Below are 114,247 nucleotides of genomic sequence, written 5' to 3'. Positions count from 1 at the left end.
GGAAAGGGAAGGGCACTACCAATCTCAAATTGGCCATCCGAAGTCTGTGCTGCGATGTACGGGCAACGGATATCTGCGCCCGTCGAAGGCGCGATTTTCAGAGGAGGAACCGCAATGAGCATAAACGACTTCATGCAAAGGGCAGTAATCGACCGTCGCCGGTTTCTCATCGGCTCGGCGTTGGGCATCGGCTCGATCGGCGCGTCCGGTCTCGTACGTCCGGCATTCGCCGCCACCGGCTACAGCTTAGCGAGTTCCATTCGCTCTCTGTCGAACGCCTTTCATACGGCATGGAATAGGGGTGCAGAGTCCTTCGCCCAGAGCATCGGCGATCCCCACAGCGCATTGGTCACCGAGGGTAACAGCGAGAAGGGAATCGCCGACATCAAGGCATTCCTGGCAAAGGCCGGCGACAAGGCAATCCTCGGTGTCGATCCCAACGACTCGCCCGATGCCCGCCCGATCGTCGAAGCGGTAGCAGCGGCCAAGGGACACATCGTAACGGTGTGGAACAAGCCGAACGATCTCCACCCCTGGGACTTTGGCGACAACTACGTTGCGCACATGTCCTTCAATGGCGTGCCGGCTGGCGAGCAAACCGCCAAGGCACTTTTCGATAGCTTCGCCGGCGAGGGGGCAATCGTTGCTCTTGGCGGCATACCGTCAAACGTGTCCGCGATCGAACGCAAAGCGGGTCTGATGAAGATGATCGAGGCCTCTGGCGGAAAGGTTCAGCTGCTAGATTTCCAGGACGCCGACTGGGACTCGACCAAGGCCAACAACATCGTGGCAGCCTGGCTCACGCGTTTCGGCAGCGACATCAAGGGTATCTGGGCGGCGAACGATGGGATGGCGATCGGCGCGTTGGAGGCGCTTCGCGCTGAAGGGCTTGCTGGCCAGATCCAGGTTACCGGCGTCGATGGGACGAGGGACGCCGTGCAGGCTGTGAAAAACAAGGAAATGGCCGCGACGGTCGATTGGGATCCGTTTTGGATCGGCGGCATCGCGCTGTCCCTGGGGCATCATGCAGCCACCGGCGCATTTACGCCCTCCGAGCAGCCGAAGGACCATCGCGAGTTTTACGGCACAGGCGCGCTGATTACCCAAGCCGATGTCGAGGACTACTGGAAGAAGAACGTCGAAGCAACGCCGGAGGTTGACTGGAATGACCTTTGGCGGCGCGTGAGCGGTCAGATCAAGTACAGCTGATCAGTACCGAGGGGCCGCAGGACTCGATGCGGCCCCTTTCGAACGAAAATCCGGGAAGACAACATGACACGAACAAACTCGCGCTGGGTCAACGCCACCCCTTTGCTCGTCCTGATAGGACTCTGCCTCGCAATCGCCATATTCGATCCAAGATTCCTATCATTTGGAAATCTTGCTCGCATTGCGGCGGCAGCATCCGCTCCTCTCGTCCTCGCTCTCGGCGCTACCTTCATCATCCTTATGGGGTCTATCGACCTTTCAGTTGAAGGATCGATGGCCTTCTCGGCCGCTGTTCTCGCGGCTTTCGTGGCGAACGCTACCGGAACCGGTGTGGGTCTCGGCCTTGCGGCCATACCGATCGCCCTTCTGGCCGCCGGTGCCTTCGGCTGCATCATCGGCTTGGTTCATGTACACCTCAAGGTGCCAACTTTCATGGCGAGCCTCGGTATGGGTTTCGTTGGCGTCGGTATCGCAACAGTGCTCCTGGGCGGTGAGCGCGTTGGCATTCTCGATCAAAATATTCGCGCGCTGGCCTTGAGCCGTGTCCTCGGCCTCCCTCTATCCGTCTATGTGGGCGTATTGATGTTAGCTTTTGCTTGGTTCATCCAGGATCACACGCGCATCGGACGTCACATCATGGCGCTTGGCGGCGGCGAGGATCTCGCGGCTGCGTCCGGAATCAACGTCGGTCGAGTTCGAATTCTGGCATTCACCATTGCGGGCGTCTTCTTCGGGGTAGGCGCGGTTCTAACGTGCGCAAGGCTGGGTGCATCGAGCGCCCTGATCGGAAGTGGACAGCTTTTTACCGCAATCAGCGCGGTTGTCGTCGGCGGTACGGCATTGACCGGTGGCAAGGGAGGTGTCCTCCAAACGGTTGTCGGCGTCCTCATCGTCATTGTTCTGAACAACGGAATGATCATTCTCGGCCTTCCTTCCTTCGTCCAGCAGGGTGTCCTGGGTCTCTCGATCATCCTCGCAGTGCTGCTCAATTCGCCCGGTCGCAACCTGGCGATTGTCAAGTAGGAGCGCCAACATGCTTGATCTCAAGGAAATCACCAAGACTTTCGGTCGGGTGCAGGCGCTCAAGGGCGTCTCGATACAGGTCAATGTGGGCGAAGTGGTCGGCCTCGTCGGCGAAAATGGCGCCGGCAAATCCACCCTCATGAAAATTCTGAACGGTATCTACCAGCCTGACAGTGGGACAATCGAAATCAATGGCGCCGTTGTGGCGCTGCGGGGGCCGCGCGACGCTTCCTCCAAGGGCATTGGTATGGTGTTTCAGGAACAGTCGCTGATTCCGAACATATCGGTCGCCGAAAACATTTTCATCGGGAACGAGTCCCAGTTCGTGCGGGTTGGCCGCATCGATTGGAAAGCTATGGGGGATGCCGCAAAACGGCAACTCGATAAGGTCGGCCTCGATGTCAATCCACGTACTATGACGTCGGCGCTGACGTTCATGCAGCGGCAGATGGTCGAGCTTGCAAAGGTGCTGACACTTGAGGAAGCGGTGGACGGCAATCTATGCGTCCTGCTGGATGAACCGACGTCGGTCCTTGAGCAAGCCGAGATCGATATCCTCTTCGGGGTGATCCGCAAATTGAGGGAGCGCGCGGGCATCATCTTCATTTCCCATCGCCTCGATGAGGTGATCGACATCGCGGACACGATCTACGTCCTGAAGGACGGCGCCGTCGTCGAGCGCATGCCTAAGACCGAAGCGACACCAGATCGCATCCACCACCTCATGGTCGGCCGAGGAGCTGCTGGTTCTTACTACAAACAGGACGAACGTCGCCCTCCGTCCCAGACGGTTGCGCTTTCCGTGCAGAAGGTCTCGAGGGCACTTGAATTCTCCCAGATCAGTTTCGACGTTCACAACGGTGAAGTACTCGCATTGGTTGGCACGGAAGGTGCTGGATCCGAACCCCTGATCAGGAGTTTCTTTGGCCTTGAGCGAGTCCATCTCGGTAAGGTCGTCTATCGCGGCGCAGATCTCACAAACACATCGCCCGGTAAAGCTGTTGCGGCAGGGATGGGCTACGTGCCGCGCGAGCGAAAAATCGAGGGCATCATCGAAGAAATGTCCGTGCAGGAGAACATCTGCCTGCCCTTAGGCGGTCGCTTGACGCGCTTCGGCCTGTTTAATTTTCGGGCGATTTCCAGGAAGACGACCGAACTCATCGCTAAGCTGCGCATCAAGACCCCCGGTGGATCGGCCCTTTGCGCCAATCTGTCAGGGGGCAATCAGCAAAAGGTCGTTCTGTCCAAGTGGTATCGCACGGATGCGCGGCTCTTTCTGCTCGATCATCCCACGCGTGGCCTCGATGTCGGCGCCAAGGAAGATTTGTATGCCCTCATCAGGGAAATGTGCGCCGCCGGCGCCGCCGTCGTGTTGATAGCCGACACGCTCGAGGAGGCGATCGGGCTGGCGCATACGATCATCGTTCTCAAGGACGGCAGGCAAACAGCGCGGTTCGATAACACCGGGCCGACGCCTGTAACTCCCCTCGACCTCATTCCGCATATGGTGTGAATATGAAGCAACTTGGCAAGCTTGGCGGACTTATCCCATGGATCGCGCTCGTCGCTCTGATCTTAATGGTCGGCACCTTTGATACGGCCTTCCTGAGACCGGCGACACTTATCGGGCTGTTTGCGGATTCGGCAACACTCTTCCTGATGGCAATCGGTATGACCGCCGTCATCTACATTGGCAGCATCGACCTGTCGCTTCAATCGCTCGCCGCACTCAGTTCGGTCGTTCTCGCCCTGCTCATCCCAGACCATGGGATGATGGCCATACCTGCGGCTTTATCGGTCGGCCTTTTATTCGGTTGCATTTCAGGCTTCGCCCACGCGGTCTTGCGCCTGCCAAGCTTTATCGCAACTTTGGCCGTAGGCGGGATAGTCACCACCGCCGCACTGTATCTTTCCGGCCAGCGTTCGATTCAAATCGATGCCCAGCCCCGTGCGGGTTCCCTCTCATGGGCAATCGGAACGTCGTTTGGAGTTCCCAACGAAATTTGGGTGTCGCTGGCAGTACTTGCACTCGCGCTCGTCGTGGAACAGGCCACCCCCTTTGGGAAAGCAATGAAAGCCGTTGGCTGCGGCGAGGCTGGCGCCCGCGTCGCAGGCATTCCCATCCAAGGCATCAAGATCGCAGTCTTCATGGTCTCAGGTCTATTTGCGGCGCTGAGCGGGGTCGTGTTGGCCGGACGATTGTCCAGCGGCTCTCCGATCATCGCAAACGAGTTCCTACTGCCGGCCATCGCGGCCGTTGTGCTTGGCGGCACGTCATTGACTGGCGGTAGCGGAGGAGTGCTGCGCACACTCGTCGGAACGCTGTTGATCGCTGTGGTTCGCACCGGGATGACTTTCGTCGGCATCGACGTCCTAGCTCAGCAGATCGTCTTCGGACTCATCCTGGTCGCAGCCGTCGCGCTGAGCACCGGGCGCGCGCCGAAAGGCGTCATGAAATAAGCGTCCGTCCCGGCGCTCCTAAAAATCAAGTCAAAGGAGATTATCCCATGATACTCGAGAAATTCAGGCTCGACGGAAAGGTGGCTGTCGTCACTGGTGGCACCCGTGGTATTGGCCTGGCAATCGCCAAGGCCCTCGGTGAGGCGGGAGCCCGCGTCATCATCAGCGCACGCACATCGGCTTCGGAGGCTGCTGAGGTCCTGACCAATGCAAACGTGGATTTCGAGTTTATCGAAGCCGACATGCGCGAGGAGGGTGCCGCGGACGAGCTGACGAGACGGGTCATCAAGCGCATGGGCAGGTTAGACATCCTTGTCAACAACGCCGGCGTCGCAATCCATGGGGACAGTGGTGATTTCGACGACGAGACCTGGCGCAAAATCATGAGCCTGAATGTCGACGCGGTGTTCCGTTCCTGCCGTGCCGCGCTCGCGCCGATGCGCGCCCAGGGAGCAGGCGTCATTCTCAACATTGGTTCGATGTCTGGGATCGTTTCGAACATTCCTCAGAACCAGGTCGCGTATAACAGCTCGAAAGCGGCCGTTCATATGATGACCAAGAGCCTTGCCAGCGAACTCGCCCTCGAGAACATTCGCGTCAATGCCATGGCCCCCGGCTACATTGAGACCGATATGTCGCGTGGTGGCATCGAGAATCCGGATTGGTTTCCAATTTGGCGCGATATGACTCCCATGGGGCGCGTTGGACAGCCGGACGAAGTTGCAGCCGCAGCCCTGTTCCTCTGCTCGCCGGCATCAAGCTATGTGACAGGCGAGGTCCTGGTTATCGACGGCGGCTACACCACGCGGTAGGGACAAACCGCAGCTCGCATCCAAACTCGACTATTACTAGCCCCGTCGGTGGCGGCCATCGGCGGGGCCGTTTCATTTTGATGAAGACACGTTAGAGCTAGCGCGACCGGCTACGCCGGCGCATCCGCGATGCTTCTGATCATTGAGGCGCGGGAAACGCGTCGACGAGCGCCGGGAGGCTTCTCGCAATGCTTGCGCAGGTGTAGCTCAATCGCGAACCGGCCCATTTCATTTAGTTTTGCGCGATCAGGTAGAAAAGACCACCACAGGCAACTTACCCAATTGAATTAAAAGAGCAATTACGTCCACCTTCCCGGAAGGTTGTAGGAATGCATCAACACGTTTACCGCGTTTAGCTGCGGGCTGCCGTCATTGGACTTCGTCCAGGTGGCTCCAATACCGGTCATTGACAGGATGTCATGCCCCCTCACTTGCGCGTCTTGGAGTCATCCTCAAAACGGCCAGATTTGGCACAAATACCGAAATTCGTGGCCGGCTGGAGCGTTTGACAGACAGTCGGCCGCGAACTGCACCTTCATTGTCGTCGGGTCCCGTCGGCTTCTTCGTCAAGAAGGGGCCGGACCCCCTCGAGCGTCGGCCGGCGCGAGACGAACTTGGCCATCTTGCTATCATCCCGCTTCAGGATATCCAGCGCATCAGGAATGTTGCAGTTCAGCGAATGCGAACCGACCGGTTTCAGCTGGCGGACGGAAGATCTCGAAGGGCGCGATGGAAATGCGGGTCTTCGACGACACTGACAATGCCGGTCGCATCGGCCATGAAATCAAAGGAGCAACGCCCTTTCGACAATTCGGCGGAGCCTGACGATCCCGCTCAGCTCATGTTCGCCGGCAAATGCGAACCGGCTTTCGTTGATATCGACGACCGTGACGTTTTCCACGTCCTCAGCCTACAACGAAAGCGCGAGCACCGAGCCGATTGGCCCCGCATCGACGACGAAGGGCGTCGCGCGGCATGGCCGCGCCATTGCGCAGGCCGGCGCTGCCGAGCTCGCGCACCACGCAGGCGAGTGGTTTGGCGAGTGCAACCATAGGGCATGTCGCCGATGCCGTGCAGGTGGTCGGCGCACACGATGCTCAATCGGCAAACACGCCATTGTGCGAGACGCCGTAAGACTTGAGGTGCGGCAGATGTTCGTCAGCAACTCTTGGCAGGCGGATCAGCGATGCACGGAAGGTTCGGATCGACGGCCACGCGGTAACCGGCGCGAAGACCGATCGCTTTCATGCTGCTCGCCATGGATCAGCTCATCCAGTTGCCGCCGTCGACATTGTATGTCTGGGCGAGGATGTAATCGCTGTCCTTCGACGCGAGGAAGACGGCGAGGCCCTTGATGTCTTCGGCGGTGGCAAAGCGGCCGATCGGAACGGATTTCGCGACAGCGGCTTTCTTCTCGCCGGGCATCAGGCCTTCCCATTCGGCAAACTTTGCGTCGACGATGTCCCAGTGCTCGCCATCGACCACGCCGGGCGCGATCGCATTGACATTGATCCCGTACTTTACGAGCGCCAGCGCTGCCGACTGCGTAGCGGAGATGATGGCGGCCTTGGAGGCGCAATAGAGTGTCACCAGCGCTTCGCCGCGCCTGCCGGCCTGGCTGGCCATGTTGATGATCTTGCCGCCGCGGCCACGGGCGATCATCACATTGGCGACAGCCTTCATAGTGAAGAGCGGCCCTTTGAGATTCACGTTGAAGAGGCGGTCGTAGCTGTCTTCGGTGATCGCCTGGATAGGCGCCATATCGAAGATCGCAGCATTGTTGACGAGGATGTCGATGCCGTCGAAGTCTTCGTCGACCGTCTTGATCACGGCCTCGATGTCGGCAAGGTTCGTGACATCGAGCTTGAGGGCCGTTGCTGCGGAGCCTATAGATGCGGCCGCTTCGCTGGCGCGCTCGAGGTTAATGTCAGCGATAATGACCTTCGCGCCCTCAGCGGCGTAGGCTTCCGCGAAGCCGAGGCCAATCCCGCGCGCGCCGCCAGTGATCAGGGCGATTTTGTCTTGAAGTCTCATATCGGTTTCTCCATCCGGTCGCCACAACGAGGCCTGCGTGGCAAATTCTGTTGATCGAAAGCTTTGCTAACGTCGGGGAGCGCGCGGCAAGCCGCGGGCTGGAGCCCCTAATTGATGTAGCCGGAGCGGGTCATGTCGCGCTCGACTTGGGTTTGTGCCGCTTCGAAGACCGCATCGAACGTCTGCTGGCCGGCGATCGTCGCGCTAAGTTGTTGGCCGACTAAGGTGCCAATCGCCTGGAGTTCCGGCTTGGCGACGCAGCAGACAATAACAGAATGCGAACAAAGGTCCTCACAGCCCGCCCCTCCTTTACGGATGCTCATACATAAAACTACACGCGTAAAGAAATGTATCCGCCGAGACACCTCACATTGTCAAGCGGCAAGTTCGCTTATCAATCCGTAATATGGCCGTATTTGAGATATTGACGTTAGAATAAGGATATATGCTGAAAACTGTTCGAAAGAATTTGGCATCTGCATCCATGAAAGACATTCGGAATTATATTCACGCGTGTAAAAATTATTGACCTTTCTGCCGTCGTTCCGTTACCTCCCGATCTCCCGCAATACGCAGCGGCGCGCGCACTGTCACCAGGCAGGGACCGATGGAAGGCGTTTCCAGCAAGGCGATTCGGCCGCAGGCCGGGAGGTAATGGCATGAGCACTATTCTGACCGGACTTGCTGCGGCCCGTCGCGAGGGTCGGCCCTACGGCATCGCGTCTGTATGTTCCGCCCACCCCGTCGTGCTTCGCGCAGCCCTGCGCCGGGCAGCGGGAAGCGGGAAACGGCAGTCCCGTCCTCATCGAGGCGACCTGCAACGAGGTCAACCTGATGCGCGCCGTTGGCACGGGCGCGGCACTAGCCAAGCGCGGACTTGCCATGGTGTTCCCGCCCTACGCGCTGCATCCGCATATGTCGATGCGCAACAATATCGCCATTTCCGTTGAAAATGGCGAAGATGGATCCGGCTGCGATTGACAAGAAGGTGACCGAAGCAGACAGCGTTCTCAACCTGTCGAACTATTTCGACCGCCGTCCGGGCCAATTGTCCGGCGGCCAGCGTCAGCGCGTCGCCATCGTGCGCGAACCGTCGGCGTTCCTATTCGATGGGCCACTCTCCAACCTCGATGCTGCATTGCGCGGCACCATGCGGCTTGAGATCAGCGAACTACGCCCAGTTGCAGTATGCTACCCGGCGCGGCGCCTTGAGAACTAGAGGTCTCTTCGCAACTCGCAGCTGCAGAAGCGGCCAACGAGAGTTATGCTGAATGCCGCATGATGAGCCGCGCTTCCAGGCGTTTAACATTGGACTGATCGCCTGCTCGAGGCGAAGTCTCGCCGATGCGCGCAAACAGCATGTCGATACCGGTTGCCGCAATGCCCTGATAGTCCTGTGCCACGGTCGTCAGCGGCGGGCACGAGAAGCGGCTGAGCGGATGGTCGTCATGGCCGGCGACGCGCAGATCGCTGTCACTGTCACGCCCGACGCGTCGGCGCCGCTCGAAGGCGGCCGCGATGACGCCAAAGGCCAGCCGGTCGTTGGCGCACAGCACGGTGCGGGTCGGAAACCCGCCCTTGTCGAGGATACGGCCGGCCTCCTCGTAGCCGGCTTGTTCGAAGGTCCAGCTTTTGGCAGGCATGGGCAATGTGATTGGTTCCAGCCTCAACCGCTCCATGGAGGCAATGTAGGCGTTCCGGCGCTCGATCGCGTTCTGGTTAACCAACGGCATCTCGAGAAAACAGGGATGCTCCCCTGTGCGGGAGAGATACTCTGTTATGATGTCGATGCTCTGCTTATTGTCCGTTCCGACGAAGGGCTTGTCGCCGATGCCGTTGTCCAGAAAGACCATCGGCATGGCGTTGGAAAGGCTTTCGATCAGGCGCACATCGGTCTCAAAACCGAGCGGCGCCATCAGCACGCCGGCAATGTTGAGCGAGAGGAGGGTGCGCATGGCGCGCGCCTCCAGCTTCCGCTCCCCGTGCGAGGAGAGCACGATCGTCCAGTAGCCTTCCGCAAGGCACCGCATTTCGATCTGACGCACGATCTCCGCATAGAACGGGTCGGAAATGTGGGGAACGATCAGGCCGATATTCTTCGGATTCTTACGGTTAAGGCTGACGGCAAAAATGTTGGGCCGGTAGTCGTAGTCCTTCAATGCTTTTTCGATGCGGGTGCGGGTCGAGGGTTTCACGCTCTCCGGATTGTCGAAGTATTTCGATACTGTCGGACGGGAAAGGCCACTCGCGAGGGCGAATTCCTCCATTGTCCTGACTTTGCTTTCACTCATATTCGCTTCCAAGACTTGCAAAAAAGCAGATGCGCTGCGTTGCGCGTTTCTCATATGTAAAAATAAAAGTTTTCAGCAGCCAGACAACAGGCGGTCCACACTTTCACGCGGGCTGGCTCCCGCTCGCATATAAGCATCACGACGATAGGATACCAAATGTTTTTCGCATGGAAAAAATTAGCGCGTATAAATTAATTTGTTGATGCGCTAACTAATCTAGGTCACAGAATGCCCCAGGTTAATCAACTGACATGCGCTCGTCCAAGGGAAAACAGTATATCCTTCACTGGGCAAATCTTGATTGAAACTAATCGGATCGGATGTGGCCGGGCATGCCTGATGCCCGGCACGCTTTCTGGTTACTTCTCTGCCGGATAGCCTGCGGCGGCGAGGATCAGGTTGGCAATGGCGCGCGGGTGCGAAATAAGCGAGACGTGACTGGAATTGAGCTCGACGGTCGTCGCATTCATGCGCTTGGCAAGAAAGCGTTGGAGATCAGGATTGGTCGTCCGATCCTTCGTGGAAACAGCATACCAACTTGGCTTGGCTTTCCAAGCAGCACGCGACGTCTTGGATGCAAACAAGGTATCGGAAATCCGGCCTTGGACGGCATAGAGCGCTAGCGCATCGTTTCGGCTGAGATCACCTGCAAAGTCCTTGACGAACGCCTGTTCGCTGAGTTGCGCGAAGCCGTCCTTGCGAACCAGGCCCTTGCTTGCGGGGGCTGCCGGAAATTTTTTGGTGAGTGCAGGATAGTCTTCGCTGGCGTCCGGCGCACGCGCGGCAACATAGACGAGCGCAGAGACTTTGGGGTCGACGCCCGTCTCGCTGATAACCATCCCCGCATAGGAATGCCCTACGAGCACAGTCGCGCCCTCTTGCAATGCAAGCACTCGCTCCGTAGCGGCAACGTCGTCGGCAAACGACGTGAGCGGGTTTTGAACCGAGGTGACTTTCAGTCCGGCCTTCTGCAACAGCGGAATGACCTTCGACCAACTGGAGCCGTCTGCATAGGCACCGTGAACGAGAACTACGTTGCGCGCCTTAACCGGGGCGTTTGTTGCTGCGGAGGAAATGTGAGCAGAAAAAACTGTGGCAAGGAGTGCCGTCAAAGCGAAGGCGGTTTTCTTGAAGATGTTCATCGTCGGTCATCCATATTGTTTCGTTCTGAAGCCCGATGCTTCAAAAGGTTCATTCGGATGTTCCCCGCGCAGCGCAACATGATCACGCTTTTGTTACAGGTCGACATTTTTTTCACCCGGCTATGTAATGAAACGCGATCGGCAGCGAATAGGTAGTCTATGACCAATCGTGAGAACATATGGGCGGGTGCGATGCGTGCCGCCATACATGGAGACGCGGCTGCGTATGAGAGGTTGCTCGAGGATATCGGGCGAACGCTGCGCGTGATCGTGTGCCGTAAACTTTCGCGTTTCGGCATGAACACCGACCAAGCGGAAGATATAGTTCAGGAAGTCCTTCTAGGCGTGCATATGATGCGCGATCGTTGGGACGCCGGTAGGCCCTTCCTTCCCTGGCTACACGCTATCGTTCGATACAAGATTGGCGATGCGGTGCGTAAACGCAGCCGAGAGGCGCGCCACCGCTGCAATGTGACGCTTGACGAACTCGCCGAGGTCGTTGCTGCGCCCGAGCTGGCTGCAGGCCGACATATGCCGGATATGGAACGCGCGCTGGAAAGCCTTTCCGAAGGTCAGCGAGACATTGTTAATTCCCTAACGATCGATGGACAATCCGTGCGCGAGACGGCGCAACGACTAAAGACCAGCGAAGGTGCGGTCCGCGTTACTCTGCATCGCGCTCTTCAGCGGCTCGCTGGCTTCGCTAATCGCGTGCCGAATTGGGCAGAAAGAGGCAAGACATGAGATCCGTAGAGGACACTTCCGCTCTTATTAAGGGTATGGCGCAGGAGGCGGCCGAGCGAAAGCACCGTTACCGTCCTTTGTTGGACCGTCTTCTAATTCCGGCCGCGCTTGGGTCGCTGGCGCTCTCGATCGTATTTGCCCTTACTCTTTTTGGCATCCGCCCACACCTCAGCACAGTTCTTGTTGGCACGCCTTTCCTGTTCAAGTTTGCAACTATGCTTTTACTTGCGTCTGGAGGTCTTGTCGCGGTGCGCCGGGCTGGAAATCCGGGCTCGGGCAGTCAAGTTGGACTTGCGCTCGTTCCTGGCGTCATTCTGCTTGCGGCCGCCACCGTGATTGACGGCTCGGGCTTTCCAATACTCGGGCGTAGCGGCAGTTCCGTTCCAAGCTGTGTTGGTGCCATCGTGCTTTTGTCGCTGCCAACGCTCGCTGTCGTTCTTCGGGTTTTGAAGTATGGCGTACCGACGCAACCGGCAAGGGCTGGGATGTCAGCCGGTTTGCTCGCAGGGACAATCGGCGGAGCGGCCTATGCCTTCGTGTGCCAGAACGACGGCGCCGTCTTCGTTGCCGTCTGGTATGGCCTTGCCATCTTCATCGTTGCCGGATTTGGTGCGGTGATTGGATCTCGGGCACTGTCCTGGTAGAGTCTAGGATGCGAGGCCATATACTGTTCCCCGGCTGCAAAGGTTGCACTATTTCCATTGGCTCTGAAAAACTTGCTGGTCGAACCGGTGGAATCGCGCCAGCGATGCCAATGCAACTGCTTCGAAGTGAGCTGTAGTTCAGGGCGCAAGCGATGGTGGCTCTCACACCTTAACTTCCTACGATGGGGCCGGCCATGCCTTCATCGCGGTGTCTGCAACCTCTCTCAGTTCATCGACGGTCGCGCCATCGCGCGCCTGGATGGACATTCCTTGCTGGACGCTGAGAAAATAACGCGCAACTACTGAAGGGCTTACGTCGGATTTCAACTCGCCGGTGGCAATAGCTTCTTCAAGTTTTCGTTCCACGAGAAGGAGCCCCTGCCGCCTTGCCGCCTCAACAAACTGACCAAGATGCTCGCTTCCCTCTCCACGGACATCTGAGAGCGTTACCATGCACCCGCTCGGCTTATTTATCCCAGGCAGCACCTCAGCGGAATCACGGAGAAATGCTTGAACGGCGTCACGAGCGGTCGCAGCCTTTTGGAACCGATCCCAGATACGGGGCGCCACCTTTGCCATGTAATATGAAATGCACTCTTCATAAAGGCGCTCCTTACTGCCGAAAGCCGCGTAAAGGCTCGGCGGCGCGATTGAGAGTGTTGAGCAGAGGTCAGCCATCGATGTCGCGGCAAATCCCTTTCGCCAAAACATGTCCATCGCGATAGCTAAAGCTCTTTCTTTATCAAATCCGCGGGGTCGTCCAGTTCGCATAACATCTCTCTCTCTCTTTAACGACCGTTAAATAATTGTCCTTGACGCGTGATGCAATCATTTCGTACGACTTCTTTAATGCTCATTAAAAAAGGAGATGGAATGATGCGCAGACTTGAAGGAAAACGAGCACTCGTGACAGGTGGCAGCCGTGGCATAGGCGCGGCCATTGCACGGCGCCTTGCCGCCGAGGGCGCCGATGTTGCGATTACTTATCATCGCGCAGCGGACGCTGCGAACAAGGTGATTGAGGAAATCCGTTCGACGGGAGGACGTGCGCTTGCGTTCGCGTCGGACAATGCTGATGATCAAGCTATTGATCGAGTAGTGTCGTCTGTCGTGAACGAGTTCGGCGGGGTGGACATCCTGGTTAACAATGCTGGGATTTTTGAAGTCGGGGCGCTTGAAAAGACTAATGTCGAAGACATTGAACGCAACCTCAATATCAACGTTCGGGCAGTTGTTCTTGCCAGTCGGGCTGTCATTCCACATCTGCGGTCAGGCGGACGGATCATAAACATTGGAAGCTGCTTGGCCACACGAGTTCCTGCTCCGGGCATCGCACTTTATGCACTGACGAAGTCAGCGCTGATAGGATTTACGAAAGGCTTGGCGCGCGATCTCGGAAGCAATGGTACGACCGTGAACATCGTCCATCCAGGACCGACCGATACCGATATGAACCCTGCAGCCGGTGACAGCGCGGAGGGGCAGCGGCAAAGGATTGCCCTGGGGCACTTTGGATCGCCAGAGGACATTGCAGCGAGCGTCGCGTTCCTTGCTAGTGAGGATGGCCGCCACATTACCGGCGCGGAATTGGCTGTTGATGGCGGTATCAACATTTAAACGGTCACGACACAGCGCGCCCTGACACACTGGGCCCTTTTCTCACCGCGAAGCGGGAGCCGTGGTTTTGCCTGCTAAGCGTTCACCACGGCCCCGGTCCCGCCAATGCGGATGACCCCTTGGCATTAACGGTCAGATCTCGATCTTTGGGCGAAAGAAGTAGGGCTCGCAGAACTCACCGGTGCATCGGCCACGTTCGTCAGCATTGTGGGGGCGCTGATCTCAGTTATAGGCCATTCCCATCGTCGGCGGGTTATTGGCGTCTGCCGGACTGATCTTTGCCTAAGAGCGCGGCCTCCGATCGCCATTGATTTCAGGACTTGCTAACCGATCCAGCCCGGCTAGTTGCTCTGAGCGGGGGATGTCCCTCAAACCGCGTTTCATGGCAGCTTTTTTGACGGGACAATCTCGGCAAAAGGTCCCTCGCGATTGCATTCGTGCGTACTCCGAACCGTTAGTTGAGCCAAACAAGGGCTAACAATGATCGTGGTGAATCATGAAATAGCGTTCGCTCGCGAAGCCGCCGATCGCGTCGTGTTCATGGACGGAGGCAATATCGTCGAAATGGGTGGGCCGAACAGGTCATCGGTGCCCTCGGCATCCCGGCACAATGGCGTTCTCGGCCCGGTTCCAAGAGCGGTGGTGGGGCCTATTCGACATTAGGGGAGAAGCGCTTCGAAACGTGTCGAAAAATGAGGGCACTTTGAATGCGCACCTACAGAACCGCATTTCGTTGGATCGCTCGCGGCTGAGGATGGACCTCCAGGAACGATTTCTTGCGCAGATAACTAGGCGTTTTTTGCCGAGATAATTTCTCTGCAAAGAAATCTACGAACGCACGCACGCGTGCTGCGAGATGTGTCTGATCCACAAACAGTGCATTAATGGGTTCGTTGCGTCCGTAATGGTACTCCTGCAACAGCGGCACCAGGCGACCTTCTTCAATATCCTCGCCAATATGGAACGATGCCAATCGCGCGATGCCCATCCCAAGGAGGGCGAGTTGGCGCACTGTTTCTCCATCGCTTGCTGCAATTGCTGAGCTTATCCTCTTGGTGATACCGCGACCGTTTGAGGGTTCCTTGAACAACCATTCGTTCAATCCCTGATGAAAATTGAAACCGATGCAGCGATGCTGTTCCAAATTCTCGGGGTGGTCCGGTATTCCGTACCGAGCTAAATAGCCTGGTGAGGCAACAAGCGTACGCCTGCTCTCGCCGATCTTACGAGCCTTCAAAGGGCAATCATTGACTGCCCCAACACGAATAGCGATATCCGCCGTATTCTGCATCAGGTCAATAGAACTGTCATTGAGCGAGAAATCGAGTTCGATTTCCGGATAAAGCTCGGTGAACTCCGGGATTAGAGGCAATAGAACGCAACGCGCAAACGGAACCGAAGCCGAGATTCTGAGCTGCCCCCGGGGTGTCACATTAGGACCCTGCGACAGCATGCTTTCGGTATGTCGAATGTCGGCAAGAATCCTGCAGGCGCTACGATAGTAGACCTCTCCCTCGGCTGTCAGGCTCGCCGTCCGAGCAGAACGCAACAGCAAGCGCGTCTGAAGTCGTCCCTCGATCCGCGAAACCAACTTGCTTACTGAAGACGGCGACATATTCAGGTGCTTTCCAGCTGCTGCAAACCCGTGATTTTCGACGACCGCAATGAAGACCCGCATCTCGCCTGCTGCGTTATCCATGGCTTTTCTTCCCTATTGTCGGCAATTGCCTCCTGAAATGACTTTAGCAGGTCTTGGCGTGAATTGAATTCACGCCTGCCATTCAAACAGGCCGTCTTGTGCGGCCTGCGTCGCCAATTCATTATTTGCCTGTCACAGTAGCAAGCCGAACCAAAAGCTCGGTCCATCGAACAATCTGAAGATCTTATGACTGCCGCGATCGCATCACGGCGGAGGAAGTATTATGGACAAAAAAGACACCTCCATCACACTGTTCTACTCGCCCGGCGCTTGCTCGATCGCGCCCCACATGGCCCTGGAAGAGACGGGCCTTCAATACTCAACCACGCTCGTTTCGCTCGAAGCTGGAGTCCAAAACAGCCCTGAGTTCAGAAAGATCAATCCGAAGGGACGAGTTCCGGCGCTTCGTGTCGGATCCGACGTCATTACTGAGAACCCAGCAATTTTGCGCTACATCGCCGGGCTTGTTCCTGCCGGTGTCCTGCTTCCAGAGGATCCTCTCGAGCAAGCGAGATGCGATGAATGGCTCGCGTGGTGCGCTTCCTCTGTCCACGTGACTTACGCCCATGTCCGACGACCCGAGCGCTACGCTGATGCGGATAGTGCGATAGCCAATGTCATCGAAAAAGGCCGACAGGCGTCACGAAATATTTGGCGGGCGACTGATGAAAAACTCGCTGGCAAGGCCTGGGCCGCCGGCCCTTCGTTTTCTATCGCCGACCTTTACCTTCTAGTCTTTTGGCTTTTCGGGCGCTCATCGACGCTTGGTTTCGACATGGAAACTGACTTTCCGAATTGGGATCTTCACGCAAAGCGCGTCGCTCAACGACCGGCTGTCCGCACCGTCTTCGAACGGGAGGGGGTCGTCCTCCCGTGAGGAGGTGACTTCAGCGAGAGGAGGAGGGTCGTTTGCCATGCTGTACTCATTTGAATTCGCCGACGTCATCGAGGCGTGGCCTGCGCTGTTGGCCGGAGCAGCCAACACGCTCTGGCTCTCGGGAGTATCAATCGCACTTGGTGTTGTTGTCGCGTCGATAGGCGCGGCAGCAAAAACGCTCGGCCGCAGCCGGGTAAGGTTCTTTATCGACTGCTACATTGAACTCATCCGAAACACCCCGTTTCTCGTTCAAGTCTTTCTCATTTTTTTCGGACTACCGGCTGTCGGCCTCAAGATGTCCCCGAATACCGCGGCAATAACCGCAATGGTGGTGAATTTCGCCGCATACGCAATCGAGATCATCCGGGCAGGGATCGAGAGCATTCCGAAAGGGCAAACCGACGCTGGAAAAGCACTTGGCCTCAGCCAATTTAACATCTTCCGCCTCGTAATTTTTAAGCCAGCCCTGCAGGCAGTGTATCCCGCACTGACGAGCCAGATGATCCTCCTGATGCTGAACTCCAGCGTTTGCTCAGCAATCGCGGCAACCGAACTCACGGCAGTCGCAGGCGACATTCAATCGCGAACTTTCCGGAGCTTCGAAGTCTATTCCGTGGTTACAGCGATGTACTTCGTTCTGTCGGTGTTCTTTTGGTCAATGTTCGCAGCGGTGCATGCCATGCTGTTCAAAGCGCGCTCGCGTGGTGCAGTAAAATGAGAGAACTAACTTCCGGCGAACTTCTATACATCGCAAGCGCAATGCGCTGGACCATAATTCTGTCCGTCGTCTCGCTTGTTTGCGGGATGGCTGGTGGGCTGCTACTCGCGCTTGGACGGACCAGCGAAGTCAAAGCACTTCGGGTTGGCTCCACCGCCTACTTGAAGATCATGCAAGGCACGCCGCTTCTCATGCAAATCTTCATGGCATTCTTTGTGCCGGGTGTCTTCGGTTACGACGTTAATCCGTTTCTTGCCGCTGCAACCGCCCTGTCAATGAACGCCAGTGCGTTTCTGGGCGACATTTGGCGCGGGTGTATAGATGAGGTCCCCAAAGGTCAACGAGAAGCCGCGAAAGCCCTTGCATTGCCTTACTTCGTGGCCACCTTTTTGGTCGTCATTCCCCAAGCAATCCGACTGGCCGTGCCGCCGTCTGTGGGCTTTCTCGTTCAACTTATCAAAGGCACGTCGCTCACTGCGCTCGTCGGTTTTGTAGAAATCACCCGCGCGGCGCAAGTCGTCAACAATGCCACTTTCAAGCCCTTTCTGATCTTCAGCTTCGTATGCGCTTGCTACTTCGTCGTTTGCTGGCCGCTGTCGCTTTTCAGCAAGTATCTCGAGGGCCGCATGCGCCCACCGTCGCACTAAACATTCAAAGGGAGGAACCAGAATGTTTTCGAGCACAACAAAACTAAGGATCGTTCAAAAAGCCGCCGTTGCAGCCTCGATCTTCGCCGCAACCTTCGGTGCAACGACTGCTCACGCGCTCACAACTGACGAGGTGAAACAGCGAGGAAAACTCGTCGTTGGCGTCTTGACCGACTATCCGCCGTTCGGGGGCACCGATGCCAATCAGGAACCGGCGGGCTATGACGTGGATGTCTCCCGTCTCATGGCAAAGGAGCTTGGTGTCGAATTACAGATCGTTCCCGTCACCGGTCCCAACCGCATTCCATTTCTTCTGACCAGAAAGATTGATGCGGTCGTGGCGACATTCGGCATCATCAAGGAGCGGACGAAGCAGGTCAACTTTTCCAATCCCTACAGCGCCATGACCATCTATATCCTGGGGTCGAAAGACCTTCAGGTTTCCAAACCCGATGATCTGAAAGAAAAACGGGTCGGAGTGACGCGGGCAAGCACCCAAGACACTGCGGTCATGGAGATCGCGCCGAAAGAAGCGACGATCATGCGCTTCGACGACGATGCCACAACCACACAATCGATCATCTCCGGTCAGGTTGATGTGATCGGGGCTAGCAACACCGTGCTCGCCACCATCAATACACAGTTTCCAGACCTTCAAATACAGCCAAAATTCGTCATGAAGGAGCAGGCCAACGGCATCGCATTCCGCAAGGACGATACGCAGTTTCTCGAATGGACGAACGAATTCATCGCCAGAATCGTCGATGACGGGCGCCTGAGCGAGATCAATCAGAGGTGGTTCGGTGCCCCGCTGAAAGAGCTGCCAGCCATGCCGAAGTTCTAAACACTTTAAAATTGGGCGACGAGGTCAAACCGTCGCTCTCATCGAGTGAGTTGAAGAAAATGAATGATCTTGCGATTCGGTCGCTTCTACCCATAGATCACTATACTGGTGCGCTGGTCGGCCGCATCTGGCGTCCTGGTATCGGTCCCGCAATCGTAGCCATCCGGGAGGATGGTGTGTTCGACGTCTCGAGCACCTTCCCCCTGATGAGTGCTTTATGCGAGGAGAACGATCCCGCAGCGGCGGTTCGTGGTGCCGCCGGTGATTACGTCGCGTCCCTCGACGCCATCGCGAGAAATACGGATGAGCAGTCCAGGAAAAACGACGCGCCCTGGCTTTTGTCGCCTATCGACCTCCAGGTGATCAAAGCAGCAGGAGTTACCTTTGCTCGCTCCATGCTTGAGCGCGTGATCGAGGAAAGGGCAAGGGGGCGAGCCAGCGAAGCCTCGCAATTCCGCGATGAAGTCCTCGACTTGATCGGGACCAATCTCAGAAATGTTCGTCCTGGATCGAGTGATGCACAAAAGTTGAAGGACTTCCTCCTCTCGAGAAATGCCTGGAGCCAATATCTCGAGGTCGGTCTCGGTTCCGATGCCGAGATTTTCACGAAGGCGCCATGTCTGTCTTCCATCGGCACGTTCGTGTCGGCCGGATTTAATGGCGCCTCAACCTGGAATAATCCCGAACCGGAGGTCGTTCTCGTCGTCTCGTCGCGAGGCAAGGTATGCGGCGCGACACTAGGGAACGATGTCAACCTCAGAGACTTCGAGGGTCGCTCGGCGCTGTTGCTGTCGAAAGCAAAGGACAACAATGCCTCATGCGCTATTGGTCCATTCATCCGGTTCTTTGACGACAACTTTTCGATGGAAAACATTCAAACCATGGATCTGACGCTTACAATCGAGGGGTCAGATGGATTTCGGCTGACCGACGTAAGCTCGATGACAGAGATCAGTCGGGAACCATTGGACCTCGTATCTCAAGCCATCAACGCCAATCATCAGTACCCAGATGGTCTTGTTCTGTTTCTGGGCACGATGTTTGCGCCGACAAAAGACCGCGGCACCGCCGGCATGGGCTTCACACATCACGTCGGAGACGTCGTTTCGATCACCTCCAACTATCTCGGCACTTTGACCAACCGCATGAAAGCAAGCAGCGACTGTGAGCCATGGTCGTTCGGATTCACTTCATTGATGCGATCGCTTCACGATCGTGGGCTGCTCGGGCAGAGGCCGTCATAGCCCTGATTTCAAGGGATAGCTGGTTTTACGGGAGGAAAAAGTGAGTAAAGCGGTTTCTGCAGGGGAAAGCCCCAGAAAAAGTGGCGTCGAATCCGAGCCGATCATCCGGCTATCGGGCGTGGGAAAATGGTATGGGCAGTTCCAGGTTCTTCGCGACATTGATCTAGATGTTCGTCGCGGTGAGAGGATCGTCATCTGCGGTCCATCCGGGTCAGGCAAGTCCACCATGATCAGGTGTATCAATCGACTGGAGGAACATCAGCGCGGAGCTATTGTCGTTGATGGTCTCGAGCTTACGAACGATGTCAATAATATCGATGAAATTCGCAAGGAAGTGGGGATGGTATTCCAGCACTTCAATTTGTTCCCCCATCTGACAATTCTGCAGAATTGTACGCTGGCACCCATCTGGGTCCGGAAGATGCGCAAGTCCGATGCCGAAGAAGTCGCGATGCACTATCTTGAACGAGTGAAAATCCCGGAACAGGCGCATAAGTACCCGGGACAGCTATCTGGGGGCCAGCAGCAGCGCGTCGCCATAGCTCGGGCACTCTGCATGAACCCGAAGATTCTGCTCTTCGACGAGCCAACCTCCGCGCTAGATCCTGAGATGGTCAAGGAAGTTCTCGACACGATGGTCAGCCTCGCTGGCGAGGGAATGACCATGATGTGCGTCACCCATGAAATGGGGTTCGCGCGGCAAGTTGCCGACAGGGTCATATTCATGGATGCCGGTCAGATCGTCGAAACAAACGCACCGGACCAATTTTTCAGAAACCCGCAGCACGAGCGCAGCAAACTCTTTCTCAAGCAGTTGCTTCACTAGTCACTTATTTTGAGGCGCGTCATGTCATTCAATGAAAATCTGGACCTGTTCGTCATAGGTGGCGGGTCGGGTGGGGTTCGGGCCGCCAGGGTCGCGGCCGAGCATGGGGCCCGCGTTGCGATCGCGGAGCAGAGCCGCTTCGGTGGCACCTGCGTCATTCGGGGATGCGTTCCAAAGAAACTGTTGGTCTATGCCGGTCGGTTCAAGGATGAGTTCGAATCCTCACGCGCGTTTGGATGGAATTTCGAAGCTGCCACCTTTGACTGGAAAACCTTCCGTGCGAAGAGCGATGCGGAAATAGCTCGTCTTGAACGAGCATACCGCTCAACCCTTGAAAAGAGCGGCGTCGAGATCTTTGACGATCGTGCACTGGTCGAAACACCCAACACTATCCGTCTCGTTAATGCGGATCGTTGCATCACAGCCAAGCAGATTCTCGTTGCGACTGGCAGCCGTCCAGCCCTTGCCAACTTTCCCGGTTGTGAGCATTTGTTGACGTCAGACGATGTGTTCAGTTTCGAAAAGGTACCGGAGCGGCTTCTCTTTGTGGGCGGTGGATACATCGCGGTTGAGTTCGCTAGTATTTTCGCCCATCTCGGTACAAAGACGACCATCGCATACAGAGCGCCAAGACTCCTACGCGGTTTCGATCTGGATATCTCCGATCACATCGAGACCCAGTTCAAGGATCGTGGAATAGATCTCGTTGCCGCAGCCACGATAAGTAGCATCGAACAGATGGAAACAGGCGGCTTCCGAGTGGTCTTAACCAATAGCGAGGTCTTGGAGGAGGATGCCGTCGTATCGGCCACCGGTCGTTTGCCGAATACACCGCACCTAGGTCTCGAAGAAGTCGGCGTGAAACTCGATTTTGCGGGCGCAATCCTCGTTAACCGTGAGCATCGAACGAGCATCCCGTCGATCTTCGCGGTCGGCGATGTGGTCAATCGTGCGAACCTAACGCCTGTTGCAATCCGGGCAGGACATGCTCTTTCCGACAAACTCTTTGGTAACATTGAGGTCTGCTGCGCAGCCGGCCCGATCCCAACGGCGGTGTTCACGACGCCCGAAGTTGGCACAGTTGGCCTTTCAGAGGAGGCGGCGCGCCAGACCTATGAGAATGTTAGGATATTCCGATCTGAATTCACGCCAATGAAGGCAAGTTTCGCCGCCAAGCGCAGTCGAACGTTGATGAAACTGGTCGTGGACGGTCTGTCGGACAAGGTCTTGGGCGTTCACGTCGTTGGCGCCGACGCCGGCGAAATCATTCAGATGGCAAGCGTTGCGCTGACGATGGGAGCGACAAAGGCTGATTTCGATCGCACCGTTGCTGTCCACCCGACAGCGTCGGAAGAACTCGTGACCATGCGCCTTGAACTCGCCCAAGCGACTGAATGAAGCGCCCACAAGACTCTTTCAAACAGGAAGGTATACAGATGTTCCAGAATCTAATTGGTGGCGAATGGGTAGGCGGAGATGGCGCGAAGAACACCAATCCGTCCGACACCAACGACGTGATCGGGGAATATGCCCGCGCCTCGGCCGACGATGCGAAGGCGGCGATTGCCGCGGCCAAGGCTGCGTTTCCGGCCTGGTCACGCTCCGGCATCCTCGAGCGCCATGCAATCCTCAGAAAGACCGCCGACGAGATCCTGGCGCGCAAGGACGAGCTCGGACGGCTGTTGTCGCGCGAGGAGGGCAAGACGCTGGCGGAAGGCATCGGCGAGACCGTGCGCGCCGGCCAGATCTTCGACTTCTTTGCCGGTGAGGCGCTGAGGCTCGCCGGCGAAGTCATCCCCTCGGTGCGTCCGAACATCGGCGTCGAGATCACCCGCGAACCGGTCGGCGTCGTCGGCATCATCACGCCATGGAATTTCCCGATCGCCATTCCCGCCTGGAAGATCGCGCCGGCGCTCTGCTACGGCAACACCGTCGTCTTCAAGCCGGCCGACCTCGTGCCGGGCTCGGCATGGTCGATTGTCGACATTCTCCATCGTGCCGGCCTGCCGAAGGGCGTGTTGAACCTGGTGATGGGCAAGGGTTCGGTCGTCGGCCAGACGATGCTCGACAGCCCCGACATTCACGCGATCACCTTTACCGGCTCGACCGGCACCGGCAAACGCGTGGCACTCGCCTCGGTCGAGCACAATCGCAAGTACCAGCTGGAAATGGGCGGCAAGAACCCGTTCGTGGTGCTCGATGATGCCGATCTTGGCGTTGCCGCCGAAGCCGCCGTCAATTCCGCCTTCTTCTCCACCGGCCAGCGTTGCACCGCCTCGTCGCGGGTGATCGTGACGGAAGGCATTCACGACCGGTTCGTGGCGGCGATGGGCGAGCGCATGAAGGGGCTCACCATCGACGACGCGCTGAAGGCCGGCACCCATATCGGCCCGGTGGTCGACCAGAGCCAGCTCAACCAGGACACCGACTACATCGCCATCGGCAAACAGGAAGGCGCCAAACTCGCCNCAGAGAATGAGCTCCGGATAATATGATCGTGACSGAAGGCATTCACGACCGGTTCGTGGCGGCGATGGGCGAGCGCATGAAGGGGCTCACCATCGACGACGCGCTGAAGGCCGGCACCCATATCGGCCCGGTGGTCGACCAGAGCCAGCTCAACCAGGACACCGACTACATCGCCATCGGCAAACAGGAAGGTGCGAAACTCGCCTTCGGCGGCGAGCTTTTGAAGCGTGACACGCCCGGCTTCTACCTGCAGCCGGCGCTGTTTACCGAGGCAACCAACCAGATGCGCATCTCGCGTGAAGAAATCTTCGGACCGGTCGCTTCGGTAGCGTTGCACCGCSTCGTCGCGGGTGATCGTGACCGAAGGCATTCACGACCGGTTCGTGGCGGCGATGGGCGAGCGCATGAAGGGGCTCACCATCGACGATGCGCTSAAGGCCGGCACCCATATCGGCCCGGTGGTCGACCAGAGCCAGCTCAACCAGGACACCGACTATATCGCCATCGGCAAACGGGAAGGCGCCAAACTCGCCTTCGGCGGCGAGCTTYTGAAGCGYGACACGCCCGGCTTCTACCTGCAGCCGGCGCTGTTTACCGAGGCAACCAACCAGATGCGCATCTCGCGTGAAGAAATCTTCGGACCGGTCGCTTCGGTGATCCGGGTGAAGGATTATGACGAGGCGCTTGCCGTYGCCAAYGACACGCCGTTCGGGCTGTCGTCGGGCATTGCCACCACCAGCCTGAAACATGCGACGCATTTCAAGCGCAATGCCGAGGCCGGCATGGTGATGGTCAACCTGCCGACCGCCGGCGTCGATTTCCACGTGCCCTTCGGTGGCCGCAAGGGCTCCTCCCATGGCTCGCGCGAGCARGGTCGCTACGCCGCCGAATTCTACACAACCGTCAAGACCGCATACACCCTGGCTTAATGGGCGCCGTCGCAGGCCCGCGTTACGGCGCGGGCCGCTCAAGGAAGGATAAGATGAAGAAGAAAGCTGAGTNGAGGCCGGCATGGTGATGGTCAACCTGCCGACCGCCGGCGTCGATTTCCACGTGCCCTTCGGTGGCCGCAAGGGCTCCTCCCATGGCTCGCGCGAGCAAGGTCGCYACGCCGCCGAATTCTACACAACCGTCAAGACGGCATACACCCTGGCTTGAGCAACGGCCCGGCAGGGAACATTGCGATTCACCCAGAGGAACCCTTGCGAGATGAAACGAAAAACAGCGGCTTGGCAGGACTCATCGCAACGATAGCCGCGGATGTGGCTAGGGCGGATCACAGCTCATACTGCGATGGCCCCGCTGCATCGGCAATCATTGAAGGTGTTGGATGTGCCTCTTGCGAAAACAAGGGGCATCCAGTGGCGGCCCAAATGAAAAAGATGCTCAGTGCATGCAGCGCGCTCGCGCAGACCCGTCGGCCAGGCAAGTTAGCTGCCCGAAAAAGGGAGAAAACGGCTTTCGATCCGGAATTGGCGATCGCCTATTGAAACCTGCAAGCCGCGCCGCCTACCGGCGTGGCAGCTCATGGCTCAGGCCGCTGGTGTCAGTTTTCGAAGGTTGGCACGAATTACTGCACTGTCATGTTCCGGAATGTCTCCGATTTCGGTCATCTTTGCATCAAGCTTGGCAAGCATCTCGGCAAAGACATCAGCGAGAGCGGGGTCGTTGGCGCGGTTATGCAGCTCGAACGGGTCCGCCTCGCAGTCGAAAAGCTCCCACTCGGGCGGCTCGTCGCCAGCATGCGCTCCAAGCTGGTTAAGCGGATCATTGTACCAATAGATCAACTTGTAGCGGCCGTCGCGCACCCCATAGTGAGAAAATGCATTGTGGAATTCGTCCTTATGCATCCAGTAGCGATGATAGGCGACGCGTTGCGGATCATGGGCAGCTGTCTGTTCCAGCGTTGGGCGGATACTTTCGCCCTGCATATAGCTTGGCGTTGCCAGCCCCGCGTAGTCGAGGAATGTCGGTGCAAAATCGACGTTGGTGGCGATCGCGTTCGATGTCGTACCCGGCTTGATTCCGGCCGGATAGCGGATCAGGAACGGCATCTGCAACGATTCCTCGTACATGAATCGCTTGTCGAACCATCCGTGCTCGCCGAGGAAGAACCCCTGGTCGGACGTGTAGATGACGATGGTATTCTCGCTCAGCCCCTCGCCGTCGAGATAGTCCAGAAGCCGTCCGACATTGTCGTCCACAGCGGCGATCGTCTGCAGATAGCGCATCATGTAACGCTGGTATTTGAACAGGTCCAGTTCATCCGCGTCGGTGAAAACGTAGGCCTCGCCAGTGTTTGTGTCGATCAGCGGCAGTTCCTGGCCTTCGGTGATCCCGGGGACTTTGCGCTGAGACCAGCCCGGTAGAAGAAGTTCACCGACTTCCTCGCCGCCTTCCGGCTGCACGAGCCCCAGATCCTTGTAGGTCAGATCCGAGCGGATGCGCATCTTGGCAGCGGCGGCCGCCGCCGCGCGATTTGCATAGTCGTCTCCAAACGTTTCAGGGACCGGCAGCTTGCCGTCGGCATAGAGATGGCGATGGCGTGGGTGTGGCTCGAAGCTGCGGTGCGGCGCCTTGTGGTGGCACATCAGGAAGAACGGACGGTCTGCGTTACGCTTGCTCAAGAAGTCCAGGCATTTGTCGGTGATGATATCCGTGGCGTAGCCTTGCTCTGCGTGGGGCCCGGTCCGGTCGATCATAACAGGATCAAAATACTCTCCCTGACCCGGCAGGACGGACCATTCGTCAAAACCGGTCGGCTCATGGGCCTTGCCTTCTCCCAGATGCCACTTTCCGAAGATCGCTGTCTGGTAGCCGCCGGCGCTAAGATGTTTCGCGACGTTCGGCAGGCGGTTGTCGATATGCGTGTCGAGCGTCGTGACCAGATTGACATGATTGTACGTGCCTGTGAGAATTGCCGCTCGGCTTGGCGTGCAGATCGAATTGGTCACGTAGCATCTGTCGAGACGCATGCCTTCATTGGCTATGCGGTCAAGATTGGGCGTACTGTTCAGACCCGAGCCATACGCGGAAATCGCCCTGGCGGCATGGTCGTCCGACATGATGAAGAGGATGTTGGGCTTCTTGGTCATTGGAGGCTCGCTAAAAGGTGCCCGACGCATCGCGCAGCGTCGCGTCAGGCAATGGGAAATTAGTTGCCGGCGTAGAGGTCAGCCAAGTAGTAGTCTTTTGGGTCGAGCGGGTTCTGCAGCTTGCCGAAAGCGACGAATTGTTCATTCAGGCCGTTCAACCAGTTGAACACGGTGCCATCCTTTGTTGCGGTGACGAGCTCAGCCGACGTCAGGAACTGACCGTTCTGGCTTTCCGTCACGAGAGGTTCGGCAGGAACACTGAGGAACTTGGCTGTAATGTCGACTGAGCGGGGTACATCCGCGGCGCGATAGTCATTGGCGTCCTTCATGACGGCGATGAACTTCTTCACCAACTCGGGATCCTGGTCAGCCACTTCGTTGCGCGCCACGAAGGCTGACGGGAAGGAGTTGGCGGGATAGAAATCGGCGCTCTTGGCGACTTCCACGAGATCCGGAACCGTCTTCTTGATGATGCCAACCAGCGGATACCAGATGCCAGCGCCATCGATCTGCTTCGAGGCAAAGGCCGACACGACTGTCGGAGGATCCATCTTGATCACTTCGACATCGGAAAGCTGCATGCCGGCCTTGGCCAGTGCCAGCCGCAACAGCATGTCGCCTGACGTGCCCTCGGGAACGCCGATCTTCTTGCCCTTCAGGTCTGCCATCGAGTTGAAGCCGACTTGAGCGATGACGCGGTCGGACAGGCCGAGCGCGTTCATTGCAACAAGCTTGGCCTTGCCGGTCGCGGGCAGCCAAAGGGCACCCGGACCGACATAGCCGAAATCGAGGCTGCCGGCGCCAAGCGCCTGGATCTGGATGGGGCCGTTCGTAAAAACCTTGAGTTCCGGCTCGAGGCCATGCTTGGCCCAAAGGTCCTGATCGCTCGCAATCGCCGTCAGGCTCGTGCCGAAATAATCGGCGATATAGCCGATGCGCACGGGCGTGGCCTGGGCGAATGCGCCGCGCGTCGTCAGCGAGAGCGCTGGGATGGCAAGCGCTCCGGCCGCCGCTGTGGTCAGGAAATGGCGTCTGGTCAGTTCCATGTCAGAGTTCCTCCTCTTGAATGGTTGGTTCGATCTGGGGTTTTTGATGGTAGACGGCATGCCAAACCCGATTGCGGATGTCCGCGAACGTCTGTGACAGACGGATTTCTTCGGTGCGTGGGTATGGCAGATCGACAGGGATGACGTCATGGAGCCGGCCAGGACGCGCAGCCATGACGACGACGCGATTGGCGAGGTACACAGCCTCGTCGACGTCATGCGTGATGAAGATCACCGTGCGCCGCTCCCGGGTCCAGGTATCCAAGAGCTGATCCTGCATATTCACGCGGGTCAGCGCATCCAGGGCGCCGAAGGGTTCGTCCATGAGCAGGATCGAGGGATTAACCGCATAGGCGCGCGCGATGGCGCATCGCTGCTTCATGCCCCCCGACAGGGTCTTGGGCAGCGCGTCGGCAAAGTCGGTCAATCCGACCAGACCGATGAAGTGATCCGATACGCGCCTGCGCTCAGTAGCCGCCATGCCCTTTATTCGAAGTCCGAACTCGACGTTCTGGCGGACAGTCAGCCAGGGGAACAGCGCATATTGCTGGAAGATGACGCCGCGTTCCGGTCCCGGACCGTCAACGCCCTTGCCATCGACAAGCACCCGGCCGTCGGACACGTCGGTAAGGCCCGCCGCAATGTTCATAGCTGTCGACTTGCCGCAGCCGGAGGGGCCAACCACGGTAATAAATTCGCCATCAGCAATATCCAATGACAGGCGATCCAGCGCGAGTAAGCTGCCGCCGCCCTCGCCGAAGCGCCGGCTAACGTTCTGAAACGAGATCTTCGGGTCGGCGATCTGGGAAAGGGTCATCAGACGCGCTCCTGCCATTGCGTGAGTCGGCGCTCCGCTGCCTGAACCAGACGGTCCATGAAAAGCCCGAGAATGCCGATGCTTATCAGGCTGACGAAGATTGTCGGCAGATCGTAATAGAGCTGCGCTTGCTGCATCCGGAACCCGAGCCCCGACTGCGCCGCGATCAACTCTGCAGCGACAACGGTTGCCCAGGCGGAGCCGAGGCCGATGCGCACGCCGACCAAGATGAATGGAGTAGAAGCGGGGATGATGACCCGCGCGAAAATAACGCGATCCTTCGCGCCCAGCACGCGGGCGGCGTTGATGAGCGTGCGGTCGACGCTGATCACGCCTTGATAGGTGGCAATGACGCAGGAGAGAAAGGAAGCTAAAAAGATGACAAACACCTTTGGCGCCTCATCGATGCCCATCGTGACGATCGCCAGCGGAATGACTGCCAGCGGCGGTATCATTCGAAAGAATTGGATGTAGGGTTCGATTAGGGCGCGCGCCACGCGGTACCATCCCATCAGAAAACCGACTGGGATCGCGAATGCGACGCCGAGACAAAATCCCGTCAGGACGCGACGCAGGCTGGAGACAATATCGACCAGCAGTTGACCACTCATGATCAGCTCGATGCCCCGTTGGAAGACTTCCAGCGGCCCCGGCAGCACCACTAGCTGTACCGCCGTTATTGCCCACCAGACGGCGACGCCGAATGCAAACGCAACAAAGTTGAGGATAATAGGAGGCCAATCGGCGAGCGACTTGCTCCGCGCGCGTTCGCCTGCGGAAACTGCGTTCATTGCCTCACTCCCGAATAGAAAAAATGATCCAAGGCTACCGCCGCGCCGCCGATCGCTCCCGAAAGCGGGCCAAAGCCTGAGCGTTCAATCCGCAGCACGCCGCGCATATGCGGCATGACTCTGGGCGGCAGATTTTTGAGCAAATGGTCAAACAGGCTGTCCGGGGCTTCACCCAGATGGCCGCCGAGAATGATCAGGTCGGGCGTCAGGAGATTAATGGCGATTGCCAGAGAGTCGGTCAGCCGGTCGAGCGTTGGCATCCACGCTTCCGTTGCCTCAAGACGCTCCAGGAGATTGCCCGGTGCCTGCCCCTCGAGTCCGACAGCGCGCATGAGCACGTTTTCATTGACGTAGCTTTCCAGGCAGCCGTGGTTGCCGCAACTGCAGAGCGGACCATCGCGCGAAATCTGGATGTGGCCCAGTTCGACTGCGCCGTGCCCGCCTGGCCGGAACGGCATTCCGTCAACGACCAGCCCGGCGCCCAGCCCGGTCCGCAAGTATACGTACAATACAGCCGGAACGCCGCGCCCGATGCCATATCTAACCTCGGCCAATGCCATGGAGCTGACATTGTGCTCGAGAACCACGGGAAGGCCTGTTTTCGATTCAAACTTACTTGCCAACGGCAGGTTGCGCCACCCGGTGTTGATTGAGGCAAGGATGGAGCGCTGCTCTGCATTCACGGGACCTGGTACGGCAACACCAATGCCCAGCAGGCGAGGTTCGCCTATCTCGATCCTCAACCTGGACAGGGTTTCACCCGCGCGCGACACGACGTCGTCCGGCTCCGTTTCGCGAAGCGAAAAATCAAATGAAGCTGTCGCTTTGGCGCGGGCCCTAAGATCTGTGATCGCGACTTGCACGAGCCCTGCGCCAAGGTGAATTCCGGCGACATGGAACGCGTCAGGGATGAGCTCGATGGCCTGTCCGGGCCGGCCCACGCCTGTGGATTCTACAGCGTCACATTCGGCGACCACACGATCGCGAAGGAGCTGGGCAGTGACGTGAGTGAGAGTTGTGGGCGACAGCTTGCTACGTCGCGCGAGCGATGCGCGCGATTGAGGACCCTCGTCCCGAAGAATGGAAAGCACCTGCCCATGATGGATCCCCATCACACGTCCCCCATTAATTTCTAAAGATTAGAAAATAATTGACCGGCATTGTCAAGCCGGCTGATCCTCAACATCCTGGGCCGCTTCGAGGCGAAGGGCGACCCGCAATCGCCCGACCGCCTGCACATAGAAATCGAGGCGACGCGGCTCGCCTATGCCGCGCGCGACGCCTGGATCGCCGATCCGGACAAGGCGGACGTGCCGGTGGAAGAGCTGTTGTCGGATGCGCTCGCCGATCGGCTGGCTGGTATGATCGACCTGCACCATGCTCTGACCGACCTGCCGGCCTTCGACATGCCGCTTCACCGCGACACGGTCTACATTTCCGTGGTCGACCGGGACCGCAACGCAGTCAGCTTCATCAACTCGGTCTTCGACAGTTTTGGCACCGGTCTCGTCGCGCCGCGCTCTGGCGTGGTCCTGCACAATCGCGGCCAGAGCTTTTCGCTGAATCCGGGTCATCCGAATGTCGCGGCGCCGTTGAAGCGTCCGCTCCATACGATCATTCCGGGGATGGTGACCCGGGATGGCAGGGTGGAAATGCCCTTCGGCGTGATGGGCGGCTACTACCAGGCCATGGGCCACGCGCATCTGATTTCCAAGGTGTTCGACTATGGCATGGACCTACAGGAGGCAATCGACCTGCCGCGGCTGATCCCCAGTTCCGACGGTACCCGCGTCGAGGCCGAACACACGCTGCCTGCTGCCACCGCCGATGAACTCACACGGCGCGGTTTCGCGATCGTTCCGGCGGAAGACCCGATCGGCGGCGCGCAGGCGATCCGCATCGACTGGGAGAACGGCACGCTGACCGGTGGATCGGAATCGCGCAAGGACGGTATCGCGCTTGGCCTCTAGATCCCGGTCCCCTGCCGTCTTGTTGCGCCAGCGCCTTTGCGATGTAGGCACTACCGGCAATCGGCTAACACCCGATGAGGTTTGGTCCTCGAATAGAGACCAAATCTAACCGACCCACACAAACGATGTACGTCGCGAATGAACTTCGTGATCTGATTTTAAAAGGAAAGCTGAAACCAAGAATGCGACTGAAGATCGATGAAGTGGCCGAATTGCTTAAGACCACTCATATGCTAGTGAGAGTCGCGCTAAAAGATCTCGAAGCTGAGGGAGGAAGGCATCGCCGCCCTCGCGGCTGTCGCCAAGGGGGAGACAATTTATCGCTTCGCCGTGGCGTCCGTTGCGGATGCATGCGCATGAGCCGAAAGTACGGTCTCGATGATCACGCCCGCCAGGTGCGTGTCGAGCAGCGAATTCCACGCCCCCGGCGCGCCGAATTGGTCGCAATCCACGATCATGTCGCGTGTCTTTCTCGCAACAGCCACAGGCTCTCATGCGATCGGCGCCCGCTAGCCTGTGGTGATCAGGATCAGGAGTACGAAGACCGTCGGCACCAAGGCGAGCGCCGGAATGATGATGGCAGGATAACCGAAGGCAATGATCGCCAGCAGCCAGATCAGCATACAGTTGATGAGGAACAGCACCTTGGCGGTGCCGGAGCCGTGCGCCGCTTCCTTGAGCATCCAGCCGAACACCGGCACGTGATAGACCATTTTCGCAATCATTGTTTTCAAGCCTTTCTTTCGGGGCGGGCGCGAAGCCCGCTGTGATCTGTTGGGATAGCTGGTTTTGCGCGAGTGTCAGTCTCTGCGCACCAGCCCTGCCATCGTCCGCAAGTGCAGTTCTTCGAGGATGCGCACCGTCTTCGGGTGGCTGAAGTCGATCAGGCCGTCGCGCTTGAAACGGTTGAGACAGCGGCTGACGGTCTCGACCGTCAGGCCCAGCCAGTCAGCCAGGTCGGCGCGCGAGAGATAGAGGTTGAAGCTGAACCGGGCGGCGCTTCCGGCGCGACCGCGCCATGCGAACTGGTCGGCAAGATCGATGAGCGCGGTTGCAACCTTCTCGGTTGCGGTCTTGCGGCCAAGCAGGGTTGCGTGTGCCTGCATCCGGTGCAGCGTCGCCTTGAGCTCGGCGGCGACACCTGGCCCGTGGTCGCTGTCTTCGATCTGGCTGCCGGCGAGCGTCTCTATCCGGGCGAAGGTCAGCGTTTCGGCAGTGGCGATATTGCGGCCGTCATGGGTGAAGCCGAAGAGCCGTCCCGGGCCGAGCACGTCGGTGATCTGGCGACGGCCGTCGTCGAGCAATTGCGACAGCGCGACACAGCCGTCGACGACGCGATAGAGATGGCGGTTTCGCCCTCCCTGGAAGAGCAGAGTGGCGTGCTCTCCTACCAGTCGCTGCCGGTTGGGGAAGAGCTTGGTCGTCGAAAAGGCCGCCGTTGGCGGGGGCGGAAGTGTTGTTTCCGCGAAAGTGATCGTATCGGGCATGGTGGCGATCCGTATTGCGATCTCGTCGGCATCGTCGCTGAGCGACGCGTGGAGATCAGACATCAGCGTTCGGTCACGATCGGTCGTGACAGGGGCTCAGGCGTGGGAGCTCGATGCTGGCGGCCCGCGTGGGCTGGCATTGGGCGGGAGCTGTGACCTCGCGGATGCAATCGGCTGTTCCGGCGGCAGTACCGTCTCGGACTTGCGCACGATGGTGCGCGCAGCATCGGCAGGTGCGGGCAAGTGAGCCCAGAAGATGCGACAGGCGCCGCAGAAGTGGCTGTGGGAGAGTTGTTTGCCGTTGCCGTCGTCGTCGGCGGCTGTGGGCAGGCAGAGGTCGGGCAGGGAACCGTCGGGCAGCGCGAACTGTGCCCGCTCCGTCGCGGAAAGCGCCGTTGCCCCTGCGGGCGCCTGGTGCGCGAAGCCGAGAAGCAGCACGGCCATTGCGCAAAACATGCGCGTGACCTGCTGCATTCTGATCCTCGTGCGAGGCTTCATTCGGTTTGCCTATCCCCGTGCCAATCTGATGGCTCAGGGATAGGCGACGTTATTGACAAACCTCAATGTGGCAAACCGCGCAGGGGCAGAATGCCGCATCCCGTCGATCATTCTTCCTCGACGAAAACCTCCTCGCGCTTGGCCTTGACGCTCGGTAGGAACACCACCACCAGCACCATGGCTGCGATCAACAGCAGGATCGCGCTGATCGGCCGCGTGACGAAGGTGGTCGGATCGCCGCGCGACAGGATCATCGCCCGCCGCAGGTTTTCTTCCAGCAACGGACCAAGCACGAAACCGAGCAGCAGCGGAGCCGGTTCGCAGCGCAGCTTCAAGAGCAGGTAGCCGACGAGGCCGAAGAAGGCGACGGCGTAGAGGTCGTAGACGTTGGAGTTGACGCTGTAGACGCCGATCGAGCAGAACGCCATGATGATCGGGAAGAGCACATAGTACGGGATCTTCAACAGCCGCACCCACAGCCCGATCAGCGGTAGGTTCAGCACCACCAGCATCAGGTTGCCGATCCACATCGAGGCGATGATGCCCCAGAAGAGCGCCGGCTGTTCTGCTGCAACGTTGGGCCCGGGTACGATGCCCTGGATGATCATCGCGCCGATCATCAGCGCCATGACCGGGTTTGCCGGGATGCCGAGCGTCAACAACGGGATGAACGAGGTCTGGGCACCGGCGTTGTTGGCGCTTTCCGGGCCGGCGACGCCGGCGATGGCGCCGTGGCCGAATTCTTCCGGTCGGTCGGAGACGCGCTTTTCGACGGTATAGGAGGCGAAGGCCGCGAGGATGGCGCCGCCGCCGGGCAGAATGCCCAGCGCCGAGCCGATCGCGGTGCCGCGCAGAACCGGGCCGACCATACGCTTGAAGTCGTCGCGCGTCGGCATCAGGTCCGTGACCTTGGCCATCAGCACTTCGCGCGTGCGCTCGTTTTCGAGGTTGCGCAGGATTTCGGCGATGCCGAAGACGCCGACCGCCAGGGCGACGAAGTTCAGGCCGTCCGAATATTCCCGGATCCCCAGGGTGAAGCGTGGCGTGCCGGTGTAGATGTCGGTGCCGACGAGGCCGAGCAAGAGGCCGAGCGCCACCATCGCCAAGGCCTTGACGATTGATCCGTGTGCCAGCGCGACCGACGACACGAGGCCGACGATCATCAGCGAGAAATATTCTGCCGCGCCGAACTTCAGCGCGATCTCGGTCAGGGGCGGGGCGAAGACTGCTACCAGGAAGGTCGAGACCGTACCGGCGAAGAACGAGCCGAGCGCGGCGATTGCCAGTGCGGCACCGGCGCGGCCCTTGCGGGCCATCTGGTAACCGTCGATCGCGGTGACGGCAGACGAGGATTCTCCCGGCATGTTGATGAGGATCGCCGTGGTCGAGCCGCCGTATTGTGCGCCGTAATAGATGCCGGCGAGCATGATCAGCGAGGAGACCGGCTCCAGCTGAAAGGTGATCGGCAGCAGCATGGCGATGGTCGCCGTTGCCCCGATGCCGGGCAGCACGCCGATCAGCGTGCCGAGCAGAACGCCGATCAGGCAGAAGAGCAGGTTTTCCGGCGAGGCGGCCGTGGTGAATCCGAGTGCAAGATTGCTGAATAGATCCATCATCCCTCTCCTAGTACTGGGTCCAGGGGCCGAAGCGCTGGAAGGGCAAGCCGAGGCCGTAGCTGAAGACCGCGACCGAAAAAGCCGTCAGCGCCAGCGACAGGGCGATGGCGGTCAACGGTTTCATGCGACCGGAGGCAAAGCAGGCAATCAGTGCCGTAAAAAACAGCGACGGCACAAAGCCGAGCCCGCGAACCGTCAGGCCAAAGAAGACCGGCGCCGGCAGGATGAACAGCATGCCGCGCACGGCGATAGCCCCGATCGGCTCTCCCTGGACCCGGGTCGACTGAACGAGGATCACGATACCGAGAAGCGTCAGGATGACGGCGAGCACCAGCGGGAAATAGCCCGGGCCCATGCGGAAGGCGGTGCCGAGCTCAAGGTTGAACGCCTGCCAGGCGAAGAACAGCCCGACGGCCGTCAGGAGGCCGCCACAGAGCGCATTGGTGGTGTCGAAGGAGATTGATTTCATCGTGTCCCCATTTGGTTTTTTTTGGCTGAGCGCCGACCGGGAAGGGTCGAACTCAAGCTCGGACTGCCAGTTGCCAGTGACGTCTTGCGACTGACGATCGGATGACACCTTGAAGTGTAACCGAAGCCGACGGCCGGCGCGATTACCCTCCGGCGATGCCGTATGCCCTGCCTCAGGCGACAAACCCGCCACGATCCGGGCCGCTTGGGCTTAAGGATCGTGGCGGGCAGCGTCTCAATTTAGTCGGCGTACTGGCCGGCGGCTTCGATGACCGGCTTCCAGCGTGTGATTTCGCTTTCAAGCTTAGCCTTCAGCGCTGCCGGGGTGGCATCGGCTTCGCTCGACGGTACCGTGCCGAGTTCGCCGAAGCGGGCGACGACGTTCGGATCCTTGAGAGCCACCTGCAGCGACTTCGACAGCCGCTCGTTGACTTCGGCCGGCGTGCCCTTCGGCGTATAAACACCGTGCCAGATGCCGACCTGCAGCCCCGGAAGGCCGCCTTCCGTTGTCGTCGGCAAGTCCGGGAAGACCTTGAGACGTTCAGGCGAAGTGACGGCATAGGCCTTGATCGTGCCGCCCTGGATCTGCTTGGTGGTGTTGGTGGTCTGGTCGCACATGATGTCGACCTGGCCGCCGAGCAGATCGGTCATCGCCGGACCGGTGCCCTTGTAGGGAACGGTGGTCAGCGGCGTTTCGATGGCGCTCATGAACATCATGCCGCAGAGGTGCGAGGCAGCGCCGATGCCGGCATTGGCAACGGTGACCGTGTCCTTGTTCGCCTTTGCGTATTCGACGAGGCCCTTGAGATCGGTCGGCTCGAGATCCTTGCGCGCGACGATCGTCATCGGCACTTCGGTGACGAGACCGACATACTCGAACGCGTTCAGCGTGTCATAGGCGAGCTTGCGGTAGAGCGTGGCGCTGGTTGCCATGCCGATATGGTGGAGCAGTACCGTGTAGCCATCCGGATCGGCCTGGGCAACGCGACCGGCGCCCAAAGTGCCGCCGGCGCCGCCGACGTTTTCGACGATGATCTGCTGGCCGAGATCCTTCGACATGGATTCGGCGACGAGGCGTGCGACGGTATCCGTCGGGCCGCCGGCCGAGAACGGAACGACCATGGTGATCGAGCGTTCGGGATAGGTCTGCGCATTGGCGGAAGCGGCAAACAGGGACAGCGCGGCAACGGCGCCAAGAAGCGCATTCAGGGTTTTCATCTTTTCCTCCCGGATGAAATATCGACCAGCCGGCAAGGCTCCTCCCATGCCGATTCTGGTTGACCCATTTGCAGAGGCAATCTTAGCACAGACAACGGGTTCGCCGTGCGTTGCCGTGCATTTCTGCCGACGGTTGTCTGGTTTTGGGTGGATTCGGAAACAAGAGGCTCGCTTGGTGGGTGGATTTCCACCCATTGCGGGCGCCGCGGATCACCGCGGTCGTGGCGACGCTGCCCGCGAACGGCCGTTCGGCGGCTATTGCTGTCCCGTACGCTGCCTCAGATACTGCACTTCGTCTGTTGTCAGCGGACGCGTCGCGCCTTTCGCAAGCTTTCCGAGCGCGATGTCGCCGATCGAGACGCGCACGAGCCGCAGCACCTCGAAGCCGAGGACGTCGAGCATGCGGCGGATCTGGCGATTGCGCCCTTCGTGCAGCTCGACCTCGATCCAGCTGTTCTTCTCGCCGCCTCTTAACTGTCCGGCGCGCGCAGCGCGCAAATGCTCGCCGCCCTCGTCGACGCCGTCGACCATCGACCGGAGCTTGGCGTCGCCGATCTCGCCCGGTACCTGGACATGATAGACCTTGCCGAGATGGGTTTCCGGGTCGAGCAGGCGCTGGGCGAGCACGGTGTCGTTGGTGAAGAGCAGCAGGCCCTCGCTCGCCTTGTCCAGCCGACCGACCGGCGAGAGGAACTGTGCATCGCTCTCGCTCAGGCAATCAAAGACGGTCGGGCGCCCCTCCGGGTCGTGCCGTGTCGTCACCAGGCCACGCGGTTTGTTGAGCATCAGGTAGATCTTGTCTTCCGCCAGAACGGCCTTGCCGTCGACGGCGATGCGGTCTTTTTCGATATCGACCCATTGGGCTAGATCGGTGGTCTTGCGGCCGCCGATGCTGACTCGGCCCTCAAGCACCAGCTTTTCCGCCTGCGTCCGCGAGCAGTAGCCAAGCTTGGAAAGGGCACGGGCGATGGTTACGCGCTTGCCGATGTCGCCGGTCATGCGTCCAGTGCCTTCGCCTCGTCCTGCTGCCGGCCGTTTCTGCCTCACTTCGGGTCGTCTCCATCTATCTCTGGCTGCCGGCGCCTGTCGCGAAGCCTCGGAACCGTCGTTCAGTCGACCTTGATATAGTCGATCTGCCGGGCAAGCCAGCATCCGATCGTCAGGCCGGAAACGGCGCCCTGTCCGTTGCGGTGGATCCGTACGGTCCAGTCGCCGGGCGCCGGCGCGTCCATCGAGCGCTTGCAGCTGAGCAGCCAGACATCATCGGCAAACGGCCGCAGCGCATGCATCGCACCCTTGCCGAGCATGCCATTAAAACCGGCAAAGAAGATGCCGTTGGTGGAAACGATTTCGATATCGGCGTCGAGTTCTGCGGAGTGGTAACGACCGGCTATGTCAGGCTTTGCCTTGCCGGCAACCCTCTCGGCCGTCGTCTGCAGGTTCTCGCGCTCACGCTCCATGTGCAGGCCGGTGCCGTTCGGCGTCAACGAAACCGATCCGGAGCGGGCGATAGCGTCCGCTGCGATCTGCAGCGATTCTCCTGCCGTCGCGAAGCGCAGTTCAAGCCACCCCGATCCCAACGGCCGCGTCGACAGCGCCAGGCCGGTCTCCGGTTCGAGATAGGTGCCGAACTGTTCGCTATTCCAGTCGCCGGCTGCCGCCTTGGCATCGCGGTGACCGAGCGCGACCTTCATCAGTGCCGTCGCCGCGGCATGGGCGTCGGCCTCGTGGTTGAACATCACGACGATCGAGAGGCGCTCACTGGCCGCATGAAGGCGACGGCTGCGGAAGCCGCGCAAGGCGCCGCCATGGCCGGTGATCGCGACGTCGCCGATCCGTTCGTGGGCAAGGCCGAAGCCGTAAGTTGCTGCCCGCCCGTCCGCATAGGTCTGCGGCGCGGAAAGTCTGCGGTAGAGGCCGGCTTCGTCGTCACGCGTACGATCGATGAAGCGCTCCCAGGCGAGCATGTCGTCAAGCGTCGCCGAAATACCGGCATCCCCCGCCCAGTAGATCCGGTTGGTCGCCTCGAAATAGCCTGTGGTCTCATTGCCCTCGTAGCCGATCACGCCGTTCGGCGAGATACTGGTATCGGGGGTGAGGGCGGCCGTGGTCATGCCGGCCGGACCGAAAGTGCTGCGGTCGTAGAGCTCGGACAACGATCGACCCGAAAAATCTTCGATGAGGTCGGCCAGGATACGGTAGTTGCCGTTCGAATAGGAATAGCGCGTGCCGGGCTCGAAATGCGTCGAGCGGGCGCGCGACAGCAGCGGCCGGGCGTGCTCACGGCGGAAGACGCCGTCGGCCATGGCGCCCTGCAGCACCGTCAGGGCCCAGTAGTCGCGCAGGCCAGACTGGTTGTGGCAGAGATGCGCCACGCTCGGACGTTTGCCTTCGATCAGCGGCAGGTAGGCATCGAGTGCGCCATTGAGCTTGGCGGGATCGCCCACCGTGTCGAGCAACACCGCGCAGGTGAACTGTTTGCTGATCGAGCAGATCGGCAGCAGCGTGCCTGCCGTCATCGGCTTGCGCGCCGTAAGATCGGCATAGCCCCAGACGTGCTTGAGGATGACCTCGCCGTCCCTGACGACACCGACGACGCCGCCGGGCCCCCTGTATTGCTGCGGCAAGGCGAGCACGGCTCGTTCGAGGGCGGGAAGATCCAGGGTGTTCATGGTGCGCAATGCCAGTCGGTGGGGCCAGTCGGTAGGCCCAGTCGATGGGGCCAGTCGGTCGGGAAGGAAACCTGCCGCCCGGACGGGCGGATCGGCTTCGTACCTACCGCTCCGTCAACGCAAGTGCAACCGCGCTACGCCGGCCTCAACGCAATCCGGCCTGGGCGTGATAAAGCCGGCTATAGGTGCCCTTGGCGGCGAGCAGCGTGTCGTGTGGTCCTTGTTCGCTGATGCCGTTCGTGTCGACGACGATGATGCGGTCGGCATCGCGGATCGTCGCCAGGCGGTGGGCGATGACCAGTGTGGTTCGACCTTTGGAAAGTTCGGCAAGCGATTGCTGGATCGCCTTTTCGGTTTCCGTGTCGAGCGCCGATGTGGCTTCGTCGAGGATCAGGATTGACGGGTTCTTCAGGAACATCCGGGCGATTGCCAGGCGCTGCTTCTGACCGCCGGATAGCTTGACGCCGCGCTCCCCGATGACCGTGTCCATGCCGTCGGGCAGAGCCGCGATCATGCCGTCGAGTTTGGCCCGGCGAGCGGCATCGAGGATATCGGCTTCGCTCGCGCCCAGACGTCCATAGGCGATGTTGTCGCGGATCGTGCCGGCGAACAGGAAAACATCCTGCTGCACGATGCCGATCTGTCCGCGAAGAGAGGCGAGCTTGATGTCACGAATGTCGACGCCGTCGACGGTGATGCTGCCTTCGGCGACCTCGTAGAACCGCGGCAGCAGCGAGCAGATCGTCGTCTTGCCGGCGCCCGAGGGGCCGACAAAGGCCACGGTTTCTCCGGCTTTGATCGTCAGGTCGATGTTGGCGATGGTCGGCTTGTCGGGGCTGTAGCCGAATGAGACGTTGCGATAGGTGATGTCGCCGCGCAGGCCGGACACGTCGACGGCGCCCGGACGATCCTCGATGTCAGGCTCGGTCTCCATCAGCTCGATGAAGCGTTTGAAGCCGGCGATGCCCTTGGGATAGGTCTCGATGACCGAGTTGATCTTCTCAACCGGGCGGAAGAAGACGCCGACCAAAAGCAGGAAGCCGATAAAGCCGCCATTGCTCAATTGTCCGGTCAGCACGAAGTAGCTGCCGGTAATCATTACGATCAACTGCGTCAGCCGCATGCTCATGTAGCTGAGCGAGGTGCTAGCGGCCATGATGCGGTAGGCCTCGAGCTTCGTTTGGCGGTAGTTCTGATTGTCGGTCTCGAACAGGTTGCGCTCGTGCTCTTCGTTGGCGAAGGCCTGGACCACGCGGATGCCGCCGACATTTTCCTCGATGCGGGCGTTGAAGTCGCCGACGCGGCCATAAAGGTTGCGGAAGTTGCTGGCCATCCGGCCGCCGTAGCGGCTGGTGACCCAGGCGGTGATCGGCACGACCGCCGCCGTGATCAGCGCCAATTGCCAATGCACCGTCATCATCAAAAGCAACGCGCCGATGAAGGTCATGATCGCGATGAAAAGGTCTTCGGGGCCGTGATGAGCGACTTCGCCGATCTCTTCGAGGTCCTTCGTCAGGCGCCCGACGAGATGCCCGGTCTTCTGGTTGTCGAAGAAACTGAAGGAAAGCTTCTGCAGATGATCGAAAGCCATGCGGCGCATATCGGTTTCGATGTTGATGCCGAGCATGTGTCCCCAATAGGTGACCGTCGCCATCAAGCCGGTATTGACGAGATAGACGACGAGAAGACCGACGGAGGCGAGCAGGATCAGTGTCCATTCCTGGCTCGGCAGCAGCTGGTCGACGAACAGCTTGACCGCGACCGGAAAGCCGAGCTCCAGCAGGCCGGACAACACCGCGCAGGTGAAGTCGAGAATGAAGAGGCCGCGATAGGGCCGGTAGAACGCGAAGAAGCGCTTCAACATGACAACCGCACTCACATGGGCAGCCGCTTGGGAACGGCCGTAAAATCTGAGTTCAAATCTCATGTTTCTACCCGGAAGCCAACAGATATGCGACCGAAAAAGCGAATTGATGCTGTCACAAAGCGCACCAACCCGGGCATGTAATCCCCGGATGAGACGGAACGTGGGAAAGGGAAGAAAACGTTAACCATAAGCTCCGTAGAAGAGGGAATCAGCAGGGGAGCGAATGAAGCAATGGCAGGCGATAGATCAGATGAAGCGGCGGTGTTTGGCGGACGTGATGTCGTCCCGTTTCCGATGGCAAGAAGACTGAGCACCATTCGCATCTGTGCTGCCGAACTCGAAGACCTCCATGGTGACGACGCCGTGCAATATTGGCGGCGGGAATGCCGGGCACTTGCCGACGAGTTGCTTGCGCTCGGCTGCTCCGATGCGGAAATGCGTGAGCAGGTCATGGCATTTCAGGCCGAGGTACAGGCCGAACTCTGGCAGCGCCACCAGTCCCGGCTTTCCGCCGGTGCAGTAAGCCAGTAATTCGAACGGACGGTTCGACCTTTCGTATTGATCGCTCGGCCAGCAAGGGAAAGCCCCGGCGCTTGCGCCGGAGCCGTGGTGGTCAGCGCCCGATGGCCCCCTGCAGACGATGCGCCGCCCATGCGGCCGCGCAGCCGAGGCCGGCGACACCAGCCAGTTCGCAAAACGCGAGCCATCCGGGCTCCAGATGCGCCGCGAAGAATGTGATCAGGCCAAGAAAATAGGCAGGCACGTTGTTGACTGGGGCGGTTGCCCGTAAGGACACCACAATCATCGCGACGACAAAGACGACCGGCCCGAAGGCCAGCGCCCCCATTGCAGGCATCAAAGCCCGGAGCGCGAGGGCCGCAGCCATGCCGATGGCGATGCCGACGGCAAGGCAGATGTAGCTGGTCAATGCCTCACGTGCCGTGTGACCGCGGGTAAAGAACGCGACCCACCCCATGAACATCGCCCAGACGGGCCAGCCGACGCTTGCCGAAGTCGTGGCAGCGACGGCGGCCGTGGTTGCCGCCACGAGCGTCAGCAGATTGAATTTCCAGGCGGAGGGCGCTCGGCCGGTTGGTTCTGTTTGCGCGGTCATGAAATATCCTCGAAATGGGTTGAATGGGCGGTTGTCTGACGGACGGGGTCAGGCTTGGGTCTTTTCGATCGACAGCAGGTCGGCGATGCCGATGCGCCGGGCGAAGTCGATGCGCATGCGTTCGGCGACCTCGATCACTTCCGCAGCACCGTCTCCGACGAAATCGATGACCGATCGCGCGGGGCGCGATCCCTCCGGCAGGCCGACGATGCGTACGACTTCGTCGGCAACGGCCCGTGGATCGGCATCATCCGGCGTCAACTCGCTCAGGCGCTCGCCGACCTGGTCCAGGAGACCGTCATAGCGGGCGTAGGCCGCGACCGTTTCCTCGTCCGCTGGGCGCCCGGCGGTCGGGAAATGATTGGTCCCGCGGGTAAAGGCGCCGGGCACGACGATCGAGGTCTCGATGCCGAAACGCGTCAGTTCGTAGGACATGGTAACGGCAAGGGAATCCATCGCCGCCTTGGCAGCTGCATAGGGTCCGAGGAAGGGCGGGAAACCGCCTTTGGTGGTGGTGCTGCTGATCCACAGGACAAGCCCGTGTTCACGCTTGCGCATTTCCGGCAGCACGGCGCGGTTGACCCGCTGCACGCCGAAGAGGTTGGTATCGAAGACCTTGGCCAGTTCCTCCGGCGTGAACGCCTCGGTCGGGCCGATGACGAGGTGACCGACATTGTGCATGACGACGTCGATGCCGCCCTGTTCGGCGATGATCGTCGCAACGGCGGCGTCCGCGGAGGGCTGTGACAACACATCGAGTTCGAGCGGGCGCAGATCGTATCCGCCGCGCTCGGCGGCGGCGCGCATCTCCAAGGCGCGGTCGCTGTTACGGCCGTCGATGCCGCGCATCGAGGCGTAGACGGTATGTCCGGCGCGGGCAAGTGCTTCGGCGGAAAGCCTGCCGATGCCGGAGCCGGCCCCGGTAACAAGAATGACGGAAGACATGGTTCTGCTCCTTCGTTCGAAAAGGGGTACGGGAGGGGATGGGCGCGGATGTCAGGCAACGCCGCCGTTAGCGCGCAGGATCTGACCGTTGACCCAGCCGGCATCGGGACCGACAAGGAAGGCGACGACACTGGCGATGTCGTCCGGCTGACCGAGCCGCTCAAGCGGCGGCATCTTGGCAAACTGGGCGACAAGCTCTTCGCTCTTGCCCGACAGAAACAGATCGGTCGCAATCGGACCTGGCGCCACGGCGTTGACGGTGATGTCGCGGCCGCGAAGCTCCTTGGCAAAAACGTGTGTTAGCGCTTCAACTGCGGCCTTGGTGGCGTTGTAGACCGCATAGCCCGGCAGGTTGAGGGCGAGGGTCGTCGAGGAGAAGTTGACGATGCGGCCACCGCTGCGCATGCGTTTTGAGGCTTCGCGCAGGGTGTTGAAGGTGCCCTTGGTGTTGATGGCGAAGTGACGGTCGAATTCCTCGTCGCTGGTTTCGGCAAGAGCGGCGGTCTTCAGGACGCCAGCGTTGTTGATCAGTATGTCGATGCCGCCGAACGCAGCCTCGGTTGCGTCGAACAGGCGCTTCACCGCTTCCGGATCGGCAACATCGGCCCTGGCGGTTAGGGCGCGGCCACCCTTCTCCTCAATCTTTCGTGCCAGCTTCTCGGCGGAAGCGGCGTCACCGGCATAGTTGATGACGACCGTGAGACCGTCGGCGGCCAGGCGTTCGGCAATCGCCGCACCGATGCCGCGCGAGGCGCCGGTAACGATGGCGACCCTGTTGGTGTGTTCCTGCATGATGTTTCTCCTTCGTTGTGAAGCGCTTGGCTTGTTGGTGAGGAGAAGATGACGTCTTTCGTGACTCGGATAATCATGCATAATCCGGCAACATAATCCGGAGATTACGAACAAATGGACAGGTTCGATGCCATGCGCGTGTTCTCGCGCGTCGTTGAAAGGCGCAGTTTCACGCAAGCCGCTGATGATCTTGGCCTGCCGCGCTCGACGGTGACCGATGCGGTCAAGCAGTTGGAAGCACGACTGGGTGTTCGCCTGCTGCAGCGCACGACGCGCCATGTCAGTCCGACATTGGACGGTGCTGCCTATCACCAGCGCTGCATCTCCATTCTCGACGATATCGAAGATGCAGAAGGCGCCTTTGCCGGCGCCAGGCCCAAAGGCCTGCTTCGCATCGACGTGCATGGAACGCTGGCACGCCACTTCGTGCTGCCGAGCCTGCCCGCCTTTCTCGCGACCTATCCTGAGATCGAGCTCTACATGAGCGAGGGCGACCGTCTGGTCGATCTCATTCGGGAAGGCATCGATTGTGTGCTGCGGGTCGGCGAGCCGCAGGACAGTGATATGATCGGGCGGCGCATGACGATGCTCGATGAGATCACCTGCGCGTCACCCGACTATATCGCCCGCCACGGCAGGCCCGAAAGGTTCGATAGCCTGGATGGGCATCGCATGGTCGGCTTTCGTTCGTCGACTTCAGGCGCTCCGATACCGCTCGAATTCCAGGTTGGGGGCAAGGTCGAACATGTCGCACTGCCGGTGACGGTCGCGGTCAATGCGGCCGAAAGCTTCGTTGCTGCCGCAAGGCTGGGGCTGGGGCTCATTCAGGTGCCGCGTTACCATGTCGAGCGAGATCTCCACGAGGGTACGCTGGTCGAGGTGCTTGAAAACTGCCGTCCCACGCCGACGCCGGTTTTCCTGCTCTATCCGCGCAACCGCCAGCTTTCGCCGCGCGTGCGCGTCTTCATCGACTGGCTGGCTGGCGTGTTCGCCGAGGGTTGCGATCGATAATGTGCATCAATCCGTCGGCAGTTCCGGATCCCAGGTGAACAGTTCCTTTGCCCGGGCAATGCCCCGCAGGGCAAAACGTCCGAGCGAAACAGCGTCTGCCTGAAGCTCAGGCGGACAGGCCTCGACGAAATCCGCCGACATGATCACCTGTCGTTCGACCGAGCGGCACATCGAGGCGATACGGCTGACTTCGTTGACCGCGGGGCCGACGACGGTGAAGTCGAGACGGTTCTGGCTGCCGATATTGCCGTAGAAGACCTCGCCGATGTGCAGGCCGAGATAGACGTCGGTTGTCGGCTTTCCCTCCTCTTGCCGGCGCGCATTCAGCGCCACCAGCATGCGCCGCAATTGCCGCTCGGCGGCGGTCGCGTTGGCGCAGGCAGTCGTTGGCTCGTCGGCATTGAAGATGGCAAGCACGCCGTCGCCGATCAGCTTGAGCACGCTGCCGCCGTGATCGTGGATGGCTGAGATGACCATGCCCGCATAGTCGTTGAGGAAGGGGATGATGTCTTCCGGGGCGGCTGTGTCGGAGATCCGGGTGTAGTTGCGCAGGTCCGAAAACCACATGACGGTTTCGATGCGCTCGGCCTCGCCGCGCACGATGCTGCCTTCGACCACGCGCCGGCCGGCATCGGCGCCGAGATAGACATCGGCGAGTGTGCTGATGATCCGGACGCAGGACGTGGTCTTTACCGCCAGCGCAAGGGTCGGCAGGAGAATGCGAAGGGCGGCGATTTCTTCTTCGGCAAAGCCGTTTTGCCGGCGTGTGGTCCAGTAGGAATAGAAGCAATCCATCTCGCCGACGCGGCCCTGGTCGGTGAAGTGATGGATCATGTTGATGCAATCGGTGTGGCCTTCCGCCTTCAGGCGGTCGAGCACATGATATTGCACCGAGCGCTCGTCGGCGAGGCGCACGCGCCGCTCCGGCTCGCACGCCGTCAGCATGTGGTAGAAGATCGAGCGATGCCAATTCGCCTGCGCTTCTCCGCCGGTGGTCGAGGAATATTGCACGACCTCCGGCGCCACGTCGCTTTCGCGGTTCCACTGGAAGGCGCGGCCCTCGAATTCCGGATGCAACGTGTCGATCAGCCCCTGGCCACGGGCAATGTCCATGCCCGCGGCAATGCAGCGCTCGCAGAAGCCGGCAAGCATCTCGGGTTCTTGCAGGCCCTTGAGGCCCTCTTCCGACAGCCAGAGGATGATGTCGCGGATCTGTTGGTCGTTCATAACGGGTCCCGCTTGGAGCTGCCGGTGGCTTGGCGCAGTCTGCGTTATCAATAGCCAAAGTGCCGGCGCGGTTCCAGCACCTGAAGCGATTCAGGCCTCAAGCAGATAGGAAGGTGCAGCCCGCAGCCGCGCGATGTCGCGTAGCGGCGGCGCACCGAAAAGTCGGGCGTATTCGCGCGAAAACTGCGAAGGACTGTCGTAGCCCACATGATGCCCGGCCGTGGCCGCGTCGATCGCCTGGCTGAGGATCAATCGTCGAGCCTCCTGCAGCCGGAGCTGCTTTTGATATTGCAGCGGGCTCATCGCCGTCACCGCCTTGAAATGCTGATGAAAGGACGAGAGGCTCATATTGGCTTTTGCTGCCAGATCTTCGATGCGCAGCGGCTTGCGGAAGTCGCGTTTGATGAGGTCGATCGCGCGGTTGACCTGGGTCAGCTTGCTCTCGGAGCGGGCGATCTGGCGCAGTCGGTGACCCTGCTCACCCATCAGCAGACGGTAGAGGATCTCGCGTTCCGCCAGCGGCGCCAGCACGGCGATTTCCTCCGGCCGGTCGAGCAGCCGCAGCAGCCGGACGATCGCGTCGAGCAGCTCGGCGGTGGTGTCGCTGAGGAACAGCCCGGGTCCGGGCACGCCGCCATCGATCGGCGAGTGGCCAGCCTCGAGCACCAATGCACTCAGCATCGTCGGGTCGAGGTCGAGGCGCAAGCAGAGATAGGGTTTTTCCGGTGACGCGTCGATGACCTGGCCGATGACCGGCAGGTCGACGGAAACGGTGAGATACCGGTTTGGATCGTAGGTGTGGACCGTCTCGCCCAGCATCACCTGCTTGGATCCTTGCGCGATGAAGCAGACGGCGGGTTCATGCAACGTATGGATCGGCTCGGTCGGGCTCGACGATCGGATCAGGATGAGGCGCGGTATCGCCGTCGACAGCACGCCGTCGATGCCGCTGTTGCGCTCCATCAGGTACTGGAATTCGTCGAGATCGCCCAAGGACGTTTTCCTTTGTGCGGGATTGGCGTCCGGCAGAGGCTGACCTTTTCCGGGCGCAAGTTCAACGGGATAATTGGTGCGGCAGCGGCGGATGCCGCCAGCCGCCGCTCTCTTTGGCCTAATCTTCCCGGCGCAGGATCATGCCGGCATGATAGAGCACACCGTCGATGAAATCGCCGTCGGCGGTAAAACCGGTATCGTCGACATAGTCGATATGATTGCCGGTCACCCAGTAACGGCCCTGATAGGCGCTCTGCCGTTTGCCGCGCGCTTCGTCATAGCGGCCGTCAGGCAGCAGGTGGTGACGGATGCGGCCGTCTTCGGTAACCCACATGCCGACATAGGGATGCGGCGCCTGTTGCATGGTTTTCTCCTGTGCGGATGGCGGATCTGGCGACAGGGCGGAAAGGACAAGGCCCAATGCCACCGATGTTCGAGAAGTGCGGTTCATCTGCGGGCGCTCCACTTGTACCTGATTAGTGCGGGCTTGCCGTCGGGCGCACGATGATTTCGCTGACATCGACATCTGAGGGCTGTTCGATGGCATAGGCGATTGCCCGGGCAATTGCGGTGGCCGGGATGGCGATGCGCCGGAAGTCGCGCATTGCGCCGCGGGCAGTCTCGTCAGAGATGCTGTCGGCCAGTTCCGATTCGGTGACGCCGGGCGAGACCACGCTGACGCGGATGCGATCGGTTTCCTGGCGAAGGCCATCGGAAATCGCCCGGACGGCGAACTTCGTGGCGCAATAGACGGCGGCGGTCGGCGAGACGGCGTGACCGCCGATCGACGACAGGTTGACGATCTGGCCGTTGCCCTGCTCGGTCATCACGGGCAGGCTGGCGGCGATGCCATTCAGCACGCCGCGGATGTTGACATCGATCATCCGGTTCCACTCGTCGACCTTGAGGGCCGAAAGTGGCGACAGCGGCATGACGCCGGCATTGTTGACGATGACGTCAAGCCGTCCGAACTCGGAAACGGCATGGGCTACGAAGGCCTGCATATTGGCAAGGTCGGTGACATCCAGCGCCTTGAAGCTGGCGGTGCCGCCGGCGGCGCGGATTTCGCCGGCAAGGGTTTCCAGACGATCGGTGCGGCGGGCGCCAAGAATGACGCGGGCACCGGCGGCGGCCAGATATCGGGCGGCCGCCTCGCCAATGCCGCTGCTGGCGCCGGTGATGGCGACGACTTTTCCTTGAAGCTCGGACATGCTTGGTTCCTTTCGCGATGGGCCGGGGCGTCCCCGGTTCTGAAAGTCACCATGCGCTCTCCGGTCGATGGAGCGGTAGAACAGCACTCCGGCATTCTTGCACGATTCTCCGAATGGCCCGCCGCTACGGTCCTGACCCGTCGTCGGGCGCCCCGGTGCCGCGGGTCTAGACGGCCAACTGGAGCGCCTGCCCGTCATTTTCCGCCGGAACGGCGCAGCAGATCAATGCCTCGCCTTGGCCGACCTCGAAGGACGGTTGCTGGGGATAGGCGACCTCGCCTTCCGGAACCCGCGTGCTGCAACTGCCGCAACTGCCGTTGCGGCAACCATATTCGGGCGAAAGGCCGCGGGCTTCGGCCAGCTCGAGCAGGGTACCTTCGCCCGGTTGCCAACGGGCTTCCTTGCCGGAGTCGGTAAAAATCACGCGGACCGACGTGTTGGCAGGCGGCTTCGACACCGTCGGCAATCCTGCGTCGAGGTTGCGGGTCAGCGACGACAGGCCGAATGTCTCCGCATGGATGCGGGCGTCGGCGACGTTCAACGCACGCAGTCCGTCATAGAGCGATTGCATGAAAGCCCGCGGGCCGCAGAGATAGAAGTCGTAGTCGTCGAAGGGCAGGGTGGATTGCAGCAACGGGATGTCGATGCGCCCGGCTGTGTCGTAATCCTCGCCCTTGCGTGCGCCATCCGTTTGGCTGAACACGCGCGTCAGGCGGATTTTGCCTTGGCCGGCATCGACGAGGGAGGCGATCTCCTGGTTGAAGGCGCGTTCATCGAGACTGCGGGCGGATTGGAACAGCCATGTCGGGCGGATACGCCGGTTGCGTAGCCCGTCGTAGAGGATGTGGCGCAACATCGCGATCATCGGGGTGATGCCGACACCGGCGGCAAGCAGCACGGCCGGCCGGCGTTCGGTCGGGTCGATCACGAAACTGCCAGCCGGTGCGCGCGTCTCGATGACATCGCCGGGGCCGAGGCCATGGAGGAGGGAGGAGACGGTGCCGTCGCGCTTGACGCTGATGCGGTAGGCAGCGTCTGAGGGGGCGGCCGAAAGCGTGTAGCTTCGGACGATCGACTTGCCTTCCGTCTTGAGCCGGATCGACAGATGCTGACCGGCCCGGAACGGTGCTAGACCCGCGTCATCGGCCGGTTCCAGGTAAAGCGAGCGGATGGTCGCACTCTCATCCTCTGTCCGCACGATCCGAAATGGCCGCCATTCTCCGGCGCGGGCAGTGGCGTGCAGGCGATCTTTCGTCTGCTGCCAATCGCCTGTCATCAGCGAATTGGGCGACCAGCCTGCTTGTTCGAAAGACCAGCGAAGCGGCGAACCATCAGGCCGATAGACCACTTGCCGCGGTCGAAAACGCCAAAGGCGTTCGGCGCCCTGGAATGCGTCGATTTCGGGCGAGGTGAGGATCACCTCAGCTTCACCTGTCATCTGCAGCATGTCACCGGTCGCAAAATCGACGAAGAGCAGGCCCGCCCTGGGGTTGAGCATGAAATTGCCCAGCGTGTTGAAGAACTTGTTGCCGGCGAAATCGGGGATCGTCAGCACGTCATCCTCGCCGACGCGGACAAAGCCGGTCTTGCCGCCGCGATGCGAGACGTCCACCTGGCGCAAGCCATTGTCGCGGTCGACATAGGAGGCGACGAAGAACGCATCGGCGTTGGTGATGATTTCTTTCGCGCGCGCATCGAGACCGTCGAGGTGAACGGGGGGCGCCTTTGGTGGAGCGTTCGGTTCCCGCGTGAATGAAAAATCCCGCAGCTGGATATATTGCGGACAGTTGCCGAAGCTCTGGCCGACAGCGACAACAAAGCGATCGTCCGCTGTCCGTCGGATGGTGCCGTTCAACCGATTCCGGCGCCGCGTTTCCAGCTGGATGCCGAGCATGGCAATGGCGGCGCCATCCTCCATGCCCCCGTCGGCCGGGTCGTTTCGGTCGCGTGGCAGCTGGACATTGAGGGCATGTGCGTCCGGCGCCTGCATGAAGCCCGGTTCACCCGCCCGCAGACTTGCCCAGACATCGCCGGCGGGATCGACGGCTCCAAGCACGATGAAGGGCAACATCGGAAAAAACTGCTGGTGCTGCTCGGGCATGAAGGAACGAACGAAATTGCGGCCCGGCGCGTCCATGCGGTCGACAACGCCGAGGCTGCGTTGAATGGCAAGTTCGCCTTCATGCCAGGGGGACGCGGCGTGGGTCGGCTCGATCTTCTCCGGCATCGGTGGCTTCCTTTCTGATGAGAAAGGCCAGGGCGGAGCAGTCCGCCCTGGCAGGACAATCATGCGGCAAGGCCCGCTGCGGTTTTCTGGAAGCCGACGAAACCGGGCAGGGCTTCGATCCGCCCCAGCCAGTTGCGCACGTTGGCATAGTTGCCGAGGTCGACATTTCCTTCGGGCGCGCTGGAGACATAGCTGTAAAGCGCGACGTCGGTGATGGTCGGCCGGCTGCCCAAAAGGAAATCACGCTCAGTGAGTTCTGCGTCGAGCAGTTCCAGGATGCGATGCGCTCGGGAGATCACCTCTTCGGGGCGAAGGTTTGCGCCGAAGACTGTGACGAGCCGTGCGGCGGCCGGTCCGTAGGCGATCTCGCCGGCGGCGACCGAAAGCCATTTTTGCACTTTCGCCGCACCGACGGCGTCTTCCGGCAGCCAGTCGGTGCGACCTAGCTTCTTGGCGAGATAAACGAGGATGGCGTTGGAATCCGTCACGATGGTGCCGTCGTCGTCGAGCACAGGGACCTGACCGAAGGCGTTGAGCTTGAGGAAATCCGGCGCCTTGTGCGCCCTTGCCATCAGGTCGACATCGACGAGTTCGTGCGGCGCGCCAAGCAGAGCCAGAAAGAGCTGAGCGCGATGCGAGTGGCCCGAAAGCGGGTGGCGGTAGAGTTTCATGGTCATGTTCCCTTTGGTAGCGGCGTCCGTCGATCTGGAGCGTCGGCGGATGCATGATGCGGTCACGCGGCAGCGTCTGGCGATTGCGAAAGCCGGATCATTGCAGCTCGTTCGGCGCTTCCGGGCAGTTCGGAATGAACTGCCTTCTTCAGCAATCTATGCCCTTCCAGATTTTGGCTGTAGAGTGCCTTTGTGATAGATGGGCTCTCGATTATTGGAAGGCAGATGGATCGACTGGATGCAATGACCGTGCTTCTCGGTGTTATCGAGGGCGGGAGCCTGTCTGCCGCGTCGCGGCAGTTGCGCATGCCGCTGGCGACGGTCAGTCGCAAGGTTTCGGAGCTTGAAGCCCACCTCGGGGCGCAATTGCTGACCAGGACGAACCGCAGGATCCAGCTGACCGAGGCAGGGCGATCCTATATCGAAGCGGCGCGGGAAATTCTTGCTCGGGTCGACGAGGCGGAGCGGGTAGCGGCCGGCGAATACTCGACGGTCAAGGGCGATCTGACGATGACGGCGCCGATCGTTTTCGGACGGCTGCACGTGTTGCCGGTCGTCGTCGATTTTCTGAAAGCCAACCCTGAGGTCAACATGCGCCTGTCGCTCGGCGACCGGCTCGTCAACCTCATCGACGATCACATCGATGTTGCGCTCAGGATCGGCAACCTGCCGGACAGCAACCTGATCGCCACTAAGCTCGGCACGATACGGCGTGTCGTCTATGGGAGCCCGAGCTATGTCGCCAGACATGGCCAGCCTGGCCATCCGCACGAACTTGCCGACCATGATTGCATCACGTTCGAAGGCTTGATGTCGAACCGCAGCTGGAGCTTTGCCGATGAGAGGGGCGAGATGGCCACACCGATCCGCTCACGCCTCGTGGTCAACACCGCGGAGGCTGCCGTCGACGCAGCGGTTGCCGGCCTCGGCCTGACGCGCGTTCTGTCCTATCAGGCGGCACGCGCCGTCGCCGATGGCCTGCTCGTGCCGTTGCTGGAGCCTTTCGAACATCCGGCGCTACCGGTTCGACTGGTCTATCTGCCGCAGGGGCACGTGCCGATGAAACTCAGGGCCTTCGTCGATTTCGCCGCACCCCGGCTGAGAGCAGTGCTGAAATGATGACGGGCCGCATCTTCCTTGCGGATCTTACGCTGATATCACGAGTTGGTCTGCGGCGCCTCGCGGATGACGACGCCCCCTTCAGCGGTCACCGCTTGCGGGTCATGGGCCGGCCGAGACTGATGCATTGCCTGTAGCGATCGCGGTCGGTGGACGAGCGTGACCACAACGAAGGACAGGATCATCAGCAGATACCAGGCGCCCAGCTTCTGCAGCGATACCGGCGTCCAACCGGCGTGCTGCGCGGGATAGATCCAGGCGCGCGACCAGGTTCCGATATTTTCGGCAAGCCAGATGAACAGAGCGATGAGCAGAAAACCAATGAGCAGCGGCATGCGGTGGCGGAACCGGAAGACACGGTAGTGCACAGTCGTGCGCCAGAACAGGATCGCGATGATTGCAAACAGCAGATAACGCACATCGATGACGAAGTGGTGCGTGAAGAAATTGGCATAGATGGCGAGAGCCACGAGCACCGTCGCAGAGCGGGGTGGATAATGGGTGTAATGCAGGTCGAGAATGCGGGTCACGCGCGCCAGGTAGGAGCCGACAGCGGCGTACATGAAACCTGAAAAGAGCGGCACGCCGCCGATGCGAAAGAAGCTGGGCTCCGGATAGATCCAGGAACCGACGGACGTCTTGAAAATCTCCATGAGCGTACCGACGATATGGAAGATCAGGATAACCTTGGCTTCGGCAATGGTCTCGAGCTTAAAGGCCAGCATCAGAAGCTGAATGCCGAGTGCGGCGAGGAAAAGGAAATCATAGCGGGCAAAGCCGATTGCGTCCGGCCAGAACAGCTTGGTTGCAATCATGAGCGTCAGCATGGCGCCGCCGAAGAGGCATGCGAAAGCCTGCTTGATGCCGAAGACCAGCAGCTCCGTCAGGCCGCCAAGCAAGCCGCGGTCAGGAAGCCGGTCGAGCAACCGGTGGGCGGCCGCATCGATGCGCGCTTCGCGCGAGGTGAACCGTTTTTCGTCCGACAGCCGAGCCACGCGATTCGCCTCCTTGCCAGTGCCGATGGAGCGATGCCGAGGCAATGCGGTCGAATTGTGGATCAGTCGGAGCTGGACGGTTCCGGCTGATCCACACGCTTGTCTAGATCATTTCACTGTTTCACCGAAACAGTGAAATGATCTAACTCGTTGAAATAACGCAATTCCGGACGGAAAACCGTTTCACACTTTTCCTGGAATTGCTCTAGCCGCCGACGCATTGATCGCCGTGGCTTGAGAGCGCCTGCGCTATCGGAACAGGCTTGGCAGCCAGAGGGACAGGCCGGGGATGTAGGTGACGAGCATCAACACGGCGATGCTTGCGCCGAAGAACGGCCAGATGGTGCGCATCGCCTCGCGGATCGAAATGCCGCCGACGGCGCAGCCAACAAAGAGCACGGTGCCGACCGGCGGCGTGTTGAGGCCGATGCCGGCGTTGAGGATCATCACCACGCCGAAATGCACCGGGTCTATCCCGAACGCCTTGACGACAGGAAGAAGCACCGGTGTGCTGATGATCACCAGCGGCGCCATGTCCATGAACGTGCCAAGCAGCAGCAGAATGATGTTGATGAGCAAAAGCACGATAACAGGGTTGTCGGAGATCGCGCTGATCGCCGCGACCATTCCCTGCTGGACCTGCAGGAACGCCATCAGCCAGCCGAAGGAGGCGGCGGTGCCGATCACCAGCAGCACCATCGCGGTGGTGCGCACCGCCTGCAGCACCGCCTCGACGAAGCCGCTCCAATCGAGTTCGCGGTAGACGAGGATCGCAACGAGCAACGCATAGAACACGGCGATGCAAGAGCTTTCCGTTGCCGTGAAGATGCCGGAGCGCACGCCGCCGAAGATGATGCCGATCAGGAGCAGCCCTGGAAGCGAAGCCAGAAAGTAGAAGCCGAGGCGGCGCAGGCCAGGGAAGGGTTCCGACGGATATCCTTTCTTCCGCGCCACCACATAGGCTGTGACCATCAGGGCTGCAGCCAGAAGCAGACCGGGCAGGATACCGGCGGTAAAGAGATCGGCGACCGAGACGTTGCCGCCCGCTGCGATCGAATAGAGGATCATGTTGTGGGAGGGCGGGATCATCAATGCGATGATCGCCGCATTGACCGTGACGTTGACGGCGTAGCTGCGGTCGTAACCGCGCGCCGCCATCTGCGGGATCATCAACCCGCCGACGGCGGATGCGTCGGCAACGGCGGAGCCGGAAATGCCTCCGAACAGCGTCGAGGCGACGATATTGACCTGGCCTAGACCGCCGCGCAGATGCCCGACGATGCCGGCGGCAAAGCGGATCAGGCGGTCGGCGATGCCGCCGCGCACCATCAGGTCGCCGGCGAAGATGAAGAACGGGATCGCCATCATCGCAAAGACGTTCATGCCGGAGTTCATCTGCTGGAAGACGACGATCGGCGGCAGCCCCATGTAGATGACGGTGGCAAGCGACGCGATGCCAAGGCAGAAGGCGATCGGCATGCCGATCATCATCAGGAGCGTGAAGGTGCCGAAGAGAATGCTGTAGGCCACTATGCTGCCTCCTGAATGACGACATCGGCGACGGGCGCTTCGCCCAGCACAACGTCGGCAAGACGCTCCGCCGCAAACAGTGCGATCAGCAGGCCGCCTGCGATCATCGGGAAGAAATCGACGCCGCCCGGCCAGCCGAGCACGGGGATGGTCGCCGCCCAGGTGCCGGCGGCAAGCAGGGTCGAATAGAAGCTCATGGCCAGGCCAAAGAGCACGATCAGCGAAAGGCTGACGATATCCATCAGGCGCTGCGTCGCAGGCGATGCCGAATGGCGCACGAAATCGAGCCCGAGATGCACGCTCTCGCGCACGCCGACGGCCGCGCCGAGCAGGATGAACCAGGACATCAGATGCAGCGACAGGGGTTCCGACCAGCTGGGCGTGTCGTTGAGGACATAGCGGGCGAAGACCTGCCAGCCGACGATTGCCGTCATGGTGACGAGGCCGAGGCCTGAGATGTAAAGCGAGAGCCGGCTGAGCCGGGCTAGCACAGGCCTGACAGCCTGCAAGAAACGCCACATTGCCTTTATCCTCCGTTGGCTGCCGGCGAGTGGAGTGTCCAACCGATCGGGCCGGACACTCAGGCGTATCGGATGCCGCTAAAGCGCGTCGCGATCTCCAGGATTCGCTAAGCTCTTGATTTTTCGCATCTCGGCATCGCAAAACCGCTGCACACTTTTACGCAGCTTGCTCTAGTTGATGGCGCGGATCCGCTCGAGCAGGTCCTTCATCTGTGGGTCGGTGACGAAGCGATCGTAGACCGGCTTCATCGCCGCGGAGAATTCGGCCTTGTCGACGGTGATGACGTTGGCGCCGGCTGCACGAACCTTTTCCTCCGACGCCTTTTCCCGCGCCGTCCAGAGCTCACGCATCTTCACCACCGATTCCTTCGCCGATTCCTTCAGGACCTTCTGGTCGTCGGGCGAAAGCTTGTCCCAGCTCATCTTCGAGATCACCAGGATTTCCGGATTGAGGGAATGTTCGGTCAGAGTGTAGTTCTTGGCAACCTCGAAATGCCTGGAGGATTCGTAGGACGGCCAGTTGTTTTCCGCCGCATCGACGACACCGGTCTCAAGCGACGAATAGACCTCGCCGAAGGGCATCGGCGTGGCGTTCGCGCCGAACGCTTCCATCATTGCAATCCACAGGTCCGACTGCTGGACGCGAACCTTCATGCCCTTGAGATCGGCCAGCTTCTCGATCGGCTTCTTGGTGGAATAGAACGAGCGCGCGCCGGAATCGTAGAAGGCAAGTCCGATCAGGCCGTGCGGTTCGAAGGCGGCAAGCACTTCGTCGCCGATCGGCCCGTCGACGGTCTTGTGCATGTGCTCGGTCGAGCGGAACAGGAAGGGAAGCCCGAGCACGACGGTCTGCGGCACCAGGTTGTTGAAGGGTGCTGCATTGACGCGGTTCATGTCGATGACGCCGAAGCGCGTCTGCTCGATCGTGTCCTTTTCGCTACCAAGCGCTGCATTGTTGGTGACGTCGATCTTGATGCGGCCATTGGTGCGCTTGGCGACCAGTTCGCCCATGTATTTCACAGCCTCGACGGTCGGATAACCGTCCGGGTGGATGTCGGCCGAGCGCAGCGTGATTTCCTGCGCCTGCAGGGTGCCGGCGCTGAGGGCAACGCCCAGGGCCAGGCAAAGCGTTTTTGCGATGTTCATTTTGTCCTCCTCCTTCTTGTAGCGCCGAAGCCTCCTCGCTTCGGACGAATGCGGGTGGCTTCAGGCACCTCTGTCCGTGAATGGCTTCAAGCCAAAGAGCCGTTCAGGATTTTCGACGAGCACGCGATGACGGGCGCCGGCGTCCGGCAGCCAGCCCAGAACTGTGTCGGTCAGTTCGGCATCGTCGGGATAGTCGGCACTGGTCTTTGCAAGGTTGTGTGGCCAGTTGCTGCCCCAGACCACGCGTTCGGGCGCATGCGCGACAACCGCGCGCGACAGTGCGGCGACGTCGGCAAAATCGGGACCGCCGGTCTTTGAGGATTCGTAGACACCGGCAAACTTGAACCAGCAGTTGCCGCCATCGATCAGCCGCTTGACCGCGGCGACTTCGGGTCCATCCGGTGCCGCGCCGGAGAAGAACTTGCCGTGATGGTCGAAAACCCAACGGGATTTCAGTTTCTGCAGTCTTGGTTCGTGCTGAAGGATGTTGCTGCCGTCGAACTGGATGGCGACCATCCAGCCGCGGGCTGCCGCCCGGTCATCCACAGCTTCGAGTTCGTCAAGGCCGACGGCGCCGCCGGGCAGATCCATGATCCTTGCGCCGATGACCCCTGCCGTAGATAGCGCGTCGAGCTCGCGCTCCGAGGTCTCCGCGCCGAAGGCGGCGACGCCGCGGGCCAAGGGTCCCATGGCTTTCAGGCAGGCAATCAGATTTGTATTGTCGCGCTGATGGGCATTGCCCTGCGTGATGATGACCCTGTCTATGCCGAGCCACCGCATGAGCTTTCTGTATTGGCCCGCATCGGGCAGGGCACCGGCGGGAAGTGCGGGCCCGCCAGCAAGGGCGGGAAAGCCGGGCAGATACATATGCATCTGGGTATCGACTGTGCCTCTTGGCAGCGCGATTTTTGGCGGGCGACCGGAGAGCGTTCTGACCAGCATCTCAATCATCCCTCATCCGGAACTCGGCAAGCGCATCGCGGTCGATTTCGATGCCAAGTCCCGGACCACCGGGGATTTTGACAACCCCCTGGTCATGCTCGATCGGCGTTTTGATCACCGCCTGCCGGAACGGATTTTCGGTGCGATCGAATTCGAGGATCGGCTCGATCGGATTGACGCGCACCGGATTGGGCACCATCGCCGCCATGAACTGGAGGGCGGCAGCGATATGAACCGCCGTCCCCCAGACATGCGGGACGATGCGGACGCCATGGAGCGCTGCCATATCGGCGACGCGTCGCGCCTCGGTGAACCCACCGACGCCGGCAAGATCGGGCTGGAGAATGTCGACGGCGCGGGTTTCGACCGGCTCGCGCATCCCCCAGCGGCTATGCCAGGTTTCTCCGCCGGCGACCGGTATCGGTTGGCCGGCACGCACTTCACGATAGGCGCCGAGCTGTTCCGGCACCACCGGCTCCTCGAACCAGTCGATGTCCAGCTCGGCAGCCTTGCGGCCAAACGCGAGCGCCTCAAGCACGTCGTAGCCATGATTGGCATCGACCATCAGCCGCATGTCTGTGCCGACCGCTTCGCGCACGGCACGGACGACAGCAAGATCCTCGCGCACGCCAAACCCGATCTTGATCTTGCTGGCATGAAAGCCCTCAGCGCGATAGCGGGCGACTTCGGCGGCGTTGTCCTCGACCCGGTCGATGCCGTCGCGCTTGAAGCTTCCCGTCGCATAGGCCTTGACCGTTTCGCGGAAGCGGCCTCCGAGAAGTGTGGAAACCGGCACGCCGAAATGTTTGCCCTTGATGTCCCAAAGCGCGATGTCGATGCCTGACAGCGCGGTCAGCGCCAGGCCGCGCTGGCCCTGGTCGCGCAGCGCGTTGTAGAGCCGCGCCCAGATCTTTTCGGTTTCAAGTGGATCGGCGCCCGTAAGCCAAGGGGTATAGGCGGCGACCACGGCGGCGTTGGGTCTTGCTGGGCCAAGGCATTCGCCCCAGCCGGTGGTGCCGTCGTCGCAGACGATCTCCACCAGCACATGGGCCCGCCGGTCGAAGCGCATCGACGCGCTCTCGAACGGCACCGCAAGGCGGTGTTCCAGCAGATGCGTGCGGACGGCTGTGATTTTCATCCTAGCGTTTCCAGGGCGCAATAAGCGTTGCGAGCATGTCTTCTTCCTGCGCCGTCAGGTCGTCGAGCGGCGGCCGCACGCGGCCCGCATCAAAACCCTGCAGCCGGACGCCGGCCTTGATCGCGGCGACGGCATAGCCCTTGCGGCGGTTGCGGATGGCCATGAAGGGGTAGAAGAAATCACGCAGGATCTCTTCGCAGCGTGCCCGATTGCCAGCGCGCAACGCCTTGTAGAACTCGACGGCGAGCCCCGGCACGAAATTGAAGACGGCGGACGAGTAGGTGGTGAAACCCGCTCCGAGATAGGCTTCGGCGAAGAGTTCGGCCGTTGGCATGCCGCCGAGATAGGTGAGCCGGTCGCCCATCGTCGCGGTGATCTGGCGGATGAGGCCGATATCGCCCGTCCCATCCTTGAAGCCGATGAGGTTGGGGCATTCGTCGCACAGACGCTTCAGCGTATCGACTGTCAGCACCGAGTTGTCGCGGTTATAGACCATGACGCCGATGCCGACGGACTGGCAGATCTCTCTCACATGAACGAAGAGCCCCTCCTGCGGTGCGTCGATCAAGTAATGCGGCAGAAGCAGGATGCCATCAGCGCCGGATTTTTCGACGGCGCGCGCCAGCTCGACGCCGATCTCGGTGCCGAAGCCGCATCCCGAAACAATGGCGGTTTTGCCGGCAGCTTCTTTAGCGGCGGCGACGATGCCCGGTATTTCCTTAGGCGAAAGCGAAAAGAACTCGCCGGTCCCGCCGGCGGCAAACAGCACTGGGGCATCGAAGCCGGACAGCCATTCGACATGGCGACGGTAGCTCTCGGGATGGAACTTTCGCTCGGCATCAAAATGCGTCACGGGAAACGACAACAGACCGGCGCCGAGCGCGGCCTTGATCTCTTGCGGCGTCATACTCGATTTCCTCTGCCTGCCTCCTCCGGCAAAGTTGTCGTACATGTATGATGAGATTGTGTCAATGAGTTATCGTACAGGTGAGCGCTGTTCGCGAAGCAGTGTCCGGTAGCGGGCCTGGCTGCCGCGCAGATGGCGTCGCATCGCCTCGCGCGCGCCCTCTTCGTCGCCGTTGGATATGGCGACAACGATGTCGTTGTGTTCGTTGTCGAGCATGGCGATATAGGCTGATTGGTCCTGTTCGCTGTCGTCGTTGCGCAGTGCACCGCGCGGGATGACGTTTCTGCCGATCATCGCCAGGAACTCGCGGAAGCGCGGATTGTTGGTGGCCTCGGCTATGGCGAGATGCAGGGCGAAGTCGGCTTCGACGCTGGAGATGCCGGCGTTGAGGCAGGCGCGTACCGCATCGTGTCTTTCGATGATCACCTCTTCCTGAGCGGGCGACCGGCGAAGCGCTGCAAGCCCTGCGGCTTCTACCTCCACGGCGGTTCGCAACTCCAGCAGTTCGATCATGGAGGATACGCGCGCCGGGTCGATATGATGCAGGGAAAGCGGTATGGGTCCGGCGGCGGGTGGGGGATCGAGAACGAAGACACCCGCGCCCTGACGCGCCTCGACCAGCCGGTCTGCCCGAAGCGCGGCGATCGCCTCGCGCACGACCGTGCGGCTGACGCCATGAGCCTCGGAGAGCTGCGCCTCGCTCGGCAACTTGCTGCCCGGCGGAAACTGACCCGCAGTGATCGCCCGCCGCAACGTGTCGCCGAGCCTCGACGTCAACGTGCCTGTTCCGGTGCCCGGCTCCAGCTTCGTTTGAACGCTCATCTCGTCTCCTTCTCGTGGTCGTTTGTCCGCCTGTAGGTACGTTTTGTCCAGCCTGTGTGCCACATCAATCGGCTTGTGGCATCACATGTCCGATTTATTGACGTGACAACATCAACCTGTATGATGAGTTGAGTTTAAATGCAATGCATGGATACCGGCTGCAGGGCGCCGGTTACGGAGGACGGGACTTGAAGCGACTGTTGATCACGGGTGCGGCGGGGGCACTGGGTCGCGCCATGCGGGCGCGCGTGGCTCATCTGGCCGAGATCGTGCGTCTCTCGGATATTGCCGATCTAGGCACGGCGGCACCGCATGAGGAGATCATGCCCTGCGATCTCGGCGACGCGGCCGCCGTGCATCGGCTGGTCGAGGGCTGCGACGCCATTCTTCATCTCGGTGGCATCTCGGTCGAGGACAAGTTCTCCAAGATCCTCAATGCAAACCTGCTGGGTCTCTACAATCTCTACGAGGCCGCACGGGCGCACGGTCAGCCGCGCATTCTTTTTGCCAGCTCCAACCACACAGTCGGCTTCTACCGGCAGGACGAGCACGTGGAGGCGGATGCGCCGATGCGCCCTGATGGCCTCTATGGCGTGTCGAAATGTTTCGGCGAGGCGCTGGCCCGGATGTATTTTGAGAAATTCGGCCAGGAGACGGCGCTTGTTCGGATCGGCAGCTGCATGGAAAAGCCGACCAACCACCGCATGCTGTCGACCTGGATGTCCTATGACGATTTTGCCGCGCTGATCGCTTGCGTGTTCCGCGCGCCGATGCTCGGATGCCCCATCCTCTGGGGCATCTCGGACAATGACAGCCGCTGGTGGGACAATTCGCACGCCGCCTATCTCGGCTGGCGACCTCGCGACAATGCCGAGCACTTCCGCGCCGAACTCGAACTCTCTCCCGGCCGGCCGGAGACCTCGTCGCCGCTTGCCGTCTATCAGGGCGGGATGTTCACGCAGGACCCGATTTTTACCGAAGACTAGCAGGTTGGGGATGGTAGCCTGACCTTTGCCATCGGCGACAGTGCGCCGTTGGATGCTGCGGCCGGCCGGCGTCCTAGAGCAATTCCACGAAAAGTGTGAAACGGTTTTCCGTCCGGAATTGCGCTATTTCAACGAGCTAGATCATTTCACTGTTTCGATGAAACAGTGAAGTGATCTAGCGCTCTGTGGAGAGGGGACGCACCTGCTTTACGTAGGTTCGCCCGACGCGGATTTCGCTTCCGTCCGACAGAAGCGCGATCAAGGCGGCGAAGGGCGCCTGCCGCAAGCCGACGATGCAATGGCGCCGAACGATCGAGCTTCGGTGGAGCCGGAGAAACTCAGCCGGGTCCAGCCGGCCTGCGAGTGAAGCCAGGCTCTCGTGGTGCAGGTAGGATTTGTTCTCGGTGTGGATGCGGACGTAGTCGCGCTCCGCCTGGAACCGCACCACGCGATCGAGCGCGATGCGAATGAACTCGCCTCTTGCCTTCACCCAGATATCGGCGACCTGCGCCTCCTGCTTGCGAAGCGCCTGCCGGAGCGCCCGCACGGTTTCGTTGAGTTCCAGCACGCGTTCGGCGCTTGTTCGTGCCGCAATCGCCATGCGGGCCCGATCAATCGCAGTTCGTAGACGATTGGGCTCGATCGGTTTGGTGACATAGTCGACCGCGGCGGCCTCGAAGGCGCGAAGGGCATAGTGATCGAAGGCGGTCACGAAAACGACGGCAGGTGCGTTGTTGCCCAACCGTTCCAAAATGTCGAAGCCGGTGCCGCCGGGCATCTGGATGTCGAGCAGGATCACGTCCGGCAAAAGTTCGGCGACGAGAACGCAGGCCTGCTGCACATTGCCGGCCGTCCCGACGATCTTGATCCCGGGCATGGCCCCGAGCAGGCGTATAAGCCGGCGACGCGCCAGGGGCTCGTCATCGATGACGAGGATCGACAGGGGCTCTATCTGGATTTCGTTCATGCGAGCCTCAGGGGCATTGTGATTGCTGCTCTGAAACGCTTGGGCGTTACAAGGCCGGATACACAGGCGCCGACGCCTGGAAAGCGCGCCTGCACCCGATCGGCGACATTCTTGAGACCGATCCCGGTGCCGGAAGACTGGCGTCGCCCGCCCCCGGTCTCCGGCGCGATATCGTTTTCGACGGCGATCTCGAGCGCATGGCCGACCTTGGCCGCGCTGATGACGATCTCAACCTGATCAGGAGAGCGGCCGACGCCGTGTTTCACGGCGTTCTCGATCAAGGGCTGCAGGATCAGACTTGGCACCAGAGCCTCTTCCAGGCCATTGGCGATGTCCATCCGCAGCTTCATCCGGTCGGAGTAACGCTCGCCTTCGATATGCAGATATCCGGTTTGCAGGGCGAGTTCATCCGCAAGCCGCACGTCGTGCAGCGGGTCGAGCTCCAACGTCGTGCGCAGAAAGTTCGAAAGCGACATCACCATGCGGGTCGCTGCAATGGTCTGCCCTTCCTCGATCAGGCCGGTGATGGAGTTCAGCGTATTGAACAGAAAGTGCGGATTGACCTGGTATCGGAGCGCACGCATTTGCGCGGCCAGTGCTTCCTCCCGCGAGATCGCCAGGCGCCGTTCGCGCTCACGCAGCTCGAAGCTGTAGAGCAGCGCGACGAAGAAGAACGACCACCCCACGAACGTCGCCATGCTGTAGACGAGCGTGTAACCGGTATTCGTCCAGTCGACCGTGATCGGGTCGGGACGCACGAATAAAACATAGAGCAGGAAGTCGATGCCGGTATTGGCAAAGGCGGCAATGAGAGAGGTGGAGAATCCAACGACGATCTTGGTGGCTATATGCCGGTGCCTGACCCGAAACATCGCCGCCGCGATACCGTAGGAAAGAACCATGCCACAGGACATCAGCAGCAATTTGCCGGGGGCAGACACGATCGGATCGGTTCCGAGTATGCCCCACAGGATACTGCTGATGAGAAATTCCACGAACCAATAGAGAAAACCGAGCCAGAGCGTCGTGCGCCGAACGCTGCCGATATAGGCGCTTTCGTCCGGCGATTTTGTTTCGTCCTTGGGTTTCATGCCATTTTTATCGTTCAACCGGCCGCCAATGTCGATTGCCGTTCGTCGGCGAAATCAAGCCGTTTGCAGAAAGTCCCGACCTTTCGGGCGCTGCTATTTGCCGCTTGCGGAATGCAAACCCCGTTGCTTTTGCCGGCCTGCCGCTCCGCGGAGGCCTTAGCGTCATGCCAGCCTCAAGGGCATGGTGATCGCCGCCCGAAAGCGGTGCGGTGCGACAAGACCGGAAATGAAGGCCCCCATCTCCGGAAATCGGGCCCTGATGCGGTCGGCGACATTCTTGAGGCCTGTACCCGTTCCCGGAGGCTTTTTGGTCGCGCATTGCGGTTCGATCGTCAGGTCGTTTTCGACGGAAAGCTCGAGGGTTTCACCGTGACGTGCCGCGCTGATCAGGATTTCGACCGCGCCGGCCGAACTGCCGACGCCGTGTTTCACCGCATTCTCGATCAGCGGCTGGAGAATGAGGCTCGGCACGAGCGCCTGCTCCAGGCCGGGTGCGATGTCGAGCTTCAGTCGCATGCGGTCCGAGAAGCGCTCGCCCTCGATGTTGAGATAGCCGATCTGCAGCGCCAGCTCGTCGGCGAGACAGACGTCCTGCATTGGGTCGAGTTCGAGCGTCGTGCGCAGGAAGGAGGAGAGCGAAAGCACCATGCGGCCCGCCGCCGTCGAAGCACCTTCCTCGATCAGCCCGGCGATCGAATTCAAGGTGTTGAACAGGAAGTGCGGGTTGACCTGGTAGCGCAGCGCCCGCATCTGCGCCGTTAACGCTTCTTCTCGCGTCAAGGCCAGGCGCCGTTCGCGTTCGCGCAACTCAAAATTGGAGAGAAGCGCAATGTAGAAGAAGGCCCATCCGTGGAACAGCGCCACGCAATAGATGACGGTATAGGCGACGTTGGTCCAGTTGACGTCGGCCGGATCGCCATGCGCGATAAGAAAGTGGCAAGCGAGGTCGACGCCGGCGTTGATCACTGCCGCGACGAGCGACAAGGCGGAGCCGACCAGGAGCTTGAAGAGAATGGAACGCTCCCTGCACCTGAAGAGCGTGGCTGCCATCGCATAGGACATCAGCGTGCCGTTCAACACCAGGATCAAGGTGATCGGCGCAACTTCTATTGGGTCATATCCGAGGACTGCCCATAGTACGCTGGTGATGACGCCCTGCATGAATTGATAGAGGAAGCCGTAGGAAAGGGTCGCACGGCGAACACCTGCGGTATACTGAGTCTCTTCCGGCGAAGCCGTGTCATCTCCTCGTGCCATGTGGGTTTATCCCTCAAGCCGAGATGGTTGTCGATTGCCGTTCGTCGGCGAAATCGAGCCGTTCGCAGAAAGCCCCAACCTTTGGGCGCTGCAATTTGCCGTTTGCAGAAAGCAGAATTCTCCCCTTTCCCCGGCTTGCTATAGCGCCCGATGACCCGCCGCCCCCTGGCTCGTATTCGCCTGGGGGTTGTGCGCTGACGAACGCAAATGAAAAGGGGCAGACATTGAATACCTGTGTGAAGGCGGACGTTTTGAGGATCAACCTTCTGAGCTCGACTGCGCTTGGACGCGCCGGTCTTGTCTCGATCATGCTGGCGGCCGTGCCGTTCGTCCCGTCGCCGGCGAAAGCGGCCGGATTGCTCGTTCCAAACGACACGACCTGGACCACCGACCAGACGATCAACGGCAATCTCGTGATCCGCGGCGGTCCCAGTGGCGCTACTCTGACGATCAAGGACGGCGCCTCCGTCGAAAGCAAGGGCGGCTACATCGCTGACGGCAAGGGCTCGGTCGGAACGGTCGTCGTTTCCGGTCCCGGCTCGACCTGGGATATCGTCGATCCAGATCCGCGCGGCTACCGCGTGCTTTTCGTCGGGGGTTTCGAGGGCGGCATCTACGGCGGCAAGGGCACGCTGATCGTCGAGAATGGCGGCAAAGTCTCGGCGAAGGAGACCTACATCGGTGCCTTGCAGGAAGGCGACGGAACGCTCGTGGTTCGCGGTGCCGGATCCATGCTCAGCACCGATTTTCTGGGCGTCGCCTTCGGCGCACTGACGCTCAACACTGGCGCGGTCAGGATCGAGGACGGTGGCGTCATCAACTCCAACAAGGCCATTTTCGAGAACGGCACGGTTCTGGTGAGCGGCGAGAATTCGCGCTGGATCAACGCCGGCGACTTTACGATCGGCGACAGCTTCACGATCGAGAAGGGCGCCGTGGTCTCGACCAACACCGCGACCCTCCGGGAGGATGAGAGCGTCGACACCATTCAAGTGTCTGTCGACGGCGCTGGCAGCGAGTTCAAGGTCAATGACAAGCTGACGATTGGCGAGGCCGGAGACGTCAACCTTTCGGTCGCCAACGGCGCAAAGCTGTCAGCGGGCGGTGGTATCGTCCTTTCTGGCGTCGGTGGTGCGATCCGGGAAGGCATGGGCAGTCTTTCGATCGGCGGCAAGGTCGATATGGATCGTGTCGGCGGCCCGATCGCTCGGCAGGCGCAGGCGGCCGGCACGGTCGATCCCTCCTCGAAGATCGATTTCGGCCCAAGGAAGGGGCACGTCAATTTCAACCACACGAACACCGGCTATGAATTTGCCAACACGATCGGTGGCCAAGGGTCGATCAACAATTTCTCGGGCGAAACGGTCGTGAGCGGCGACCTGACGAAGTTCCACGGCAAGGTGAACGTCTCCGGCGGTAAGCTGGTTCTCAAGAGCAACCTCGACACAATCGATAACGACGCGGACACGGGCCCCTTGGACTACAGCACGACCCGGTTCGACGTGAAGGATGGAACCCTGATCGTCGATGGCGAAGCGGGAAGAGTGCAGACAACTTTTCTTGACGGAAAGACCTACACCAATTCCGTCGTCGTCTGGGGGGAAACGCTGAACCGCATTGGCAATCCGGCCTCGACGGCTTTCGGCCGCCTTGGCGGATCCGGCACTATTGGGACCACCGCGGTCGACAAGAGAGCGGTCATTGCACCGGGAAACAATTCGACCGGCACGCTGACGATCATGGGGCAACTGGAAATGAGCGACGGCTCGATCTACGAGGCCGACATCGCCGGCGACGGTCGCGCCGACAGGATCGCCGTCAAGGGCTTGCAGAACGGCGTGCGGGGCGATGGCGTCGCGACGATCGGCAATGGCGTCAATGTCGAGGTGACCGCGCTCGATGCCAATACCAGCTACCAGAACGGCCACACCTATACCATTCTGACCGCGGAAAACGGTGTCGACGGTCAGTTTGCCCAGGCGATTTCGAAGTCCGCCTTTCTCGATGTCACGCTGGAGCAGAAGGACAAGCAGGTCGATCTCAAGATCGCGATCAAGGATACGGGTACACCTAATCCTGGTAATCCCAATCCTGGCAACCCGAACCCCGGTAATCCAAATCCCGGCAACCCGAACCCGGGCAATCCCAATCCCGGCAACCCGAACCCTGGCAATCCCAACCCTGGAAACCCGAACCCGGGCACGCCGGGCACGTCGGCCAAGTTCGAACGCGTGGCCATCAGCGGCAATCAGAGGAACACGGCGCTCGCCCTCAACACGCTTGCGCAGAGCGGGCCATCGCTTGCGCTCTACAACATTCTCCTGAGGCTCGACGCCGCCAATGCGCGTGGTGCCTTCGACCGCCTGTCCGGCGAGGTTCATGCTTCGGCACAGACAGCGCTGATCAATGACAGCAGCTTGCTGCGCAACGCGGCGAACGACCGCATTCGCGACGCTTTCGGCGACGTTGCTGCTGCGAATGTCCCGGTTCTGGCCTACGGGCCGGAGGACAAGATCACGACCGGTGCAGTCGCCGCGATCGACGCGGTCGCCGTCCCGCCGCCGCCAATGGTCGGCTGGGGACAGGTTTTCGGCTCCTGGACCAACACCGATGGCAACGGCAATACCGGCCAACTCGATCAGTCGACGGGTGGCTTCATCACCGGCTTCGATGCGGCGGTCTCGGACAATGCGTTGGTTGGCATCATGGCCGGCTACAGCCGGACGAATTTCGACGTCGACAGCCGTGCTTCGAGCGGCGACAGCGACAACTACCATCTCGGCGTCTACGGTGGCGGCCGTTGGGGCGATGTCGCGTTGCGGTCCGGCCTTGCCTATACCTGGCATTCGATCGAGACGGAGAGAGCGGTCGTCTTCCCAGGTTTCCGGGACGCGTTGAAGGCCGACTATGATGCCGGCACATTCCAGGCGTTCGGCGAAGTCGGATACCGTATCGACCTGCCGAGCGTAGCGCTCGAGCCCTTCGCGAACCTCGCCTATGTCAGCCTTCACACCGACGGTTTCACTGAGAGTGGTGCTGCGGCGGCTCTGTCGAGCAGGAGCAACACGACCGATACGACCTTCACGACGCTCGGTCTTCGTGCGTCGGCCCCTCTCAGTCTGGGGGCCACCAATGCCAAGGTGCGCGGCATGCTTGGTTGGCAGCACGCCTTTGGCGATACAACGCCTTTCTCGACGATGGCTTTCGGCACGGGCAGTGCCTTCTCGGTTGCCGGTACGCCGATCGCCGAGGATGCGGCGATCATCGAGGCCGGCATTGATTTCGCGCTGACCGACACTGCGAGCCTCGGCATCACCTACACCGGCCAGTTCGGCTCAGGCACGACGCAGAATGCCGTCGATGCCAAGCTTGATGTGCGCTTCTGATGCGGCTTTTACGCTGGATCACCGCAACGTTGATGGCGACGATCGTCGCCACCAACCCGCTCTATGCGCAGGAGGCGCCGAAGGACGCGACGGCCCCCTCTTCGCTCGCCGAGACCTACGACGACTGGAGCGTCGCCTGCGCGGTGACAGACGGCAATCGCAGGTGTGTTCTTTCGCAGCGCCAGGTTCACCAGAGCGGACAGCGCGTGCTGACGCTGGAACTTGAACCGGTCGACGGCGCTGGCCTCCAGGGACAGCTCGCGCTGCCTTTCGGTCTCTACCTGGACAAGGGCGTCTCTCTTGGGGTCGATGATGCCACGGGTAGCAAACCCTCGCGGTTTCGAACCTGCATGCCGGTCGGATGCATCGTCGCGCTGACGTTCAATGAGGAGACGATCAAGCTGCTGCGTGGCGGCAAGGTGCTGAAGCTCGTCGCCTTTGCCAGCGACACCGAGAAGGAGGTCAGTTTCTCGATCTCGCTCAAGGGGTTTGCAACCGCGCTCGACCGCACCATTGCCTTGATGCAGAAGGCTTGAGGCGAGGCGTGTTGCCGGCGGCTGCTTGCGCCTCAGTTGCCGGTACGACGATAGCGACGGCTCAGGCGCAGTTAGCCATCGGACCTCTCTCGGTCCTCCCCGGGGAAGGCGCTCTCTCGTTCGGTTGGGCCGCCAGCCCCGATGCGAACTGGGGAGCGCTGTCCTTGCCGGCGATCCAGACCGCGTTTCGCCCTGCCGCCTTTGCCGCATAGAGCGCTCGATCGGCGGAAGACAGAAGCTCGCTTGCCTCCTGTTGCCTTGCGACAAAGGCAACACCGACGCTGACGGTCGCCGAAAGCGTCGTGTTTCCGGCCCTGACCCGCGCCTGCTCGAAGGCACTGCGGATGTCCTCGGCGATGGCTGCGGCCTGCGATCGGTCGACCCCGGGGAAGCAGGCCGCAAACTCTTCGCCGCCCATGCGCGAGAGGAAGCCCTTGCCGCCAACGGCTTGCGAGATGACCGCCGCGCACTCGATGAGCACCTTGTCGCCGACAGCGTGTCCATGGCGATCGTTGATCGCCTTGAAGTGGTCGATGTCCATGTACATCAACGCTCCATCATCGGGTCTTGTCGCCAGATAGGCGTCGACGCTCGCCATGAAAGCGCGCCGGTTCTGCACACCGGTGAGGGCGTCGGTTTCCGACGCCAGCTTGTATCTGTACTGCGTTCTTTCTTTGATCAGCGCGAAGAACGAGAACCCGCCCGCAAGACTGTGGATGAAGAGTTCGAAGGTCAGCAGCTGATACCATATCGGCTGTTCGGCGCCCGACGCCGTGTTGCCGAAAAGCGGCCAGACGAAGATCAGCGGGATGCGCACGAGATAGAACAGGCCATGCGTGGCGAAGAGAAATGCGACGATGTAAGAGCTTGGAAGCCTGCGGAAATTGTCGGAGCGGAAAATCTCGACCGCGATCATCGCCGAATAGACGAAGATCAGCGCGGAAAACAGCACGATCCTGCTGGTGACATTGTTCTGGACATAATCGGAAAAACCGGTGACCAGCAACCACAACACCGGCCCGGCCAATGCGGACGCGATCTTCAGCGGTTGATTGTCGAAGGCGCGCAGGCCGAGCCAGATGAGCGCCAAGCCCAGAACCGTCAGGGCGTTGCCCAGCGTCACCGGGACGAAGGAATGACCCGGACCTCGGAAGGCAAGCAGGGTAAATCCAAGTGCGGCGACCAGAAATGCGCAGGACCACAGCCTCAGTTCCAGGCTGTTGCGCTCCTGGCGTGACGCGAGCGCGAAGAAGACTGCAAAGACCACCAACGTCGCGAAGGAGCTGATCATGATCGTCGGGGTATGTAGCGCTTCCACCGTCAACTCCTGGATTCTGCGGGACGTTATGCGCCAGAATCTTAAAGGTTTCGCAAATGACGGGGGCGGCGATTAGCAGGGGTCGGGGACGCCGAACTCGGTATTTCCTGCGCGCTATGACGGCCTGGTTTGTCGCATCGTCAGGTCCGACATCAGCCGCTGTTGGCCGGCCCGGATCACGTCTTCCATTGCATGTCGGGCGCCTTTGGCATCACCGCGGCGGATTTCCTCGACGATGCGGATATGGGTCACGGCGACGCGGTCGATTTCGCTGCGGTCGGCGGAAGGATTGGTGAGTTTGAAGACGCCGATCAGTGCCGCCTCGATCAGGCTGCCCACCGTGCGCATGAACGGGTTGAGGGACGCTTCGAGGAGATGCAGGTGGAATTCGAGGTCGGCATGCGCCAGCGTTTCGGCGCTGTGGTCTTCATTGCCCATGGCAACGGCGAGCCGCATCATCTGGGCGATGTCGGCGTCGGTGGCGCGCTCAGCCGCAAGCGCTGCCGCAAAGGGTTCGAGCGCCAGCCTGATTTCGCTCAGGTGATTCAAAAACTCCTCGTCGACGCCAACGCTGAAATGCCAGGAAAGCACGTCGCTGTCGAACAGGTTCCAATGCGCCCGCGGCATGACCCGCGTCCCGATGCGCGCGCGCGGGAACACCAGACCTTTGGCCGCGAGCGTCTTCATTGCCTCGCGCAGCACGGTGCGCGACACCTTGAAGCGTGCCGCCAGCTCGACGTCACCAGGCAGAATATCGCCGGCTAAGAACTCTCCGCCGACCACCGCGCGCCCGAGCTCGTCCACGACATGGCCGTGGCTTGAGCGTTTCACAGGTTGCTTTGCGAAGGTTCCTGGCAGCATGAGGTGCACCCATGCCCTTCCTAGACGTGCCGCTGTTCGTTGCGGGACACGTATACGATGCCCTTCTGCATGAGGATGAAGACGAACAGCAACAGGCCGATCAGGATCTTCGTCCACCAGCTGGAAAGCGAGCCGTCGAAGGTGATGTAGGTCTGGATCAAGCCCTGGATGAGGATACCGATGAAGGTCCCGGCAACAAAGCCGGAGCCGCCGGTCAAAAGCGTGCCGCCGATCACCACCGCAGTGATCGCATCGAGTTCGACGCCGACGGCCGCAAGCGAGTAGCCGGCCGAGGTGTAAAGCGAGAACACGATGCCGGAAAGGCCCGCGAGCAAACCTGACAATGCGTAGATCATGATGGTGGTGCGTCCGACCGGTACGCCCATCAGCTTGGCGGTGGCGGTGCCGCCGCCGAGGGCATAGACGTCGGTGCCGAAGCGGGTGCGGTGGGCAATGAGGATGCCGATGCCAAAGACGAGCAGCATCAGCCCACCGATGAGCGTGATCCTGCCGCCGCCGGGAAGCTTGTAATAAAAACCCTTCAACGTGCCGTAGAACGGATGCTTGATGGCGATGGAATCGATCGACAGCACGAAGGCCATGCCGCGGGCCAGAAACATGCCGGCGAGCGTGACGATGAAGGCCGGCATCTCCAGATAGTGGATGATGGCGCCCATTACCGCTCCGAAGAACGTCGTGATCAACAGCACCATGGCGAAGACGGCGAGCGGATGGGCGCCGCTATTCTCCAGCACGACGGCCAGGAACACACCGGTGAAGGCGATCACCGAGCCGATCGAAAGGTCGATGCCGCCGGACAGGATCACGAAGGTCATGCCGACGGCGGCGATGCCGAGGAAGGCGTTGTCGGTCAGCAGGTTGCCGATGACCCGCGTCGACAGGATGTTGGGATACTGCGCCACGCAAAGCGCATAGCTCAAGACGAAGATGACGATGGTTGCGGTCAGCGGCAGGTATTTGGGTTTCATCGCGCTTGCCGCTCCGTCGGTTTTCTGCTGGCGCGCAGAAGCGCGACAAAGGTGAAGGCGTTTCGAACCGGTGGCGACTGCAGCACGAGAATGAAGACGATGATCGCCGCCTTGATGATCAGGTTGAATTCCGGCGGAAAGCCGGAAAGCAGGATGCCGGTGTTGATCGACTGGATGATGATGGCGCCGAGCACGGAGGCGGCGATGCTGAAGCGGCCGCCGAGAAGCGAGGTGCCGCCGATGACGACCGCAAGAATGGCGTCGAGTTCGAGCCAGAGCCCGGCATTGTTGGCGTCGGCGCCCTTGATGTCGGCGGCGGCGATAATGCCGGCAATCGCGGCACAAAGGCCTGATAGCATATAGGCAGCGATCAGCAGCACCGGCGTCAGCACACCGGATAGCGTGCTTGCCTGGCGGTTGACGCCGATCGCCTCGATCAGCATGCCAAGCGCCGTCTTTCGCACGATCAGCGCTACCAGGATGCCGAAGATCAGCCAGATGATCACGGGCAGGGGCAGCCAAGCGAATGAGCCGCTGCCAAGAAAAATCAGCCCCTCATCGTTGAAGGTGAGGATCGCGCCTTCGGTGACGAGCTGAGCGATGCCGCGCCCGGCGACCATCAGAACCAGCGTTGCGATGATGGGCTGGATATCGAGAATGGCGACGAGGATACCGTTCCAGAGACCGCAGAGAATGCCGGTGCCAAGGGTGATCAGAAGCGTCATCGCCAGCGAGTGGCCCGACGTGATCGACGAGGCGGCGACTGCCCCGCAGATCGCCATCACGGCGCCGACAGAAAGATCGATGCCCTTGGTGGCGATAACGACGGTCATGCCGATCGCGAGCAGAACCACAGGGGCGCCGCGGTTGAGGATGTCGATGAGACTGCCATAGAGGCGGCCGTTCTGGATTTCGAGGCGGAAGAAGCCCGGGAACACGAAGGATACCATCAGGAGAATGACCGCCAGCGCTATCAGCTGCGGTAGGAGCCTGATCGCATAGCCCCTAAGTATTGCTGTCATGCCGCTCCCCGTTCATTCGCCGATGCGATGGCCTCGATGATCTGGTCCGCCGTGATCCGATCGCCTTCGAGCGAGGCGACGTGCTGGCGGTCGCGCAGCACCACGATGCGCGTGCTGTAGGCAACGAGTTCCTCGATCTCCGACGATATGACCATCAGCGACATGCCTTTCTCGCGCAGACCCTCGATGAGCCGGACGATCTCGGCATGCGCGCCAACGTCGATGCCGCGCGTCGGCTCGTCGAGGATCAGGAATTCGGGTTCCGTTGCTAGCCAACGGGCAAGAATGGCTTTCTGCTGGTTGCCGCCGGAAAGCAGTCGGATCGGCTTTTCGCGATCGGCCGTGCGGATGTCGAGCGCCCTGATATAGTGGTCCGCCAGGCGGTTCTGCTCGGTACGGGAGATCGGACGGGTCCAGCCGCGTCGCGCCTGAAGGGCGAGCACGATGTTTTCGCGCACCGAGAGATCTCCGACGATGCCCGCGGTCTTGCGGTCCTCGGGGCAGAAGCCGAACCGTCGCGCGATCGCCTGGCGCGGCGACGATAGCTGGACGGTCTTGCCGTCGACTTCAGCCGTGCCGCTGTCGGCGCGATGGGCACCAAAGAGGATCTCGGCCGTCTCCGTGCGGCCGGAGCCGAGAAGCCCGGCAATGCCGACAACTTCGCCCGCCCTCAAATCGAGGTCGAAGGGGGAGACGTGGCCCTTGCGGCCAAAATTGCGGAAGCGATAGCGCACCGATCCGGTGAGATCCGCTCCTTCGCGCGCAGAGCGGATTTCCGCTGCAAGCTCGCGGCCGATCATCATCGAAATCAGGTCGCGCCGCTCGAGTGACGCCGTGTCTCGGGTGCCAACCAGCTGGCCGTTGCGAAGCACAGTGATGCGGTCGGAGATTTCGTACACCTGTTCGAGGAAATGGGTGATGAAGACAATGCCGAGGCCACGCGCCTTCAGTCGCCGGATGATGCGAAACAGCATCTCGACTTCGTGGGCGTCGAGACTTGCCGTCGGCTCGTCGAGGATCAGCACCTTGCCGGAGAGATCGACGGCGCGGGCGATCGCGACGACCTGCTGTATGGCGACGGAATAGCTGTCGAGCGCGCGGGTGACGTCGAGGTCGAGCTCGTAGTTTTCAAGCAGTGCGCGCGCCTGACGGTTCATGGCGCGGACATCGACGAAACCCAACCGGCGCGGCTGTCGGCCGAGGAAAAGGTTTTCCGCTACCGTCAGGTTCGGCAGCAGGTTGACCTCCTGATAGACGGTGCCGATGCCGAGCTTCTGCGCATTGAACGTATCGCGCGGATCGATCTCGACGCCGTCGAGCAGGATCATGCCCCCGTCGCGCCGGTACGCGCCGGTGAGGCATTTGACCAGCGTCGACTTGCCGGCGCCGTTCTCGCCGAGAAGCGCATGGACCTCGCCTCTGCGCAAATGAAAGTCAACCTTGTCCAGGGCTCTCGCACCGGGAAAGACCTTGTCGATCCGGGTCGCCGAAAGCAGGTTGTCGCCGATGGTCTGCATGATCCCTCCCTGACTGGAACGCGGCGCACTCAGTCGAGCACGCCGCATTACTTCAGTGTTCCGAAAATCAGCATGCTTCACCTCGATCCTCGTGCTCGAGCGAAGCATGCCGACCGGACATCGAGCCCGCGGCGACAACGAGGCGGGCGAGCCCGTTCCGTCGTCCAACTCCGCAGTATCGATCGTCTGGCTTGTGACAACAGGCGCCGACGGTTCGCGTCGACGCCGGTCGCGGGATCAGTAACCGAGACCCTTCTTCGCTTCGTAGATCTTCATCGGATCGTCGGCCTGGGTGTAGAGCTTCGATTCCGTCTGGATCCACTTCGGCGGCTTTGTTCCGTCCTTCTGGAACGCGGCGAGCGCGTCGAAAGCGGGGCCTGCCATGTTCGGGGTCAGTTCGACGGTGGCGTTGGCTTCGCCCGCGGCCATCGCCTGGAAGATATCCGGCACGGCATCGATCGAAACGACGAGGATGTCGCTGCCCGGCTTCAGGCCGGCTTCCTTGATCGCCTGGATGGCGCCGACCGCCATGTCGTCGTTGTGGGCGTAGAGCGCGCAGATATTCTTGCCGCCGTCTTCGGCCTTGAGGAAGCTTTCCATGACTTCCTTGCCCTTGGTGCGGGTGAAGTCGCCGGTCTGGCTGCGGACGATCTTCAGGTTGTCGTGGCCGGAAAGCGCCTGCTCGAAGCCCTTCTTGCGATCGATCGCCGGTGAAGACCCTGTCGTGCCCTGGAGTTCGACGATGTTGCACGGCTTGCCGGCAACCGTGTCGGCAAGCCATTTGCCGGCGACATTGCCTTCATGCACGAGGTCAGACGTGACGGCGGTCATGTACAGCTCGTCGGACGCATCGACGGTTCGGTCGAGCAGGATGACGGGGATTTCCGCGTCCTTGGCTTCCTCGAGAACCTCGTCCCAACCGGTGGCGACGACGGGGGCAAGCAGGATGGCGTTGACACCCTGGGCGATGAACGAGCGTAGCGCCTTGATCTGGTTTTCCTGTTTCTGCTGGGCATCGGCGAATTTCAGGTCGATGCCGCGCTCTTCAGCCTGCTGCTTCGTCAGCGTCGTCTCTGCAGCGCGCCAGCCGGACTCCGAGCCGATCTGCGAAAAACCGACAACGAGATCTGCGGCAGATGCGCTGCCAAACGTGCAGGCAGCAAGGATCGTTGCACTCGCGAGTGCTTTGGCGAATTTCATGATTTCCTCCCAAAGAAAGCTGCTCTCCTCGCAGCAGTTTCAAAAAATCATATAATAATACTTTTGTAAACTCACCTTTGAGGACAAGCGCCGAGGGCGCGCATCGGATGCGCCTCGCTTCCGGCTCGCATTCGCCGCACGGTCAAGAGGATCGAAGACAGCCGCCGATATCGCCTGCATCCCGCCTGCATTGTTCGAAACCGTTCGTTGGCGGCGAGCAGGGCATTCGTCGCACGAGCTGGTCCAGAATGAGGCTTGTCACCATTGAACGCGTGTGCAAAGATGCTCGCGTGTGCAAAGGAGTCGTGCCCGAATGAACCTGGAAAGACCATTCTATTCGAACGATCTTGAGGGTCGGGCGAGCCTTTGCCGAGACATTATCCTGTCGGCGGGAGCGCTTGTGCTCCGTGGCTTTGAAGACAGCGCGACGCGCGCCTTCTCGATGAAGGGGCCGCAGGACTTTCTGACCGAGACGGATGCCGCCTCCGAGGCGCATATCCGCAAGGCGATAGCCGAGCACTTTCCTGACGACGCCTTCTTCGGCGAGGAGGGCGGCGGATCGATCAGTAATCGTCTCTGGGTGGTCGATCCGGTCGACGGCACCGCCAATTTTGCCCGCAGCATCCCGCATTTCTGCATCTCGATCGCCTATATCGAGGATGGTCGGGCGGAGATCGGCGCCATCTACAATCCCGCACTGGATGAGCTCTACTTCGCCCGGCGCGGTTCAGGCGCGACCCGCAACGGTCAGCCGATCGCCGTCGCCGCCACCACGGCGTTTGAGACGGCGTCGGTGGAAATGGGCTGGTCCGGCCGCGTGTCGAACGAGATTTATCTCGAAACGATCCGCGATCTGCTGGCGCTCGGCACCAATGTCCGCAGGGCAGGCTCGGGCGCGCTGGCGCTTGCCTATGTCGCTGACGGTCGTTCGGATGCCTATATCGAACTGCACATGAACTCCTGGGACTGCGTGGCGGGATTGCTGCTTGTCGCCGAGGCCGGCGGTGATGTCTGTCCCTTCATGGAGATCGGCAGCCTTCGCGGCGGCGGGCCGGTTCTGGCATCCGCGCCAGGCATCGCCGGTGGGATAAGCCGGGCATCGCGGATACCGATCGCCTCGACAGGCGACGTCGTTGCCGAACTGCAGCTCGCCTGAGCGGCTCTGCCAAGGGCGCCGACAATGCGAATTCTGGGTGGCATGCCTTTCGGCGTCGCCCGATCTGGAAAGGAAACGGCATGGATGCACCTGTTTATGCGCGCCCGGCGATCAGTCTGATCGCAAGCGGGATCGGTCCGCACAAATCCGATCTCTATATCGGCGGCAGCGACGGCGCACGCGATCTCGAATTGCTGAAGCACCACGGCATTTCGGTGGTGGTCAACTGCGCGATCAATCTCGATATCAACTGGGTGCGCGAGAGGGAGGCTGACGATGGTGGCGATCTGCGGCCGAGCGGCTATGCCGACATTCGCTACTACAAGCTCGGCCTGATCGACGGCGAAGGCAGTCCGGATACGATGATGCTCGGCGCCTACTACATCCTGGACGGAGCACTGCGCCAGGCGATGCCGAAGCGCGAAACCTATCCCTTCGCCGATGGCGGCAATGTGCTGGTCAACTGCCGCGGCGGACGCAGCCGATCCGTCTCGCTCGTGGCCCTGTTCCTGCACAAACAGCAGCCGGAGCTTTTCCCGACGCTTGACGCCGCGGTCGCCCACATTCGTGAATACCGCGAACTGCGTCCCGACGAGTGGTTCGAGACACCGAAGCCGATGCTTTACGAGGCGGCACGCCGGGCGTCTGAATGGATCGACATGATCGCCGGCAAGACATCCGGGCGGGACTGATGTTGAAGCGCAGCCAAGCCAGTATCGCCGTCATCGCCGACGCGCATTTCCACGATCTCGAAGGCGATTTCGATTTCCCCGGCATGAGCATCGACGGGCAGCGGATGATGGTTCGCAGCTGGGCCGAAACGCGGCAGTCGACCCGTGTTTTTAACGAGAGCGCCAAGGCACTTTCAGTGGCATTGGACGAGGTGCGGGATCGGGGCATCCGGCACGTCGTCCTGCTCGGTGATTACACCGATGACGGTCAGCGGCAGACGACCGCAAGCCTGCGCCGGATCCTCGACCGGCACGCCAACGCATACGGCACCGCCTTCTATGCCCTTCCCGGCAATCACGACATTTTCGGTCCGACGGGGCGCCACCACACCAAGGAGTTCCTCGACCAGGATGGCGCCAGCGTCTGGGTGACCAGCGATCCTGCGTCGACGGCGGCGGGCGCGATCGTCACTCCGCGCATGTATTGCGAGGGATATCCCACCGGCCTCGGCCCGATGGCTGCCTGCGGCTATTTCCGCAAGCCGGAATATCTCCATTGGGAGACGCCGTTCGGCCTGTCCGACGATATCGAAAATCGGCGTTACGAGGTGGTTTCGCCGGATGGAAGCAACCGATATTCGTTGATGGATGCCTCCTATCTGGTCGAGCCGGAACCGGGAATCTGGCTGTTGATGATCGACGCCAATGTGTTCGAGCCACGGGATGGCACGTTCGTAGGCGGCGAGGAAGCAGCCTTTGTCGACAGCACCGCCGCCGGCTGGAACGCCATGCTGCGCCTGAAACCCTTCATCGTCTCGTGGATCACAGACGTCTGCGCGCGGGCAGAGGCGCTGGGCAAGACCGTGCTCGCCTTCTCGCATTACCCGGCGCTCGATCCATTCGACGGCGCGACCGGTGCCGAGCGTGTGCTCTTCGGGGAAACCAACATCGCCCGCCGCACGCCGCGCCAAGCTGTCACCGATGCCTTGCTGGGCGCCGGGCTGACCGTGCATTTCAGCGGCCACCTTCATGTCGAGGGTGTAACGCGACGCACCCGCGGCGAGCGCCAGTTGACCAATGTGGCAGTGCCCTCGCTCGTCGCCTATCCTCCAGCCTTCAAGATCATTCAGCCGGTGAACGGCGGTATTGTCGTCGATACCGTCGAGCTGTCGGCGAAGACGGTGGATCCGCGTCTGGCGCAGGCCTATCGCCGCGAGACGGAGCGGCTAGGGGAGACGGACGAAGCCGCCTTCAATGCCGAGGATTACGGCGCTTTCCTGCGGGCTCATAAGTTGGCCTTGGTTCACCACCGCTATTTTCCCAAGGAGTGGCCGCAGGATGTGGTGAGCCGCGTCTCGGGCGCCACGCTCTCAGGTATCTGCGCGGAACTTCTTGATGCCGACGTGGTGGTGCAAGCTTTGCACGCGCTTGCAAAAAAGTCCGGATTTTCGGCCGAACAAGTTGCTGCCTGCCGCATGATCGATGTCATCGCCGACTGGTACTGCCTGCGCCAGGCGGGTCACTTGGCGCTGCCTGCGATATCGCCAGAGCGGCTGCGTCTTTACCGCGCCCTTTCCGAGCGCTTCGGCCGAGAGCCGGATGAGGGGTGGGACCGCTCTGTCGCCGGTTTCCTGTCGATCTTCCTGGGCGCGTTTGCCGCCTTTCTCGACCGAGCGGAAGTGGGTGCGCGGCAGATCGAGATCACCTTGCAGCGAGAAGCGAAGGAGGTTGTTTGACCATGGACCAGCAGTCTTTTGTATTACCCGGTCGAGGGGTGAAACCGCCGGCAAGCGTCCCGGAGTTGAAGGAGGCGTTTCGCCTCGGTGCCCGCGGGCTCAAGGGCGGGCGGCTCGAAGTCGCGAAGTTCGCGCTATCCCATCCCTATGACATCGCCTTTGCGAGCGCACGGGAAGTGGCTGAGCGGGCCGGCGTTTCGACCACCACGGTCATGCGGCTGATCAGCGATCTGGGCTTTGAGAAATACGCCGCATTCCAACAGTTGTTCCGCGAGGAACTGCGCCGCGGCAGACAATGAAACTGGGCTTCGAGCAGTAACGAACCGAAGGACCGTCCGACCGGAGTGCACCCATGGAATCGGCCATCGTCAGCATCAATCTCGTTGGCGCCGTGGCGCTGCTGCTGTTCGGGCTTTCGCAGGTCAAGGATGGCGTGCAGCGCGCCTTCGGCGCCCGGCTGAAGGCCGGCTTGGCCGCCGGCACGCGCGACGGTTTGCGATCCTTCCTCGCCGGACTGGTTGCGACGATCGCACTGCAAAGCTCGACTGCGACGGCACTGATGATCGCATCCTTCGCCGAACGCAATCTCGTTGCGCCGCGCATGGCGCAGATCGTGCTTCTGGGCGCCAATGTCGGAACGGCGATGACGGCGTGGATCGTGTCGATTGGCATCGGCTGGCTCTCACCGCTGCTGATCCTCGTCGGCGTCATCCTTTCACGGGGAACGTCGAATGGACGAAAAGGCGGTGGCGCCGCCCTTGTCGGCGTCGGGCTCATGCTGTTGTCGCTGCATCTGATCGGTCTTGCGACGGAACCGGTGCGCGCATCTGCGGCGCTCTCGGCCTTTTTGGCGATGCTCGACAATGCCTGGCCGGTCGCACTCATTTTCTCGGCCATGCTGGCGATCCTGGCATCCTCGAGCCTCGCCATCGTCGTCCTCATCCTGTCGCTCGCGGCAACGGGCGGCATTTCGACCGGGCTGATCATCGTCCTGGTCCTCGGTGCCAATCTCGGCGGCGCCGTGCCGCCGGTCCTGGCGACGCTGCATGCGCCGATCAGCGCGAGACGCGTGACGATCGGTAATCTCATCGTGCGCGCCATCGGCTGCTTGGTGGCGCTGCCGCTTGCCGGCTATTCGGCACAGTTGCTCGATATCCTGCCGCTGTCGCATGACAAGCTGCCTGTGGATGCGCATCTCGTCTTCAATCTGGCGCTGGCGGTGCTTGCATGGCCGCTGTCGCGACCGCTCGCCCGGATGACCGCGCGGCTGTTGCCGGAGCCGAAGCAGACGCCGGACGCGCCGAGCTATCTCGACGAGGACAAGCTTTCGATGCCGGTGGCAGCCCTTGCCGGCGCCAGCCGCGAAGTCCTAAGCGTCGGAGATCTGATCGAAAGCATGCTGGCGCAGGCAAGCGATGCGCTGCAGCATGCGGATCCTGCGAAGCTCGCGGGCATCAGCACGCTCGAAGGCCGGGTCGATCGGCTGCAGCATCAGATCAAGGTCTATGTCTCGCGCCTTGGTCAGGCGGATATCGGCGAAGACAACCGCCGGCGAGCAATGGATGTCGTCGACTACGCTATCAATCTCGAACATATCGGCGATATCATCGAGAAGGGCCTGCTGGCCGAACTCGCAAAGAAGATTGCGTTGGGCCTGACCTTTTCGAGGGATGGCCACGAGGAGCTGACACGGCTGTTTGCGATCACGCTCGACAACCTGCGCATGGCGCAGACGGTGTTTGCCACCCGCGATGCGGCTTTGGCGCGGCGGCTGGTGGAGGTCAAGGAAGACGTCCGTCGCCTTGAGCGCCAATCGGCCGAGCGGCACCTGCAGCGCCTGCGCGAGGGGCGGGCGGAAAGCATCGAAACCAGTTCGCTGCACCTCGATATGCTGCGCGACCTCAAACGCATCAACGCCCATATCGCATCGGTCGCGCATCCGATCCTCGACGACAGCGGCCTGTTGATCGAAAGCCGCATCCGACAGGCCGGCTGATTTCGAGAGGCGCGCCTGGAGGAGGGACTAACGCACCGTCTTGCGCTCGATCATCGACACGGGCACCACCTGCAGCCGGGTCGCGGGCTCATCGGTTTCGAGCGCCGTCAGGACGTTCGCGGTCAATGTCGATAGAGACTGCTCGATGGTGGTCAGCTCATAGCTCTTCCAGCTCGCCTGGGGAATATCGTCGAAGCCAACGACAGACACATCCTGCGGCACACGGCGATGCATTTCGATGCGAGCGGCATCGAGGAAACCCAGCGCCAGCAGATCAGTGACGCAAAATGCTCCGTCAATCCGCTTGTCGCGCAAGAGGTCACAACCGGCCTGATAGCCGCTTTCGTAGCTCGTCGGCCCGTCCGACCAGGCGACCACCTCGATCCCGGCGGTCTGCATCCGCTGCGTAAACGCAGTCGCTCGCCGAACCTGTGCCGGCGTCTGGCTGGCACTGGAGACGACCGCAACCTTCTTGCATTTGGCCGCGATCAACCGGAGTGCGGCTAGGTCCGCCCCGTGCGAATCGTCACTCAGCACCATGTTGGTATCGGTGCGATCGAGCCGTTGATTGACCAGGATCAGCCGGACGCCATTGGCGATACACTCATCGACGATCGAGGACGGCGGCTCGCCCGAAAGCACGACGATCGCCTGGGCGCGGAATTCAAACAGCAGCTCGATCAGCGGCGCGATATCCTTGCGCGCATCGGCGGCGTTCAACAGCAGGCACTGGAGCCCGCGCCGGAGCAGGCCGATGCTCAAGAGATCGAGCTGCTTGGAAATGAAGGGCGCACTGAGGTTGGTGCCCACGACGCCGATCAGGTTCGAGCGGTCGTTGTTCAGCCCCTGGGCCAGCCGATTTACTCGATAGCCGAGTTCGCGCGCCGCCTTCAGTACCTTGCGCCGGACAGGCTGCGAGACGCTGGCACCCGGCGTGAACGTGCGCGAGACGGCCGAGCGTGAAACACCCGCGCGTTTTGCGACCTCCTCGGCCGTGACGAACCCTCGTGCCATGGTTTCCCCCAAAGAATCAGCTCGCGGCTATCTGGGCCACAAATGCCGGTTCATTCCAACGAAAAAGTATCCTTTGGCTCTGCAGGTGATGTCGCCTGAGTGCTGCGCGCCCGCCGGAAATCCGGCTGTTTTAGTTCGCCATTCCCTATGCGGCCGGAGCGTCTTCGCTGGCCAGTCGCGAGGCAATGACCACGTGTTCGAAAAAAGCGGATCCATCTGAGAAAAATATGCAATAAAATCAAAGCGATAAATCGTTGCGCACGTGTGCATTTTTTTGTTGACAAGCGCGACCTCTCAATGGATCATGCATTCCATAGGCGGTGACGAAATGGAATTTTTGTTCCGTCTATGTTCGTGATGATGGCGCCGGCTTCTGAGGAGTGGCCGGATGCCGTCGGGCCCGATCCGGACAGGATCGTTGATCGGGGTCGGTCGCGAACAGGGAGGATTGGATCGATGACGAGATATCGCGTTCTCGCGGCGGGTTGCCTTGCTCGACATGGAGCAGGGGCGGCTGCCTGCGCGGCTTTCCCTGATCTCCCCGTTCGCATGTTTGCTCGTCCGCAAGGCGCCGGCGCATAGCCGGATCGTGTTGCGAGGCGAGGTCTCAAGGGGAAAGAGCATGGCTTTTCTAAGTGATTCAGCGAAGGCGCCTCGGGCCGCGGGCGGTGAGGCCGCTGTGCCTTCGGCCTGGCAGGTCTGGCGATACCGGTTGAAGGTCGCCTCCCGTGAGCCGACGACATTGATCGGGGTTCTGACGGCACTGCTCTTTACCTATCTGATCGTCGTGCCGATCATCTCCATCGTGCTTGATGCGGTGCAGGTGCAATTCGGGCACGAGCGACGGCTCGGCAAGGATTTTGGCGACCTGACGCTCTATTATCTCGACCGGACGTTCACCTCGCCTGTCTCCGTCGATCTCTTCTGGCGGCCGCTGTTCAATACGCTGTCGGTTGCTGTCGGTGCGATCCTGTTGTCGCTATTGATCGGGACCGTTCTCGCCTGGCTGATCAGCCGCACCGACATGTTCGGAAGGCGCTGGTTCGCGACCGCCCTGATCGTGCCTTACATGCTGCCTGCATGGACGTTCGCGCTCGCCTGGACCACGCTGTTCAAGAACCGCACTGTCGGCGGCCAGCCCGGCTGGTTCGAGGCTCTCGGCTGGACGCCGCCGGACTGGGTCGCCTATGGCCGTTTTCCGATCACCATCATTCTCGCCCTGCACTATACGCCTTTCGTCATTCTGCTGTTCGGCTCGGCGCTTAGGCGCTTCGATTCCCAGCTGGAGGATTCCGCCCGCATCCTCGGCGCCAAGCGCTACCAGGTGGCAATGCAGATCATCCTGCCGCTGATGCGCCCGGCGCTGATGTCGTCGATGATCTTGATCTTCGCAAAGTGCCTCGGCGAATTCGGCGTGCCCTATGTGCTCGGCCTGCCCGTCAAGTTCGAGGTGCTCTCCACCTCGCTCTTCCGCAGCATCGCCTCGCGCCAGACGGGTGTCGCCGGTGTCGTCGCCGCCTCCATCATGCTGATTGGCATCATCACCCTGATGATCGACGCGCGGCTGGTGCGTGAAGCGCGCCGCTTCGTCACCATCGGCTCCAAGGGCTCGATGAACCGGCAAAGCCGCCTCGGCAAGCTCAGGCTTCCGGCAACGGGTTTCGCCGCGACGATCTTCATGCTGAGCGTCGGTCTGCCTCTCCTGACCCTGTTCCTGTCGACGGTCATGAAGCTGCCGGCACAGTTCACCCTCGACAACTTCACGCTCGACTACTGGATCGGCCGAGACCTTCATACCGTAGCGCTGCAGACCGGCGTGCTCCTGAGCCCCGATCTCTGGGCGGCCGCCAAGAACACGCTGATGATCGTCGGCCTCGCCTCGATCGCCTCGGGCATTCTCGGCCTGCTCGTCGGTTATGTCGTCATCCGCACGCCGGTCAGAGCCCTGTCTGTCTATCTGCGCCAGGTGACGTTCCTGCCCTATCTGGTGCCGGGCATTGCCTTTGCCGCCGCCTATCTCTCGCTCTTTGCGGTTCCCCGGGGTCCGATGCCGGCACTCTACGGCACCGTCACCATCCTGGTGCTGGCGCTGATGGCCGACCAGATGCCCTACGCCTCGCGCGCCGGGATCTCGGCCATGACCCAGCTCGGCAAGGATCCGGAAGAGGCGGCCCAGATCGCCGGCGCCGGCTGGTTCCGCCGCATGATGTCGATCGTCATCCCGATCCAGAAGGGCTCGCTCGTCACCGGTGTGCTGCTGCCGTTCATCTCCGGCATCAAGGGCCTCAGCCTGTTCGTCATCCTCGCCGTGCCCAGCACCGACGTTCTCACGACCTATTCGCTGCGGCTCGTCGACTACCACTACACCCAGGCGGCAAACGCGGTCGTGCTGATCATCGCCGCCATCGCCTATCTCGGAACTCTGGCAGCCCAGAAGCTGACCAAGACCAATCTTGCAGAAGGACTCGGAAGCTGATGCCCACTATCAATCTGCGCGGCGCCCAGAAGAATTATGGCGTCAATTCCGCCAATGCCGTCTCCAACCTCGATCTGGAAATCCGCGACGGCGAGTTCATGTGCCTGCTCGGCCCATCGGGTTGCGGCAAGACGACGACGTTGCGGATGATCGCGGGGCTGGAAAACCTGTCGGGCGGCGAGATCCGCATCGGCGACCGGGTGGTCGATTCGATCTTCGACGGCGTCTTCGTGCCACCGGAAAAGCGCGAAATGGGCCTGGTGTTTCAGAGCTACGCGCTCTGGCCGCATCTGACCATAGAGCGCAACACCGACTTTGGTCTGCGGCTGCGCAAGCTGCCGAAGGCCGAGCGTGAGGCCCGTGTCGAAAAGGTCATGCAGGCGCTCGACATCGCCAAGTACCGCGACCGCTATCCGTCGCAGCTTTCGGGTGGCCAGCAGCAGCGCGTGGCACTTGCCCGCATGCTTGCCGTCAATCCGGGCGTGCTGCTGCTCGATGAGCCGCTGTCGAACCTCGATGCGCGGCTGCGGCTTGAAATGCGCGCCGAACTCAAGCGCCTGCACAAGGAATTCAAGACGACGATCGTCTTCGTCACCCACGACCAGTGGGAAGCGATGACGCTGGCAACGACGATCGCCGTCATGAACGAAGGCACGCTGCAGCAGATGGGCACGCCGAACGACATCTATGACCGCCCGGCCAACCGCTTCGTCGCCGAGTTCGTCGGCAGCCCGCCGATCAACATCCTGTCCTTCGAAAAGAAAGACACGTCGGATGTTGCCAAGGAGGCGGAAGCCTACCTCTCTGCCCGCTATCCCGGCCTGCGCGGCATCGGTTCCATCGGCATCCGTCCCGAAGCGCTCAGCTACGCCACGAGGAAGGAAGACGTTCCGCAGGGAAGCTTCAGCGGCAAGATGGTCGTCACCGGCATTCTGCCGACGGGCGGCAGCTGGATCCTGGAGCTGAAGAGCGACAGCCACACGCTGTTCCTGACGACGCATGCGCTGCCGCGGCTGGAGCTTGGAGAAAAGGTCCGCTTCTTCGCGCCGCCGGAGGCGCTGCACGTCTTCGACAAGGACGGCCAACGCATTGCCGAGGCCGACAAGCTGCTGCGCAGCACGAAGCTGAACTGACGAAATTACTGATCGTATCAACCGAAAGACGAACACCGCTTACTGAGGAGGAGCAGTCGATGCATTTTCGGAAGAATGGAACGGCAGACACCAAAAGCCGTTGCCTGCTATGGACGACGGCCTTTGCCGGCCTCTTGGCGGGGCAGGCGATGGCTGAGGACGCCTTCGACCTGAACGCACTGGTCGAGGCCGCCAAGAAGGAAGCGCCGATCACCGTCTATGACAGCACCGGCAAGATCGTCGAGATGGCCAAGGCGTTCTCGGCCAAATACGGCGTCGCCGCCGAAGGATCGAAGGTCAAGGCGTCGGCGCAGCTCGAGATGATCATCCGCGAGGCACGCGCCAACAATATCCAGGGCGACGTTTCGATCATCAGCGATGCGCCGGCCGCGATGGCTCAGCTGATCCCGCAGGGTTTTGCCGAGAGCTGGCTGCCGCCGGACATGGCGTCGAAGATTCCGGAGCAGTACCAGAATCCCCTGACGGTGGTCACCAGCGCCAACGTCTGGGCCTACAACACCGAACTCTACGACAAGTGCCCGGTGACCAACATCTGGCAGCTGACCGGCGCGGAGTGGAAGGGCAAGGTCGCCATGCAGGACCCGCTCGGCAAGGCGTCCTATGTCGACTGGTTCAACCAGATGGCAAAGCACGGCGACGACAAGGTCGCCGCCGCCTACAAGGAGCTCTACGGCAAGGACCTGGAACTCGACGATGGCAGCGCGACGGCGGCCTGGGTGAAGGCGCTTGCCGCCAACGCGCCGCTGCTGACCGATGCCGACGCCGCGGCAGCCGATGCCGTCGGAGCGCCGGGCCAGTCGCAGCCGTTCATGGGCCTGATGAGTTCGGCAAAGTTCCGCGACAATGCGGAGAAGGGCATGAAGCTCGGGCTCTGCACGGATCTGAAGCCATGGCTCGGGTGGATGTATCCGGGCGTCGGCCTGATCACCAAGGGCACCAACAGCCCGAACGCCGCCAAGCTCTTCATCCACTACGTCATGACGGAGGAAGGCATCGCGCCGCAGGCGGTCGATGGTAAGATGTCGACCAATACCGATGTGGCACTTCCGGCTGACGAACCCTCGGGCATCGGCAAGGTTCTCGACCAGGTTCTGCCCTACCAGATGGACACGAGCCTCGACGACTGGGATGCGCGCGAAACCTGGCAGGATTTCTGGCGGGTGAACTACCAGAAGTGATGGCTCAGCCGGGAGAGTGACGACATGATGGAAATGAAACGCAGCGCGTTGCGCGACCGCCCATTAGCCTGGGCGGTCGCAGGTAGCCTTGCTGCCATGACACTGACCTGTGGGCCGGCGAAGGCTGAAGAAGCCTTCAACCTCGGCGCCCTGATCGAGGCGGCAAAGAAGGAGCCGCCGATCACCGTCTATGCCGTCACCGGTAAGATCGTCGATACGGCCAAGGAGTTCTCGGAAAAATACGGCGTGCAGGCGACGGGCAAGAAGGTCAACGAAGCCACGCAGGTGGAGCTGATGATCCGCGAGCACCAGGCCGGCAATATCCTCGGCGACGTGAGCGTCGCGACTGACGTGGCATCGGCAATCGGACAGCTGTTGCCGGAAGGTATCGCCACCAGCTGGACGCCTCCGGATCTCGCCAAGGATATTCCGCAAGCGCAGCGCAATCCTCTTGTTGTTGTCTCGGACCCTCACGTCTTTACCTACAACACCGAGAAATACGACAAGTGCCCCGTGACCAACATCTGGCAGCTGACCGAGCCGCAGTGGCGCGGCAAGCTGGCGATGCTCGATCTCTTCGACAAGCCGCTATATGCCGACTGGTTCAATCAGATCGAGACGCATCGCGACGCCGATGTCGCGCGGGCCTATGAAAGCCTTTACGGCAAGAAGCTGGAGACGAACGGCCAAAGTGCCGCAGCTGCCTGGGTCAAGGCCTTTGCAGAAAACGGGCCGCTTCTGGCGGATTCGACAACGGTCGCCAACGCCGCCGGCGCCCCGGGACAAGCCGAGCCGTTCTTCGTCATCACCTCGACGGCCAAGTATCGCGACAACCTCACGAAGGGCCTTAAACTCGGTATCTGCGCCGGCGTCGAGCCGTTTTCCGGATTTCTCTATCCGGGCTTCGGCCTGATCGCGGGCCAGACCAAGAGCCCGAATGCCGCCAAGCTGTTTGTCCGTTACCTGATGACGGCAGAGGGCATTGCACCCCAGACCGAAGACGGAAAGATCTCCGGCAATTCGACGATCGGCCTGCCGGCCGATGAACCCTCGGGCGTCGCGAAGTATCTCGATCAATTGATGGCCTTCGATGCCGCGACCGCCGGCGACGACCTCGACAAGCGCGAGGCCTGGCAGGACCTTTGGAGAATAAACCACCGAAAATGACGCGACGGGCGGTGCCGATCACCGAGTGCTGTTTCCTTGGGAGGGGAAGCGATGAAAACGGAAAAAAAGAGAGTGCGTGACATGACGATGGCAGCGGTCGCAGTTGCGGCCGGCCTGCTTTCGGCGCAAGCCCATGCCGCCGACGGCCTCGATCTCGACGCGCTGATTGCCGCGGCCAAGACGGAAAAGCCGATCAACGTCTATGACAGCACCGGCAAGATCGTCGAGATGGCCGAAGGCTTTACGGCCAAATACGGTATCAAGGCGACGGGCGTCAAAGTGTCGGCGAACAGCCAGTTGGAAATGATCATCCGCGAGAGCCAGGCGGGCAACGTTCAGGGCGATGTCGCCTTGATCACTGACGCGCCGGCAGCACTCGCGCAGTTGTTGCCGCAGGAGTTCGTCGAAAGCTACCTGCCGGCCGACATGATCGCGAAAATCCCGGCGGAGTTCCAGAATCCGCTGGCGATTTCGACCAACGCCAACGTCTGGGCCTATAACACCGAAGCCTACGACAAATGCCCGGTCGCCAATATCTGGGAGCTGACGGAACCGAAGTGGAAAGGCAAGGTTGCTCTCGTCGATCCGCTGACCAAGGGCACCTATACCGACTGGTTCAACCAGATGGAGAAACACGCCGACGACAAGGTTGCCGGTGCCTACAAGAGCCATTTCGGCAAGGACCTTGCGACCGAGGAGAAGAGCGCGTCGGCCGCCTGGATCAAGGCACTGGCGCAGAACGCGCCGCTCGTCACCGATGGCGATGATCCAGTGGCCGAAGCCGTTGGTGCTGCCGGCCAGAAGGAGCCCTTCTTCGGCCTGCTCTCGTCGGCAAAATTCCGCGACAACGAGGGCAAGGGGTACAAGCTCGGCATCTGCAAGGATCTCAATCCCTGGGTCGGCTGGAGCTACGTCAAGCTTGGCCTGATTGCGACGAAGACGCAGAGCCCGAACGCGGCAAAGCTGTTCATCCACTACATCCTGACGGAAGAAGGCATCGCGCCGCAGATGAAGGACGGCAAGCTGCCGACCAACATCGACATCAAGATGCCGGCCGACGAGCCGTCCGGCCTGATGACGGTCGCCGACCGCCTGTTCGGCTACAATTCCTCGACCGGTCTTGAGGACTTTGACCGACGCGAGGAGTGGCAGGATTTCTGGCGTGTGAACTACACCAAGTGAACAAAAGCCGGTGCGCCACCGGGTGGCGCGCCGGCACTTTCTCGATAAGAATGGATACGCACGACATGGAAAAGCGCCTTCCCGCAGCGACCTCACCGGCGGCTGACCCCGAACAACGACTGGAGCGGTCGAAGCGCCTCGTCGAGATTGCCCGTGGAGCGGCCAATGCCGTGCGCGAACCGCTGCTGAGCGCGTTCCGGTCGGACATGGTCGTCGACTACAAGCGCGACCTGCATGATGTCGTGACCATCCATGACAAGCGCGCCGAAGTCACCATTCGCGATTTCATTTTTGCGCACGAGCCCAATTCGTCCATGCTCGGCGAAGAGGGCGGACAGGTGGGCGATGGCGACATCCAGTGGTATGTCGATCCGATCGACGGGACCTCGAATTTCGCGCGCGGACTGGCCTTCTGGTGCGTGTCTATCGCCGCCGTCGAAAGGGGTGACGTCGTGGCCGGCGTCGTTTATGACCCGGTCGCTGACCTGATGTTTTCTGCCGATCTCGAACAAGCCTATCTCAATGGAGCAAGTATCTCCTCGCAAGCGGTCGAGGAAGAGAACCGGGCAACGCTGATCACCGGCTATCCCGTCTCCCGTGACTTTCGCCTCGACGGCCGGGAAATGGCACTCGCCAATCTCGGGGAATTCGTCGAGACGTTTTCGACCCTTCGGCGGCCGGGAAGTGCCGCTCTCAGCATCGCCCATGTGGCGGCGGGCTGGGCGGATGCGGCGACCGGCTTCGGCGTCAATTCCTGGGATGTGGCGGCTGCGACGCTGATCCTCAAGAATGCCGGCGGTCGATACGAGCCGCTGACCCTGGGCAAGGTGCCTGCAGATGCGCCCGATTTCATGTGCCCCGGCTACATCGCCACCGGCGCCGGCGGAAACTATCCGACGTTGCAGCGCGTCGCGCGGGCGATATCGGCCAATCGCATTGCCTCAGCGGCAATCTGAAAAGACAGCGGAGACAGCATGTTGAACATCAGTCAGGAACCCGAGACGAAGGCGCAACCGTCTGCCGAACTTGCCAAGCTCAGCCTCGTCTACCAACAGCACCCGCTTTATGGCGTCGATATCTACATCGCCGGCAAGGAGGGCACGAGCGATCTCAATCTGCTCCGACAGAACGGCATCACCACCGTCGTCAACTGCGCCGTCAATCTCGATTTCAATTTCGTCCGGCAGGCGCAGCTGGTGTCCGATCACGAGGGCAGCGTCTATGGCCCGGGCGAGATCCGTTATTACAAGATCGGATTGATCGATGGTGGCGGTAATCCCGACACGCAGATGCTGGCCGCTCACTATATCCTGCGTGCGGCACTGGAGCAGGTGCTGCCGGAAAAGCCGTCCTATCCGCGCCGGGAGATGGGCAACATTCTCATCAACTGCCGCGGCGGACGCTCGCGTTCGGTCATTGTCGTGTCGCTGTTTTTGCACCTGACCTTGCCGACCGAGTTTCCGACGCTGGATGCGGCGATCGCCTTCGTGCGCAACCGGCGCGGTCTGCCGGAGAACGAATGGTATAAAGCGCCGAAAGCGGTGCTGATCGAGTCCGCTGAGCGCGCTGCAAGCTGGGCGAAGATGATAGAAGCCAAATAGCGCTGCTGCCCTTGGCCATCTGCGGGAGGATTATCCGGCGCCGGCATGGCGCGCAATCTGTTGGCGACCACGGCTGCGCGCAGGAAACGGGTTGAATTCGAACGCCTTCCGCACGATTTTCATCGAGTATGAAAATGCGAGGACGGTGAGATGGCGCAGACAGTTCACAACTATCTTATCTTCGAAACCGCTGCCGGCTTCTGCGGCATCGCCTGGAACGGCGTCGGCATCACCCGTTTCCAACTGCCGACCAAGAAGGCTGAGGATACCGAGCGCTTGCTTCTGCGCCGGCCTGCTGCCGGCGAACCGGGCACGCCGACGCCGGAAGTTGCCGAAGCGGTTGCCGCGGTTCGACGCTATTTCAACGGTGAACAGGTCGATTTCTCCGATATCCAGCTCGACCTCGAAGGGCAGGACCCATTCTTCAAGCAGATTTATGCTGCCGCGCGCAGGCTCGGCTGGGGACAGACCACCACCTATGGTGCCCTGGCAAAGGAACTCGGCGTCGGCCCTGAAGCCGCGCGCGATGTCGGCCAGGCGATGGCAAAGAACCCGGTGGCACTGATCATTCCCTGCCACCGGGTGCTGGCCGCCGGCGGCAAGGTTGGCGGTTTCTCGGCTCCGGGCGGCTCGACATCGAAGATCCGCATGCTGGAGCTCGAAGGCGTGCGCCTCGGTCCGCCGGAGCCTGCTCAGCAATCGCTGTTTTGAGCGTGGTGCCTGCGGCTTCGACGAGGAGGCAAACGGTTTTTGGTCAGCCGAGCGCGTCGCGATCCTTAGGGTTCGCTTTCTGCACTTTACGTTCTTGTTCTTTTGCGTGTCGTTGTCCCGAAACCGCTGCGCACTTTCGGGCGACATGCTTTATCCCGGTCTGACGAGGCTCGCCGGGCGCGATCCGGTATCCGCCGCCGTGCGATAGCTCGCGGCGGAAGCCGGGCGGCCGACATGGAAACCCTGAACATGGTCGATGCGGAACTCTCGCACCAGCGCCATTTGCTCCTCGGTTTCGACACCTTCCACCAGGATCTTGTGGCCACGGTTCCGGACCAGGCCGATGATATCCTTCAGCATCGCCTTGCCCCTTGGCGTGCCGCAGTCATGAAGGAACGAGCGGTCGATCTTGACCGTATCGAAATCGATCAGCCGGAGCCAGGAAAGGCCGGCAAAGCCGGTGCCGAAATCATCGAGCCAGATCCGGATGCCCAGCGTTTCGAGGTCGCTGATGCAGCGCAGCACGTCCGAGTGCATCTCCATCTCGAGGCCCTCGGTAATTTCGAAAGCGAGCCGGCCGCCGGCCACTCCCGTTTCACCAAGGATGGCGGCAACCGATGTGGCGAAGCCCGGCGTCTTCAGCTGGATCGGCGAGACATTGACGCTGACGACAGGCACATGATCGTTGGCGAGAAGCTCGCGGCAGACCGTGCGGATCGCCCAGCGTCCGAGGTCGATGATGGCGCCGGTACGCTCGGCAACGGGAATGAAAAGGCTGGGCGGAACTGCGGTCCCATCGAGCATTCTCAGCCGCATCAGCGCTTCGACGGCCTCGACGCGGCCTGTCGCAACATTCTTGATCGGCTGATAGACGAGGGAGACGAGATCCTGGTCGGTCGCTATCTTCAACAGCGCCGCGATGTTCTCGCTCTCGTCGCTGGTTTGCGGGTCGTTCGGATCAAACAGCTTGGCGCAGTTGCGTCCGCTTGCCTTTGCTGCGTAAAGCGCCCGGTCCGCCTCGTGGATGATCCGTTCGAGCTTCGAGCCCGTCTGATGCCTGGTGAACGCGGCACCGACGCTGACCGTGACGATGGACGTGCCATCCCGTCGTTGCCCGTGCACCAGCGCAAGGTCTTGCACTGTGCGGCAGATGGCGTCGGCCAGATCGGCGGCCTCTTCGCGCGTGTCCATGCGCGCAAGAATGATGAACTCCTCGCCGCCGTATCGGCCGATGGACGCGTCGAACTGCTCGATCGATTCCCTCAACGTGTTGGCCACGAGAATGAGGCAGCGGTCACCTTCCTGGTGGCCATAGCAGTCGTTGTATTTCTTGAAGAAGTCGACGTCGATCAGGATCGCGGCGAAACGGTCGCCGAACTTCTGCCAGTCGCTCCAGTATTCCCGCAGCTTCTGGTCTACCGCCCGACGATTGTCGAGACCGGTTAGGGAATCGGTGTTGGAGAGCCTGAGCAGCGCCTTGCCGCGCTCGGTCGCCTCCCGCTGCTGGACCCTCGCCTCGAACGCATTGAGGAAGACCTTGTAGCGTTCGCGGTTGAGCTTCCAGTTTACGTAGGAGGTGAACACGAAACAGGATACGTAGAACGTGCCGAACGCCAGCTGGTAGGACGGGTTCTGCGGCGAGAAATAGAGGAGATCGAGGAAAAATGCGCCAAGGATGATGCTCGATGAGATCACCGAAAGGCGGAACTGGAAGATGAAGAACAGGTTGGCGCCCATCATGAAGATCGCACCGAAGATCATGTAGTAGGACATGTCCTGCGTGTATGCGGTCATCATTGCCGGAATGAGCCAGCCGAGATAACCGAAAACAAGCGCGCCCGAACAGGTCCTGTCCAGCCAGTCCGTCTTGACGTTGAAGTGGACCTGGATTTCCAGAACGGCAAGCGCAACTGCGCCGACGACAAAGCGCGAGGCAATCGTGTAGCGGGCGACATCCGAGATCAGCAGCAGGTCGGTAATCGAAAACAGCAGATAGACCGCGACGGCGATCCAGAGCCCTTTTCTCGTCGCTTCCCTGCGGGTCGTTTCACCTTCCTGGCGATAGAGCAAGCGCAGCTCCGCCGGCAGCGGCCTGAGTGGCTGCTTGTGCAGATCTATCTCAACGACGTCGGCCAAGGTTTGCTTCATGCACCGGTCCGGGGAATTGCGTCGCGCTCAACGGAAATCTGGTCTCGTCTTTCCATCTCTGGACGTTGCTTCAGACGCTCCACGCTTGCCATTCACTGGATACCACAACAAGCACAAGCGGCCTCAACGACATAGTAGAAGACGCCCATTAAATTTTGATAAATTAGCCGAGACTGACGGCCGGTGCAGGGGTGTATCCAAATGGGTACTGTCCGCCAGTATTTACCATATACTCTACAAAAACTTGCAATTCGAGACGCAGTTCGCGCATTCTTGCCCACATTGTTAACAAAGCATTAACGGATGGGTTTTGCGTGAGCCAGCTTCAAATCGTATTCGATGGCGAAAGTCTTATTACTCCCCAATCAATCGCAACCGAGTTCACTTCGTCAAGAAGTGAGTTTTATGATGAGCAGTTTGCAACAGGAAAAGCCGAACTCGCCCTGATTCTCCAAATTGCACAGCAGCAATTTGCCCAGGAACTGGACCCCCGGAAGATAATACATCGCTTGGCGGCCGCACTTCACGAGACGCGCGCGAAGTTTCATCCGAGCGTATGGCAGGAACTGATCCCGATCGCACAAAAGCATCCGGTGTCGGAGTTTTTCCTGCAGGACCCTTTTACCCGCTGGTCCAGCGAAAAGCCGCGGGGTTATTCCGGCGACGCCCAACTGCTCGACTTCATCTACGGCCATCCAAGCGTTGCCGGCGAGATCGCCAAGGCGTCGCCGGTGGGCAAGGCGCTTTACGACTATACCAAGGACGCTTCGTCGTCGGTTGCTGTGCGCGAACGGCGGGACCTGCTGACCCAACATGTCGATGAGATCGCGGCGACACGCGACGGGGAGGCAGAGATCCTGACGATTGCCGCCGGGCATCTGCGCGAGGCAAACCGGTCGGTTGCGCTGCAGGAAGGGCGGATAAAGCGCTGGGTCGCGCTCGACCAGGACCCGCTCAGTGTCGGATCGATCACCAGGGATTTTCGAGGAACCAGCGTTGAAGCGATCGACGGTTCCGTCCGTGGCATTCTCACCCGGGCTCACAAGCTCGGCAAGTTCGACTTCGTCTATGCGGCGGGGCTTTATGACTACCTGCCTCACAACGTGGCAGTGAAGCTCACCCGCCGATGCCTGCAGATGCTGAAACCCAACGGCGTCTTCCTCTTCGCCAATTTCGCGACCGACATCGGCGTCGACGGCTATATGGAGACGTTCATGAACTGGGCGCTGCTGTTGCGCTCGCAATCGGACATGTGGCGCATCGTCAACGAAAGCGTCGACGGCACCAACTTCGAGTCGCACGTGACGTTCGGGGAGAACCGCAACGTAGTCTATGCGACGCTGCAAAAGCGCTCGTAACCACGACTGAAGCACATTACAGCGGCGCGCGTCATCTTTGACGCGCGCCGCTGTCGTTCGGCAAAGGCGTGATGCCGCCTTGGCATGCAAAACGACACGCTGGACACTTTCCCGTCTCAGCATCGACGTTCGCGCGCAACGAACCGTTCTCAAGGTCTCCACAGCGAAGTGTTTCGCCGGTGCGGCCGAGGGGCGAAGGTCCTTCAGGCTTGAGGACGTTCAACGGATCTACCCAGGGCTGTTATGCAATTATTTCATAGCGCCTGAAATTCTATGCATTGGCGGGCCGCTTTCCTTTTCTCTAGCATCCCCGACTGCACGACTTGTGGCCCATCGGAACGCCGCACCGGAATGGATAACGATCCAGCTTCGGCACGCAACCGATGCGGGCGGGAGACATGGGTCGTGCCGAGAGCCGGTTTGTCATCAAACCTGACTCTACGTTGCAGTGACGGCGGAGGGGAGGAGCCTTAGATGCCAGCGGGACAGAGTTTTCACGCCGACATGATCGTGCACAATGGTGTGATCTGGTGCGGTATGGCCGAGGGCGTCGTCGATGCCCTGGCAATCTGGCAGGGCAAGGTCCTGGCGACGGGCACCAGGCAGGAAATGGAAACCTATCGCGGCGCTGGCACGCAGCTACTCGACCTTCAAGGGCAATTCGCGACCCCCGGTCTCAACGATGCGCATCTGCACCTGATCTCCGTCGGCCTGACGTTGAATTGGGTCGACGCGACGCCGCAGGCTGCCCCCACTCTCGAAAGCCTGCTCGGCGCGATCAAACATCAGGCCGAAAGCACGCCGGCCGGTACCTGGATCCGGGCGCGGGGTTATGACCAGACCAAGCTCGACACCGGTCGCCATCCGCTTCGCGCGGAACTCGATGCGGTTGCGCCGCACCATCCCGTCATGGTGGTGCGCGCCTGCGGGCATGTGTCGATCTTCAATTCGGAAGCATTCCGCCTTGCCGGCGTCGACGAGAAGACTACCGTGCCGGAAGGCGGCCTGATCGAACAGGTCGCAGGCGTCCTGACGGGCCTGGTCGCGGAAAATGCGCAAGGGCTGGTTCGTGCGGCGATCCCGAAAGCCTCGACCGACGACATGATCGATGCGATCGAAAGCGCCGGAAATCTGCTTCTATCCTACGGCATTACCAGCATCATGGACGCGGCCGTCGGTCAGGTCGCAGGCTTCGACGAGATCAGGGCCTATAATCTGGCGAAGCTGAACAACAGGCTGCCAGTGCGCACCTGGCTCGTTCTTCTCGGCGATCCCAACGTTTCGATCGTGCCGCAGAGTTACGAGGCCGGTCTCGTTTCGGGTGTCGGCGACGACATGCTGAAAGTCGGTGCCGTCAAGATCTTCCTCGATGGCTCGGCCGGTGGCCGCACCGCCTGGATGAGCAGCCCCTATCTCGGCGATGACAACAATACCGGCGTCCAGATCCTTTCGGATGTGGAACTTGAGGCGCTCGTACTCGACGCGCATACCAAGGGATATCAACTGGCCTGCCATGCGATCGGCGATGCTGCGATCGGTCAGTTGATCACCGCCTACGAGAAGGCACTTGAGGCGATCCCGGATGCGGATCGCCGTCACCGGATCGAGCATTGTGGCTTCTCCAGCGACGCGCAGCACCAGCGCATGGTGAAGGCTGGGATATATCCGTGTCCGCAACAGGTGTTCATCTACGATTTCGGCGACGCTTACGTCTCGGTGCTCGGCGAGGAGCGGGCGCTGTCGAGCTATCCATTGAAGACCTGGAAGGACCTGGGGCTGAAGCCTGCGACCGGCAGCGATGCGCCGGTCTGTCATCCCAACCCGTTCCCCAATATCTACAGCATGCTGACGCGCAAGACCGCCAAGGGCACGGTGATGGACGCTCGCGAGCGGGTCTCCATCGAGGAGGCTTTGCAGGTCTATACCGAATACGGCGCGTTCTCGCAGAAGCTCGAAACCGTCAAGGGACGACTGATCCCGGGACAGCTTGCCGATATCGCGGTGTTCTCCAGGAACATGCTGACGGCGAGCCCCGAAGACATCCTCAACGACACGCGCTGCACCCTGGCAATCCGGGGCGGCGAGGTGGTCTTCGAGCGACAGAACGCCTGACGAAGGGCGAGAGGGAGCCGCAAGAGCGGCTCAATGCATCTCAACCGATCCGGGAGGTCGGATGAGATCGCGGTTTTGTTCATCCATACGCAGAACAACAAGTGGGGAGGATATGGGAATGATGAAGAAAATAGCATTACTTTCGACATTGACCGCAGCGTTGCTGGCAGGGGTGGCTTCGGTGCAGGCGGCCGACACGCCGCGGGCCGGCGGAACGGTCAACTTCGTGGCGCCCTATGGGGACAGCTTCTCGACGCTCGACATCCAGGCGTCGCCGCAGACGCAGGACGAGTTCTACGCCAAGGCGATCCATCGCACCCTTTATGATTGGGACGCGGACAAGAACGTTCCGGTGCTGGCGCTTGCGACCGACGTCGACGTCTCCGCCGACAAGCTGGTCTATACCTACAAGCTGCGGCAGGACGCCTATTTCCACAACGGCAAGCAGATGACGGCCGACGACATCATCTCGAGCTTCACCCGCATGGCCGATCCGGCCAAGGCCTATCCACCTTCGCGCTACATCGCCAACATCAAGGGCGGCGCCGACTACATGGCCGGCAAGGCAGAGGCGATTTCGGGCCTGAAGAAGGTCGACGATTTCACGCTGGAAGTGACCCTGACAGACCCGGTCGATCCGGCGTTCCTGTTCATGCGCAACAACACGGCGATCTACCCGGCTGGGGAAGCCGACAAGGAAGGCTTCCAGAGCCACCCGATCGGCCTCGGGCCCTACAAGTTTGCCGAATATGTGCCCGGCTCGCGCCTGACGGTCGAAAAGTGGGAAAAGTACTACGAAAAAGACAAGCCCTACGCCGACAAGATCAATATCCTGATCATGGGGGATGCCTCGGCGCGTGACGTCGCCTTCCGCAACAAGGAGGTCGACGTCTCCGTGCTCGGGCCGTCGCAATACGTCGCCTATCAGGCCGATCCGGAACTGTCCAAGGGCCTTCTCGAAGTCGCTGAAGTCTATACGCGCTATGTCGGCTTCAACCTCGATTTCGAACCGTTCAAGGACAAGCGTGTTCGCCAGGCGTTCAACTATGCCATCAATGCCGACCTGATCATCAAACGGCTGGCGAAGGACAAGGCCTACCGCGCGAGCGGCTGGCTGCCGACATCGTCGCCGGCCTATGACAAGGACGCGCAACCCTACGCCTACGACCCGGAGAAGGCGAAGGCACTGCTGGCTGAGGCCGGTTATGCCGATGGCTTCGACGTCGAGCTGACAGCGACGCAGAACGAAAGCTGGGGCCTGACGATCGTCGAGGCGATCATCCCGATGCTGGAAAAAGTCGGTATCCGGGTGAAGGCAAAACCGGTCGAGGCTTCGGTGCTTTCCGAAGTCGTGCCATCAGGCGATTTCCAGTCCTTCATGTGGTCGTCGGAGAGCGGCCCGGACGCCCTGACGGCGATGCAGTGCTTCTATTCCAAGACGTCGCAGGCTGCGTGCAACTACCAGAAGTTCGCAAACGCGGACTTCGACAAGCTGTTCGAGGCCGCCAAGGTCGCCAAGACCGACGAGGAAAAGAACGAGCTGCTACGCAAGGCCAACAACCTCGTTCAGGAAGAAGCGCCGGTCTGGTTCTTCAACTACAACAAGGCTGTGATGGCCTACCAGCCCTGGCTGCATGGGCTGCAGCCAAACTCCGCCGAGCTGGCGATCCAGTCCTATGAAAAGCTCTGGGTGGACGAAACCGTCCCAGCCGGACGTTGATGGAGGCGCCCCGATATCGTCGTCGCGGTATCGGGGACCTTTCCACTGGTATCTGGCACCTATGCTGTCGATAACGTAAGTCAGCGCTTACGATGCGGCAACCCGCCGGAATGATCTGGCCCGAGTGGCCTATCGCTCGGTGGCATGTGCCGGAGGACTATCGCCCGCGCATCCGTTGATGGGCGCCGCGAGGGAGGAAATGAATGCTTCAGTTCGTCGTGGCTGCTCGGCATGTATCTGTTCGCGCTGACGCTCGGCTGGTTGCCGAGCTTCGGCTACGGCGACGGCGGGCCGATGAACCTGATCCTGCCGGCCTTGACGCTCGGCGTGGCGCCGATGGCACTCCTGGCGCGCACGACGCGCGCCGCCGTCCTTGACGTGATGAACGCCGATTTCATCCGCACCGCCCGAGCCAAAGGCATGAACGGCTTTCGCCTCGTCACCTGGCATGTCGTTCGCAACGTGCTTGTGCTGATCATCACCACCATCGGCCTGCAGTTCGGTTCGATGATGGGTCAGGCGGTGGTGGTCGAAAAACTGTTCTCCTGGCCGGGGCTGGGATCTCTGCTGATCGACAGCGTCAGCCTGCGCGACATCCCGGTGGTTCAGGGTGCGATCCTCGTCATCGTCCTGTGGTTCCTGCTCATCAACACCATCGTCGATATTCTTTACGCGGTCATCGATCCGCGCATCAGCCACGGATAGATCCATGAGAATACGGCTCAATCTCCTCATCGGTGGCGTCCTCTGTCTCGTCATCATCTCAGCGGCGCTGCTTGCGCCCTGGCTGGCGCCGACCGATCCAGTGCTCGACGCGGACCTGATGAATGCGGAGCTGCCGCCGGACGCACAGTTCTGGTTCGGCACCGACGCGCAAGGGCGTGACGTTCTCAGCCGCATCCTCTACGGCGCCCGCATCTCGCTTGCCGTCGGTATCGGCTCGCAGGTCATCAACACGCTGATTGGCCTGGCGCTCGGCATTTCGGCCGGCTATTTCGGCGGCTGGTGGGACGATCTTGTCACCGGGCTCACCAACCTGATGCTGGCGATCCCGAGCCTGATCTTCGCGCTCGCCATCATGGCGATCCTTGGGCCCGGCCTTTCCAGCCTGCTGATCGCGCTAGGCTTGACCAACTGGTCATGGACCTGTCGCATCGCGCGAAGCTCGGCGCTGTCCTTGAAGAAGCAGGGCTATGTCCAGGCGGCAAAGACGCTCGGTTACGGCGACATCCGCATCATGATCACGCAGATCCTGCCCAACATGATCGGCCCGATCCTGGTGATCGGAACGCTGGGCATGGGCGATGCGATCCTTGCCGAGGCAGCACTCTCCTATCTCGGACTGGGCATCAAGCCGCCGTTCCCGAGCTGGGGCAACATGCTGACGGATGCACGCGAACTCATCGTCATTGCGCCCTGGGCGGCGATCTTTCCGGGGCTGGCGATCTTCGTGACGGTTCTCGGTCTCAATCTTTTCGGCGACGGTCTACGCGATTGGCTGGACCCGCATATGAGGGCGCGGCAGCTATGACCGAGAACTTGCTGAACGTCAGGGATCTGCGCCTCGATATCGTATCGGGCCGGGTCAGCCACAACGTCGTCGACAACGTGTCGTTCTCGATCGGGCGCGGCGAGGCCTATGGCCTCGTGGGCGAATCGGGCTGCGGCAAGAGCATCACTGCGCTTTCGATCATCGGCCTGTTGCGTGCGCCGCTCGCCGTCACGGGCGGTTCGCTGAAGTTCAACGGTCGGGACCTGAGGGAGCTTTCGAAACGCGAGTTGCGGCGGCTTCGGGGCGAGCGCATCGCCATGATCTTCCAGGAACCGATGACCGCGCTCAACCCGTTGTCTCCGGTCGGCCGGCAGATTGCCGAGATGTTTGTCCTGCACAAGGGTGCCACCTGGAAGGAAGCCGAAAGACTGGCGATCGAGGCACTCGGCAACGTACAGGTCCCGGCGCCGGAGGAGCGGGTGAAGAACTATCCGCACCAGATGTCCGGCGGCATGCGGCAGCGGGTGATGATCGCCATTGCGCTTGCCTGCAATCCGGATCTGCTGATCGCCGACGAGCCGACGACGGCGCTCGACGTGACGGTGCAGGCGGAGATCCTCAAACTCGTGAAGGAGCTTTGCGCTGCACGCGGCACATCAGTGCTGATGATCAGCCACGATCTCGGCGTGATTGCCAATATGTGCAACCGGGTCGGCATCATGTATGCCGGGCGCCTGGTCGAGGGGAGGCCGGTCGCCGACCTGTTCCTCCATCCGGCCCATCCTTATACCGACGGCCTGTTGCGATCGCTGCCGCATCTGGGCTCGCGCCGGCTGGAAGGGCGCAAGCGCCTTCAGGAGATCGAAGGCACGGTTCCCTCCATCGCCAGTTTTCCGCCGGGCTGTCGCTTTCAGCCGCGTTGCCACAGGGCGACGTCCATCTGCAGCGCCGAAATTCCACCGCCAACCGGCCTCAGCCATGATGGCTTCGTGAAGTGTTTCAACCATGAGTGATAACAACGAACCACTGGTCAGAGTCGACGGCCTGAGCGTGCATTTCCCGGTGCGCAACGGCGTCTTCGGCCGCTCGAAGCGCACTCTGCGCGCGGTCAACGACCTGAGCCTGACGCTGAACCGGGGCGAATGCCTGTCGATCGTCGGCGAATCCGGTTGCGGAAAGTCGACGCTTGCGCTTTCGATCCTCGGACTTCAGGAGCCGACCGCGGGCGAGATCTATTTCGAAGGGCGATCGATCACCGGCAAGGCGCGGCCCTCCCGGCTCGAGCGTGCCGGCATGGCGCAGATGGTGTTTCAGGACCCGTACGCGTCGCTCAACCCCCGTCAGACGATCTACACGTCGCTGGCGGCACCGCTGAGATTGCACGGGATTTCCGACCGCAAGGAGATCGCGCGACGCATCGAAGAGATGATGCAGTTGGTCGGATTGAAACCGGAGCGGGCGGGGCGTTTCCCGCACGAATTTTCCGGCGGCCAGCGCCAGCGCATCGGCATTGCCCGCGCTTTGATCCTCAACCCTAAGGTCGTGGTGCTGGACGAGCCGGTGTCGGCGCTCGACGTCTCGATCCGCGCCCAGATCATCAACCTGCTGCTGGAACTCAAGGAGCGGCTGGATCTGTCCTACATCATGATCAGCCATGACCTGAGCGTGGTCGAACATATGAGCGACCGCGTGGCGGTGATGTATTTCGGCCAGATCGTCGAGACCGGCAGCTGGGACCGGGTCTTCAGCGAACCACAGCATCCCTATACCCGCCGCCTGATCGGGGCGATCCTCGATCCGGTCACCGAGCTGACGGGCCAAAGCCCGGTGGATCCTCGTGAAACACCGGAACCGCCGCCGGGCTATGACTACTACCCCAGAGAATTCGGAAAGCATGACGTCTACAGCCTGCCGCCGTCTTCGCAATTGATTGCGCTTCGGGACGACCACAGCGTTCGTCTGATCGCGCGGGGCTGAGCCGGCGCTCGGAATTGCGAACTGGTTTCGATTGGAGGGTAAGAACCGGAGTTTTGGGCGCCGTAGCTCAGGCTACCTTTATGCGCAGGCAACCGGCGTTATCGACGGTCGAGCCCGTGTCAATTCGAGGAGAAAGCCAATGAGCAAGGAAGAAGACAACAAGGCGGTGGTCAGCAGATGGTTCACAGAGTTTTGGGGTCGCGACGTAGATCTTTCCATCGTCAACGAGATCGCGTCTGCAGACATGCTGTTGAAATATTCCCTGCATGAACCGCGCCGCGGCCATGATGATATCAAAGCCTTCATGACCGATTTCCGTGCCGCGTTCCCGGATCTGAACTTCTGGGGCACGGCCGACCTCATCGCCGAAGGCGACTATGTCGTCGGCCAATGGGAAGGCGGCGGCACCCATACCGGCGCTGCCTTCGACGACTTCCTGGCCGGCAGTCTGCCGGCAGGAAGTGGCCGCAAGATGCGCTTCACGGGGACGACGGTTCTGAAGGTCATCAACGGCAAGATCGTCGAGGAGATCGGTCTCGACGACGGGGTTGCGGCCCTGACGCAACTCGGATTGATGAAAGCGGCCTGATCGATCGGGTGCCACGCCACGCACAGGAAACGGGTGGCGTGGCCCAGCCTTTTTGGCGAAGCTTCTTGGAGCAGCAGATCGCCCGAGTGGTGGTCAATCTTGAGCTTGAAGGCCGCGACCCGGATACCTCCCAGGCGCGACCGGCATGAGGAGCGTCCGACGATGAATATGGCGACGACATTCCCAACCGCAGCTGCCGCGACCAGGGTCCCAGTCGCGCGCGACCCGCGCTGGGTCGCCATCGTCAGCCGCGACAAGGCTTCCGACGGGCATTTCTGGTATTCGGTCACGACCACCGGCGTCTATTGCCGCCCCTCATGCCCTTCACGCATCGCCAATCCCAAGAATGTCCAACTGCACGACACGCTTGAAGGCGCGAAGGCGACGGGCTTTCGCCCGTGTCGGCGGTGCAACCCGGACGGCCCATCCAGCGATGAGGCAAACGCTGCCATCGTCGTTAGGGCTTGCCGGCTGATCGAAGACAGCGATGAAGAGCTGGCCTTGGGCGATCTGGCCGCTGCCGTCGGCAAGAGCCAGAGCTATTTCCATCGGCTGTTCAAGGCAGCGATCGGCTTGACGCCAAAGGACTATGCGGCTGCTCATCGAGCTGCCAAGGTTCGTCGTGGGCTGGAAGCGGGCAACAGCGTAACGGAGGCGATCTATGAAGCGGGCTTCAACTCGAGCGGTCGTTTCTACGAGAACTCGACTGATATTCTCGGCATGACGCCGGCACGCTACCGCGCAGGCGGCGCGGATGAGGAAATCCGATTTGCCGTCGGCCAGACGTCGCTCGGCGCGATCCTCGTCGCATCAAGCCGGAAAGGTGTCGCGTCCATCCTGCTCGGAGACGATCCGGAGGCGCTTGTGCGCGACCTTCAGGACCGTTTTCCGAAGGCGGAGCTGATTGGCGCCGATGCCGACTACGAGGCGCTTGTCGCACAGGTGGTCGGCTTCGTCGAAGCCCCGGGCATCGGCCTCGACCTACCGTTCGATGTTCGCGGGACAGCATTCCAGCAGCGGGTCTGGCAGGCCCTGCAGGAAATTCCGGTCGGCAGGACGGTGTCCTACGCGGAAATTGCCCGTCGCATCGGGCAGCCGAAGGCGGTTCGTGCCGTCGCTGGCGCATGCGCGGCGAATAGCCTCGCCGTTGTCATCCCGTGCCATCGGGTGGTGCGGAATGATGGAGCGCTGTCGGGTTATGCCTGGGGCGTCGAACGCAAGCGCGCCTTGCTCGACCGCGAGGCGGCCCGTGGAGCCGCTTAATGGGTGCCGCCGCGCGGTGTCGCGCCCAAATGGTTATCTTCGCGGCGACGAAGCGGTGCGTCGGGCTGCATATCGCCCGCCCGTTCGATGGTATCATTTCCGACGTAATGCGGCCCGGGGAGATCCGCCTGTATGAATAGCGTTCGCCAGCCCCTCCAGAATCGCGTGACGCCATTCGGCGACATTATCGCTATCGCGCAGCGCGGCCTGTTCACCGGCAACCGCGGCATCATCCACGACCCCGAGACTAAAACCCTATTGCGGCGGCGGTGGACGTCCAAGGCGTGGCTGATCTGCACCTGCGAATACGGGGATCGCCGGCGCGACGTCATGGCCGGCCGAAGCTGGACCGAGCTTTTCTTCCTCGACGAGGCCGTGGCGCTGGCGGCGGGGCACCGCCCGTGCTTCTTCTGCAGACGGGAGGCCGCTCTAGTCTTCAGAGTCGCCTGGACTGGCGGCTTGATGGCGTCGCCTTCGGCGGGCGAACTCGATGCGGTGCTCCATAGCGAACGAGTTCTACGCGGACAGAAGCGCATCCATCCGTTGCCGTCGCCAGTCAGGGATCTACCAGACGGGACGATGGTGGTGGCATCCGGCTTTGCCTTCACGCTCGCATCCGGGCGCTGTTTCCGCTGGACCGAGGCGGGTTACCTGAGCCCGGAAATGGGCATCATCGCTGAGGGAATTCTGACGCCGCCTTCGACCGTCAGGGTTCTTCGGGCCGGTTACCGCCCTGTCCTTCATCCCGACATCACCAATTTTCTCTCCGGAAAGACGCCATGACTGACCTATTCGCCAAGCTTGCCGTCGAACCGTCACGCGAGAGCATGGCCGAAGGCGCGACGCTGCTTCGCGGCTTTGCGCTGTCGCTTGAGGGGCAAATCCTGCCGGGACTGCGATCGGTCATTGCTGAGGCACCGTTCCGGCACATGGTGACACCGGGCGGCTACACGATGTCGGTTGCGATGACCAATTGCGGGGCGGCCGGATGGGTCACGGACCGGAGCGGGTACCGCTACGACCGGCTAGACCCGGAGAGCGGCAAGCCGTGGCCGCCGCTGCCATCGTCCTTCCTCGACCTTGCCATCGCGGCGGCGACCGAAGCAGGCTATCCGGATTTCAGACCCGATGCCTGCCTGATCAACCGGTACGAACCGGGCGCACGGCTTTCGCTTCATCAGGACAAGGACGAGCGCGATTTCTCGCACCCCATCGTTTCGGTTTCGCTCGGGCTCCCCGCCACATTCCAGTTTGGCGGACCAAACCGCACCGACCCGATCCGCAAATACGCGCTGCGTCATGGCGATGTCGTCATCTGGGGTGGGCGGTCGCGCCTATTCTATCACGGGGTCACAGAGTTGAAGGACGGCGAACACGAGACCCTTGGCCGCATGCGCATCAACCTGACCTTCCGGCGTGCACGTTAAGGGACCATCGATGTGATGCGGGCGGCGCTGCAGGAGACAAGTCTTTTCGATTTGAAAGCAAGGAGCGGAGTTCGGCCAAGGCGACGCATCTCTAGGGTCGGTGAAGAGAACGGAACGGAACAAGGAGTTAGTCTCATGAACCTCATCGACAACCGGACGCACACCCCGCGACCGCGGCAAGCCGTCGACGTCGCTAACCGCACAACCGTGGAGTATGGCGTTGCACAAGCAGAGTTGGGCTGTGTTCTGATCGCGCGCAGCGTCGGCGGTGTTTGTGCGATCCTGATCGGTGCTGACGCGGAGCAACTGGAGCGAGATCTTGCGGATCGTTTTCCTGGCCGTGCATTGAACCGGAACGAAGCCGGACTTCGCACCGAGCTGGCGAAGGTCCTTCGCTTCATCGATAACCCTGGCGAGGGAATGGATCTCCCGCTTGCCCTTCGCGGGACAACACTCCAGCGCCGTGTCTGGCAGGCGCTTCGCGCGATCCCGGCGGGGACGACGATCACTTACGCCGAGCTGGCGGTCCGCGTTGGCGCACCGACATCCGCGCGCGCCGTTGCCAACGCCTGCGCCGCCAATGTCATCGCTTTGGCCATTCCATGCCACCGTGTCGTGCGCAGCAGCGGTGAACTCGCCGGCTACCGTTGGGGCATAGAGCGCAAGCGCACGCTGATCGCCAAGGAGGCGATGCTATGAATCCGCGCATTTCAATGGCTATTGCAGATCGGACCGAACAGGCTGTGGAGACGCATGTCGCAGCTTACGATTGGCAGGCGATTTCGGACGCGTTGAACGGCTATGGCTGCGCGGTCATGGAAAAGCTTCTGTCGGCGGACGACTGCCGACGGATTTCGGCGCTCTACAAGGACGAGCAGCATTTCCGCAGCCATATCCACATGGCCAGGCACGGTTTCGGCAAGGGGGAATATCGCTACTTCAAGTATCCGTTGCCGGATCTGCTTGGCGGTCTTCGCACTGCGCTCTATCCGCGCCTCGCCGACGTTGCCAACCAATGGAACGGTCGCATGGGGATCGAGACGAGATATCCGGCGGAGCACCGGGAATTCCTGAGGCAGTGCCACGATGCGGGCCAGACACGGCCAACACCGCTGCTGCTGCAATATGTGCCCGGCGATTTCAATTGCCTGCACCAGGACCTCTATGGTGATCTTGCCTTTCCGATACAGGTCGCGATCCTTCTTTCCGAACCGGGAAAGGATTTCACGGGCGGTGAATTCGTGCTGACGGAGCAGCGTCCGCGCATGCAAAGCCGGGTCGAGGTCGTTCCCCTCCGCCAAGGTGATGCCGTGGCTTTTGCCGTTCACAACCGGCCGGTTCAAGGCACGAAGGGCAATTATCGCGTCAACCTGCGCCATGGCGTCAGCCGTGTCAGGTCAGGCCTGCGCCACACTGTCGGCATCATCTTTCACGACGCAAGATAGCGCGGCTCGCACCGCCGCTTTCATGGCTTGCGGTCAATGTCCCTCGCTTTCGGGTGAGGGGCTTTGTTTGACAACGACTTCCTTCCGCCTATTTGCCAAGCCTGCAGACAGGAGGAACTCGATGTTCAAAACGACCGTTCTTGCCGGCTTTCTCGCGCTCGTTTCCTTGGCCAATTCCTGGGCGGCGAACGCGGGCACGGTGCTCGAAGGGCAAAAGATGCCCAGCAGGATTCTCGGCAAGGATGTCGAATATACCGTCTATCTCCCGCCGAAATACGAGGCCGGGAACCGCTCCTACCCCGTCATCTATCTCATGCATGGCGGGGGCAAAGGCAAAAATACCGACTGGTATCGTTTCGGCGGAGCCGACCGGGTGTTCGACCGGATGATCGAAAGCGGGGAGGTGCCGGCCTTCATCGCAGTCACGCCGGAAGGGCGCCGGGACAAGGAGAACAGATTCAACACCTACTACATGAACGACGCTGACGGCGGTTACCGCTGGCAGGACATGTTCCTTCAGGAGTTCGTAACCTACATCGACCACACCTACCGGACGGTGCCGGAGAAGGAAGGGCGCGGGATTCTCGGCCTTTCCATGGGCGGCTATGCGGCCATCGCCTTCTCATTCAAACGGCCTGAGATGTTCTCCGCCGCTGCGGCGCTGAGCGCGGCCTTTCGAACAGACGGTCAGGTCGTCGAGATGGACCAGTCGGGATACGATCGTCGCTATGGCAAAGCCTGGGGGCTGGGGCTTGCCGGCAAGGGCCGTTTGAATGCCGCCTATCACGACAACAGCGTGCTCGATCTGGTCGAGACGATCCCTGCCGAGCAAATCGGCAAGACAGCGCTCTATATGGATTGCGGTTCGAGTGACGATTTCTTCGCTGGCAACTCCGAGCTCCATTTGAAGCTTCAAAAGCTTGGCGTGGAGCACCGCTTCATCGCACGGGAGGGCGGCCATGACTGGGCCTATTGGCGCAGCGGTTTGCCCGAAGCGCTGAGCTTCGTCGGCGCCAGCTTCCGAAACGGCTAGGGCATCGGGCGCACACCCCCCCCCCGGCTTGGCACTGTGACACGCCTATGCGTCGGATGGGATGTGTTTTCGCAGGAACACGCTTGCCGCGTGATAAACTTGATTATAGAAGACAAGTATTGGCGCACGACACCCGACCGACCCGTTGGCACTCCACGAAGTTATGCAGTATGTCCCTGAAAACGCGTGGCCACAGCCGCCGCATTGCAGTTCGCTGACGAGGGCGGAATGGTGGCGTTTGGCAGAACCTTTGAGGACGCTGTTGCTTGGAGAGGGCGGACGATGCGTCCGAGCATAGATGAAATAGTATCGGTCCTCGGGCGGCTGGAAATCCTGTCGGCGGAAGTCATCGACACCGGGCAGAACAATCATGTGCTCGACACCGGGCAATTGATCATTCGGGTTCCACGGCATGACGGCGCGTGTCGTGATCTCCTGCGGGAAACGAAGGTCCTTGCGGCTCTTGCCGGGCGGCTGCCGCTGCCCGTTCCGGCCGCAAGCGTTGTGACCCTTGCCTCGGGCATTGTCGCGACGCACACGAAATTGCCCGGCACGCCTTTGCTGGATCTCGCCGGCATGAGCGACACCCGGCGACAACAGCTGGCGTCGGCACTCGCCGGCTTCCTCCGGGCTCTGCATGCGCTGCCGCTCGATACTCTCGGCGTGCGGAACGAAGCGCATGATCCCCTGACGGAATGGCGCGACCTTTTTTCTGATGTTGTCGAAAAGGTTCTGCCGCTCGTGCCGGCCGACATTGCCATCGCAATTCGAGGTAATTTCGAACGGTTTCTTTCGGCTGACAGCGAACAACTCGCCACGGCGATCATTCATGGTGACATTGGCACGGGAAACATTCTCGTCGACGACGGCCAGGTCTCGGGCGTTATCGACTTTGCGGGATGCTCGATCGGCGACCCTGCTCATGACCTCGCCAGCCTTTCCGCCGGCCTGGGCGACGATTTCCTCGCGCTCATGCACCCATACTATCCCGGGATAGATGCGATGCAGGACCAGATCCGCTTCTATCGCAGCACCTTCCCGCTGCTGGACGTCCTCTTCGGCCTCGAGCATGGTGACGATGTGGCGCTGAACGCGGGGCTCGAGGCACTAAGACGCGGCTAGTACCCGCGCTTGATATCGATGGCTGCGGGCAGTGCGCCGGTCGCATAATACCGATTGATATTATCAGCGACGATCACGGCGGCCGTGTTCCTGTCGGTCGGCGCGGAAATGTGCGGCAATACCGTCACGCTGTCATGCCGCCAATAGGGCGACGTGGGTGGCAAAGGCTCGGCGTCGAAAACATCGAGCACCGCATGCGCGATATGCCCAGCGTCCAACGCCGCGATCAGGTCGACGTCGACGATGATCGGCCCGCGGGAAAAATTGATGAGGCGCGCGCCGGTTTTCATGGATGAGAGGCGACGGGCATCGAGCAGGCCGTGGGTCTCTGATGTCAGCGGTAACAGGCTGGCGACTATGTCGCTTGTCCGCAAGAGCCGATCGAGGCCGCTCTCGGCGCTGACCATATCGACGCCGTCTATCTGCTGCGGCGACCGTGCCCAGCCCGTAACCCGGAAGCCGGCTGCCGTCAGTTTTCCTGCCGCTGCTTTTCCGAGAAGCCCCATGCCCAGGATCCCGACCGTGAGATCGCCTGGCCGGCGGTACGGATGCTGCCGCCAGATTGCCGCCGCCTGCTGCCTGCGGTAGGCGGGCATGTCGCGGTGAAGATAATAGGTCCAGGCAAGGATCGCTTCCGCCATGACCCGAGCCAGCTCGGGGTCTTCAAGCCTGACGATCGGGGGCGCTGCCTGGCCGAGCTCGGCGACCAGTCGCTCTACCCCTGCCCAAAGACTGTGTATCCACTTGAGATTGGGTAGGGCCGCCACGTGCCCAGGATCGGGATTGGCAACGATGGCGATTTCGGCGGCGTCGCGCTGCGCATCGTCCATCTCGTGGAAGTGCACGATTTCGTTCTCCGGCAACAGCCTGGCCAGGATGGCCACCCAGGCCTGTTCGTCGGCGCGGTCGATGCGCGTCACCAAGGCGATAGGCTTCTTCACATCCGCCTCCGGTGTCAGCGTGCAAACAGGCTGTCGAAATCGGCAAACCCCTTGACCTCGATGGGATTGCCGCTCGGATCGAGGAAGAACATCGTCCGCTGCTCGCCGGGCTCGCCTTCGAAACGCACGACCGGCGGAATGTCGAAGCGCACGCCCTTTTGTTCCAGGCGCTCGGCCAGCACGAACCAATCCGCCAAGCGCAGCACCACGCCCATATGCGGCATCAGTACGAGGTAGTTGCCGACCTTGCCGGTCCGCGTGACTTCGAAGGGCTTGCCCAGATGCAGCGACAGTTGATGGCCAAAGAAATCGAAATCGACCCAGGTATCCGTGCTGCGCCCTTCCTCGCAACCAAGCACGTCGCCGTAGAACCTGCGGGCCTCATCGAGATCGGTGACGTGAAAGGCGAGATGGAAAAGCGACTTCATCTGGAACTCCTGTGTCTCCGGTTGACACAGGGATAGCGTCTTGAGAGGCTAAGAAAAACTATGTAATTCTTTCTCTGAGAATAAGGATTCATGGTGGATATTCGCTTCCTGCAAAGCCTAGTCGCCACGGTGGAAACGGGGTCCATCGCAGCCGCTGCACGCCGGGAAAAGTTGACGCCGGCCGCCGTCAGCCAGCGCATTCAATCGCTCGAACGGGCTCTTGGGTGCATTTTGCTTGCCCGCGGCGCCCATTCGGCCCAGCCGACGGAGGCCTGTCTTTCGCTGTTGCCGCGGGCGCGTCTCTTAATCCGGGAAGTCGAAAACCTCAGATACGACGTTGCAGGCGGCGGTCTTGCCGCCGAGTTGAAAATCGGGGCGATCTCGACGGCGCTGACAGGCATCTTCCCTGAGGTTCTGGACGAACTCTCCCGTCGGGCGCCGAGCCTGAAGCTGATACTGCGCCCCGGTTCGTCGTTGCAGCTCTACGAACAGTTGCTTGCAGGCGAGCTCGATGCCGCGGTTCTGGTTGAACCGCCATTCTTGCTGCCAAAGGGATTGGCGGCATATGTCATTCGCCGCGAACCGCTTGTGTTCATCAGCAGGGATGCGACGGAACCTGACGATATCGCTGAGCAAATCCGGCAGGCGCCGTTCATCCGCTACGATCCGGGATCCTGGGGCGGGCGGCTGTCGTCACAATATCTCGCCGATGCCGGGCTTGATCCGGACATTCGTTGCGACATGGACGCGCTCGAAACCATAGCCATGCTCGTGGCCAACGGGATGGGAAACTCCGTCGTTCCGGCCTGGCAGGGCCTGGGACGGGACGGATTTTGCCTGGTCGAGGTACCCGATGCCGCCTCGTACGAGCGCAGGATTGTTTTCCTGCATCAGCGCGTGCCAAGTCGCCCCACGCCGCTTGCGCTACTGAAGGAGATTCTATCGCAGGGTTTTACAGGTTGATTGGCATCGCTCCAAGAACGCCGGGTGGGTGTCGCGTCTCGTGTGGACGCGACGCCCATTGGGCCTAGCTGAGCAGGAAGGTGGTTAGGGGCAACTGAAGTGCGGCGGCGATCCGACGGAGCTTGGCCGGATCGGTGTCGACACCAAGCTCGATGTTGGTGATTTCGATGTCGGTCAGCCCGCAGGTGAGCGCAAGTTCGTCAACGCTGTAGCCGATCGCTTGACGGGAACGTCTGACGGTATCGCCGATATCGACATGGGCCAAAGCGCCCGTGGTGGAGGCATCAAGATTGTTTATCGAAACAGTCATGAAGTGGTCCTTCGGTTGTGCGCGAAGAGCGAGGCTTTTCGCGTGAAGGCGGCATGCAGCCAAGAAAAACTCGGCCAAAAACAGGCGCCGAGTGCAGTGCAATATAAGTCCAAAAGATGGCAGCGCAAGGCTTGTTGCCAATCACGGCCATGGGGCCGCCTTGATTGGCAACATTAGGATCCATGGTGAGACGAAGGCCGGGGTGTCCTTTGGATACGGGCCCGTCAGGCCGGTCGCCCGATTAAGGCAACGGCTGGCGGGCCTATGTTACTCGCCTGGAGAAAGCAGGTCTTAAGAGCGGGTGCGCAGCTCATCGACCAGCACGCGCATGTTTTCGGAATAGTCGATCGGCACATCGACGAGATGCACGCCGCCGCCGGTAAAGGCAGCCTCGAGCGTCGGCACCAGCATGTCCGCGCTCGAGACCCGCGAGCCCGTCGCACCATAGGCTTCCGCGTAGCGCACGAAGTCCGGATTGCCGAATGTCAGGCCGAAATCCGGGAAATCGTCAACGGCCTGCTTCCAGCGGATCATGCCATAGGCACTGTCGTTGAGGATGACGACCACCAGATTGAGGCCGAGGCGAACGGCGGTCTCCATCTCCTGGGAGTTCATCATGAAGCCGCCGTCGCCGCACACCGCCATGACGCGGCGCTCGGGATAGAGCATCGCCGCCATCATTGCAGAAGGCAGGCCGGCGCCCATGGTGGCGAGCGCATTGTCGAGCAACAGCGTGTTGGCGACATGGGTGCGGTAGTGCCGGGCAAACCAGATCTTGTACATGCCGTTGTCGAGGCAGACGACACCGTCTTCCGGCATCACCTTGCGCACGTCATGGACGATACGTTGCGGCGTCACCGGGAACCGGTCTTCGTCTGCGCCTTCGTTGAGCTTGTCGAGAATGGTCTGGCGCAGGCTGAGCAGCAGCGGTTCCGGATCGAGCTTGCCACCGAGCCGATCGGCGATCGCGGTCACCGTCGTGCCGATGTCGCCGATCACTTCTGCGTCGGGATGATAGACCTGCTCGACATTGGCCGAGCTGTAGCCGATGTGCAGAACCTTCGGCCCGCCTTCGCTGCGCATCAGGAAGGGTGGCTTTTCCACTGTGTCGTGACCGACGGAAATGATCAGGTCCGCCTGATCGATGGCATCATGCACATAGTCGCGCTCGGAAAGAGCGGCCGTGCCGACATAGAGGTTGGAGCCGCCGTTGACCGCGCCCTTGCCCATCTGGGTGTTGAAGAAGGGGATGCGCATCCGGCGGACAAAGGCGGAGAGCGCATCCACGAGCCGCGGGCGGCTGCTGGCCGCGCCGATCATGATCAGCGGCCGCTTGGCCGCAAGGATGATCTCAACCGCCCGGTCGATGGCAGCAGACGGCGCCACCGGCCGGTCGAGCGGGTGAACCGGAATGATCGGCGCCTCACCGATGGTTTCGCCGGCGACATCCTCCGGCAATTCAAGGTGCACCGCACCGGGTCGCTCTTCCATGGCCACGCGAAAAGCGTCGCGAACGGCAGCCGGAATGCTGCCGACGCTGACGATCTGTCGCGTCATCTTGGTCAAGGGCCGCATCGAGGCAACGACATCGACGATCTGGAAGCGGGCCTGGCGGGCCGTCTTGATCGGCTTCTGCCCCGTGATCAGGATCATCGGCATGGCGCCGAGATTGGCATAGGCGGCGCCGGTCGAAAAATTGAGGGCGCCGGGGCCGAGCGTCGCCATGCAGACACCCGGCTTGCCGGTCAGGCGCCCATGCGTCGCGGCCATGAAGGCTGCGGCCTGTTCGTGCCGGGTCAAAACCAGCTTGATGCGGGATTTACGCAGCGACTCCACCACATGCAGGTTTTCCTCTCCGGGCACGCCGAAGATGCAGTCGACCCCTTCGTTCTCCAATGCAGCAATCAGAACGTCGGAACCTTTCATCATCTTTCGAACCCTTTCAGCGAGTGTCGCAATGTGTATCGTTCGTGGAGCGTTGGCCCGGCGATTGCCTGGGGCGGCGGACCGGGATCGCCGCTCTCGAACAGTATCGTCCTCGATTGCAGACGCAACCGCATTTCGCGTCGTGTTTGAGCCTCGGCGGCCACCGATCTGCCCGCTGCATGCCCCTGGCTTTGCATCAGCGGGTGACGATTTCGCTCCGGTTGCCGCAGGAATCCCGGAAATCCGGTATTTTCGCCCAGGCGATACCGCCCATCTCGCCCTGTTGATAACTCTCGCTTCCAATTCGTTTGTATTTTCAATGTGTTGTTCGATCTTGTCGATTTTTTGCGATTGAGTGTTGACGTATGTGAGGGGTGGGGTCTATAAGCCCGATCACTGAACGAGGGCGGCGGCGCTGCTGGCGACGATGTCCTTCGTTTTAAGGTTTCCTTGATTGGCGGATGCTGATTGGTCGGGACGCGAGTTTCGGCGGGAAGTTTTGACGGTTTGACCGTCTGTTCTTTGACAGTTGAATATAGAGAAAGAGAAACGTGGGCGGCGGAGCTCGTGAGGAACCTTAACTGGTTCTTTGTGAAAGAGACTTTGGCGGTCACGTTTTATCAAGAGACTAACACCAGTCTTCTCGATGTCGGATGGCATTGATT

General features: G+C 61.0%; 104 protein-coding genes and 7 pseudogenes. 57 read left to right on the top strand and 54 right to left on the bottom strand.

The annotated features are described in order from the left end of the window. Positions 1–114 precede the first annotated feature (114 nt). From ASD52_RS12115 to ASD52_RS12095, 5 genes are all read left to right on the top strand, one after another. A complete protein-coding gene (locus tag ASD52_RS12115; RefSeq protein ID WP_025429865.1) occupies positions 115–1,209 on the top strand; it encodes a sugar ABC transporter substrate-binding protein in 1,095 nt (364 codons plus the stop codon). A gap of 132 nt (positions 1,210–1,341) precedes the next feature. Then, the gene (locus ASD52_RS12110; protein WP_347369221.1) at positions 1,342–2,232 is read left to right on the top strand and encodes an ABC transporter permease; all 891 of its coding nucleotides are present in this window, start codon (positions 1,342–1,344) and stop codon (positions 2,230–2,232) included. Positions 2,233–2,242: 10 nt separating this feature from the next. Next, positions 2,243–3,745 carry a sugar ABC transporter ATP-binding protein gene (locus ASD52_RS12105; RefSeq protein ID WP_025429867.1) on the top strand — a complete coding sequence of 501 codons (1,503 nt, stop codon included), beginning with the start codon at positions 2,243–2,245 and terminating at the stop codon, positions 3,743–3,745. A 2-nt stretch (positions 3,746–3,747) separates the two neighbouring features. Next, positions 3,748–4,692: an ABC transporter permease gene (locus ASD52_RS12100; protein WP_025429868.1), complete on the top strand. Its 945-nt coding sequence runs from the start codon at positions 3,748–3,750 to the stop codon at positions 4,690–4,692. Between the two features lie 47 nt (positions 4,693–4,739). After that, the gene (locus tag ASD52_RS12095) at positions 4,740–5,504 is read left to right on the top strand and encodes a glucose 1-dehydrogenase (RefSeq protein ID WP_025429869.1); all 765 of its coding nucleotides are present in this window, start codon (positions 4,740–4,742) and stop codon (positions 5,502–5,504) included. Between the two features lie 1,263 nt (positions 5,505–6,767). Here ASD52_RS12095 and ASD52_RS12090 read toward each other — a convergent pair. Both ASD52_RS12090 and ASD52_RS12085 read right to left on the bottom strand, forming a co-directional pair. Further along, on the bottom strand, positions 6,768–7,538 hold the full coding sequence (locus ASD52_RS12090; RefSeq protein ID WP_057224520.1) for an L-iditol 2-dehydrogenase: 771 nt from the start codon (positions 7,536–7,538) through the stop codon (positions 6,768–6,770). Between the two features lie 107 nt (positions 7,539–7,645). Beyond that, positions 7,646–7,795 (bottom strand): annotated as a pseudogene (locus ASD52_RS12085) (sugar ABC transporter substrate-binding protein); the annotation flags it as partial. 402 nt (positions 7,796–8,197) lie between these two features. Here ASD52_RS12085 and ASD52_RS38360 point away from each other — a divergent pair. Then, positions 8,198–8,369 (top strand): annotated as a pseudogene (locus tag ASD52_RS38360) (class II D-tagatose-bisphosphate aldolase, non-catalytic subunit); the annotation flags it as partial. 18 nt (positions 8,370–8,387) lie between these two features. Next, positions 8,388–8,712, top strand: a pseudogene (locus ASD52_RS12080) (ATP-binding cassette domain-containing protein); the annotation flags it as partial. An 88-nt stretch (positions 8,713–8,800) separates the two neighbouring features. Here ASD52_RS12080 and ASD52_RS12075 read toward each other — a convergent pair. Continuing rightward, entirely contained in the window at positions 8,801–9,829 is a 1,029-nt protein-coding gene (locus tag ASD52_RS12075) for a LacI family DNA-binding transcriptional regulator (RefSeq protein WP_057224516.1), read from the bottom strand. 359 nt (positions 9,830–10,188) lie between these two features. Then, positions 10,189–10,971: an alpha/beta hydrolase gene (locus ASD52_RS12070; RefSeq protein WP_025429875.1), complete on the bottom strand. Its 783-nt coding sequence runs from the start codon at positions 10,969–10,971 to the stop codon at positions 10,189–10,191. A gap of 159 nt (positions 10,972–11,130) precedes the next feature. Here ASD52_RS12070 and ASD52_RS12065 point away from each other — a divergent pair, with 159 nt between their 5' ends. After that, positions 11,131–11,715 carry a sigma-70 family RNA polymerase sigma factor gene (locus tag ASD52_RS12065; protein ID WP_057224513.1) on the top strand — a complete coding sequence of 195 codons (585 nt, stop codon included), beginning with the start codon at positions 11,131–11,133 and terminating at the stop codon, positions 11,713–11,715. Beyond that, on the top strand, positions 11,712–12,359 hold the full coding sequence (locus ASD52_RS12060; RefSeq protein WP_063991835.1) for a DUF1109 domain-containing protein: 648 nt from the start codon (positions 11,712–11,714) through the stop codon (positions 12,357–12,359). The genes ASD52_RS12065 and ASD52_RS12060 overlap by 4 nt, the downstream gene beginning before the upstream one ends. A 177-nt stretch (positions 12,360–12,536) precedes the next feature. On the opposite strand, the gene ASD52_RS12055 is transcribed toward ASD52_RS12060, so the two are convergent. Beyond that, the gene (locus tag ASD52_RS12055; protein WP_025429879.1) at positions 12,537–13,076 is read right to left on the bottom strand and encodes a TetR/AcrR family transcriptional regulator; all 540 of its coding nucleotides are present in this window, start codon (positions 13,074–13,076) and stop codon (positions 12,537–12,539) included. Between the two features lie 159 nt (positions 13,077–13,235). Here ASD52_RS12055 and ASD52_RS12050 point away from each other — a divergent pair, with 159 nt between their 5' ends. Both ASD52_RS12050 and ASD52_RS39960 read left to right on the top strand, forming a co-directional pair. Continuing rightward, positions 13,236–13,976 carry a 3-oxoacyl-ACP reductase family protein gene (locus tag ASD52_RS12050; protein WP_025429880.1) on the top strand — a complete coding sequence of 247 codons (741 nt, stop codon included), beginning with the start codon at positions 13,236–13,238 and terminating at the stop codon, positions 13,974–13,976. A gap of 462 nt (positions 13,977–14,438) precedes the next feature. Beyond that, positions 14,439–14,607, top strand: a pseudogene (locus ASD52_RS39960) (ectoine/hydroxyectoine ABC transporter ATP-binding protein EhuA); the annotation flags it as partial. Positions 14,608–14,691: 84 nt separating this feature from the next. Here the strand turns inward: ASD52_RS39960 and ASD52_RS12045 are convergent. Further along, on the bottom strand, positions 14,692–15,675 hold the full coding sequence (locus tag ASD52_RS12045) for a LysR family transcriptional regulator (protein WP_063991834.1): 984 nt from the start codon (positions 15,673–15,675) through the stop codon (positions 14,692–14,694). Between the two features lie 223 nt (positions 15,676–15,898). Here ASD52_RS12045 and ASD52_RS12040 point away from each other — a divergent pair, with 223 nt between their 5' ends. From ASD52_RS12040 to ASD52_RS38350, 10 genes and pseudogenes are all read left to right on the top strand, one after another. Continuing rightward, the gene (locus ASD52_RS12040) at positions 15,899–16,552 is read left to right on the top strand and encodes a glutathione S-transferase family protein (RefSeq protein ID WP_025429882.1); all 654 of its coding nucleotides are present in this window, start codon (positions 15,899–15,901) and stop codon (positions 16,550–16,552) included. A 40-nt stretch (positions 16,553–16,592) separates the two neighbouring features. Continuing rightward, the gene (locus ASD52_RS12035) at positions 16,593–17,270 is read left to right on the top strand and encodes an amino acid ABC transporter permease (protein ID WP_200874081.1); all 678 of its coding nucleotides are present in this window, start codon (positions 16,593–16,595) and stop codon (positions 17,268–17,270) included. Continuing rightward, the gene (locus ASD52_RS12030) at positions 17,267–17,917 is read left to right on the top strand and encodes an amino acid ABC transporter permease (RefSeq protein WP_057224509.1); all 651 of its coding nucleotides are present in this window, start codon (positions 17,267–17,269) and stop codon (positions 17,915–17,917) included. The genes ASD52_RS12035 and ASD52_RS12030 overlap by 4 nt, the downstream gene beginning before the upstream one ends. 22 nt (positions 17,918–17,939) lie before the next feature. After that, positions 17,940–18,761 (top strand): transporter substrate-binding domain-containing protein, encoded by an 822-nt coding sequence (locus ASD52_RS12025; RefSeq protein WP_025429885.1) that lies wholly within the window; start codon positions 17,940–17,942, stop codon positions 18,759–18,761. Between the two features lie 59 nt (positions 18,762–18,820). Next, complete coding sequence (locus tag ASD52_RS12020) at positions 18,821–20,005, top strand: fumarylacetoacetate hydrolase family protein (RefSeq protein WP_025429886.1); 1,185 nt, start codon at positions 18,821–18,823, stop codon at positions 20,003–20,005. A gap of 40 nt (positions 20,006–20,045) precedes the next feature. Further along, complete coding sequence (locus ASD52_RS12015; protein ID WP_057224507.1) at positions 20,046–20,831, top strand: amino acid ABC transporter ATP-binding protein; 786 nt, start codon at positions 20,046–20,048, stop codon at positions 20,829–20,831. 21 nt (positions 20,832–20,852) lie between these two features. Next, positions 20,853–22,229, top strand: a complete 1,377-nt coding sequence (gene gorA, locus ASD52_RS12010) for a glutathione-disulfide reductase (RefSeq protein ID WP_057224505.1) — start codon at positions 20,853–20,855, stop codon at positions 22,227–22,229. Positions 22,230–22,261: 32 nt separating this feature from the next. After that, positions 22,262–23,299, top strand: a pseudogene (locus ASD52_RS12005) (aldehyde dehydrogenase family protein); the annotation flags it as partial. Between the two features lie 330 nt (positions 23,300–23,629). After that, positions 23,630–24,229 (top strand): annotated as a pseudogene (locus ASD52_RS39955) (aldehyde dehydrogenase family protein); the annotation flags it as partial. Positions 24,230–24,302: 73 nt separating this feature from the next. Then, the coding region (locus tag ASD52_RS38350) for an aldehyde dehydrogenase family protein (RefSeq protein ID WP_156612969.1) at positions 24,303–24,458 on the top strand (156 nt) is incomplete at its 5' end. 374 nt (positions 24,459–24,832) lie between these two features. On the opposite strand, the gene ASD52_RS11990 is transcribed toward ASD52_RS38350, so the two are convergent. Genes ASD52_RS11990 through ASD52_RS11970 form a run of 5 tightly spaced genes read right to left on the bottom strand, consistent with a single transcriptional unit; the run spans position 24,833 to position 30,161 of the window. Beyond that, a complete protein-coding gene (locus ASD52_RS11990) occupies positions 24,833–26,395 on the bottom strand; it encodes a sulfatase (RefSeq protein WP_025429889.1) in 1,563 nt (520 codons plus the stop codon). A gap of 59 nt (positions 26,396–26,454) precedes the next feature. Further along, on the bottom strand, positions 26,455–27,441 hold the full coding sequence (locus ASD52_RS11985) for an aliphatic sulfonate ABC transporter substrate-binding protein (RefSeq protein WP_025429890.1): 987 nt from the start codon (positions 27,439–27,441) through the stop codon (positions 26,455–26,457). A gap of 1 nt (position 27,442) precedes the next feature. Continuing rightward, positions 27,443–28,258 (bottom strand): ABC transporter ATP-binding protein, encoded by an 816-nt coding sequence (locus ASD52_RS11980; protein WP_038578023.1) that lies wholly within the window; start codon positions 28,256–28,258, stop codon positions 27,443–27,445. Further along, on the bottom strand, positions 28,258–29,049 hold the full coding sequence (locus ASD52_RS11975) for an ABC transporter permease (RefSeq protein WP_025429892.1): 792 nt from the start codon (positions 29,047–29,049) through the stop codon (positions 28,258–28,260). Before ASD52_RS11975 ends, ASD52_RS11980 begins: the two co-directional genes overlap by 1 nt. Next, the gene (locus ASD52_RS11970; protein WP_025429893.1) at positions 29,046–30,161 is read right to left on the bottom strand and encodes an ROK family transcriptional regulator; all 1,116 of its coding nucleotides are present in this window, start codon (positions 30,159–30,161) and stop codon (positions 29,046–29,048) included. Before ASD52_RS11970 ends, ASD52_RS11975 begins: the two co-directional genes overlap by 4 nt. A gap of 48 nt (positions 30,162–30,209) precedes the next feature. On the opposite strand from ASD52_RS11970, the gene ASD52_RS11965 reads away from it, so the two are divergent. Then, on the top strand, positions 30,210–31,019 hold the full coding sequence (locus tag ASD52_RS11965; RefSeq protein ID WP_244497460.1) for a gamma-glutamyltransferase: 810 nt from the start codon (positions 30,210–30,212) through the stop codon (positions 31,017–31,019). A gap of 317 nt (positions 31,020–31,336) precedes the next feature. Here the strand turns inward: ASD52_RS11965 and ASD52_RS38345 are convergent, their stop codons facing one another. The 10 genes from ASD52_RS38345 to ASD52_RS11920 form a co-directional block, all read right to left on the bottom strand. Next, positions 31,337–31,504, bottom strand: coding sequence for a hypothetical protein (locus tag ASD52_RS38345; protein WP_156407930.1), 168 nt, complete (start codon positions 31,502–31,504; stop codon positions 31,337–31,339). A 24-nt stretch (positions 31,505–31,528) separates the two neighbouring features. After that, positions 31,529–31,744, bottom strand: a complete 216-nt coding sequence (locus ASD52_RS11960) for a hypothetical protein (protein WP_038578024.1) — start codon at positions 31,742–31,744, stop codon at positions 31,529–31,531. A gap of 75 nt (positions 31,745–31,819) precedes the next feature. After that, positions 31,820–32,569 (bottom strand): helix-turn-helix domain-containing protein, encoded by a 750-nt coding sequence (locus tag ASD52_RS11955; RefSeq protein ID WP_057224501.1) that lies wholly within the window; start codon positions 32,567–32,569, stop codon positions 31,820–31,822. Positions 32,570–32,602: 33 nt separating this feature from the next. Beyond that, on the bottom strand, positions 32,603–33,004 hold the full coding sequence (locus tag ASD52_RS11950) for a hypothetical protein (protein ID WP_025429896.1): 402 nt from the start codon (positions 33,002–33,004) through the stop codon (positions 32,603–32,605). 107 nt (positions 33,005–33,111) lie between these two features. Continuing rightward, entirely contained in the window at positions 33,112–34,617 is a 1,506-nt protein-coding gene (locus ASD52_RS11945) for a tripartite tricarboxylate transporter permease (protein ID WP_025429897.1), read from the bottom strand. 10 nt (positions 34,618–34,627) lie between these two features. Beyond that, positions 34,628–35,089: a tripartite tricarboxylate transporter TctB family protein gene (locus ASD52_RS11940; protein ID WP_025429898.1), complete on the bottom strand. Its 462-nt coding sequence runs from the start codon at positions 35,087–35,089 to the stop codon at positions 34,628–34,630. Between the two features lie 239 nt (positions 35,090–35,328). Then, on the bottom strand, positions 35,329–36,306 hold the full coding sequence (locus tag ASD52_RS11935) for a tripartite tricarboxylate transporter substrate-binding protein (RefSeq protein ID WP_025429899.1): 978 nt from the start codon (positions 36,304–36,306) through the stop codon (positions 35,329–35,331). Positions 36,307–36,561: 255 nt separating this feature from the next. After that, a complete protein-coding gene (locus ASD52_RS11930; protein ID WP_081788994.1) occupies positions 36,562–37,305 on the bottom strand; it encodes a pseudouridine synthase in 744 nt (247 codons plus the stop codon). A 110-nt stretch (positions 37,306–37,415) separates the two neighbouring features. Next, complete coding sequence (locus ASD52_RS11925; protein WP_057224499.1) at positions 37,416–38,978, bottom strand: D-aminopeptidase; 1,563 nt, start codon at positions 38,976–38,978, stop codon at positions 37,416–37,418. Between the two features lie 145 nt (positions 38,979–39,123). Then, the gene (locus ASD52_RS11920; protein WP_057224497.1) at positions 39,124–40,842 is read right to left on the bottom strand and encodes an ABC transporter ATP-binding protein; all 1,719 of its coding nucleotides are present in this window, start codon (positions 40,840–40,842) and stop codon (positions 39,124–39,126) included. Between the two features lie 234 nt (positions 40,843–41,076). Here ASD52_RS11920 and ASD52_RS11915 point away from each other — a divergent pair, with 234 nt between their 5' ends. Then, the gene (locus tag ASD52_RS11915) at positions 41,077–41,376 is read left to right on the top strand and encodes a DUF6074 family protein (protein WP_025429903.1); all 300 of its coding nucleotides are present in this window, start codon (positions 41,077–41,079) and stop codon (positions 41,374–41,376) included. 82 nt (positions 41,377–41,458) lie between these two features. On the opposite strand, the gene ASD52_RS11910 is transcribed toward ASD52_RS11915, so the two are convergent. Genes ASD52_RS11910 through ASD52_RS11900 form a run of 3 tightly spaced genes read right to left on the bottom strand, consistent with a single transcriptional unit; the run spans position 41,459 to position 43,696 of the window. Next, on the bottom strand, positions 41,459–41,959 hold the full coding sequence (locus tag ASD52_RS11910) for a DUF1097 domain-containing protein (RefSeq protein WP_057206031.1): 501 nt from the start codon (positions 41,957–41,959) through the stop codon (positions 41,459–41,461). Between the two features lie 48 nt (positions 41,960–42,007). After that, positions 42,008–42,904, bottom strand: a complete 897-nt coding sequence (locus ASD52_RS11905) for an SDR family oxidoreductase (RefSeq protein WP_025429905.1) — start codon at positions 42,902–42,904, stop codon at positions 42,008–42,010. Positions 42,905–42,955: 51 nt separating this feature from the next. Then, positions 42,956–43,696: an SDR family oxidoreductase gene (locus ASD52_RS11900; protein ID WP_025429906.1), complete on the bottom strand. Its 741-nt coding sequence runs from the start codon at positions 43,694–43,696 to the stop codon at positions 42,956–42,958. A gap of 114 nt (positions 43,697–43,810) precedes the next feature. On the opposite strand from ASD52_RS11900, the gene ASD52_RS11895 reads away from it, so the two are divergent. After that, on the top strand, positions 43,811–44,707 hold the full coding sequence (locus ASD52_RS11895) for a LysR family transcriptional regulator (protein WP_057224495.1): 897 nt from the start codon (positions 43,811–43,813) through the stop codon (positions 44,705–44,707). Between the two features lie 6 nt (positions 44,708–44,713). On the opposite strand, the gene ASD52_RS11890 is transcribed toward ASD52_RS11895, so the two are convergent. From ASD52_RS11890 to ASD52_RS11865, 6 genes are all read right to left on the bottom strand, one after another. Then, entirely contained in the window at positions 44,714–45,934 is a 1,221-nt protein-coding gene (locus tag ASD52_RS11890; protein WP_057224493.1) for an adenylate/guanylate cyclase domain-containing protein, read from the bottom strand. Between the two features lie 90 nt (positions 45,935–46,024). Beyond that, complete coding sequence (locus tag ASD52_RS11885) at positions 46,025–46,927, bottom strand: AraC family transcriptional regulator (protein ID WP_025429909.1); 903 nt, start codon at positions 46,925–46,927, stop codon at positions 46,025–46,027. Between the two features lie 118 nt (positions 46,928–47,045). Further along, positions 47,046–47,291 carry an Atu4866 domain-containing protein gene (locus ASD52_RS11880; protein ID WP_057213279.1) on the bottom strand — a complete coding sequence of 82 codons (246 nt, stop codon included), beginning with the start codon at positions 47,289–47,291 and terminating at the stop codon, positions 47,046–47,048. Between the two features lie 112 nt (positions 47,292–47,403). Beyond that, positions 47,404–48,138, bottom strand: coding sequence for an SDR family oxidoreductase (locus tag ASD52_RS11875; protein ID WP_057213277.1), 735 nt, complete (start codon positions 48,136–48,138; stop codon positions 47,404–47,406). A 166-nt stretch (positions 48,139–48,304) separates the two neighbouring features. Next, positions 48,305–50,365, bottom strand: a complete 2,061-nt coding sequence (locus ASD52_RS11870) for a pyridoxamine 5'-phosphate oxidase family protein (RefSeq protein WP_057224491.1) — start codon at positions 50,363–50,365, stop codon at positions 48,305–48,307. Positions 50,366–50,424: 59 nt separating this feature from the next. Continuing rightward, complete coding sequence (locus ASD52_RS11865; RefSeq protein ID WP_057224489.1) at positions 50,425–51,036, bottom strand: glutathione S-transferase; 612 nt, start codon at positions 51,034–51,036, stop codon at positions 50,425–50,427. Between the two features lie 225 nt (positions 51,037–51,261). Here ASD52_RS11865 and ASD52_RS11860 point away from each other — a divergent pair, with 225 nt between their 5' ends. After that, positions 51,262–52,155 (top strand): LysR family transcriptional regulator, encoded by an 894-nt coding sequence (locus ASD52_RS11860; RefSeq protein WP_057224487.1) that lies wholly within the window; start codon positions 51,262–51,264, stop codon positions 52,153–52,155. A gap of 38 nt (positions 52,156–52,193) precedes the next feature. Here ASD52_RS11860 and ASD52_RS11855 read toward each other — a convergent pair whose 3' ends face one another. The 8 genes from ASD52_RS11855 to ASD52_RS11820 form a co-directional block, all read right to left on the bottom strand. Beyond that, the gene (locus ASD52_RS11855; RefSeq protein WP_057224589.1) at positions 52,194–53,141 is read right to left on the bottom strand and encodes a DUF817 domain-containing protein; all 948 of its coding nucleotides are present in this window, start codon (positions 53,139–53,141) and stop codon (positions 52,194–52,196) included. A 258-nt stretch (positions 53,142–53,399) separates the two neighbouring features. Then, positions 53,400–54,680: a TRAP transporter large permease gene (locus ASD52_RS11850; RefSeq protein WP_025429916.1), complete on the bottom strand. Its 1,281-nt coding sequence runs from the start codon at positions 54,678–54,680 to the stop codon at positions 53,400–53,402. Further along, a complete protein-coding gene (locus ASD52_RS11845; RefSeq protein ID WP_025429917.1) occupies positions 54,680–55,201 on the bottom strand; it encodes a TRAP transporter small permease in 522 nt (173 codons plus the stop codon). The genes ASD52_RS11850 and ASD52_RS11845 overlap by 1 nt, the downstream gene beginning before the upstream one ends. Before the next feature lie 171 nt (positions 55,202–55,372). Next, a complete protein-coding gene (locus ASD52_RS11840) occupies positions 55,373–56,347 on the bottom strand; it encodes a TRAP transporter substrate-binding protein (protein ID WP_057206047.1) in 975 nt (324 codons plus the stop codon). A gap of 60 nt (positions 56,348–56,407) precedes the next feature. Next, entirely contained in the window at positions 56,408–57,289 is an 882-nt protein-coding gene (locus ASD52_RS11835; RefSeq protein ID WP_057224485.1) for an amidohydrolase family protein, read from the bottom strand. Between the two features lies 1 nt (position 57,290). Continuing rightward, on the bottom strand, positions 57,291–58,427 hold the full coding sequence (locus ASD52_RS11830) for a mandelate racemase/muconate lactonizing enzyme family protein (RefSeq protein WP_057224483.1): 1,137 nt from the start codon (positions 58,425–58,427) through the stop codon (positions 57,291–57,293). 1 nt (position 58,428) lies between these two features. Beyond that, positions 58,429–59,334, bottom strand: coding sequence for a 5-dehydro-4-deoxyglucarate dehydratase (kdgD, locus tag ASD52_RS11825; protein ID WP_057224481.1), 906 nt, complete (start codon positions 59,332–59,334; stop codon positions 58,429–58,431). A gap of 69 nt (positions 59,335–59,403) precedes the next feature. Continuing rightward, positions 59,404–60,156 (bottom strand): FadR/GntR family transcriptional regulator, encoded by a 753-nt coding sequence (locus tag ASD52_RS11820; protein WP_057224479.1) that lies wholly within the window; start codon positions 60,154–60,156, stop codon positions 59,404–59,406. A gap of 143 nt (positions 60,157–60,299) precedes the next feature. Between ASD52_RS11820 and ASD52_RS11815 the strand changes: the two genes are divergently transcribed. Then, positions 60,300–61,142, top strand: coding sequence for an NAD(P)-dependent oxidoreductase (locus tag ASD52_RS11815; protein WP_082571806.1), 843 nt, complete (start codon positions 60,300–60,302; stop codon positions 61,140–61,142). A gap of 175 nt (positions 61,143–61,317) precedes the next feature. On the opposite strand, the gene ASD52_RS11810 is transcribed toward ASD52_RS11815, so the two are convergent. From ASD52_RS11810 to ASD52_RS11800, 3 genes are all read right to left on the bottom strand, one after another. Continuing rightward, complete coding sequence (locus ASD52_RS11810) at positions 61,318–62,109, bottom strand: LytTR family DNA-binding domain-containing protein (RefSeq protein WP_051509268.1); 792 nt, start codon at positions 62,107–62,109, stop codon at positions 61,318–61,320. After that, positions 62,106–63,200 carry a histidine kinase gene (locus tag ASD52_RS11805; protein WP_057206062.1) on the bottom strand — a complete coding sequence of 365 codons (1,095 nt, stop codon included), beginning with the start codon at positions 63,198–63,200 and terminating at the stop codon, positions 62,106–62,108. The genes ASD52_RS11810 and ASD52_RS11805 overlap by 4 nt, the downstream gene beginning before the upstream one ends. 162 nt (positions 63,201–63,362) lie before the next feature. After that, the gene (locus ASD52_RS11800; RefSeq protein WP_025429926.1) at positions 63,363–64,457 is read right to left on the bottom strand and encodes a histidine kinase; all 1,095 of its coding nucleotides are present in this window, start codon (positions 64,455–64,457) and stop codon (positions 63,363–63,365) included. A 251-nt stretch (positions 64,458–64,708) separates the two neighbouring features. Here ASD52_RS11800 and ASD52_RS11795 point away from each other — a divergent pair, with 251 nt between their 5' ends. Further along, a complete protein-coding gene (locus tag ASD52_RS11795) occupies positions 64,709–67,843 on the top strand; it encodes an autotransporter domain-containing protein (protein WP_162254163.1) in 3,135 nt (1,044 codons plus the stop codon). Continuing rightward, on the top strand, positions 67,843–68,379 hold the full coding sequence (locus ASD52_RS11790) for an invasion associated locus B family protein (RefSeq protein ID WP_057206068.1): 537 nt from the start codon (positions 67,843–67,845) through the stop codon (positions 68,377–68,379). Before ASD52_RS11795 ends, ASD52_RS11790 begins: the two co-directional genes overlap by 1 nt. Positions 68,380–68,440: 61 nt before the next feature. Here the strand turns inward: ASD52_RS11790 and ASD52_RS11785 are convergent, their stop codons facing one another. The 6 genes from ASD52_RS11785 to ytfQ form a co-directional block, all read right to left on the bottom strand. Beyond that, complete coding sequence (locus tag ASD52_RS11785; RefSeq protein ID WP_156612966.1) at positions 68,441–69,697, bottom strand: GGDEF domain-containing protein; 1,257 nt, start codon at positions 69,695–69,697, stop codon at positions 68,441–68,443. Between the two features lie 114 nt (positions 69,698–69,811). Then, entirely contained in the window at positions 69,812–70,555 is a 744-nt protein-coding gene (locus tag ASD52_RS11780) for a FadR/GntR family transcriptional regulator (RefSeq protein WP_082555537.1), read from the bottom strand. A gap of 23 nt (positions 70,556–70,578) precedes the next feature. Then, the gene (yjfF, locus tag ASD52_RS11775) at positions 70,579–71,547 is read right to left on the bottom strand and encodes a galactofuranose ABC transporter, permease protein YjfF (protein ID WP_057224471.1); all 969 of its coding nucleotides are present in this window, start codon (positions 71,545–71,547) and stop codon (positions 70,579–70,581) included. Next, positions 71,544–72,569: an ABC transporter permease gene (locus ASD52_RS11770; protein WP_025429932.1), complete on the bottom strand. Its 1,026-nt coding sequence runs from the start codon at positions 72,567–72,569 to the stop codon at positions 71,544–71,546. Before ASD52_RS11770 ends, yjfF begins: the two co-directional genes overlap by 4 nt. Beyond that, positions 72,566–74,086 carry a galactofuranose ABC transporter, ATP-binding protein YtfR gene (gene ytfR, locus ASD52_RS11765; RefSeq protein WP_057224469.1) on the bottom strand — a complete coding sequence of 507 codons (1,521 nt, stop codon included), beginning with the start codon at positions 74,084–74,086 and terminating at the stop codon, positions 72,566–72,568. The genes ASD52_RS11770 and ytfR overlap by 4 nt, the downstream gene beginning before the upstream one ends. Before the next feature lie 237 nt (positions 74,087–74,323). Beyond that, entirely contained in the window at positions 74,324–75,286 is a 963-nt protein-coding gene (ytfQ, locus tag ASD52_RS11760) for a galactofuranose ABC transporter, galactofuranose-binding protein YtfQ (protein ID WP_025429934.1), read from the bottom strand. Between the two features lie 313 nt (positions 75,287–75,599). Between ytfQ and ASD52_RS11755 the strand changes: the two genes are divergently transcribed. The 5 genes from ASD52_RS11755 to ASD52_RS11735 all read left to right on the top strand — a co-directional run bounded on the left by ASD52_RS11755 (position 75,600) and on the right by ASD52_RS11735 (position 80,845). After that, positions 75,600–76,442, top strand: a complete 843-nt coding sequence (locus ASD52_RS11755) for an inositol monophosphatase (protein ID WP_156612965.1) — start codon at positions 75,600–75,602, stop codon at positions 76,440–76,442. A gap of 80 nt (positions 76,443–76,522) precedes the next feature. After that, a complete protein-coding gene (locus tag ASD52_RS11750; protein WP_057206080.1) occupies positions 76,523–77,134 on the top strand; it encodes a dual specificity protein phosphatase in 612 nt (203 codons plus the stop codon). Continuing rightward, positions 77,134–78,849, top strand: coding sequence for a metallophosphoesterase (locus tag ASD52_RS11745; RefSeq protein WP_057224467.1), 1,716 nt, complete (start codon positions 77,134–77,136; stop codon positions 78,847–78,849). The genes ASD52_RS11750 and ASD52_RS11745 overlap by 1 nt, the downstream gene beginning before the upstream one ends. Positions 78,850–78,851: 2 nt before the next feature. Further along, a complete protein-coding gene (locus ASD52_RS11740) occupies positions 78,852–79,148 on the top strand; it encodes a MurR/RpiR family transcriptional regulator (protein WP_057213248.1) in 297 nt (98 codons plus the stop codon). A 53-nt stretch (positions 79,149–79,201) separates the two neighbouring features. Next, the gene (locus ASD52_RS11735) at positions 79,202–80,845 is read left to right on the top strand and encodes a Na/Pi cotransporter family protein (protein WP_057206084.1); all 1,644 of its coding nucleotides are present in this window, start codon (positions 79,202–79,204) and stop codon (positions 80,843–80,845) included. Between the two features lie 27 nt (positions 80,846–80,872). On the opposite strand, the gene ASD52_RS11730 is transcribed toward ASD52_RS11735, so the two are convergent. Then, entirely contained in the window at positions 80,873–81,859 is a 987-nt protein-coding gene (locus ASD52_RS11730) for a LacI family DNA-binding transcriptional regulator (protein WP_057206086.1), read from the bottom strand. Between the two features lie 622 nt (positions 81,860–82,481). Between ASD52_RS11730 and ASD52_RS11725 the strand changes: the two genes are divergently transcribed. The 8 genes from ASD52_RS11725 to ASD52_RS11690 all read left to right on the top strand — a co-directional run bounded on the left by ASD52_RS11725 (position 82,482) and on the right by ASD52_RS11690 (position 91,328). Next, positions 82,482–84,335, top strand: coding sequence for an iron ABC transporter permease (locus tag ASD52_RS11725; protein WP_057224465.1), 1,854 nt, complete (start codon positions 82,482–82,484; stop codon positions 84,333–84,335). Beyond that, entirely contained in the window at positions 84,335–85,468 is a 1,134-nt protein-coding gene (locus tag ASD52_RS11720; protein ID WP_057206090.1) for an ABC transporter ATP-binding protein, read from the top strand. Before ASD52_RS11725 ends, ASD52_RS11720 begins: the two co-directional genes overlap by 1 nt. A 59-nt stretch (positions 85,469–85,527) precedes the next feature. After that, positions 85,528–86,667, top strand: a complete 1,140-nt coding sequence (locus tag ASD52_RS11715) for an ABC transporter substrate-binding protein (protein ID WP_057206092.1) — start codon at positions 85,528–85,530, stop codon at positions 86,665–86,667. A gap of 96 nt (positions 86,668–86,763) precedes the next feature. Continuing rightward, positions 86,764–87,834 carry an ABC transporter substrate-binding protein gene (locus tag ASD52_RS11710; RefSeq protein ID WP_057224580.1) on the top strand — a complete coding sequence of 357 codons (1,071 nt, stop codon included), beginning with the start codon at positions 86,764–86,766 and terminating at the stop codon, positions 87,832–87,834. Positions 87,835–87,921: 87 nt separating this feature from the next. Further along, positions 87,922–89,016 carry an ABC transporter substrate-binding protein gene (locus ASD52_RS11705; protein ID WP_057206180.1) on the top strand — a complete coding sequence of 365 codons (1,095 nt, stop codon included), beginning with the start codon at positions 87,922–87,924 and terminating at the stop codon, positions 89,014–89,016. A gap of 65 nt (positions 89,017–89,081) precedes the next feature. Then, a complete protein-coding gene (locus tag ASD52_RS11700; protein ID WP_082571811.1) occupies positions 89,082–89,972 on the top strand; it encodes an inositol monophosphatase family protein in 891 nt (296 codons plus the stop codon). Positions 89,973–89,990: 18 nt separating this feature from the next. Beyond that, on the top strand, positions 89,991–90,617 hold the full coding sequence (locus ASD52_RS11695; protein ID WP_057224460.1) for a dual specificity protein phosphatase: 627 nt from the start codon (positions 89,991–89,993) through the stop codon (positions 90,615–90,617). Between the two features lie 150 nt (positions 90,618–90,767). After that, positions 90,768–91,328: a methylated-DNA--[protein]-cysteine S-methyltransferase gene (locus ASD52_RS11690; protein WP_057224458.1), complete on the top strand. Its 561-nt coding sequence runs from the start codon at positions 90,768–90,770 to the stop codon at positions 91,326–91,328. 150 nt (positions 91,329–91,478) lie between these two features. Here the strand turns inward: ASD52_RS11690 and ASD52_RS11685 are convergent, their stop codons facing one another. Then, on the bottom strand, positions 91,479–93,476 hold the full coding sequence (locus ASD52_RS11685; RefSeq protein ID WP_057213238.1) for an EAL domain-containing protein: 1,998 nt from the start codon (positions 93,474–93,476) through the stop codon (positions 91,479–91,481). A 314-nt stretch (positions 93,477–93,790) separates the two neighbouring features. Here ASD52_RS11685 and ASD52_RS11680 point away from each other — a divergent pair, with 314 nt between their 5' ends. The 15 genes and pseudogenes from ASD52_RS11680 to ASD52_RS11610 all read left to right on the top strand — a co-directional run bounded on the left by ASD52_RS11680 (position 93,791) and on the right by ASD52_RS11610 (position 109,014). Beyond that, a complete protein-coding gene (locus tag ASD52_RS11680; protein ID WP_025429949.1) occupies positions 93,791–94,834 on the top strand; it encodes a class I SAM-dependent methyltransferase in 1,044 nt (347 codons plus the stop codon). Positions 94,835–95,308: 474 nt separating this feature from the next. Continuing rightward, complete coding sequence (locus ASD52_RS11675) at positions 95,309–96,946, top strand: amidohydrolase (RefSeq protein WP_025429950.1); 1,638 nt, start codon at positions 95,309–95,311, stop codon at positions 96,944–96,946. 121 nt (positions 96,947–97,067) lie between these two features. Further along, positions 97,068–98,666 (top strand): ABC transporter substrate-binding protein, encoded by a 1,599-nt coding sequence (locus ASD52_RS11670; protein ID WP_025429951.1) that lies wholly within the window; start codon positions 97,068–97,070, stop codon positions 98,664–98,666. A gap of 222 nt (positions 98,667–98,888) precedes the next feature. Continuing rightward, positions 98,889–99,371 (top strand): annotated as a pseudogene (locus ASD52_RS11665) (ABC transporter permease); the annotation flags it as partial. Between the two features lie 4 nt (positions 99,372–99,375). Then, on the top strand, positions 99,376–100,197 hold the full coding sequence (locus ASD52_RS11660) for an ABC transporter permease (protein ID WP_025429953.1): 822 nt from the start codon (positions 99,376–99,378) through the stop codon (positions 100,195–100,197). Next, positions 100,194–101,171: an ABC transporter ATP-binding protein gene (locus tag ASD52_RS11655; protein ID WP_057224456.1), complete on the top strand. Its 978-nt coding sequence runs from the start codon at positions 100,194–100,196 to the stop codon at positions 101,169–101,171. Before ASD52_RS11660 ends, ASD52_RS11655 begins: the two co-directional genes overlap by 4 nt. Further along, entirely contained in the window at positions 101,164–102,135 is a 972-nt protein-coding gene (locus ASD52_RS11650; protein WP_057224454.1) for an ATP-binding cassette domain-containing protein, read from the top strand. The genes ASD52_RS11655 and ASD52_RS11650 overlap by 8 nt, the downstream gene beginning before the upstream one ends. Positions 102,136–102,274: 139 nt before the next feature. Beyond that, positions 102,275–102,724 (top strand): ester cyclase, encoded by a 450-nt coding sequence (locus ASD52_RS11645; protein ID WP_025429956.1) that lies wholly within the window; start codon positions 102,275–102,277, stop codon positions 102,722–102,724. A gap of 168 nt (positions 102,725–102,892) precedes the next feature. Beyond that, positions 102,893–103,987, top strand: a complete 1,095-nt coding sequence (ada, locus tag ASD52_RS11640; RefSeq protein ID WP_038578736.1) for a bifunctional DNA-binding transcriptional regulator/O6-methylguanine-DNA methyltransferase Ada — start codon at positions 102,893–102,895, stop codon at positions 103,985–103,987. Between the two features lie 132 nt (positions 103,988–104,119). Beyond that, positions 104,120–104,770 (top strand): hypothetical protein, encoded by a 651-nt coding sequence (locus tag ASD52_RS11635; RefSeq protein ID WP_025429958.1) that lies wholly within the window; start codon positions 104,120–104,122, stop codon positions 104,768–104,770. Beyond that, positions 104,767–105,414: a DNA oxidative demethylase AlkB gene (gene alkB / locus ASD52_RS11630; RefSeq protein WP_025429959.1), complete on the top strand. Its 648-nt coding sequence runs from the start codon at positions 104,767–104,769 to the stop codon at positions 105,412–105,414. The genes ASD52_RS11635 and alkB overlap by 4 nt, the downstream gene beginning before the upstream one ends. 135 nt (positions 105,415–105,549) lie before the next feature. Beyond that, positions 105,550–106,113 (top strand): methylated-DNA--[protein]-cysteine S-methyltransferase, encoded by a 564-nt coding sequence (locus ASD52_RS11625; RefSeq protein WP_082555528.1) that lies wholly within the window; start codon positions 105,550–105,552, stop codon positions 106,111–106,113. Then, a complete protein-coding gene (locus ASD52_RS11620) occupies positions 106,110–106,859 on the top strand; it encodes a 2OG-Fe(II) oxygenase (protein ID WP_192434017.1) in 750 nt (249 codons plus the stop codon). Before ASD52_RS11625 ends, ASD52_RS11620 begins: the two co-directional genes overlap by 4 nt. 121 nt (positions 106,860–106,980) lie before the next feature. Then, positions 106,981–107,892: an alpha/beta hydrolase-fold protein gene (locus tag ASD52_RS11615; RefSeq protein ID WP_025429962.1), complete on the top strand. Its 912-nt coding sequence runs from the start codon at positions 106,981–106,983 to the stop codon at positions 107,890–107,892. Positions 107,893–108,174: 282 nt separating this feature from the next. Beyond that, positions 108,175–109,014: a phosphotransferase gene (locus tag ASD52_RS11610; RefSeq protein ID WP_057224452.1), complete on the top strand. Its 840-nt coding sequence runs from the start codon at positions 108,175–108,177 to the stop codon at positions 109,012–109,014. Here the strand turns inward: ASD52_RS11610 and ASD52_RS11605 are convergent. Then, positions 109,011–109,955, bottom strand: a complete 945-nt coding sequence (locus ASD52_RS11605) for a glyoxylate/hydroxypyruvate reductase A (protein WP_057224450.1) — start codon at positions 109,953–109,955, stop codon at positions 109,011–109,013. The two genes, ASD52_RS11610 and ASD52_RS11605, sit on opposite strands and share 4 nt — an antisense overlap. Positions 109,956–109,969: 14 nt before the next feature. Further along, positions 109,970–110,383 (bottom strand): VOC family protein, encoded by a 414-nt coding sequence (locus ASD52_RS11600; RefSeq protein WP_057224449.1) that lies wholly within the window; start codon positions 110,381–110,383, stop codon positions 109,970–109,972. Between the two features lie 90 nt (positions 110,384–110,473). On the opposite strand from ASD52_RS11600, the gene ASD52_RS11595 reads away from it, so the two are divergent. After that, positions 110,474–111,346 (top strand): LysR family transcriptional regulator, encoded by an 873-nt coding sequence (locus ASD52_RS11595; protein WP_198956875.1) that lies wholly within the window; start codon positions 110,474–110,476, stop codon positions 111,344–111,346. A 64-nt stretch (positions 111,347–111,410) separates the two neighbouring features. On the opposite strand, the gene ASD52_RS11590 is transcribed toward ASD52_RS11595, so the two are convergent. From ASD52_RS11590 to ASD52_RS39540, 3 genes are all read right to left on the bottom strand, one after another. Continuing rightward, positions 111,411–111,656: a helix-turn-helix domain-containing protein gene (locus ASD52_RS11590; protein WP_025429968.1), complete on the bottom strand. Its 246-nt coding sequence runs from the start codon at positions 111,654–111,656 to the stop codon at positions 111,411–111,413. A gap of 291 nt (positions 111,657–111,947) precedes the next feature. Continuing rightward, positions 111,948–113,585 carry an acetolactate synthase large subunit gene (locus ASD52_RS11585; RefSeq protein ID WP_057224447.1) on the bottom strand — a complete coding sequence of 546 codons (1,638 nt, stop codon included), beginning with the start codon at positions 113,583–113,585 and terminating at the stop codon, positions 111,948–111,950. 390 nt (positions 113,586–113,975) lie between these two features. Next, positions 113,976–114,247, bottom strand: a 272-nt coding sequence (locus ASD52_RS39540) for a hypothetical protein (RefSeq protein ID WP_210179269.1), incomplete at its 5' end; no start/stop codon positions are given.

Origin of the sequence: Ensifer sp. Root142 (genome assembly GCF_001426785.1) — a bacterium.
GTDB classification, from domain to species: domain Bacteria; phylum Pseudomonadota; class Alphaproteobacteria; order Rhizobiales; family Rhizobiaceae; genus Ensifer; species Ensifer canadensis.
Note: the sequence above shows the minus strand (reverse complement) of the source record. Positions and strands in the feature narration are given on the sequence as shown.

Excerpts from the sequence above, each read along its gene's own strand:
- ASD52_RS12115 (WP_025429865.1), top strand. The coding sequence starts at position 115 with ATGAGCATAAACGACTTCATGCAAAGGGCAGTAATCGACCGTCGCCGG.
- ASD52_RS12105 (WP_025429867.1), top strand. The coding sequence starts at position 2,243 with ATGCTTGATCTCAAGGAAATCACCAAGACTTTCGGTCGGGTGCAGGCG.
- ASD52_RS12100 (WP_025429868.1), top strand. The coding sequence starts at position 3,748 with ATGAAGCAACTTGGCAAGCTTGGCGGACTTATCCCATGGATCGCGCTC.
- ASD52_RS12095 (WP_025429869.1), top strand. The coding sequence starts at position 4,740 with ATGATACTCGAGAAATTCAGGCTCGACGGAAAGGTGGCTGTCGTCACT.
- ASD52_RS12090 (WP_057224520.1), bottom strand. The coding sequence starts at position 7,538 with ATGAGACTTCAAGACAAAATCGCCCTGATCACTGGCGGCGCGCGCGGG.
- ASD52_RS12075 (WP_057224516.1), bottom strand. The coding sequence starts at position 9,829 with ATGAGTGAAAGCAAAGTCAGGACAATGGAGGAATTCGCCCTCGCGAGT.
- ASD52_RS12070 (WP_025429875.1), bottom strand. The coding sequence starts at position 10,971 with ATGAACATCTTCAAGAAAACCGCCTTCGCTTTGACGGCACTCCTTGCC.
- ASD52_RS12065 (WP_057224513.1), top strand. The coding sequence starts at position 11,131 with ATGACCAATCGTGAGAACATATGGGCGGGTGCGATGCGTGCCGCCATA.
- ASD52_RS12060 (WP_063991835.1), top strand. The coding sequence starts at position 11,712 with ATGAGATCCGTAGAGGACACTTCCGCTCTTATTAAGGGTATGGCGCAG.
- ASD52_RS12055 (WP_025429879.1), bottom strand. The coding sequence starts at position 13,076 with ATGGACATGTTTTGGCGAAAGGGATTTGCCGCGACATCGATGGCTGAC.
- ASD52_RS12050 (WP_025429880.1), top strand. The coding sequence starts at position 13,236 with ATGCGCAGACTTGAAGGAAAACGAGCACTCGTGACAGGTGGCAGCCGT.
- ASD52_RS12045 (WP_063991834.1), bottom strand. The coding sequence starts at position 15,675 with ATGGATAACGCAGCAGGCGAGATGCGGGTCTTCATTGCGGTCGTCGAA.
- ASD52_RS12040 (WP_025429882.1), top strand. The coding sequence starts at position 15,899 with ATGGACAAAAAAGACACCTCCATCACACTGTTCTACTCGCCCGGCGCT.
- ASD52_RS12030 (WP_057224509.1), top strand. The coding sequence starts at position 17,267 with ATGAGAGAACTAACTTCCGGCGAACTTCTATACATCGCAAGCGCAATG.
- ASD52_RS12025 (WP_025429885.1), top strand. The coding sequence starts at position 17,940 with ATGTTTTCGAGCACAACAAAACTAAGGATCGTTCAAAAAGCCGCCGTT.
- ASD52_RS12020 (WP_025429886.1), top strand. The coding sequence starts at position 18,821 with ATGAATGATCTTGCGATTCGGTCGCTTCTACCCATAGATCACTATACT.
- gorA (WP_057224505.1), top strand. The coding sequence starts at position 20,853 with ATGTCATTCAATGAAAATCTGGACCTGTTCGTCATAGGTGGCGGGTCG.
- ASD52_RS11990 (WP_025429889.1), bottom strand. The coding sequence starts at position 26,395 with ATGACCAAGAAGCCCAACATCCTCTTCATCATGTCGGACGACCATGCC.
- ASD52_RS11985 (WP_025429890.1), bottom strand. The coding sequence starts at position 27,441 with ATGGAACTGACCAGACGCCATTTCCTGACCACAGCGGCGGCCGGAGCG.
- ASD52_RS11980 (WP_038578023.1), bottom strand. The coding sequence starts at position 28,258 with ATGACCCTTTCCCAGATCGCCGACCCGAAGATCTCGTTTCAGAACGTT.
- ASD52_RS11975 (WP_025429892.1), bottom strand. The coding sequence starts at position 29,049 with ATGAACGCAGTTTCCGCAGGCGAACGCGCGCGGAGCAAGTCGCTCGCC.
- ASD52_RS11970 (WP_025429893.1), bottom strand. The coding sequence starts at position 30,161 with ATGGGGATCCATCATGGGCAGGTGCTTTCCATTCTTCGGGACGAGGGT.
- ASD52_RS11960 (WP_038578024.1), bottom strand. The coding sequence starts at position 31,744 with ATGATTGCGAAAATGGTCTATCACGTGCCGGTGTTCGGCTGGATGCTC.
- ASD52_RS11955 (WP_057224501.1), bottom strand. The coding sequence starts at position 32,569 with ATGTCTGATCTCCACGCGTCGCTCAGCGACGATGCCGACGAGATCGCA.
- ASD52_RS11950 (WP_025429896.1), bottom strand. The coding sequence starts at position 33,004 with ATGAAGCCTCGCACGAGGATCAGAATGCAGCAGGTCACGCGCATGTTT.
- ASD52_RS11945 (WP_025429897.1), bottom strand. The coding sequence starts at position 34,617 with ATGGATCTATTCAGCAATCTTGCACTCGGATTCACCACGGCCGCCTCG.
- ASD52_RS11940 (WP_025429898.1), bottom strand. The coding sequence starts at position 35,089 with ATGAAATCAATCTCCTTCGACACCACCAATGCGCTCTGTGGCGGCCTC.
- ASD52_RS11935 (WP_025429899.1), bottom strand. The coding sequence starts at position 36,306 with ATGAAAACCCTGAATGCGCTTCTTGGCGCCGTTGCCGCGCTGTCCCTG.
- ASD52_RS11930 (WP_081788994.1), bottom strand. The coding sequence starts at position 37,305 with ATGACCGGCGACATCGGCAAGCGCGTAACCATCGCCCGTGCCCTTTCC.
- ASD52_RS11925 (WP_057224499.1), bottom strand. The coding sequence starts at position 38,978 with ATGAACACCCTGGATCTTCCCGCCCTCGAACGAGCCGTGCTCGCCTTG.
- ASD52_RS11920 (WP_057224497.1), bottom strand. The coding sequence starts at position 40,842 with ATGTTGAAGCGCTTCTTCGCGTTCTACCGGCCCTATCGCGGCCTCTTC.
- ASD52_RS11915 (WP_025429903.1), top strand. The coding sequence starts at position 41,077 with ATGGCAGGCGATAGATCAGATGAAGCGGCGGTGTTTGGCGGACGTGAT.
- ASD52_RS11910 (WP_057206031.1), bottom strand. The coding sequence starts at position 41,959 with ATGACCGCGCAAACAGAACCAACCGGCCGAGCGCCCTCCGCCTGGAAA.
- ASD52_RS11905 (WP_025429905.1), bottom strand. The coding sequence starts at position 42,904 with ATGTCTTCCGTCATTCTTGTTACCGGGGCCGGCTCCGGCATCGGCAGG.
- ASD52_RS11900 (WP_025429906.1), bottom strand. The coding sequence starts at position 43,696 with ATGCAGGAACACACCAACAGGGTCGCCATCGTTACCGGCGCCTCGCGC.
- ASD52_RS11895 (WP_057224495.1), top strand. The coding sequence starts at position 43,811 with ATGGACAGGTTCGATGCCATGCGCGTGTTCTCGCGCGTCGTTGAAAGG.
- ASD52_RS11890 (WP_057224493.1), bottom strand. The coding sequence starts at position 45,934 with ATGAACGACCAACAGATCCGCGACATCATCCTCTGGCTGTCGGAAGAG.
- ASD52_RS11880 (WP_057213279.1), bottom strand. The coding sequence starts at position 47,291 with ATGCAACAGGCGCCGCATCCCTATGTCGGCATGTGGGTTACCGAAGAC.
- ASD52_RS11875 (WP_057213277.1), bottom strand. The coding sequence starts at position 48,138 with ATGTCCGAGCTTCAAGGAAAAGTCGTCGCCATCACCGGCGCCAGCAGC.
- ASD52_RS11870 (WP_057224491.1), bottom strand. The coding sequence starts at position 50,365 with ATGCCGGAGAAGATCGAGCCGACCCACGCCGCGTCCCCCTGGCATGAA.
- ASD52_RS11865 (WP_057224489.1), bottom strand. The coding sequence starts at position 51,036 with ATGAAACTCTACCGCCACCCGCTTTCGGGCCACTCGCATCGCGCTCAG.
- ASD52_RS11860 (WP_057224487.1), top strand. The coding sequence starts at position 51,262 with ATGGATCGACTGGATGCAATGACCGTGCTTCTCGGTGTTATCGAGGGC.
- ASD52_RS11845 (WP_025429917.1), bottom strand. The coding sequence starts at position 55,201 with ATGTGGCGTTTCTTGCAGGCTGTCAGGCCTGTGCTAGCCCGGCTCAGC.
- ASD52_RS11840 (WP_057206047.1), bottom strand. The coding sequence starts at position 56,347 with ATGAACATCGCAAAAACGCTTTGCCTGGCCCTGGGCGTTGCCCTCAGC.
- ASD52_RS11835 (WP_057224485.1), bottom strand. The coding sequence starts at position 57,289 with ATGCTGGTCAGAACGCTCTCCGGTCGCCCGCCAAAAATCGCGCTGCCA.
- ASD52_RS11830 (WP_057224483.1), bottom strand. The coding sequence starts at position 58,427 with ATGAAAATCACAGCCGTCCGCACGCATCTGCTGGAACACCGCCTTGCG.
- kdgD (WP_057224481.1), bottom strand. The coding sequence starts at position 59,334 with ATGACGCCGCAAGAGATCAAGGCCGCGCTCGGCGCCGGTCTGTTGTCG.
- ASD52_RS11820 (WP_057224479.1), bottom strand. The coding sequence starts at position 60,156 with ATGAGCGTTCAAACGAAGCTGGAGCCGGGCACCGGAACAGGCACGTTG.
- ASD52_RS11815 (WP_082571806.1), top strand. The coding sequence starts at position 60,300 with ATGCATGGATACCGGCTGCAGGGCGCCGGTTACGGAGGACGGGACTTG.
- ASD52_RS11810 (WP_051509268.1), bottom strand. The coding sequence starts at position 62,109 with ATGAACGAAATCCAGATAGAGCCCCTGTCGATCCTCGTCATCGATGAC.
- ASD52_RS11805 (WP_057206062.1), bottom strand. The coding sequence starts at position 63,200 with ATGAAACCCAAGGACGAAACAAAATCGCCGGACGAAAGCGCCTATATC.
- ASD52_RS11800 (WP_025429926.1), bottom strand. The coding sequence starts at position 64,457 with ATGGCACGAGGAGATGACACGGCTTCGCCGGAAGAGACTCAGTATACC.
- ASD52_RS11790 (WP_057206068.1), top strand. The coding sequence starts at position 67,843 with ATGCGGCTTTTACGCTGGATCACCGCAACGTTGATGGCGACGATCGTC.
- yjfF (WP_057224471.1), bottom strand. The coding sequence starts at position 71,547 with ATGAAACCCAAATACCTGCCGCTGACCGCAACCATCGTCATCTTCGTC.
- ASD52_RS11770 (WP_025429932.1), bottom strand. The coding sequence starts at position 72,569 with ATGACAGCAATACTTAGGGGCTATGCGATCAGGCTCCTACCGCAGCTG.
- ytfR (WP_057224469.1), bottom strand. The coding sequence starts at position 74,086 with ATGCAGACCATCGGCGACAACCTGCTTTCGGCGACCCGGATCGACAAG.
- ytfQ (WP_025429934.1), bottom strand. The coding sequence starts at position 75,286 with ATGAAATTCGCCAAAGCACTCGCGAGTGCAACGATCCTTGCTGCCTGC.
- ASD52_RS11755 (WP_156612965.1), top strand. The coding sequence starts at position 75,600 with ATGAACCTGGAAAGACCATTCTATTCGAACGATCTTGAGGGTCGGGCG.
- ASD52_RS11750 (WP_057206080.1), top strand. The coding sequence starts at position 76,523 with ATGGATGCACCTGTTTATGCGCGCCCGGCGATCAGTCTGATCGCAAGC.
- ASD52_RS11745 (WP_057224467.1), top strand. The coding sequence starts at position 77,134 with ATGTTGAAGCGCAGCCAAGCCAGTATCGCCGTCATCGCCGACGCGCAT.
- ASD52_RS11740 (WP_057213248.1), top strand. The coding sequence starts at position 78,852 with ATGGACCAGCAGTCTTTTGTATTACCCGGTCGAGGGGTGAAACCGCCG.
- ASD52_RS11735 (WP_057206084.1), top strand. The coding sequence starts at position 79,202 with ATGGAATCGGCCATCGTCAGCATCAATCTCGTTGGCGCCGTGGCGCTG.
- ASD52_RS11730 (WP_057206086.1), bottom strand. The coding sequence starts at position 81,859 with ATGGCACGAGGGTTCGTCACGGCCGAGGAGGTCGCAAAACGCGCGGGT.
- ASD52_RS11725 (WP_057224465.1), top strand. The coding sequence starts at position 82,482 with ATGGCTTTTCTAAGTGATTCAGCGAAGGCGCCTCGGGCCGCGGGCGGT.
- ASD52_RS11720 (WP_057206090.1), top strand. The coding sequence starts at position 84,335 with ATGCCCACTATCAATCTGCGCGGCGCCCAGAAGAATTATGGCGTCAAT.
- ASD52_RS11715 (WP_057206092.1), top strand. The coding sequence starts at position 85,528 with ATGCATTTTCGGAAGAATGGAACGGCAGACACCAAAAGCCGTTGCCTG.
- ASD52_RS11710 (WP_057224580.1), top strand. The coding sequence starts at position 86,764 with ATGACACTGACCTGTGGGCCGGCGAAGGCTGAAGAAGCCTTCAACCTC.
- ASD52_RS11705 (WP_057206180.1), top strand. The coding sequence starts at position 87,922 with ATGGCAGCGGTCGCAGTTGCGGCCGGCCTGCTTTCGGCGCAAGCCCAT.
- ASD52_RS11700 (WP_082571811.1), top strand. The coding sequence starts at position 89,082 with ATGGAAAAGCGCCTTCCCGCAGCGACCTCACCGGCGGCTGACCCCGAA.
- ASD52_RS11695 (WP_057224460.1), top strand. The coding sequence starts at position 89,991 with ATGTTGAACATCAGTCAGGAACCCGAGACGAAGGCGCAACCGTCTGCC.
- ASD52_RS11690 (WP_057224458.1), top strand. The coding sequence starts at position 90,768 with ATGGCGCAGACAGTTCACAACTATCTTATCTTCGAAACCGCTGCCGGC.
- ASD52_RS11685 (WP_057213238.1), bottom strand. The coding sequence starts at position 93,476 with ATGAAGCAAACCTTGGCCGACGTCGTTGAGATAGATCTGCACAAGCAG.
- ASD52_RS11675 (WP_025429950.1), top strand. The coding sequence starts at position 95,309 with ATGCCAGCGGGACAGAGTTTTCACGCCGACATGATCGTGCACAATGGT.
- ASD52_RS11670 (WP_025429951.1), top strand. The coding sequence starts at position 97,068 with ATGAAGAAAATAGCATTACTTTCGACATTGACCGCAGCGTTGCTGGCA.
- ASD52_RS11660 (WP_025429953.1), top strand. The coding sequence starts at position 99,376 with ATGAGAATACGGCTCAATCTCCTCATCGGTGGCGTCCTCTGTCTCGTC.
- ASD52_RS11655 (WP_057224456.1), top strand. The coding sequence starts at position 100,194 with ATGACCGAGAACTTGCTGAACGTCAGGGATCTGCGCCTCGATATCGTA.
- ASD52_RS11650 (WP_057224454.1), top strand. The coding sequence starts at position 101,164 with ATGAGTGATAACAACGAACCACTGGTCAGAGTCGACGGCCTGAGCGTG.
- ASD52_RS11645 (WP_025429956.1), top strand. The coding sequence starts at position 102,275 with ATGAGCAAGGAAGAAGACAACAAGGCGGTGGTCAGCAGATGGTTCACA.
- ada (WP_038578736.1), top strand. The coding sequence starts at position 102,893 with ATGGCGACGACATTCCCAACCGCAGCTGCCGCGACCAGGGTCCCAGTC.
- ASD52_RS11635 (WP_025429958.1), top strand. The coding sequence starts at position 104,120 with ATGAATAGCGTTCGCCAGCCCCTCCAGAATCGCGTGACGCCATTCGGC.
- alkB (WP_025429959.1), top strand. The coding sequence starts at position 104,767 with ATGACTGACCTATTCGCCAAGCTTGCCGTCGAACCGTCACGCGAGAGC.
- ASD52_RS11625 (WP_082555528.1), top strand. The coding sequence starts at position 105,550 with ATGAACCTCATCGACAACCGGACGCACACCCCGCGACCGCGGCAAGCC.
- ASD52_RS11620 (WP_192434017.1), top strand. The coding sequence starts at position 106,110 with ATGAATCCGCGCATTTCAATGGCTATTGCAGATCGGACCGAACAGGCT.
- ASD52_RS11615 (WP_025429962.1), top strand. The coding sequence starts at position 106,981 with ATGTTCAAAACGACCGTTCTTGCCGGCTTTCTCGCGCTCGTTTCCTTG.
- ASD52_RS11610 (WP_057224452.1), top strand. The coding sequence starts at position 108,175 with ATGCGTCCGAGCATAGATGAAATAGTATCGGTCCTCGGGCGGCTGGAA.
- ASD52_RS11600 (WP_057224449.1), bottom strand. The coding sequence starts at position 110,383 with ATGAAGTCGCTTTTCCATCTCGCCTTTCACGTCACCGATCTCGATGAG.
- ASD52_RS11595 (WP_198956875.1), top strand. The coding sequence starts at position 110,474 with ATGGTGGATATTCGCTTCCTGCAAAGCCTAGTCGCCACGGTGGAAACG.
- ASD52_RS11590 (WP_025429968.1), bottom strand. The coding sequence starts at position 111,656 with ATGACTGTTTCGATAAACAATCTTGATGCCTCCACCACGGGCGCTTTG.
- ASD52_RS11585 (WP_057224447.1), bottom strand. The coding sequence starts at position 113,585 with ATGATGAAAGGTTCCGACGTTCTGATTGCTGCATTGGAGAACGAAGGG.